Raw genomic sequence first — 91,577 nt, 5'->3', positions numbered from 1 at the left:
GGCTGGAAATTCAATGAATATGAGATGCGCGGAGTTCCAGTTCGTCTCGAGATTGGTCCTCGCGACATGGAAAATGGTGTATGTGTGCTTGTGTCTCGGATCACAGGTGAGAAAAAAGTAGTAGAGCAGGCGAATCTGGTGGAAGAAATTCAGAATATGCTAACCCAGGTTCAATCTGATATGCTAGAACGTGCACGCACATTTATGTCGGACAACTTCTACTCTGTAGATACACTCGATGAGATGAAGGAATTGATGGAAAACAAACGTGGCTTTACGCTGGCCGGCTGGTGCGGCTCTGAAGCTTGCGAAGATAAAGTAAGAGAAGTAACAGGTGCAACAAGCCGGAACATTCCGTTCCAGCCTGCGGAAGAAAAGCATACGTGCCTGGCTTGTGGTGAAAAGGCGAAGAACACAGTAGTGTTTGCAAGAGCCTACTAGGTCTCATTAACATCAGGACTATTCACCGTATGAGTAAGTAATGGAAGGCTTCTGTCGGATAAAATGAGTCGGTGCGGGTTCGGATCGGGGACATTTTTGATTGCAGAAGCTTTTCATGTTTTAAGGGGGTACAAGGAGGAACACGATGAGTGGATTTGAGGAGAAACGAAAACGGTTTGAATTGTTGATGAAACAGGCAGAGCTACCTGCAGGTCTGACCGATCCCTATTTTCTGGACGGATGGATTGAACAGGTAGAGACGAATCGCAGCAACCGGGAATGGCACATCCTGATCAGTAAGGATACGTTGGTTCCTGCACCGATCTATCGTACGTTTAGCCTGCATATTCAGGAGAAAATGAATCATATCGCCAAAATTACATTTGGTTTTAAGTATACAGAGCAAGTGCAGCCAGGTGATATCGTCAGTGAATATTGGAATCTGTTTCTGGAATGGGTCACTCGCGAGATTCCATCCGTAAATGGATGGATGAACCGGACTACTTTTGAATGTGAAGCAGATTTGCTGCAATTGACCATGAGTGATTCTACATCGATGGAACTGGCGCGCAAGAAACAGATTGACCAGGCGATTGCAACATTCTATGAAAAGTATTTTCATCTCCCGCTCCGCATTAAACTACAGGTTGGCGAAGTGGGAAGCAATAAGGAAGCGATGGAGCAGTTCCAGGCTCAGAAGAAGGTTGAGGAGCGACAAGTCATTGAACAGATGATGAGCGAAGTAACCGAAATGGAAGCTCCGGAAGACGAAGATCAGGGCGATGTACGCTTGCAGATGGGCTATGAGATCAAAGAGCCAGCTGTACCGATGCAGGAAGTCCAGGATGAAGAGAAGAAAATTACGCTTCAGGGCTCGATCTTTGGTCTGGACCGCAAGGAGCTGCGGAATGGAAATACACTGTTCACCTTCTATCTGACTGACTTTACAGATTCAATGCAGATGAAGATGTTTGCGAAGACTAAAGAGGATGTTAAAATTCTGAGCCTTCTGGCCAATGGGAAATGGGTCAAGGTTCGCGGACGCGTAGAGTACGACCGGTTTATGCAAATTCCTGAACTGGCCATGATTCCTTCGGATCTGACCGAAATCAAAGCACCTCCATCACGAAAAGATACCGCACAGGAGAAACGGGTGGAATTCCATCTGCATTCGACCATGAGTACCATGGATGCTGTAACCTCCATTGATAAATACGTGAAAACTGCTGCGGAGTGGGGACACCAGGCAATTGCCGTCACCGATCACGGTGGAGTACAAGTCTATCCGGAGGCAGCCAAAGCAGCGAAGAAAAACGGCATCAAAATGATATACGGCCTAGAGGCCAATGTAGTGAATGATTCCGTTGCCGTTGTCTTGGCACCACAGCCAATTGATCTGAAAACAGCGACCTACATCGTATTCGATATCGAGACGACGGGTCTATCCGTTACACAGAACAAGATTATTGAGATTGCTGCGGTCAAAGTGCAAGAGGGCAAAGAGATCGACCGGTTTGCCACATTTGTAAACCCACATGAACGAATTCCGTACAACATTCAGCAATTGACCAACATTACGGATGAGATGGTCAAAGATGCACCGGAGCTTGAACCGGTCATTCGTGACTTTGTTGCGTTTGCAGGTGATGGCGTGCTGGTCGCGCACAATGCACGATTCGATATGGGCTTTATCCAGGCGTCCCTTAAAAATTTGGGCATGCCTGAGCTTCCAAACCCTGTGCTGGATACGTTGGAATTGGCACGGCTTTTGTATCCAAAAATGAAAAACCACCGACTCAACACACTGGCTGACAAATACAAAGTCGCACTGGAAAGCCATCACCGGGCCATTGATGATACGATTGCACTTGCTGGAATCCTGAATGGACTTGTGAATGATGCCGCCCAGTTAAAAGGCTTAACCATGCTGGACCGGTTGAACGATTACGTTGGGGTTGATCTGTCGAATACACGTCCATTCCACTGCGGGATTTACGCATTGAATGATGTTGGCAAGAAGAATTTGTACAAGCTGGTGTCCTTGTCTCATACAGAATACTTCAAGCGTGTCCCATGTATTCCGAAGTCCAAACTGGTCGGCTTGCGCGAAGGACTGGTCATTATATCCGGTTGTGAAAAAGGAGAGTTTTTCGAGGCAGTTCTGAATAAATCACTGGAAGAGGCCGAAGAAATCGCCGAGTTTTACGACATTTTGGAGATTCAACCCCTTACGATGTATATGCATCTAGTGGACAAGGGACTTGTGGCCACACCGGAGGAACTGAAACTTGCGGTTCGTAAAGTAGTTGATATCGGAGCCAAATTGAACAAGCCGGTTATTGCTACAGGCAATGTGCACTATTTGGAGCCGAGGGACAAAATCTATCGGGATATTACCATCCACGGAATTACCGGTTTCAGTCCGCTGAAAGACCAGCGAAAACCGGATGCCCATTTTAGAACCACAGCAGAAATGCTGGAGGAATTCCAGTTCCTGGGTCAGGACAAAGCCTACGAGGTTGTCGTCACGAATACGATAGAACTTGCTGATCGCTTTGAGGAAATCAAGCTGTTCCCGGACAAACTGTTTACGCCAATACTGGAAGGTGCGGACGAAGAAATTCGGAACACCTGCTACAATACGGCAAAGTCAATATATGGTGAAGACCTGCCTGAAGTCATAGTGGCACGTCTAGAGAAAGAGCTCCAGCCGATCATCAAATACGGTTTCTCCGCGAACTATCTGATTTCGGAGCGTCTGGTGAAAAAATCGAATCAGGATGGATATCTGGTAGGCTCCCGGGGATCGGTAGGTTCATCGGTTGTCGCTACATTCCTCGGTATATCGGAAGTTAATCCGCTGCCTGCGCACTATATCTGCGTAAATTCGGAGTGCAAGCACAGCGAATGGTTCCTGGACGGAAGTGTACCAAGTGGATTCGACCTTCCAGAGAAGGAATGTCCTGATTGCGGAGGCAGGCTGAAGGGAGAAGGGCAAGATATACCTTTTGAGACGTTCCTTGGCTTCAAGGGGGACAAGGTTCCCGATATCGACTTGAACTTTTCGGGTGATTACCAGCCACATGCTCACAACTACACGAAAGTACTCTTTAGTGAAAAAAGTGTGTTTCGGGCTGGGACCATCGGTACAGTTGCCGAGAAGACAGCCTTTGGTTTCGCCAAGAAATATGAGGAAGAGCATCATAAGAAATGGCGCGGAGCAGAATTGAATCGACTGGCTTCAGGTTGTACTGGGGTCAAGCGAAGCACGGGGCAGCATCCCGGGGGAATTGTCGTGGTGCCGGATTATATTGAAGTGGAAGATGTCACTCCTGTTCAATATCCTGCGGATGACGTTACTGCAGAGTGGAAAACAACGCACTTTGATTATCACGCCTTTGAAGAGAACTTGTTGAAACTGGATATCCTAGGACATGATGATCCGACTATGATGCGGATGCTGCAGGATCTGACCGGGGTCGATCCAACCACTATTCCGATGAATGATCCGAAAGTCATGAGCATGTTCAACTCTACGGAAGCACTGGGAGTAACTCCTGAACAGATCCGTTCACCTGTTGCAACCTTTGGTGTGCCGGAGATGGGGACGAAGTTTGTGCGTCAAATGCTTGTCGAATCCCAGCCGTCGTCTTTTGCCGATTTATTGCAGATTTCGGGGTTGTCCCACGGAACAGGGGTATGGCTTGGAAATGCACAAGAATTGATCAAGAACGGTACATGTAACATTAAAACGGTAATTGGTTGCCGGGATGATATCATGCTATTCCTCATCTATAAAGCGGGGATGGATGCAAGTCTGGCCTTTAAGATTACAGAGAGTGTTCGTAAAGGGCGGGGGTTGCCTCAGGAGTGGATTGATGAGATGAAAAACTGCAAAGTGCCACAATGGTACATTGACTCTTGTCTCAAAATCCAGTACATGTTCCCGAAGGCACACGCGGCCGCTTATGTCATTTCGGCAGTTCGTACTGCATTCTTCAAGCTGTATCATCCTATTGAATTCTACGCAACCTATTTTACAGTTCGTGCAGATGAGTTTGACATCGAGCTGGTGTGTCAGGGGTACGATGCGATCTATCGGAAAATTGTTGAAATTGAACAATTGGGTTTCCAGGCACCGCCAAAAGAAAAAAACATGCTTCCTGTGCTTGAGATGGCTCTGGAAATGGCAGCTCGTGGATTCTCACTCAAGCCGATTGATTTGTATCGTTCTGAAGCTACGAAGTTTATCGTAGACGGAAATGCACTGGTTCCTCCATTTTCTGCACTGGCGGGAATCGGCGATAATGCTGCACGTAATATTGCGGCGGCAAGAGATCATGGTGAGTTTCTGTCGATTGAAGATTTTCAGCAAAAATCGAAGGCAAGTAAAACGATTGTCGAACTATTGTCTGGCATGGGTTGTTTCCGGGGGCTGCCGGAAAGCAATCAATTATCCCTGTTTTAATGGAAGCTTAACCCGCCAAAAAAACGCCTGTCAGAGGGTTGCGTAATTTTTTCTTCATTAGTACGCAATTGACCTGAAAGATCGCTTACTTGTCACTATTACCAGACTATGTTATAATTTCTGAAGTGAACGAGATAGTACGAATTTCTGAAGAGTGGGGAAACCCACTCTTTAGTCTTTGGTATACAAGAATCTTGGGTATTACGAAATTGTCGGCTTAACATGTCGGCGTAACCTAAGTTGGAGGTTATCGGTTTTGAGCACAACGAAGATTAAATCTACCGTGGAAGAAATGATCCAACCCTACTTGAATGAACAAGGCTTCGAGCTGGTTGACATCGATTACGTCAAAGAAGGCAGCAACTGGTTTTTACGGGTGTATGTCGACAAAGAGGGTGGCATCGACATTGATGATTGTGTCTTGATCAGCGAACAGCTAAGCGCCAAGCTGGATGAGAACGATCCGATTCCAACCGTCTATTTCCTTGAAGTGTCTTCTCCGGGAGCTGAACGTCCACTGAAAAAAGCGGAGGATGTTGCAAAATCCGTAGGGAAAAATGTATTTGTTACTACCTACGAAGCAGTGAACGGAATGAAGGAGTTTGAAGGTAAATTGCTTTCCTTTGATAACGGGGAACTTGTGATCGAAGCAGGCAAGAAGCAGTACACGGTTCCTTATGATAAGGTTGCCAGTGCGCGCTTGGCCATTCTGTTTTAAGTGCCTTGTTCACTTTATTAATGAAAAAGACACATCTCACGATAACGGCAAGGTGCTCATGAGTTTTGAGCCTTTCGCCGTTTTACGTATGAGATGCCATGTTTGAAAGGGGGATCAACATTCATGAGTATGGATTTTATTGAAGCAATGAATGAATTGGAGCGGGAAAAAGGGATCAGCAAGGATGTGCTGTTTGAAGCGATTGAGGCGGCATTAATCTCCAGCTACAAACGTAATTTCAACACCGCTCAAAACGTGCGTGTTGATATGAACCGCAACACTGGAGTTATTCGTGTATATGCACGCAAATTAATCGTGGAGGAAGTCCTCGATTCACGCACTGAAATTTCTTTGCCTGCTGCACGTGAAATTAACCCACACTTCCAGCTGGAAGATATTGCGGAGATTGAGGTTACGCCGCGCGATTTCGGACGTATCGCCGCACAGACTGCCAAGCAGGTAGTGACCCAGCGGATTCGTGAAGCCGAACGCGGCCTGATCTACAACGCTTTCGTAGACAAGGAAGAGGATATCGTTACGGGAGTGGTGCAGCGTCAGGATTTGCGCAATATCTACATCGATCTGGGCAAAATCGAAGCGGCACTGCCGTTAACCGAATTGATGCCGAATGAAAAATTTGTTCATGGTGACCGTATTAAGGCATACATCACCAAGGTCGAGAATACGACCAAAGGGCCGCAAATCATTTTGTCCCGCACTCATCCGGGTCTATTGAAACGTCTCTTTGAACTGGAAGTTCCTGAAATCTTTGACGGAGTCGTTGAGATTCGCTCCGTTGCACGTGAAGCGGGCTTCCGCTCCAAAATTGCCGTCCATTCCCGCAATGAGGAAGTTGACCCGGTTGGATCATGTGTAGGCCCTAAAGGCATGCGCGTGCAGACCATTGTGGGTGAGCTGCGCGGTGAAAAGATTGACATCGTTCGTTACTCCGAACAGGTAGACGAATATGTGGCTAATGCATTGAGTCCTTCCAAAGTGTTGGAAGTTCAAGTGTTTGAAGAAGAGAAGATGGCCCGTGTCATCGTACCGGACTATCAACTGTCCCTCGCTATCGGCATCAAGGGCCAAAATGCCCGCCTGGCAGCGAAGCTGACCGGCTGGAAAATCGATATCAAGAGCGAGAGCCAGGCGGAACAGGAATTCGGCAGAGAAAAAGATTCTTCTTCAGAAATGCACCAAGATTCCGTCTCCGTCGATTAAAGTAAAGCACGGGGGGGCGCTAACGTATGAAACAGAAAAAAGTACCGCTGCGCAAATGTGTGGCGTGCCAAGAAATGATGCCCAAAAAGCAACTGATCCGTATCGTTAAAACGCCAGAGGATGAAGTGCTGATCGATTTGACTGGCAAAAAGTCCGGACGTGGCGCTTATTTATGCGGCAAGGAATCCTGTTTTAAACTTGCACTCAAAAACCGGTCTTTGGATCGGGCGTTGAAGGGCAAGGTTTCACCTGAAATTTACGAGCAATTGGCTGCTGATTTCGCTTCGGTTGAAGATGATTTCATCGCAGCGCAGGAGCGTGATCATGATGAATAACAAAGCATTGTCTTATCTGGGACTCTCCATGCGTGCAGGCAAACTGGTGACAGGTGAAGAAATCGTGCTCAAGGCGATCCGTTCTTCCGAAGCTAAGATGGTTATTGTTGCGGGTGACGCCTCGGCCAATACACAGAAGAAATTTCGCGACAAATGCGGAACCTACAAAGTTCCGCTAGTGATCGGATTTGACCGGGATAGTCTGGGTTCAAGTATCGGTAAAGAAACGCGGGTTGTTCTTGCGGTAACGGACCGTGGGTTTGCAAAAATGATCTCCAAGCAAGTCGGTATAATGTCGGAGGTGGAGTATATTGAGTAAACAGGAAAACAAGGATAAATTGCGAGTTTATGAATATGCGAAGTCCCTTAATATGAGTAGCAAAGAAATTATAACCATTCTTAAAAAACTGGATATTCCCGTAAACAATCATATGAGCGTCATGGAGAATGGTTCAGTGGGTAAGGTGGAACAATTTTTTAAAGATATAAAATCCACTGCCGCATCCAAACAGAGCAGCGAGGCTAAACCAGTCGCTACTTCGTCCGTGCGCAGTGAAAAAACAGTGGACAGCAACAAGCCGGCCGGCGGAGCGAACACGCCGAACAACAGTAATTCATCCGGTAGTCCCGTACAAACAAAAATACAACAGGAAAAGCAGGTAGGTATGAACAATAGACCAAATTCAAACAATAACAACGGCTCCCAAAGACCCAGCGGCCAAGATAGCCGCAACAGAACAAACTCTTCCCAAGGCTCCAGCCAGGGCGGACAATCAGGTAATCGTTCCAGACCTTCGCAAGGCGGACAAAGTAGTACAGCTTCACGTCCACAAGGCGGGCAAAGCAGCACAGCTTCACGTCCACAAGGTTCAGGACAACGGCCTAACAACAGTGGTGGCGGTCAAGTGAGAAGCGCTGGACCAAGCAACACTGGCAATGGTGGCAACCGTAGCGGAGGCCAAGGGCAGAATCAAGGTCAAGGTCAGCGCAGAGGTGGACAAGGAAATTCCGGTAATAACAACAACGGTAACCGTTCAAACAGTGGCGGCGGCGGACGTCGTTACGATGACAACCGTGGCGGTAACTTCCGCGGTAACCGTGGTGGCAAGAACAACCGTAACAGAAACCAGCAGCAGTACCAGCAACGCGAGAAAATTGATAACACACCTAAGAAAATCATCGTACGTGGTGATATGACTGTCGGTGAAACAGCGAAGCTGCTCCACAAAGATGCTTCCGAAGTTATCAAAAAACTCATTGGTATGGGTGTTATGGCTACAATTAATCAAGAGCTCGATATCGATACAATTCTTCTGCTCGCAGGTGAATTCGGTGTTGAGGTTGAAGTGAAAATTGTGCTTGAAGACGATCGTTTCGAAACTGTGGAAGAGAATGATGATCCTGCAGATCTGGAATCCCGTCCTCCAGTTGTAACGATTATGGGTCACGTTGACCATGGTAAAACAACACTGCTTGATGCCATTCGTTCCACGAATGTAACGGGCGGCGAAGCTGGCGGAATCACGCAGCATATCGGTGCCTATCAGGTAGAAATCAACAACAAAAAAATCACATTCCTGGATACTCCGGGTCACGAAGCGTTTACAGCGATGCGTGCTCGTGGTGCACAAGTAACGGATATTACCATCATCGTTGTTGCTGCGGATGACGGCGTTATGCCACAGACTGTCGAGGCCATTAACCACGCAAAAGCAGCGGGTCTTCCAATTATCGTTGCGGTGAACAAAATCGATAAGCCAGGTGCAGATCCGGACAAAGTAAAACAAGAACTGACCAACTATGAACTCGTTCCGGAAGAATGGGGCGGAGATACCATCTTTGTTAACGTTTCGGCGAAACAAAGAATGGGTCTTGAAGGTCTGTTGGAAATGATCCTGCTCGTTGCTGAAGTGAACGAGTACAAAGCGAACCCGGACAAACGTGCCCGTGGTACAGTGATTGAAGCCGAGCTGGACAAAGGACGCGGCCCAGTTGCCCGTATTTTGGTACAGCACGGTACGTTGAAAGTTGGAGATGCCTTTGTAGCAGGTAACTGCTTCGGTCGCGTTCGTGCAATGGTGAACGACAAAGGTCGCCGTCTGAAAGAAGCTGGACCTTCTACTCCTGTAGAAATTACAGGTTTGACTGAAGTTCCAGGTGCGGGAGATCCGTTCATGGTATTTGAGGATGAGCGTAAAGCTCGTTCAATCGCTGACAAACGTGCGATTACGCAACGTGAGTCCGATCTGGGTACCAACACACGTGTAACACTGGACGATCTGTTCCAACACATCAAAGATGGTGAAATCAAAGATCTGAATGTCATTATCAAAGGTGACGTTCAAGGTTCGGTTGAAGCATTGAAGGGTTCACTTGCAAAAATCGAGGTTGAAGGCGTGCGCGTGAAGATCATTCATAGCGGTGCTGGTGCAATTACTGAATCTGACATTATCTTGGCAGCAGCTTCCAATGCCATCGTGATCGGTTTCAACGTTCGTCCTGATAATCAGGCGAAAGTAACTGCAGATCAAGAGCAAGTAGACATTCGTCTTCACCGTGTCATCTATAGCGTAATCGAAGAGATTGAACAGGCGATGAAAGGAATGCTTGATCCGATCTACAAAGAAAATGTAATCGGTCATGCTGAAGTTCGCAGCACGTTCAAAATCAGTAAAGTGGGTACCATTGCAGGATGTATGGTTACCTCCGGCAAAATTACACGTTCAGCGGAAGCGCGCTTGATTCGTGATGGCATTGTTCTTTACGAAGGTAAGCTTGATTCACTGAAACGTTACAAAGATGATGCCAAAGAAGTAGCTCAAGGCTACGAATGTGGTATTACTCTTGATAACTATAACGATCTCAAAGAAGGCGACGTTATCGAAGCCTTTGTTATGGAGACGGTACAACGATAAGCAAGGAAGCATGAGGTGAACAACTATGGCCAAGATTCGTACAGGTAGAGTGGGCGAGCAGATCAAGAAAGAATTGAGTGTGCTCATCCAGTCCGAACTGAAAGATCCACGTATCGGCTTCATTACCGTAACAGGTGTCGACGTGACTAACGACTTGTCGCAAGCCAAAGTTTATCTGAGTGTCTTCGGTGAACAGGAGCAAAAGGATAACTCGCTTAAAGCACTCGAGAAAGCAAATGGATTTTTGCGTTCCGAGCTGGGCAAGCGAATTAGACTTCGCCATGTACCTGAATTGATATTCAAGATCGACGAATCGATCGCTTATGGCAGCCGTATTGAGAAGCTGCTTGGCGACATCGGTACCGACAAGAACGAATCCCAGTAACAGCATAAAGGAGACGGCAATGCACACTTATGAACAGGCGCTTCAGGCAGGAATGCAATTCCTGCTGGAGCATGATGATTACCTGGTCGTGTCGCATGTACAGCCGGACGGTGACGCAGTCAGCTCGACGGTAACAGTGGGCTGGCTGCTGTCATGTCTGGGGAAGACATTCACGATGATCAATGAAGGTGAGATCCCGCAGCGGATGCGTTTTTTGTGGGGCGCAGACGAAATCGTGAACATGACCGAACAACCACCGCAGCGTAAATATAAAGCAGTGATTTGTGTAGACTGTGCAGACTTTGCAAGAGTGGGCCTAACTCGCCATTATTTCGAAGAAGATGCTGTTATTCTAAATATTGATCACCATCCCACCAATGATGCTTATGGAACGGTTAATATCATTAAGCCGGATGCAGCAGCTACTGCAGAGATCCTGTTTGATTTTGTAAACTTGTTCCCGGTGACGTTGAATCAAGATGCTGCAACGGCTCTCTATACAGGGTTGCTTACAGATACAGGCGGATTCCGGTACGCGAATACCAGTCCAAATGTAATGTCAACAGCATCCAAATTGCTTGAGCATGGTGTAAATGGACCGTATCTTGCGCAAATTTTGCTTGAACAGGTTACGCTTCCCCAAGTTCGGATATTGAATCAGGCGCTTTCAAGTCTGCAGATGACAGAGGATGGAAAAATTGCCTGGGTGGTTATTACGCCCGAAGATATGATTGCTTGTGGAGCGGCCAATGAGGATCTCGAAGGCGTTGTAAACTATCCCCGTAATATTCAAGGTGTAGAAGTTGGGATTTTTTTCAAAGTCATCAACAATAACGCGGTAAAAGTGTCTCTTCGGTCGGCAGGTAAAGTCGATGTTGCTGCGCTTGCACAGACATTTGGCGGAGGAGGCCACGTACTGGCTGCCGGGTGTCGTGTGGAAGGTGAGTTGGAAGAGATTGTAGCCAAAGTGCTGAAGCAGGTGAATGCGCAATGGTGAAACCGCTTGAAGGAATTTTGCCTGTATACAAGCCGGCAGGATTCACCTCGCATGATGTTGTAGCCAAAATGCGACGGATTCTGAAAATGAAGCGTATTGGACACACCGGAACGTTGGACCCACAAGTTACAGGTGTACTTCCGCTGTGCCTCGGACGGGCCACACGGGTAGTCGAATACATGCAGGAACTTCCGAAAGAGTACTTGGCAACACTACGATTGGGCCTGTCTACGGACACGGAGGATCTGACAGGTGCGGTTATTGAACGTACGGAAGAACCAGTCCAAGTTACCGAGGAACAGGTGCTTGAGGTCCTGAATCAGTTTAAGGGTACGATTTCTCAGGTTCCACCCATGTATTCTGCGGTAAAAGTCGACGGTAAACGTTTGTATGAGCTTGCACGTGAAGGCAAAACAGTGGAGCGGAAAAGCCGTGAGGTTACGATTTACGAGATTGAACTGACCGGAATCGAAACGAATGGCGACACGACAGATATTTCCTTCCGGGCATTGTGTTCCAAAGGGACATATATTCGAACATTGTGCGTGGATATCGGCCGAGAACTGGGATACCCATCTACCATGGTACAGCTTGAGCGTACCATCTCTGCAGGAATCACAGCGGATCGGTGCTTGCGATTTGAGGATGTGGAACAGCACATGGCTGCAGGTACGCTGGCTGAAGTGCTGATTTCGGTAGATGATGCCGTTGACTACATGCCTGCCCATAAAGTTCTAGAGGACAACACCAAAGGCGCTCTCCAAGGTCAGAAATTGTCTGCACGTTTATTGGAGCCGCCCGTGGAACAGCCTGGACTTTTGCGGTTATATGCTCAGGATGGCACATTTCTCGGTATTTTCGAACGGGATGAACATAAACCAACAGTTCGAGCGGTTAAGGTATTTTTACCGGAATAAAGAGGCCTTGAGTTTAGGTTCATGTGATGTTAAGCTCGGTCTATCAAGTGAAATGCAGGTGAATGATTGTATGAAAACCGTAATGCTAACGTATCCGCAAACATTAACTTCCGATGAATTGCGTAGACAACCCCAGGTGCTGGCCATTGGCCAATTTGACGGATTGCATCTCGGACATGCAAGCGTCATTCTGTCAGCTGTCCGCATTGCTCGTGAAAAGGGCATGCAGTCAGCGGTGATGACCTTCCATCCGCACCCGAAGGAAGTCATGCGCAAAGGTGATTACGAAGGTTACTTGACGCCCCTGAGAGATAAGGAAGATATCTTGGCAGAGATGGGCGTTGATGTGTTATATGTTGTGGAATTTAATGAAGAATTTTCACAGTTGACGCCGGAGCAGTTTGTACATGATCTGCTGATTCCGCTTCAGACACGAACGGCGGTCGTTGGTTTTGACTTCCGTTTTGGTCACAAGGGGGCGGGTGATGAGCAGATGCTTCGTTCGCTGGGCAGCAATGAGATGACTGTGGAAACTGTACCTCCATTCCTGCTTAATGGTGAGAAGGTCAGCAGTTCTTTAATTCGTGGTTTGCTTAAACGTGGAGAAATGGATGAAGCGAGTCAGTGGCTTGGACGTCCATACAGTATTAGAGGCACGGTTATCCACGGAGAGAAACGCGGCCGGACCATTGGTTTCCCAACTGCCAATCTCGAATTGACAGACCATTATGTGGCACCTGCGAAAGGTGTGTATGCTGTACGCGTATATCATGGGGAGCAGTCGTTGCGAGGGGTAATGAACCTCGGTGTGAAGCCTACATTCCACGATAGCGGTATGAAGCCTACATTTGAAGTACATGTGCTTGATTTTGAAGGGCATCTCTATGACGAGGAACTGAAGGTTGAACTGGTTCACTATATTCGGGAAGAACGCAAGTTTGACTCCATCGACGCTCTGATCAGCCAGATTCGGGAAGATGCCTTGACTGCGGCAAGACTCTTAGGTTGAAATTTTGAGTAAAATGTATGTTTACATTTACTTTGGTTAGGCAACTATGATATAATGTACTACGTTGTCGTTTTGGACAACAGACAACCTTGGCTTGGTTGCACGCTCTCACCGGCGGTAACGAGGCTAATGGCGATTATAATGAAGGAGGTGAATAGGATGGCATTGACTCAAGAACGTAAACAACAACTGATCGACGAGCACAAAACTCATGAGTCCGATACTGGATCACCTGAGGTGCAAGTTGCTATCCTTACGGAAAACATCAGAAGTTTGACAGACCACTTGCGTACGCATAAGAAAGACCACCACTCACGTCGTGGACTTTTGAAAATGGTAGGTCAACGTCGTAAGCTTTTGGCTTACGTGAAAAACAAAGATGTTAAACGTTACAGCGCATTGATCGAGAAACTCGGATTGCGTCGTTAATTATCGTACATGTTTTCAAAACCAACCTGGCTGTTTTCCGTCGTTCCTCTGTATTGAGGACAAGCGGAGTTTACAGCCGGGTTGTTTTGTAGATGAACATGTTGCCATATATTTGTAGATGACAGCTCCGCAAGGAGCTTTTGTTTTGCAAGTTAATGAATGCAGGACAAGCAGGAAATACTGAGAAAATGCAGAATCCATTGTGTTAGGAACGATTAGAAGGAGGGATTTCATGGAAAAGCGTGTTGAAATGCAGCTTGGTGGAAGAACGCTTGTGCTTGAAACAGGACGTTTGGCTAAACAGGCAAATGCTGCTGTTAAAGTAACATACGGAGATACGGTTGTTTTGTGTACTGTTACAGCCTCAAGCGAACCGAAAGATCTGGACTTTTTCCCACTCACGGTGAACTATGAGGAAAGATTGTATGCTGTAGGTAAAATTCCAGGCGGATTCATTAAACGGGAGGGAAGACCAAGCGAGAAAGCCATTCTTGCCAGTCGTCTGACAGACCGTCCAATTCGTCCATTGTTCCCTGAAGGTTTCCGTAATGATGTACAAGTTCTTAACATCGTTATGAGTGTTGATCAGGACTGTGAACCACAGATTGCTGCCATGATCGGTACATCGGCTGCACTAAGCATTTCGGACGTACCATTCAACGGGCCAATCGGTGGCGTAAAAGTTGGACGTATTGATGGCGAATTCATCATCAACCCAACCATTGCACAGCTTGAAGTCAGTGAAATTGAACTCGTTGTTGCAGGAACCAAAGATGCCATCATGATGGTAGAGGCAGAAGCAAACGAAGTTCCGGAAGAAGTCATGCTTGAAGCCATCATGTTCGGACATGATGAAATCAAAAACATTGTTGCTGTCATTGAAGAACTGGTTCAAGTGGCCGGCAAAGAAAAAATGGCTGTAAAACTGCACGCTGTAAATGCTGAAGTGAACAGTGCTGTACGTGAATATGCGAGTGCTCGCTTGGTAGAAGCAGTTAAAATCGCTGAGAAGCATGCTCGTCAAGATGCGATTGATGCAGTGAATGACGAAACCGTTGCTCATTTTGAAGAGCAATACATCGAGACTCCTGAACTGCTCAAAGACGTGAAGGAAGTGCTGCACGACATCGTCAAAGAAGAAGTGCGCCGCTTGATCACACATGATAAGGTTCGTCCGGACGGACGCGGACTTGCTGAGATTCGTCCAATTGAGTGTGATACATCTTTGCTGCCGCGCACACATGGTTCCGGTTTGTTCACACGTGGTCAAACACAAGCACTTAGCATTTGTACGTTGGGTGCATTGGGTGATGTTCAGATTCTGGACGGAATCAGCTTGGAAGAAACCAAACGCTTCATGCATCATTACAACTTCCCGCCATTCAGCGTGGGTGAAGCTCGTCCTTTGCGTGCTCCAGGCCGTCGTGAGATTGGACATGGTGCATTGGGTGAACGTGCTCTTGCTAAAGTTATTCCTTCGGAGACGGACTTCCCGTACACCATTCGTCTGGTATCAGAAGTATTGGAATCAAACGGATCAACTTCACAAGCAAGTATCTGCGCAAGTACGCTTGCCATGATGGATGCTGGTGTACCAATTAAAGCTCCGGTTGCAGGGGTAGCTATGGGTCTGATCAAAGATGGAGAGCATGTATCCATTCTTAGTGATATTCAAGGTATGGAAGATCACCTGGGTGACATGGACTTCAAAGTAGCAGGAACACCTGAAGGTGTGACAGCGATCCAGATGGATATTAAAATTGATGGTATTGATCGTCAAATTTTATCCGAAGCTTTGGCTCAAGCTAAAGAAGGCCGTATGCATATCCTGGGCAAAATGACTGAAGTCATGAAAACACCGCGTGAGCAGCTGTCTCAATATGCGCCTAAGATTACGACTATGCATATTAATCCGGATAAAATCCGTGATGTTATCGGTGCTGGTGGTAAAATTATCAATAAAATCATCGAGGAAACTGGTGTTAAAATTGATATTGAACAGGACGGACGGGTATTTATCGCTTCTTCCAATCAGGACATGAACGATAAGGCAAAATCGATTATCGAAGGAATCGTACGTGAAGTGCTGGTCGGCGAGATTTATGTCGGCAAAGTAAAACGTGTTGAGAAATTCGGTGCATTTGTCGAAGTTCTGCCAAACAAAGAGGGTCTGGTTCACATCTCACAACTGTCAACAGAGCGTGTTGCCAAAGTAGAAGATGTTGTAGCCATAGGTGATTCCATTACCGTTAAAGTAACGGAAATTGACCAACAAGGTCGCATCAACTTGTCCCGCAAAGCAGTATTGACGGCTGAAGCTCCGGCGCAGTCCTAAGCTCTGCCTTACTTTTTACAGATCCATTGAATGAAGAGACAGAATGTGATTTCTGGCTCTTTTTTTAACGCCTAAAATCGGAAACGTTAATACGTTTCAAAAGACTGCCTGAATTTGTTCATATTCTTGCCCTTGTCCTCATATGATGGGGACAAAGACGGCGGGAGGATGGAACTGTGAAAAACCAATCTAAAAAGCTGGTTGCAGTTCTGGCGGGTGTGGCGGCTGTCATACTGGTCGGACAAGTAGGCAGTGTACGTACATACATTACGGAGATTCGGGATGGCCCGGGGACACAAAATGCATTTGATATGTTTCAAGAGGCGACTGGAGAGGATGCCCTGTTGTCGGCGATCCGGGATAAAGCGGCCGAAACAAAAGTAGCTCCGGTCGACGCCAAAGTGGACAGGGTATGGAAGGCGATACCGGGATATAACGGCTTGGAGATTGATGTGGAGGCCACGTATCGCAAAGCACTGGGTGGTAACCTCAATACCAAAATTGCATATGTTTATCGTCAGGTTGAACCAGAAATCCAGCTCAAGGATCTTGGGGCTCACCCGGTATACCGGGGGAATCCGGCAAAGCCGATGGTTTCGTTTATGATTAATGTGGCTTGGGGGAATGAGTATATCATCTCGATGCTTGACACGCTCGATGCCGAGAAGGTGAAGGCGACCTTTTTTCTGGATGGAAGCTGGTTAAAGAAAAATGCCGAACTCGCCAAAGAGATTCAGAAACGAGGTCATGAACTGTCCAACCATGCGTATTCTCATCCGAACATGAGTCGATTGAGCGCAGAACGGGCCAGACTTGAGATAAGCAAGACAGAGGATCTGCTCAAGGAGACGCTAGGGGTGGAAAACCGCTGGTTTGCTCCCCCGTCAGGTGACTTTAATCAGAAAACCGTAGACATTGCCTCAAGCATGGGGTTGCAAACGGTCCTCTGGACACTGGACACCGTCGATTGGAGAAAGCCAAGTTCAGCTTCAATTGTAAATAAAATTGGGGCTAAAGTGGAAGCGGGTACGTTAATTTTGATGCATCCCACTGCATCCTCGTCAGGAGCACTGAAAGGCATGATTGATTCAATTCGTGCGAAAGGCCTCGTTCTTGGTACTGTGAGTGAGACGTTATCTTCGGAACGCATAAAAGCTCCAGCGGTTGAGTGAGCGGCGTTTTTTTGTTAATATCAAACAGTTGGAACCAAATGTCGATTTCATTTTTTTGAGATCAGGGCAATTATAGAGATGTAGGAGGGCCAACCGTGAAAAAAATTCAGCTGGGCAATGGCCTCAGGGTAGTCATGGAACAGATTCCGACCTGTCGTTCCGTGTCTTTTGGTATATGGGTCAAGACAGGATCGCGCAACGAGCAGCCTGTTAACAATGGAGTATCACATTTTATTGAGCACATGTTGTTCAAGGGAACGGATCGTTACGATGCCAAGGCAATTGCGGAACAGTTTGATGCTATCGGTGGTAACGTGAACGCGTTCACTTCAAAAGAATACACATGTTATTATGCTAAAGTATTGGATGAGCATCTGCCTATCGCTGTAGATGTATTGTCGGACATGTTTTTCCGTTCCAAAATGGATGATGGCGAGCTCATCAAAGAGAAAAACGTCATCCTGGAAGAGATTTCAATGTATGAGGATACACCGGATGATATGGTACATGATCTGATGGCTACGGCGGCTTATGGAGAGCATCCACTGGCTTACCCGATTTTGGGTACGGAGGAACGGCTCAAGGCGATGGATTCTAACGATCTGCGTGCTTATATGAAAGAGCACTACACCATTGAGAACACAGTGATTAGTATTGCAGGTAATATTGATGACAGTGTAATTGAGTTGATGGAAAAACACTTTGGATCATTTGACGTTCATGGTGCGGCAGAACAGATTACTGTCCCCAAATTCCAGAGCGGGCAGCTCTTTCACAAAAAGAAAACGGAGCAGAACCACATCTGTATTTCGTTCCCGGGCTGCAAAATTGGAGACCCACTGCAGTTTGCCATGGTAGTATTGAACAATGCTATTGGTGGCGGCATGAGTTCCAGACTGTTCCAGGAAATTCGTGAAAAACGCGGACTGGCATACTCCGTATATTCCTATCACAGTTCACATGCGGACAGCGGTCTATTCACGATATATGCAGGTACTGCACCAAAACAAACAAAAGAAGTGTTGGACCTGACCAAAGAGGTTCTGCAGGATCTTGCAGTTAACGGTCTGACGGAAGATGAACTACGCAAAGGAAAAGAACAGCTGAAGGGAAGTCTGATTCTCAGTTTGGAAAGCACGGGAAGCCGGATGAATCGTTTGGGTAAAAACGAACTGATGCTGGGCAGACACCATACGCTGGATGAAATGATCGCCAAAATTGAACAAGTAACGATGGAAGATATCGATGCTGTACTTGACCTGATGTTCGCGGAGCCATTTGCGCTTGCTATGGTCGGTGCCTCTGATCGCACCATTGCTGGATTAAGAAGGGATGATTTTGTTGCATTACGTTCAAATTCAAAAGTTACCGGGCAATGAAGATATTAAACTGCCACAAAAAATGTCGGAGCTTGCATCAGGCTTTGATGTAGTTGCTGCGCTTCAGGAGGACGTTGTATTGCAGCCGGGACAGCGCACGCTGATTCCGACTGGTCTGGCTATGGCTATGCCTGCGGGCCTTGAAGCACAGATTCGTCCACGCAGTGGCCTGGCGTTCAAACACGGCATTACCTGTTTAAACACACCGGGTACCATCGATGCAGATTACCGGGGTGAGGTTAAAGTGCTTTTGATTAATCTGGGTCAGGAGCCTTTCACGATTGTACGGGGTGAACGCATTGCCCAGATCGTGTTTCAGACTGTGCCTGCTGTTGAACTAACCGAAGTGAGCGAACTTTCGGAAACGGTTCGCGGCGAAGGTGGATTCGGTCATACCGGAAAATAATAAATGGCTACGAATGATGAAGGGCCTTCCCATGCGGGAAGGCCTTTTTTGCTTGGAGAAGAGATAGGAAATGTTTTCACCCCCCTGTGGGCCCCTGCATACGATAAGGCATACATGTGGTGAAAGGAGTGACGTCCCGATGCTGACCGGAGTCCGGATAGTAGTCCTGGGCGGAGATGCGCGGCAGCTTGAAGTCATTCAAAAATGCGCAGAGCTGGATGCCACAGTGAGTGTGGTCGGTTTCGACAAGCTGGAGCGTTCTATTCCGGGGATCGAACATCATGAGCTGGAGGATGAGGTGTTGGCATCTGCGGATGTGCTGGTGCTGCCCGTGGTTGGATGTGATGATCAGGGGAAAGTGAGCACCTCATTCAGTGACTTGCCGATTTTCCTCAAAAAAGAACAGATAGCGGCATTGCCAGAGCATTGTATTGTTTTCACAGGAATGGCAAAGCCATTTTTGCGTGAGTTGTGCGTGGATAACGGCTTGCGGCTTATTGAGGTATTGGATCGTGACGATATTGCGCTCTACAACTCGATACCGACAGCTGAGGGAGCGGTCGCTATGGCGATTCGGGAGACGGACTTCACGATCCACGGGTCGGAATGTATTGTGCTTGGGCTCGGCCGAACAGGATTCACAATGGCGAAAACGCTCCAGGGTCTTGGGGCAAATGTACGGGTGGGAATCAGGCGGGAAGAAGATGCAGCTCGGGCTATCATCATGGGCTGGAAGCCTTTCATGACAACGGATTTGGCCGCTCAAACCGGGGCAGTTGACTTGCTTTTTAATACGATACCGACTATGATAATCACAGCACAAATCCTGTCCAGAATGCCGCAAAAAGCAGTCATTATCGACCTTGCATCCGCTCCTGGCGGCTGCGATTTCAGATATGCTGAAAAACGCGGCATTAAAGCGCTTCTAGCGCCAGGCCTCCCCGGCATTGTTGCTCCCAAAACGGCTGGCGGCATTATTGCCGACGTGTTGATCCGTTTGCTTTTGGAAGAACAAAACGCACGGGAGGTTGAACTATGAACTGGAAGGGTAAAACGGTAGGTTATGCGATTACAGGTTCTCATTGTACGTTTGAAGAGGTTATGCCGGTAATTAGCCGGTTTGTGGCTGAGGGCGCAAATGTCATTCCGATTATTTCCAATTCGGTATTAACAACGGATACACGCTTTGGTACGGCTCAGAACTGGCATAAACAGTTGAAAGATATAACCGGTAATGATATTATTTCTACAATTGTTGAGGCGGAACCGCTCGGGCCAGCCAAATTGCTTGATGTGCTCGTGATTGCTCCCTGCACAGGGAACACCACCAGTAAGCTGGCTAATGCGATGACCGATAGCCCTGTGCTGATGGCAGCCAAAGCCCAGATGCGGAATCAGCGTCCGGTAGTGCTTGCCATCTCCACAAATGATGGTCTGGGACTGAATGCCGCGAACATCGCCAAACTGCTTGTGGCAAAATATATGTACTTTGTACCGTTCGGGCAGGATGATCCGGTGAAGAAACCAAACTCGTTAGTAGCAAAAATGGAGCTTATTCCGGAGGCATGCTGGAGTGCACTGGAAGGTAAACAGTTACAGCCAATGATTGTGGAACGTTCTGCACAGGCTTAATTGTTTATTAACCAAGTTTAACCAATGCTTACGGGTTTGATTTCGCAGTGGAGAAGTTCCAGGATAACGGTTATACGCATGAAGAATTGAACTTGGTTAGGTAGACAAAGAAAATCATGGGGGACGATATGTCGGAAGTTTAACAGCTTTCTGTGTACGCGTTCCTGTCGTTGAAGGGCATTCCTGCTTGCAAGTGAAATGATCGCAAGCGGGATGCGTTCATGAAGATATGCATGTCGTGATCGGTGTACAACCGAGCTTCAGTTTGTGAATTGCTATGAGCAATCTACAGAGGAAAAACGGCATATAATGTCGTAATCATTGCTGAATTTATTGCATCGGAACGCTCCCTGGGTTGATCCATTTGTTGATTTGACCGTGTCCAGTCTTCTTGCGTACACAAATGGAGGAATTAAGATGCGTATCATGGTACAGAAATTTGGAGGCACGTCGCTCTCTACAGTTCAGGCGAGAGAGCACGTGCTCCGTCATATTAAACGTGAACTTGAGGCAGGACTTAGTCTTGTCATTGTTGTGTCCGCTATGGGCCGCCGGGGTGAACCCTATGCTACAGATACACTGCTCGACTGGGCAGCACAAAATGGTAATTCGCTGTCTGCACGTGAAAAGGATTTATTATTGTGCTGCGGTGAAATCATATCAGCTACAACGCTCAGCAGTCTTCTGGAACATGAAAACATCCCCACCACTGTACTGACTGGTGCGCAGGCAGGCTTTGTGACGGACGACAATTTCGGGAATGCCCGGATTTTGGATGTCCGTCCTGTTCGTGTGCTGGAGGAGCTTCAAAAGAATCGTGTTGTTATTGTTACTGGTTTCCAAGGGCAGACAGAGAGCGGGGACTTTACCACTTTAGGTCGTGGGGGTAGTGATACATCAGCGACGGCACTGGGGGCAGCGCTTCATGCGGAGATGGTGGATATCTATACTGATGTAAACGGCATTTTGACTGCCGATCCGCGAATTGTAGAGGATGCACGTCCGTTAACTGTGGTGAGCTATGCGGAGATCTGTAATATGGCGCATCATGGGGCCAAGGTTATTCACCCCCGAGCAGTTGAAATTGCAATGCAATCCCAGATTCCTGTACGCGTGCGTTCCACTTTTGCAGACAGCGAAGGAACCCTCGTTACCCATCCGGAAGGCTTCCAGGATGTGCAGACAGGCATAGTAGATCGTTATGTGACGGGTATTGCTTACGTTAGCAATGTTACCCAAATCACAGTAGATGTACCTGGAGGCGCAGATCGACTGCAGCTGAAAGTCTTCAAAACAATGGCTGAAAATTCGATTAGTGTTGATTTTATTAATGTTACCCCTTCAGGAGTCGTCTATACGGTATTTGACAGTGACTCTGAAAAAGCAATTCAAGTATTGCAAGAGATTGGTCTTAAACCTCAAAGTCTGTCCGGCTGTGCCAAAGTTTCGGTGATCGGCGGTGGAATCAACGGTGTGCCTGGCATCATGGCAAGAATCGTTGAATCGTTAACAATGGCTGACATTCAGATTTTGCAATCGGCAGATTCGAACACAACCATCTGGGTACTTGTAAAAAAAGAAGATATGGTTCAGGCCCTGAGGGCGCTTCATACCTCATTCGAACTTCATCTGTAATTAGAAGCGATCGGAGCCAGACCTGTTTTGAAGGAGGAAATCGAATTGGACTTTGGAAGATTGATTACAGCAATGGTCACTCCGTTCAACGAACAGGGGGAGATTCATTGGGAGGAAACTGCAAGGCTTATAGACTATTTAATTGCAGATCAAAAATCTGAAGCACTTGTGGTGTCCGGTACGACCGGTGAATCTCCTACACTTAGCGACAGTGAGAAGGTGCAGCTTTTTGAGTTTGCAGTAAAGCATGCTGCAGGAAGATGCAAAATCATTGCCGGAACAGGGTCTAACAATACTGCCCATTCGATCCAACTGACTCAAGAAGCTGAACGTGTCGGCGTGGATGGGGTCCTTTTGGTCGTTCCTTATTACAACAAACCAAGCCAGGAAGGCATGTTCCAACATTTTGAAGCCATCGCGAGCTCAACCAAACTGCCTGTGATGCTATATAACGTACCAGGGCGTACCTCAGCCTGCTTGTCTGCGGCCACAACGCTTCGTCTGGCTCAGATACCGAATATCGTGGCTACGAAAGAATGTGCTTCTTTGGAGCATGTGACACTCGTCGCTGCTGGTGCACCCGATCACTTTAAAGTATATACGGGAGACGATGCGTCAGGTTTACCAGCGATCACGGTGGGGGCATACGGCATTGTTAGCGTCGCGAGCCATGTGGTTGGTTCAGAGATGAAGCAGATGATTGATTCCTTTGTCGGCGGAGACACTCAAAAGGCAACGAAATTGCATCAGCGGCTTTTCCCTGTGTTCAAAGGTTTGTTTGAGTGTCCTCAGCCTTTGCCGAACCCGGTTGCAGTGAAATATGCACTGACGTTACGTGGGATGAATGTAGGTTCTGTACGTCTACCACTCATTGCTCCAACCGAAAACGAGCAGGACTTTATCCGTGCCTTGTTTAATGAATAGCAGTCACATGTCTTAAAATTATTAATCTTGGCAACCTATTTTAAACAGACAGGAACCGCTCTTCTGCGAAAGAAGAAGCGGTTCTTTTTTCGCTTTTTTGGGTTGTTACAACCTTGCTGATAAAGGGAAACCTAGGGCTCAACGACAGAGTGACTTGTTTTTTTTGTTTTTAATCATGTATAATGATGTCAAGTGACTGGGTGCGGTATTTTTTTGAAATTGAAAGCGACATCGTTTCGAGATGTGGCTTTGCGGTGAAAAGGGAAGGAACGGCTAAGAAGGAATGATTTCAAATCCAACTTGTTGGTGAAGGGGAATTACTTCGAAGAACTTCTTCCAAATATCGTGAATAAAGGTGTTCTTTTGCATACATGCCTATCTATTGGGTTTGTCATGTGGAGATTACTTTTTTAACTTACAATAAATAAAATAATAAGGTACGACGTCCAACTACCATAGGAGGTTCAGATTCATTTGTCTAAGAAAAATAATAACGATAAACTGATGATTTTTGCACTGGGCGGCGTAGGCGAGATTGGTAAAAATATGTATGTCATCCAATACGCTAACGACATTGTAGTCGTAGATGCTGGCCTTAAATTCCCTGAAGAAGATATGCTTGGAATTGACATTGTCATTCCTGACATTTCGTACTTGACTGAGAACCGTGACAAAGTAAGAGGTATCATTTTGACTCACGGTCACGAAGATCATATCGGTGGATTGCCGTATGTTCTGAAACACCTTAATGTTCCTGTATACGGAACCAAGCTTACACTCGGACTGGTGGAAAACAAGCTGAAAGAAGCCAATTTGCTGGGTGAAACAAAACGCATTCTGATTGATGCTGATTCCGAGATTCAACTTGGATCGGTATTGAAAGCAACATTCTTTGCTACTAACCATAGTATTCCGGATTCCGTTGGTGTATGTGTTGAAACACCAGAAGGTGCTGTAGTTCACACAGGTGACTTCAAATTCGACCACACACCAGTAAATGGTCAATATGCGGATCTTCAACGTATGGCACAGATCGGTACAAATGGCGTACTTGCGCTTTTGTCTGACAGTACCAATGCGGAGAAACCAGGCTTTACGCCTTCTGAGAAAAATGTTGGTATCGTTCTGGAAGATATCTTCCGTAAAGCGAGCCAGCGCGTTGTTGTGGCTACCTTTGCTTCCAACGTACACCGGATTCAACAGGTCATTAATGCAGCAGAAGTGACTGGCCGCAAAGTGGCTGTCATTGGACGCAGCATGGTGAATGTTGTAGGTATTGCTTCGGATCTGGGCTATCTGGATATTCCGGACGGCATGATCATTGAACCTGAAGAAGTAGGTAAAATGGCTGCTGACCGTGTTGTTATCCTCTGCACAGGAAGTCAAGGCGAGCCAATGTCTGCATTGACTCGGATGGCTCGTTCTACTCATCGTAAAGTAGACATTCTTCCTGGAGACACCGTTATTATCGCAGCAACACCGGTACCAGGTAATGAGAAGTATGTGGGCCGTACCATTGATGAATTGTTCCGTCTCGGAGCTAATGTGCATTACAGTGGTGCGAACAGCGGTGTACACGTATCCGGACACGGTAGCCAGGAAGAGCTCAAGCTGATGCTTAACCTGATGAAACCTAAATTCTTCCTACCAATTCACGGGGAGTTCCGTATGCAGCGCCGCCACGCCGTTCTTGCTGAATCTGTAGGTATTGACCCTGATAACATCTTCATCACGGATATCGGTGAAGTAGTTGAGATTCAAGGCGGAGCAGCACGCAAGGCTGGTAAAGTTACTGCAGGCAACGTACTGATCGACGGATTGGGTGTAGGCGATGTAGGTAACATCGTATTGCGTGATCGCAAACTGTTATCCCAAGATGGTATTCTTGTCGTTGTAGTTACCCTGAGCAAACAGGATGGTAAAATTGTATCCGGTCCGGATATCATCTCCCGTGGATTTGTATACGTACGGGAATCCGAAGGATTGCTTGATGAAGCCAACCGTATTGTCAGCAGCACTCTGCAAAAGTTGATGAGTGAGAACGTAAACGAATGGGCTTCACTCAAAACGAATGTAAAAGACGCACTGGGACGCTTCCTGTATGAGCAAACTCGTCGCAGACCGATGATATTGCCAATTATCATGGAAGTTTAAAATACATTAAAATTATATATTCAGGCACACAGTCGCCCCTGATCTACGAGTAATATTGGACGGTTCCTCGTAGATCAGGGGCTTTTTTTGTTTTTTACGGAATGGATTCATGGAGGATGCGAGAGATTTTTGGCAGGTCATTGGGTATAAGTAGACTGGAAAATTCCCCATACTAAGGAATACATTAAAATGGTTATGGGGAAGGGGATTAATATAATGAGTGAGTATATAAATGGCAAACAGACATCCAAGTCCAATCAACCCGAGATTGAGACACCAGGCATGCCTGCCCAAGATGACAAAGGATTGGCTCCGGTTACAGAGGCCATCCAGCAGTTCGGACAGACTCAGTCACCTGCAGGAGAGTCCAATATTTTCTGTATGACGATTATTGGACAGGTTGAAGGTCACTTGATTCTGCCTCCGCAAAACAAAACCACGAAGTATGAGCATATTATCCCGCAACTGGTTGCTGCTGAACAGAATCCCCGGATTGAAGGCATCCTGATCATTCTGAACACCGTGGGAGGAGACGTAGAGGCAGGGTTGGCCATTGCCGAGATGATTGCTTCTCTGAGCAAGCCTACCGTTACCGTTGTTATTGGGGGAGGACACAGCATTGGGGTTCCAATCGCAGTAGCTTCCACCTATTCATTGATTGCCGGAAGTGCAACAATGACGATTCATCCCATCCGGATGAACGGACTGGTCATCGGGGTCCCTCAAACATTCGAGTATATGGAGAAAATGCAGGAACGGGTTGTTCGCTTTGTCACCACGCATTCAAATATTTCGGAGGACATGTTCAAAGAACTCATGTTTAAGACAGGGGAATTGAACCGGGATATCGGTACCGCTGTAGGGAGTGCTGATGCAGTCAAATACGGATTAATGGATGCGGTTGGCGGTATTGGACAAGCCATTGCGCAGCTGAACAAACTTATGGGAGACAAGAGACAGACCCTGCAGGCAGGAGGACTTCCACAATGACCATGTATACTGTAATGCCGCCGGAACATCTCTGGTCGGGGATGTGGAATGAAGGGGAGGATACGCGTGAAGTCAAGATTAACGGTTTATTGATGCAGATCAGACCGGTTAGTGAGAGCGAAGCTGTTATCGTACGTTTGCTTGACTGCCCGCTAGAAGCGTACCTTGATCCCGCCAATATGCCTGGCTCCAAAGTTCCTCTTTCCGGTAACCCGGGACCAACATAACACGACGAAAAAAGACAAATAGGGCAAGAAAAGAACATATGTACGGATTATATTTGTATGGTATAATATTCTTCTGGGGGTGACCTGATTTTGGCCAGAAGAAAAAAGAAGAAGAAAAAAGGCGCTGCGTTCAGCGGCGTTTTAAAATATGAAATCTATGGTATTGTGCTCATTACTCTGGCGGTTATCGCTCTATCTGGAGAAGCAACGGTAGGACGTTCACTATCCAAAATGTTCGGATTAATGCTAGGGAAGTTCTATTTTGCCATTCCGCTGGTTGGGATCTACTACGGATTGATGGTTATGATTCATCGAAGGTGGCCAAGCGGTTGGACTACTCGCAAGACCGGACTTGTTCTTCTGGTGTTTGCGTTAACGTTGATGAGTACCGTATCTGCAATGCATCAGAAGCTTATCCCTGTGGGTGCGCTCGAGCCTGGAGCGGTTATTACACAAGTACATAATGATATGCAGACCGAACTGCTTCAACCGGCCCCAGATGAACATGATTCCATGTTAAATAAGGATATAAGTGGCGGCTACATTGGGGCTGCTCAGTTTGCTCTGTTCCTGTGGTTGTTCGGCAGTCTTGGCGCGCGTTTAATCATGATCGTAATGTTTATTATCAGTTTTATGCTGATTACGAATCTGTCCTACGTTGATCTGGTGCGTATATTCAGAACCAAAGTATGGGATGCCGGCAGTTCGATCTACAAAAAGCTGGAGTCCAGACCATCAGCACGATCTGCTGCAACATCCTCGGGAAAAAAAGGTGGAGCAGCACGTAAAGTGGTTCCTATTCCGGCAGATATCGAAGAAGATGAAGAGGATGATTTGGAAGAGATGCATCTTCCCAAACGTAAAGCACCCATTTTCTTTCAATTGTTTGGTAAGTGGGGTGCGGATCGGGAGACAACCAAATCAGACCGAGAGATGGAGCAAGAGCAGCCACCGGCAGCAGAGCAAGTGTTATATCGCGCTGAGCCGGACCATTTCGCAGAATCATGGAATGAAGAGCCATCATTTGTCTCAGATGTTCCAGCCTCTGCTGGAAGGACTGCTGCACCGAAAACCAGTTCAGCTCCGATTATTCGTGATTTCTTCGAACACGTCAGATCCGAGGATCATGTGAAGGATGACGATTTGGACGATGCGTACCCGTTTCCTGAGGACATTTCAGACTCCAGTCAGGATGACGACATTCCGATCAAAATTAGTGATGAACTGGTAGATGGAGCGGATTGGCCTGTAAACGAGGCGGGTGCTGATGACCTGAGTGAGATGGAGAACAGCCCGGAAGGACAATCTGGTGGGTTAAATGATTCATCTTCGGTGATGGACAGTGAAGGTGTTGAGGGGCAGGAGATGGAGCCTGTTAAACCGCCTCCACCACCTCCGAAGCCATATAAACTCCCTTCGTTCCGCCTGCTTGCTAAGCCTAATAACGGCGGTAAGGGTGGGGATCAAAAAGATTATATGCAAACTGCCCGGAAGCTTGAAGCCACACTGGAAAGCTTCGGTGTGCGGGCGAAAGTGCTTGAAGTTGTTAGAGGACCAGCAGTTACACGTTATGAGATTCAGCCGGATATAGGTGTAAAAGTTAGCCGAATTGTAAGTTTGACTGATGATATTGCACTGGCCTTAGCGGCCAAGGATATTCGGATGGAAGCACCGATTCCGGGTAAATCAGCGATCGGTATTGAAGTGCCTAACGGTGAAGTTTCCGTTGTAACGATGCGTGAGGTTATGGAAACATCCACGTTTCAGGATGCAGAATCCAAAGTGACTATTGCATTTGGACGGGATATTTCTGGTCAGACCATCATCGGCAACCTTGCTCGTATGCCCCATTTGCTTGTTGCAGGTGCTACGGGTTCTGGTAAATCGGTATGTATTAACGGGATTATCACAAGTATTTTGTACAAAGCGAAACCGGATGAAGTTAAATTTCTGATGGTCGATCCGAAAATGGTTGAGCTTAATGTATACAATGGCATTCCTCATCTGATGGCTCCGGTAGTTACGGATCCCAAGAGAGCCTCGCTGGCCCTCAAAAAGATAGTGGTCGAGATGGAGAAAAGGTATGAGCTGTTCTCCAAATCGGGTACACGGAACGTCGAAGGTTATAACAATCTGATGAAGGATAACCCGGCAGCCGTGTTGCCATACATCGTTGTTATTGTGGACGAGCTTGCGGATCTGATGATGGTTGCAGCCGGGGATGTGGAAGATGCCATTGCCCGTCTTGCGCAAATGGCGCGTGCAGCCGGAATCCATCTCATCATCGCCACGCAGCGGCCTTCCGTAGATGTCATTACAGGTGTAATCAAAGCCAATATCCCTTCCCGGATCGCATTCGGTGTGTCTTCACAGGTGGACTCCAGGACGATCTTAGATATGGGTGGAGCAGAGAAACTGCTAGGTCGCGGCGATATGCTGTTCATGCCTATGGGGGCCTCCAAGCCTGTACGGGTGCAGGGAGCTTTCATGAGTGATGAAGAAGTTGAGAATATTGTTAATTATGTGCGTGGACAAGGCGAAGCCCAGTACGATGAATCGATTGTTCCTGAAGTCGATGACTCCGTTCAAGCGGCAGATGAAGTACAGGATGAACTGTACGAGCAGGCTGTGCAAATTATATTGGAAGCGAAGCAAGCTTCCGTATCCTTGCTTCAGCGGCGCATGCGTGTGGGTTATACTCGTGCTGCACGTCTGATCGACTCAATGGAGGCTCGTGGCGTTATTGGCCCGTATGAGGGCAGTAAGCCTAGGGAGGTTCTAATTTCGCTGGAACAATATCAACAAAACAAAATAAGTTCTTAAGTACCACTAAGAATTGTATCTATGCAAGCCCCTGACAATAAGTTGGGGGCTTTTTTGTTGTTCATGGTCGTTGAGGTTTTGCCATGTTGTCCAATGATCGGATGATTTGGTGCATAGGAAGCAAGCAGGCTTGTCATAATAACGTTAGCGATTCTGTTAATCCCACAAGAGAAAGGTAGAGCACAGTCGATGCGAAAAATGAACATATGGCTTTTCACTGCGATCTTGCTGATGTCTGCATTGGGAATTCGTTATTTGCTCCCTGACCATTCGGCAACCCAAGAATCCAAACCAAATACTTCCCAGGTGGAAGAGAAATCGCTGCCCACCTTCAGCAGCAACACCGTGCAATATGGAAGTTATGGGCAGGATGTATACGAGCTACAAGGCAGACTGAAGTACTTAGGTTTTTACAATGGTAAAATCGATAGTAACTTTGGCAGCAGCACGCTAAAATCCGTAAAGTGGTTTCAATCTGAATTCGGTATGAAAGCGGATGGCGTGGTTGGCGCTAAAACTAAACTGAGATTGTACAATGCAACTAAACAATGGTCCCCGACCGAGCCTCCACTGCACAAGGAATCGTCAGGCCAGGGTACGGACAAAACCGATAATGCAAACAAAGAGCAGGACAACATGGGTTCCGCCAATTCCATGGGCTTATCGGAGAATGAAATTAAGATTATGGCCAATGCGGTATATGGCGAATCCCGGGGAGAACCCTTTGAAGGTCAGGTTGCTGTAGCAGCAGTCATATTGAACCGCGTTAAATCACCGAGTTTTCCAAATACACCATCCGGCGTCATTTTCCAGCCTGGTGCATTTACCGCTGTAGCTGACGGGCAGATCTATCTGGAACCCAATGCTCAAGCCCGTAAAGCGGTTGAGCAGGCTATGAATGGCTGGGACCCATCTGGCGGCTGTCTGTATTACTTCAATCCCAAGACGGCTACTTCCAAGTGGATCTGGACCCGTCCTCAGGTGAAAACAATCGGTCAGCATATCTTTTGTATGTGATGATGTTGGAAGCAACCAGAAGACGCGTCTTCGGTTGCTTCTTGCCTTTTGCATGGGTTAAAATGGTTGTTGCACTTGAGAGTTACTGAAATATTGCCTAACAAATGACGCCGTAAAGGGGTTTTGACATTTGAATACATCAGGATTTGAACGGGGCAGTCAAAAGGAGTTTCGTATCCATGTATTGCCCACTAAACGTTTCAAGACTTTTGCCATCTCGTTGTATGCAGGAGTCCCGCTGCAAGAAGAAACGGTCACCAAAGTAGCGCTTACGCCATTTGTGCTTCGTCGTGGAACCCAGTCTTATCCTGAAACAACGGAGTTTCGTGAACAGTTGGAGCATTTGTATGGAGCTGGATTTGGTTTTGACGTATACAAGCGTGGAGACTATCAGATTGTACAGTTCCGGATGGACACGATTAATGATTCCTTTGTAGGTGGGGATGAGCAGCTTTTGGACCGCTCCTTTGCATTTTTGGGAGAGGTACTTACTCGTCCGGCTATGGAAGATGGGCATTTCAGGAAGGCCTATGTGCATTCAGAACGTGAGACCGTCCGCAAACAGCTGGAGTCTGTTGTTAATGATAAAATGCGTTATGCGGCAGAGCGCTGTATCGAGGAAATGTGTAAAAATGAGCCGTACCGCTTGCATCCGTTAGGGAAACGTCAGGATCTGCCGGGAATCGAACCCGATGTGTTAACGACCACTTATCAGACGTGGCTGCAGCAGGCCAGCATGGATCTGTATGTCGTAGGCGACACGACGCTTGAAGAAGTGGAGAGTCTAGTTCAAAAACATTTTGATCTGAATCGTACCCATTCCTCAAACTATGTGACAAACCAGGCCGTCCGCGGTGACAAAGAAGTGGAGACGGTTGTTGAACGACTAAATGTTAATCAAGGTAAACTAAATATGGGACTTCGCACGTCCATTACGTATGGTGAGCCGCAGTATGCAGCAGCATTAATGTACAACGGCATTCTTGGAGGATATCCGCATTCCAAATTGTTCGTTAATGTTCGTGAAAAGGAGAGTCTGGCGTACTATGCTTCCTCCCGGTATGACGGACATAAAGGAATCGCAACGATTCAATCCGGAATTGAAATTCCTAATTATGAAAAAGCCGTAACGATCATCAAGCAGCAGTTAGATGAAATGAAAAATGGAAATATTAGTGATCTGGAAATGTCCCAGACCAAAGCGATGATCCGCAATTTGCTCAAAGAAATGCAGGATTCGGCTTTTGAGATGATTGCGTATGACTTTAATCGTCAGTTATCGGGCAAGGAGCGAACCGCTGACGAGCTGCTCGCTCAGGTTGAGCAAATCAGCAAAGAAAACGTTCGTGAGGCGGCAGAGCAATTCCGTCTGGACACGATCTACTTCTTGCGGGATGAGAAGGGGGAATAATTGGTGGAGAGCATACATTACGAACATTTGCAGGAAACACTGTATTACGAAGTCATGGATAATGGGCTTCATGTCTATGTATTGCCTAAACCCGGATTCCAAAAAACGTTTGCCACGTTTGCAACCAAATACGGCTCTGTAGACAATCATTTTCAGGTGAAAGGTCATGAAGAAGTTCAGGTTCCCGACGGTATCGCTCATTTTCTGGAACATAAAATGTTTGAGGAGCCAACAGGTGATATTTTTGCAACTTTTGCCTCCAATGGAGCATCTGCCAATGCATTTACGAGTTTCGACCAGACCGTTTATTTGTTTTCTGCGACAGAACATGTGAATGAAAATATACAAACATTAGTCAATTTTGTGCAAAATCCTTATTTTACTGACCAGAATGTGGACAAGGAAAAAGGCATTATTGCACAAGAAATTAATATGTATGCCGATAATCCGGACTGGCGTGTGTATTTTGGATTGATTGAAGCAATGTACCAAAAACACCCAGTCCATATCGATATTGCGGGAACGGTGGAATCGATCGGCACGATAACCAAAGAGACGCTGTATACGTGTTACAATACGTTTTATCATCCAAGCAATATGCTTTTATTTGTTGTAGGTGGAGTAGAACCTCAAGAAGTCATGGATATGGTTCGTTCGAACCAGGCGGAGAAAAACTACGAACCTCAAGGTGAAATCAAACGCATATTTGAACAGGAGCCCGCTGGGGTCGTGGAGGCTAGGAGAGAAGCACGGCTCGCGGTTTCATTGCCTAAGTGTCTGTTTGGCTTTAAGGAAACGGATGTTGGATTTTCGGGGGAAGACCTGCTCCGGCGTGATATGACGACCAAGTTAATGCTGGATCTTCTGTTTGGCGCTAGCACGGCCCTATTTCAAAAACTGTATGACGAGGATCTCATCTCGGATAGCTTCGGACATGAATACATTAGTTCGCCGCAGTATGCATTCTCTGTTGTTGGTGGTGATACGAAAGACCCGGATCTATTGCTGGCCCGCATACGGGAAGAGGTTGATGTCATTGTTAAAAAGGGATTCGAAGCTTCGGACTTTGAGAGAGCACGCAAAAAGAAAATCGGGGGATATTTGCGCATGCTTAATTCACCGGAGAATATTGCTCATGAATTTACACGTGAGCAGTTCCGTGGCGGTGATTTTTTCAACATGGTTCCGATCTATGAATCCATCACACTGGAAGAAGTAAATCGCAGACTGGAAGAGCATATTCGCTGGGAACAGCTGGCTGTATCGCTTGTCGTGAGTCCGTAATATGGAGAGGGGAACAGGACAAATGAAGCCGATTGGAGACATGACAGTACTGGTTACTGGAGCAAGCGGAGGTATAGGAGCAGCTATTGCAGAACGATTTGCAATGGTCGGTATGAACGTGGTTATTCACTATATGAAATCCCATGAGGCAGCCAATGAAGCAGCGAGAAGGTGCATGGAAAAGGGCAGCGGCAAAGTCATGACGGTGTCTGCGGATCTCCGCAGCCGGGAACAGATTGAGCGTATGCGTGAAAAATTGGAGTCTCATGGATTAATGCCTGACATTCTGGTAAATAACGCAGGCATATCGCATTATGGGTTGTTGTCCGACGTGACGGAAGAAATATGGGATGAAGTAATGGCCATTAATTTGAAAGGCACATTTCTGTGTACTCAGATCATGATGCCTCACATGATTTCACAGCGTTACGGACGAATCATTAACGTATCCTCCATCTGGGGATTATCAGGTGCATCTTGTGAGGTACTGTACTCCACCACGAAAGGGGGAGTGAATGCCTTTACAAAAGCTCTTGCGAAAGAGCTTGCACCTTCCGGTGTTACTGTAAATGCAGTTGCCCCCGGAGCGGTTCAGACCTCCATGCTGAATCATCTGGATCAAGATGAACTGAAAATGCTGGAGGAGGAGATTCCAGCCGGGAGACTTGCTCAGCCTGATGAAATTTCCTCCCTTGTTTATTTTCTCGCACTGCCGGAATCCGGATATATTAACGGCCAGATCATTAGCCCGAATGGCGGCTGGCTTACCTGAAGAATGGCAGTTTGGTGGTTCACGGCTCGCTGGATGATTTATCCTGAATATTAATTGCTCGATAGGCACATATTACAACTGTTGATTTTAAATCTCATGCGACTGCTAAGGAGGATTTATCATGTCAACAGAAAAAACGGTGCTCAGCAGTTTTGACACATGGAAAAAGTTCTTGGGTGATCGCGTACAGCAAGCAGAGAAGATGGGGATGAGTGAAGATACCATCAACAAACTTGCGTATGAGATTGGTGACTTTCTGGATGAGAAAGTGGATCCAGCGAACCATTCCAACCGGGCATTGAAGGAAATATGGGATGTCGGCGATGCTGAAGAGCGTCGTACGATTGCGCGCCTGATGGTCAAATTGGCCAAACAAAACGCATAAGATCCACCGATGGAGAGCTCCCGCAAGGGGGCTTTTCTCTAATGATTACAGACCTGTTCTTGTAATTCATTTTCTTTTTATATATCATTAACGTGACCCATTTTTAGAAGATGTCTCAGTTCGGTGTCCTTCGGGCACGATCTGCTGCTGTCGAACAATGTGGAATATTGCATTACGGGGTGTTTAAATGGAATCTAAACAATGGTATATGGAATATAAAATACATAAGAACAGACCCGGTTTGCTTGGGGACATTGCCTCCATGCTGGGGATGCTTGAAGTAAATATATTGACCATTAATGGTGTTGAAGGCAAAACAAGAGGGATGCTGCTCGAATCCGACGACGATGAGAAGATTCGTTTGCTGGGTGAAATGCTTGCAAAAGTGAACAGCATTACGGTTTCCGCTCTGCGCCAACCCAAATTGGTCGACATCTTGGCTGTGCGTCATGGCCGGTACATTGACCGCGACTCGGACGATCGCAAAACTTTTCGTTTCACACGGGACGAACTTGGGTTACTTGTGGACTTTTTGGGTGAAGTATTTAAAAGGGAAGGCAATCAGGTGATTGGCCTTCGAGGCATGCCTCGTGTCGGAAAAACGGAATCCATTATCGCCGGTAGCGTCTGCGCGATGAAACGATGGACGTTTGTTTCGTCTACTTTGCTTCGTCAAACGATAAGGAGCCAGCTCTCCGAGGACGAGATGAACCCAAACAATGTCTTCATCATTGATGGTATTGTAAGTACGATTCGTTCCAGTGAACGGCATTATAATCTGTTGCAGGACATTATGACGATGCCGAGTACCAAGGTCATTGAGCATCCTGATATTTTTGTGCAGGAATCAGAATATGACTATAACGATTTTGATATCATTATTGAACTTCGCAACAATCCGAATGAGGAAATTATTTATGATACGTTTACGGCCAGTTACACCGACGAACTGTAATGCTCCGTACGGAATCATGGAATAGATAGCAACAACCAAAGAGAAAAAGATAAACATAAGGAGGAGATAGCATGTCTGAACTGGGTCAGCAGTTAAGAGAGGCCCGGCTGCAAAAAGGGATGAGTCTCGACGATGTACAGGAAATGACTAAAATTCGCAAGAGGTACTTGGAAGCAATAGAGGCTGGGGACTATAAGGTGCTTCCTGGCAGCTTCTATGTGCGAGCTTTCATTAAAACCTATGCGGAGACGGTGGGACTAAACCCTGATGAGCTGCTGGAGGGACATAAGAAAGATGTACCGGCAGAGGAAACGGAAGCAACCATGGAGCCCGTGATTCAAAAACGTTCGAGTCGACCTGTAGAGCGCAGCAATCGATGGATGTCAGTAGCGTTAATGTGGACATTTCCGATTCTGATTGTTGCCTTGCTGTACGTGTATGTGGTCATGAACAGAGATGATGCGGATACACAAGGCGTCGATCAAACCAAAATTACAGATAGTCAGCAAACGCCGAATGATCAACCGGATGAGACGACGGACAACGGTCAAGCTTCCACTCCACCGGATAACGAATCTGGAGGACAAGAAACCGGTCAGCCAGAAGGAGAAGCAGGCGGCAATGGTGGGGGTACCGACGTGACTGGTGAGGGTACCGAAGGTCAGACGGACGAACAAACCCCGGATGACACCGAAGATCAAGAGCCTGCAGATAATGCTGGGACTGTAACGGTTGCTGAAGATGGGAAATCTGGTAATATTACAAATTTCAAAGTAAACGGAAGTGCAGGTCAACCGGTTAAGGTCACCATTAATGCTTCAGGTCAGAGCTGGCTGGAAGTGTATAAAGGTGAAAATTCAAGCGGAGAAAAACTGCAATTTGGTATGACAGCTGATGGAGACAGTATGTCGTTTGATCTGGATGGTACCGGCTTGTACATTAAATCTGGATATGCTGCGGCTACGACCATTGAAGTTGGTGGTCAAGTAGTAACGGATGGCAAGGCCACCAACCGGATTCGTCTCCAATTGGGAGATGAGAGCACAGGTGCGTCTACCGGAACAAATGCGAACTCTGTCGAAGGCTCCGATGCAGGAACCGAAGGCTCTGCCACAGGCGGCGAATAAGGGCATTAACTGCGGGGGACAATAAGTTTGTCTTCACTAGCAGTTAACTTTCGGTAAAGCGAGGTGGATGGCTATGACAGTCAGCTGGATCGTCACAGGTTTAGGAATCATTGTCAGCCTCCTGGGTTACTATCTGACTCCAAGCGCTTGGGGTTACGGAATTTTGGGCTTCGGACTTGCGCACGTCATTCTGGGTGTGCTCGACATGTTCAGACAGCCCAACCGCAGCCGATATTAGATTGCTGTACGTTAAAGCATTTTTGGTTACTGCAAAAGCAGTGGCTGAAAATGCTTTTTCGTTTGTTTCCCCCTCAAAATTAGACTTTTCCGGGGCGAATCCTCTATAATGTTACACAGAACAAATGATTAATTGAAAGGGTGACCAGATTGAGTTCAGAAAATTCGTTCGACATCGTGTCCAAAATGGACTTGCAGGAATTAACGAATGCTGTTACACAGACGGAAAAGGAAATCAGCACACGTTACGATTTTAAAGGCAGCAAAAGCAGCTTGAAGCTGGACAAGGATGCATTGACAATTGTATCCGATGATGAGACCAAACTTAAGGCTGTCATTGATGTACTTCAATCCAAAATGGCCAAGCGGAATTTGCCGCTCAAGAACATTGATTATGGCAAAGTGGAGCCAGCTTCATCCGGGACAGTGCGCCAGCGTCTGAGTTTTAAGCAGGGGATTGACCAGGATATCGCGAAAAAGATCAATATTCTAATTCGTGATTCCAAAATGAAAGTGAAGAGCCAGATTCAAGGGGACCAGCTCCGGGTAACTGGTAAGAGTAAAAATGATTTGCAAGCGGTTATGCAGCTTTTGAATGGTGCCAATCTGCCTCTTGATTTGCAATATACCAATTTCAAATAAGTTTGTTACGTCCATTTTTGTTGTGAAAAACGTGTTTTGACACTGCAATTGGCGTATATTATACTAAGTGTGCATTGCTAGCAATCAAGCATAAAGCCCAGTCATCATCGTTTTGCTGACTTTGTGAAAAGCAGTACATCTTTTGGAGGTCGCCGGAACGTTTTAAACGATTTTGCGTTTGAACGGTTGACTTTATTTTTTGCGTTTTTACATATGAGATCAGTGGTGTACTCAGTGCATTTTACATGTTCACCTTCCGGATGATGGATACGGGATTAAGATGATTGTTTGAAGTATTGGAGGATAAGAGGGAGGGCGTCTTGTGAATTTACCCAACCGGATTACGCTTGCACGAATTTGCTTAATCCCTTTTTTAATGGTGTTTCTGCTCGTGGACTTTCCATTTTATCCGGAGCCTATGCAGATCGGAAGCTTATCGCTTCCGTATAATCAGCTGATCGCTGCCATTATCTTCATCATTGCAGCCAGTACGGATGGAATTGATGGATACCTGGCACGGAAAAACAATATGGTCACCAATTTGGGCAAGCTGCTCGACCCGCTGGCTGACAAGCTGTTAGTGACTGCAGTGCTCATTTCACTTGTTGAGATGGGTAAGCTGGACTCATGGATCGCTGTTGTCATTATCAGTCGGGAGTTTGCGGTGACCGGCCTTCGCCAAATTGCTCTGCTGGATGGATCGGTTGTTGCGGCCAGCAGCTGGGGCAAGCTGAAAACCGTAATACAGATCGTAGCCATCGTTTTGCTTCTGCTTAACAACTTCCCGTTCTCTTATACGGGGGTACACGTTGATGTTATAGCCGTTTGGGCTGCAGCGATTATTACGATCTGGTCTGGTATTGATTATTTCATCAAAAACAAAAATCTGCTTAATTTATCAAAAGCGTAAAAGTTTAAGGTAAAACGGGTAATTTATGAAGTACAGCTTGCGCAAAGGGCAATAGGAAAACATCCTATTGCCCTTTGATCACTCACATTGTGTACAGGAGGATGCTGAATGAAGGCAGAAATTATCGCAGTCGGAACAGAGTTGCTGCTCGGACAGATCGTAAATACGAATGCCAGATATTTATCCCGTGAATTGGCTGCTATCGGGATTGACGTTTATTTTCAAACTGTGGTAGGGGACAATCTGAATCGTCTCAGTGAAGCCATTCGAATTGCCCAAGGGCGAGCTGATGTCATTTTGTTCTCAGGCGGTATCGGACCTACGCAGGATGATCTAACCAAGGATGCCATAGCAGCAGTGTTGGGACGGAGCCTACATATTGATCGGATGGCAATGGATAAAATCGATAGCTTCTTCAGGGATCGCAATGTGGAGATGACCGAAAATAACCGGCGACAAGCCATCGTGATTGAAGGAGGGACCCCGCTGGCTAATGAAACAGGCCTTGCCGCGGGTAATGCCATCTCGGATAACGGGAAGCATTATATTATTATGCCCGGGCCGCCGAAAGAACTGATTCCCATGTTTGAGCAGGAGGTCAAACCCTGGTTGTTCCAACATGTTCTTACGAAAGAAATGCCAATTTATTCGAAGATGCTGAAATTTGCCGGGATCGGTGAGTCGGCATTGGAAGACCGTCTGCTTGATCTGATTGATAGCCAAACTGACCCTACGATTGCACCTTACGCAAGTGAGGGAGAAGTAACGATACGGGTGTCCACCAAGGCGCCGAGTGAGAATGAGGCCAAGCAGAAGCTGGATGCCATGGAGGTGCTCATTCGGGAACGGTTGCCTGAACACCTCTACGCGAACGAGGATGTTCCTATAGAGTACACTATTGTAACAATGATGGCTGATATGGGTCTGACCCTGAGCGCCGCTGAGAGCTGTACAGGAGGGCTTGTCATGCAGAGTCTGACTTCGGTCCCTGGCAGTGCTTCCATGCTCAAAGGCGGAATTGTATGTTATTCCAACGAGATAAAGGAAAAGCTGCTGAATGTTCCTCATGACTATCTGGAGGGTGAAGATGCTCCCGGGGCTGTGAGCCCTGAAGTTGCTAAAGTATTGGCTGAGCAGGTACGCATGATAGGCGATTCCGATTTTGGTCTGGCCGTTACAGGAGTAGCGGGTCCGGGTTACTCTGAGCGTAAGCCACCAGGTCTGGTTTTTATCGCTCTTGCTGAGCGGGGAAAAGAGACGGAGATTCATGAATTGCGTATCAACGGTAATCGGGAGACGGTCCGCATCCGTTCGACCAAGGCTATTTTATATCGCTTATGGCGCAAACTTGTTGCGATGGACTAGGTATACCTTGAATTGCTTTTACAGGGATAATCAAGTATAATCAAAGAAGACGGAAGAACCGTAGAATTAGGCATTTAGCCTTGTTTGCGGTTCTTTTTTCTGTTTCATTGCAAGTTTTGCCCAGGAAGAGGCGCCTCGGCCTTACAAAAAAAAACGAATGTATGTTCGAAAAAAAGCTTGGCAAACGTGTTAAAACAAGGTATCATTATCTTATAAACAGTAAAGGGTGTGAGCATATTGTCAGACCGTCGTGCCGCGCTTGATATGGCGCTCCGTCAAATAGAGAAGCAATTTGGTAAAGGATCTATCATGAAACTGGGTGAGTCAACTCACATGCAAGTGGAAATCATACCCAGCGGATCCTTGGCTCTGGATATAGCACTTGGAACAGGCGGCTTGCCTAAAGGCCGGATTGTTGAAATATATGGACCTGAATCTTCAGGTAAAACAACTGTAGCATTGCATGCGATTGCTGAAGTGCAAAAAGTCGGTGGACAAGCTGCATTTATCGATGCCGAGCATGCTCTTGATCCAACGTATGCTAGTAAACTGGGTGTTAACATTGATGAATTGCTTTTGTCCCAGCCGGATACGGGCGAACAAGCATTGGAAATTGCTGAAGCACTTGTGCGCAGTGGTGCTGTTGACATTATCGTTGTTGACTCTGTTGCTGCCTTGGTACCAAAAGCTGAGATCGAAGGCGAAATGGGGGATTCCCACGTTGGTTTGCAAGCACGTCTGATGTCTCAGGCGTTGCGTAAATTGTCTGGTGCAATCAGCAAATCCAAAACTATTGCCATCTTTATCAACCAGCTTCGTGAAAAAGTTGGCGTAATGTTTGGTAACCCTGAGACAACACCTGGTGGACGTGCCCTGAAATTTTACTCTACAGTTCGTTTGGATGTTCGCCGTATTGAGAGTATTAAATCAGGTAATGACATCATCGGGAACCGTACCCGTGTGAAGGTTGTCAAAAATAAAGTTGCACCACCGTTCAAACAAGCAGAAGTAGATATCATGTATGGTGAAGGTATCTCAAGAGAGGGCAGTATCATTGATATTGGTACAGAACTCGATATCGTTAATAAAAGTGGTGCTTGGTATTCTTACGAAGGCGAACGTCTGGGCCAAGGTCGTGAAAATGCGAAGCAGTTCATGAAAGAACATAAAGAGATCGCTCAAGTGATCGAGCAAAAAATTCGTGAAGCGAGTAATCTGACGACGGTAGTTCCAGCTCCAACGAGCGAAGATCAACAAAAAGAAGAAGCAGAAGAACAAGAATTGTTTGAGATTAACGAGTAATTCTTCCTGACCGGGAGGCCCAGAAGGCGTTCACTTACTGGACTTCCCGGATTGGGGTGAATTGTACCGATCCTGCTAGGGGAGACGGCGCGTGTTCTAGCGCTGTCTAACAGCTCCTGTCCATTGGACAGGAGCTGTTAGCACATTTATTGAGTGAGCTGGTGCCGGGTTGCAATCCCGGCTTTTTGCATTTTGGTCTGCAGTTTTCTTTAAGTAGATAGGTACTTCATAATCAGAAAGATAAAGAGTTGAACAAAAACCAAAAGGAGGGAGAGACCTGAATGGATCAACATGATGATGATTTGTACGAAACAGCAGAACTGGAGGGGATCTCCCAATTCCCGGATAACGAAGAACTTACCATTACACGGGTAGAACGAACAAAAAGCAGGCAGGCTCGGTACCGGATCACGTTCGGTATGTACTCGATTACGGTTCTGGAAGATGTAATGATCAAATATCGAATGACTCGGGGCAACACATTTGTGAAGAAAGATCTCGAAGAGATCATAGTAGCGGATGAGCGGCAGCAAACCTATGTTCAGGCATTGCGCTACTTAGAGCATAAACAGCGTACAAGGCATGAATTAAGCCAGCGACTTCGTCAGAAAGAGTTCGCCGCACCATTAATTGAAGAAGTGCTGGATCGGCTCGAGCAGGAGAAGCTTGTGGACGATGAAGGGTTTGCGAAGGAATGGACAAGGCAGCGTATGACAGGCCAGAGGAAGGGAAAACTGTGGATAAGGCAAGAGCTGCGTCAAAAGGGCATTGCCAATGAGCTCATCGTTGAAGCGCTTGAAGGCGTGGATGCGGATGTGGAGTTTGAGACAGCTTTGACCGCAGGGCGAAAGAAGTGGAACCAGGTCAAGGGGGACGTTGCAGAGAAGAAACGCAAAACGCTTCCCTTCTTGATGAGACGCGGTTTTCCTATGGATATGGTACGTAAAGTTGTGAATTGTTTAATTGAAGAAGATGAAGCCGAAGATTCTGAAGATGACGAGTTGTTACCATGGGATTAACAGAGACTACACAGTGTACTGCATTCTCTTGACAATTTCTTTCGTCAAATACTAAAATGGACATGAGTCTGTAAGAAATGGACAACCCTTTTTCCTTCCAAAAAAGCGGTTTCGGTTTCTTAGGATTTACCCTTCATGCTTATGGATTCGCTGAAGGCAGCGAATAGTACGTGGTAACATGTACACTTGAAATGAAAATCGGCGGGGGATCGCCGTAGGTATCGTTATTCCCAAACATATGTAAGTTTGAAAACAGCAAATTGACCCAAGGAGTGCCTTGGAGGAACCAACGAGGAGGTGAACAGTATGGACATTGCAATCACGATCGTTCTCGTTGTGGCCGCGCTCGTTATTGGGTTCGGAGTCGGATATTTTATTCGCAAATCTCTTGCAGAGGCTAAAATCTCCAGTGCGGAACAAGCTGCCGTACAGATTGTTGAGAACGCGAAGAAAGAGGCAGAAGCACAGAAGAAAGAGACGGTGCTGGAAGCGAAGGATGAGATTCATCGCATTCGGGCCGAAGCTGAAAAAGACACTCGTGAACGTCGGAATGAAATTCAACGACAAGAAAGACGATTGTTGCAAAAAGAAGAGTCGCTGGATAAAAAGATGGAATCACTCGAACGTAAAGAAGAGCAAGTGGCCAACAAAGAGAAACGTATTGATGAGACACAGCAGCAGATCGAAATGATCTACAAAAATCAGGTGACGGAGCTGGAGCGTATATCCAACCTCACCATGGAAGATGCACGCAGTATCATACTGTCCAACGTAGAACAGGAAGTTCGTCATGAGACGGCTCAAATGATCAAGGACATTGAACAGCAGGCGAAGGAAGAAGCGGACAAGAAATCCCGCGAAATTATTACCCTTGCCATTCAGCGTTGTGCGGCTGACCATGTGGCAGAGACAACCGTATCTGTTGTCACTTTGCCTAACGAAGAAATGAAAGGCCGGATTATCGGTCGTGAAGGACGTAACATCCGTGCACTTGAAACCCTTACGGGGATTGACCTTATTATCGATGATACGCCAGAAGCAGTTATTCTGTCGGGCTTTGACCCGATCCGTCGTGAGATTGCCCGTACTGCCCTCGAGAAATTGGTGGCTGACGGACGCATTCACCCGGCACGCATTGAAGAGATGGTGGAGAAATCCCGCAAAGAAGTGGACGAGCGCATCCGTGAATATGGTGAGCAAGCTACCTTTGAAGTGGGTGTACATGGTCTGCATCCGGATCTGATCAAAATACTGGGCCGGTTGAAGTTCCGTACAAGTTACGGTCAGAACGTCTTGAAGCATTCGATGGAGGTTGCTTATTTGGCTGGACTGATGGCTGGCGAACTCGGAGAAGACGTTACACTTGCAAGACGTGCAGGTCTACTGCATGACATCGGTAAAGCGCTGGATCACGAAGTGGAAGGATCACACGTTGAAATCGGCGTGGAGCTGGCGAAGAAATACAAAGAACATCCGGTAGTAATCAACAGTATCGCGTCCCATCACGGGGATTGCGAAGCAACTTCGGTCATTGCCATGCTGGTTGGTGCAGCAGATGCACTGTCTGCAGCAAGACCGGGTGCACGCCGCGAAACACTGGAGACGTATATCAAACGACTGGAGAAACTGGAAGAGATTTCGGAATCGTTCGAAGGTGTCGAGAAATCGTATGCCATTCAAGCTGGACGCGAAGTTCGCGTTATGGTGCAGCCTGAGAAAATCGACGATGCGGAAGCATTCCGTCTCGCACGTGACATCACGAAGATGATCGAGAATGAACTCGATTATCCGGGTCATATCAAAGTCACCGTCATCCGGGAAACCCGGGCGGTTGAATACGCTAAATAGAGCTTTACGGAAAAGTGGCCGCTGTAGTGGGCCACTTTTCCTGTTGAAAGCCCGCCAATGGGCTTAATAGGACGAACTAATGGGTTAGGGATGCCGCAAAGACTTGATGCTGGTTACACCAAGCTAAGCTTGCGGGGAATGAAGGAGGCAATGCAATGAAAGTGCTGTTTATCGGGGATATTGTGGGTAATGTAGGACGTAAGGCTTTGAAGGAGAACTTGCCATATCTGAAGACGAAATATAAACCACATGTGGTTATTGTAAATGGGGAAAATGCAGCAGCTGGCCGTGGAATCACGGGGGCTATTGCCAACGAATTTTTCAACTGGGGTGTGCACGGGATTACGCTTGGCAACCATACTTGGGACAATAAGGACATTTTTGATTTTATAGATGACGAACCACGCATGATCCGACCTGCCAACTTTCCACCAGGAACACCAGGCAGAGGATACACGGTGGTCAAAGGTGAAGGCAAGGAGCTGGCGATCGTGAATTTGCAGGGTCGTACGTTTTTGCCCGCACTTGATTGCCCATTCCGCGTTGCGGATGAGATTGTGGATGAACTGCGCCGGGATCATAAATGCATACTGGTCGATATGCATGCCGAGGCGACTTCCGAGAAAATTGCCATGGGCTGGCATCTGGATGGGCGTGCGTCACTGGTCGTAGGTACACATACACATGTACAAAGCAATGATGACCGTATTCTACCTGGTGGCACAGCATACTTGACGGATGCGGGCATGGTCGGGCCGCGTGATGGAATCCTCGGAATGGAGCGCGAAGCGGTACTGCGAAAATTTTACACCCAGCTGCCAGTACGTTTTGTAGTTGATGACGGCAAGTGGCATTTCCATGGTGTATTTGTTGAAATTAACGAGTCTACAGGTGCAGCAACCAAAATTGAAAAAATACGACTGATGGAAGACGAGTGGCGCATGGAATAGGGGTATTGCCCCATTTTGCAAGGAAACCCGTCTAAAAAGAAGGAATTTTTTTACCTCCCGCGAATAACATCTAGTAAGTGGAAACAAACATTCAACATTCCCAGGGAGGTACTTACCATGGAAGTATTAAAAGTTTCAGCAAAGTCCAATCCCAATTCCGTAGCCGGCGCACTTGCAGGAGTTCTTCGTGAACGTGGAAATGCTGAACTGCAGGCCATTGGAGCGGGAGCACTGAACCAAGCCATTAAAGCGGTAGCGATAGCCCGGGGATTTGTAGCACCAAGCGGAGTTGACTTGATTTGTATTCCAGCTTTTACAGACATTGTGATAGACGGTGAGGATCGAACGGCCATTAAGCTGATTGTGGAGCCCAGATAATACATGTGATTATGCATTGAACCTGTTTACAGAGTAGACAGGTTTTTTTGCATTCTGCCTATAGGCTAAATAAGAATAGGGATTACATAGGGAGGGTTAATCATGACCAAGTGGCAAGTAGCTGATTTTCACTGTGATGCGCTTAGCAAAATGTTGATGCAATCTGAGTTGTCCTTCGAAGATGGCGCAGCACTCGATGTCAATCTGGAGCGGATGAAGCAAGGGAATGTGGGGTTGCAGGCATTTGCCATTTACTTGCCTGAAGTACTCGGCAGGGGTAAGTTTGAACATGTGGTTGGTCAGCTGGAAGTATATCGCACACGTGTGGAGAAAAGCCCTGAACGGCTTGGGGGCGTAAACAAATTATTATGGCGGGAACAGGTTGGCGATGTCGGTCAAACGGATAATCCTTGGGGGCTGTTGACGCTGGAAGGGGTAGACGGACTCGAGGGGAACCTGTTTTATCTAGAGCTATGTTACCAAATGGGAGTAAGGATAGTAGGGCTCACCTGGAATTATGCCAACTGGGCAGCTGATGGTGTGTTGGAGAAGCGCGGAGCCGGATTGACCGAGAGGGGCAGGGAACTGGTCCGCCTTTGTAACCGGATTGGCATGCTGCTGGATGTGTCACATCTCACGGAGAAAGGATTCTGGGAGCTGGCTGAGCTGAGTGAGCGTCCGTTTATTGCTTCGCATTCCAACAGCTATACGGTTTGTCCGAATGTGCGTAATCTGAAGGATGACCAGATCCGGGCTATCATTGCACGGGAAGGGCGAATTGGGCTAACGTTTGTTCCCTGGTTTGTGAAGCAGGAGGGAGAAGTTAGAATCGAACATTTGCTGCCTCATATTGAACAGATCTGTTCGCTTGGCGGGGAGCAGCACCTGATGATGGGCTCGGATTTTGATGGAATTCCCACATACATTCAAGATCTTGAACACACAGGCCAATATCCGAGGCTGATCGAAACCCTTCTCCAACATTACGATGAGAAGCTGGTACGCTGCTGGCTTTGGGATAATGCTATGAGTTATCTTGGGAAACATCTGCCTGAAGGGAATTTGTAATAAATACCAATTACAGCAGCGAAAGCACAGCAATGAATACAGATTGTTTTACAGAATAAGGATATTATTGATTCTGAAATAAGTGTATTTCATGAATTTTCACCAGTTCGTTTTCATTTCACGTCAAAAAGGGGTATAATACCATTGGATTGTTAAGAGCCTAATCGTAGGCCACAGATAAACAAGGAGTGAAATTCACGATGAGTAAAACAGTACCTGTGGGCGTATCTGCCCGTCACATTCATGTATCCCAAGAGCACGTTGAAATTTTGTTTGGTAAAGGCTACGAATTGACTGAGTTTAAACCTCTGTCCCAACCTGGTCAATATGCTGCGAACGAAACAGTAGCAGTCATCGGTTCCAAAGGACAGTTTGATAAAGTGCGTATCCTTGGACCTGTGCGTCCTGAGACACAACTGGAAATCTCGATGACAGACTCTTTCGCCATTGGCGTTAAGGCACCTGTTCGTGAGTCCGGAAGCATTGAAGGTACACCTGGCATTACGATCAAAGGGCCGGCTGGTGAAGTTACGATCGATAAAGGTGTTATCGTTGCTGCCCGTCATATCCACTTCCATACTTCTGATGCTGCCAAATGGGGTATCGAAGACAAACAAATGCTGAAAGTTCGCCTCGGCGGAGATCGTGGTCTGGTACTTGAAAATGTACTGGCTCGTGTATCCGACTCTTTCGCATTGGACATGCATATTGACACAGATGAAGCTAATGCTGCTGGAGCTCGTAACGGCGACACTGCTGAAATCATCGACTAATCAAATGAACCGACATTCAACTGAGTTTTCTTCGGTTGGAGCAACTTAAAAAACCTGAGTACATCCTGGTAAGCTGTTTTACACAGCGAAGGGATTTGTGCTCGGGTTTTTGTGTATTTTGCGTCACGTATAACGCAGAGTTTGTATGGTAGGATTGTTAAATCAATAGCGGCTTGGAATGTGGAATTACAGCCCAGTTCATGTTATAATTTGATGTAATGCTCTTTTGGTGCAGATTGCATGAAATCGATAAGGATCCAAGAGAGATAACGAAGTCAGAAATATGAGATGGTGACTTTTTGCAGAGGTTGCTGCTCATATCGAACGTATATACAACTGCCTGATGCAGCGTGTTGTCTTAAGAACTTGAAACTTTTATTAATAGAGGCTGTAAGGAGTGACCGAAGGAAATGGCTAAAGACTCAAAAAAGGATTACTCCCAGTATTTTGATTTCTCCGATGCCAAAGTAATTTCGCAAGATGAATTCAGCAAAAAGATTCGAATTCGGGGCCGTGAGATCAACATCAAGTCGGAGCCTAATCATCGTCAGGAGAAACAACGGGGTAAGGAAGACGTTCAGGTGCTCTATGAGAATGCAGTACCGGACGAACTGAAAACGATTGGTAAAGGCAAACACTATATCGTATACACGTACGGCTGTCAGATGAACGAGCATGATTCCGAGACCATTAAGGGACTCCTGGAATCCATGGGTTATCAGGCAACCGAGGACCGCAAAGAGGCGGACATTATATTGCTGAACACATGTGCCATCCGTGAAAATGCGGAAGATAAGGTGTTTGGTGAGCTGGGTCACCTCAAAACGCTGAAGACGGAGCGTCCAGGACTGCTGCTTGGCGTATGCGGGTGCATGTCTCAGGAAGAAGGTGTCGTGAACCGGATCATGCAAAAGCATGGCTTTGTGGATATGATCTTTGGCACGCATAACGTTCACCGATTGCCGCATCTGATTCAGGAAGCACTCTTCAGCAAGGAAATGGTTGTTGAGGTTTGGTCCAAGGAAGGCGACATTATCGAGAACCTGCCGAAGAAACGTGAAGGCATGCGCGGCTGGGTGAATATCATGTATGGCTGTGACAAATTCTGTACATATTGCATCGTTCCGTTTACACGGGGCAAAGAGCGCAGTCGCAGACCGGAAGATGTAATCGCCGAGGTTCGTGAGCTGGCAAGACAGGGATTCAAGGAAATTACATTGCTTGGACAGAATGTGAATGCTTATGGCAAGGATTTTACGGATCTGAAATACAGCTTCGGTGACCTGATGGACGATATTCGCAAAATCAACATTCCGCGTGTACGGTTTACAACCAGTCATCCACGGGATTTCGATGATCGACTGATTGAAGTGCTTGCCAAGGGCGGAAACCTGGTGGAACATATCCACCTCCCAGTACAGTCTGGCAGCACAGAAGTGCTGAAGCGCATGAGCCGTAAGTACAGCCGTGAACACTATCTCCAGCTGGCGGATAAGATTAAGAGAGCCATCCCTAATGTCGTTCTGACCACGGACATTATCGTTGGTTTCCCAGGTGAGACAGATGAGCAGTTCGAAGACACGTTGTCACTGGTGCGCGAAGTAGGGTATGACTTTGCTTATACCTTTATCTATTCTCCTCGCGAAGGTACGCCTGCTGCGGTGATGGAGGATAACGTGCCGATGGAAGTAAAGAAGGAACGTTTGAAACGCCTGAATGAAACCATCAACGAATACAGCCACAGAAGCAATGAACAGCAGCGTGGCAAGATCGTTGAAGTGCTCGTCGAGGGCGAGAGCAAGCGGAATTCCAACGTTCTTGCAGGACGTACACGCAGTAATAAGCTGGTACATTTCGAAGGACCCAAAGAATTGATTGGTACATTTGTGAACGTGGAAATTACCGATCCGATGACTTTTTATATCCGTGGCAACCTGCTCACCGAGCCGGTAGCCGCTAATCAGTAATACACAACACAACCGAATAAGATGAATTAGTGTGGTTTGATATTGGGTTTTGGACGTTACAGCGAAAGTAGCGCAGGGGACGGAATCGATTCTGTAGAAGCGGTAGCGTTCGCCTTTGTCCCGTAGTTCTAACATTTGATAAATTTAATCAGGGAAACTTGGGGACAACAGCGATCGGAAGAACGATCCGTAACCGTAGCGGTAATTAGCCGACGTTTGGAGCTAATATTGCTAGGAATTCATCTTATAATATCTCATAGAAATGGAGCGATTTCAGTGGCGCAGGAAGAAGAAGTGCAGTACAACCATTATGGAATGCCTACCTACGATACGCGCAATCTGGTCATACGCGACGACATTATGGGAAAAGCCAAAGAATTGGCTGATATGCTCGGCACAAGCGAGGAAGTAAGACATTTCCAACAGGCTGAGTCCAAAATTCGCGATCATGAGCGTATCCAGCAATTGATTGCAACAATCAAGAAGAAACAGAAGGAGATCGTTGCCTTCGAAAGCTTCAAAAATGCAGAGATGGTCAGCAAAATTGAACAGGAAATTGAAGAATTGCAGGATGAGCTGGACAGCATCCCATTGGTAACCGAGTTCCAGCAGAGCCAAAGCGATATCAACTACCTGCTTCAACTTGTCATCTCTGTCATTCGGGATACCGTTTCCGAAAAAGTGAATGTGGAGGCAGGCACGGATTCACCTCCGACCAGCTGCGGTTAATGGACAAGAAGGGTGCGGACGCGGTCCGTGCCTTTTTTGACTTATAGGAACAGGGAGCTAACACAATCGATCTTGAAATACATTTCGAAGGAGCTCCACGCAGTGGGGTTCTTTTGTGCGTGTATGCTGACGAACGCCATACAGGAATAAGACCAGGCTGGCAAGAGCAGGCTTATTAGTAATGATCAACGGTATGAATATGAATGAGATAGCATCCGAGAGTCAGCAGCAAGATTACAAGTACAATGAAAAATATAGACAACTTAGTCGATAACATTAATGTGCAACAAAGGGGAAATGGAAAATGGATATTTTGGATAAAATGGTCGAAGAGGGCAATGAACGATTCTGGGGGTTCCTGGGTTGTCGTTATATCAAAGGGGATGAAAAGGAAGTACAGATCGCATTAACGGCTGGCGAACATCATACGAATTCGATGGGGATTATTCACGGCGGAGTGCTTACTTCCCTGATGGATCAAGCGATGGGGATGGTAGCGACAGCAGCGATGGCCGTGGACAGCTGCGTGACGACCAATCTAAATGTACATTTTCTGGCACCGATGAAACAGGGGGAGTTAATGGTGACAGCAACGGTGCTGCACCAAGCCGGACGGAGCCTCACCGCCCAAGCGGAAATTCGTGATGTATCAGGTACATTAGGATGTATGGCAACAGCCACGTTCCGTGTGGCACGATCAAAAACGCCAAGTACAGAATCCAAAGGTTGACAAACGATATTATTATGTCATAATGAGATTATCAAAATGAAAGTAGTCGGTGGTGCCCATGAGCGAAAACTACGAACACGTCAATGAAGAGAACGATGAACAGGCAGCACTTGCCTATAGTTCCAAGAAATATCGTACCCCCGATGGCGTTCCTGCGGATATCGTGATGTTCACCTTAACCAAGAGAGAACGCAAGACGGTAACCAAGACACTTCCCATTCGTGAACTAAAAGTGATGCTGATCAAGCGCAAAGGCTGGCCTTTTGCAGGTCGCTGGGCTTTGCCCGGTGGATTCTGTCAGGAAAATGAGTCCATCTATGATGCTGCTAAGCGGGAGCTAATGGAGGAGACCGGTGTCGACGGCGGACATCTGGAATATTTAAATGTATATAGTCAACCCGGGCGTGATCCGAGGGGATGGATTATCTCCCATGCGTTTTTCGCGCTTGTAGAAGAATGGATGCTGGAACATCGCCAGGCGGCTGATGATGCTGAAGATGTGGGCCTGTTTACCATACAGGAAGCATTGCAGGAGCTGGAGCTTGCCTTTGATCACCGGACAATCATTGAGGATGCATATCGCCGCATACAGCAGCAGATGCTGGAAACAACGATTGCAAGACAGTTTCTGCCTCGTGATTTTACGTTAAGCGAATTGTACCAGGTGATTCAGAGTGTGGTACCTGATTTTGAAGAACCAAACTTCATTCGGAAAATCACTTCCACTCGCAGTCGAAAAGGGATTGTGGAAGAGGTACGAGACGAAGAAGGGAACCTGCTAAGTTCCAACCAGTACTCACAGCGTCCGGCACAGCTTTATCGTTTCACGGAACTTGTACCCCGTCTGTCGATATATACTTAATTTCGGAAGTTTATCATTAAGGAGTGTATCTGGATCAACCCAACCTATTCTCAAAAGGGAGTGTGGACGATGAAAGCACTGATTGTGATTGATTTTACCCGTGATTTCGTAGACGGATCCTTGCCTGTAGGCCAGCCCGCGGTAGAGATTGAGGAGACAGTTGCCGCGATAACGGAAGCATATTGTAATAATAAGCATGAAGTCATCATGGCAGTTGATCTGCATGAAGAGAGTGATCCGTACCATCCGGAAACGGCTCTTTTCCCGCCGCATAATGTTAGAGGGACTGAAGGAAGGCAGCTATATGGCCGTCTGGCACAGGTGATGCAGGAACGTCATGAAGATATTCGGTGGATGGACAAAACAAGATACAGCGCATTCTGTGGTACAGACCTGGAACTCAGGCTGCGTGAACGCGGGATTACAGACATCTCACTAATCGGGGTATGTACGGATATTTGCGTCCTGCATACGGCAGTGGATGCGTACAACAAAGGTTTTCACATAACGGTGTATGAAGATGCCGTTGCCAGCTTCAACCCGGCGGGACATGAATGGGCACTCGGACATTTTCAGTCAAGCCTTGGGGCTCAGGTCATCAAGGCCAGTGAGACCGTACTTGCAAGGACTTAGCCTGGCGTTCAGTGATGGTGTTAATAAAATAATGAGCAGGGAATAATCTGGAGACTCGTATCCTTACACATGTTCAGAAACAAACGTAAGGAGTCTCCACATGTTGACCCGAGTGCACAGGATACACTTGTGTAACGAGCGGAAGTCAGAGAGGATGAGACAAATGCAGACGACTAGCCTGGCTTTACATACGGATAAATATCAGATTAATATGATGTATGCACACTGGGTGAATGGAACTCACAAACGAAAAGCGGTGTTTGAAGCCTATTTCCGCAAGCTTCCTTTTGGTAACGGTTATGCCGTATTTGCCGGATTGGAACGGATTGTGAACTATATCAGCCAGCTTCGCTTCACCATGGAAGACATCAAGTATTTATCCAAACAAGAGGAAAATTACGATCCGGTCTTTCTGGAAGAGTTGCTCCAGTTTTCATTTCAGGGGACAATTCACTCCATGAAGGAAGGAGCGCTCGTTTTCCCTGATGAACCGCTCATTCGGGTAGAAGGCTCCATTATGGAGACCCAACTGGTGGAGACGGCAATACTTAACTTCATGAACTATCAGACCTTGATTGCAACGAAGGCGTCGCGGATTAAGCAGGTGGCAAGTCAGGACACGCTGCTTGAATTCGGAACCAGACGGGCTCAGGAAGCCGATGCAGCCATATGGGGTGCCCGGGCATCATATGTCGCCGGATTCCATGCAACGTCCAACATGCTGGCAGGGGAACGTTTTGGTATTCCGACAGCAGGAACACATGCTCACTCTTGGGTACAGAGTTTCATGAGTGAGCAGGAGGCGTTTGACGTCTATGCCAAAGTGCTGCCTGATCAGGTGACCCTGCTCGTAGATACCTTTGATACGCTGAACAGTGGAGTACCTCATGCGATCAAAACGGCCAAAATGCTCGAAAGCCAGGGCAAGAAAATGAATGCCATCCGTCTGGATAGCGGTGACCTTGCCTACCTGTCCATTCAGGCACGTCAAATGCTGGATGAGGCAGGACTGGATTACGTTAAAATTGTGGCGTCCAATGACCTGGATGAGAACACGATCTTCAACCTGAAAGCTCAGGGCGCTCGCATCGATACATGGGGCGTAGGTACACAGCTGATTACGGCATCCGACCAGCCATCCCTCGGTGGGGTTTACAAGCTGGTCGAACGTGAAGTGGATGGTGCAATGCTGCCGACGATCAAAATATCGGCCAATCCCGAGAAGGTATCCACCCCAGGCAAAAAAGAAGTATTCCGGATCATTGATCCGAAGCATGGCAAAGCGATTGCAGACTATATCTGCTATCCAGGAGAAGAACAGCCGCTTCAGGGCGGGCCGCTCAAGCTGTTCAACCCGCTACACCCGTATCTCAAAAAGACCGTAACGCGCTATGAAGCGGTAAATATGCTTGAACCAATCTTTGTGAATGGGTTGAAAGTATATGAGCTGCCTACCCTGGATGAAATCCGCAGATACCATCGTGAACAGATGGATCTGTTCTGGCCAGAGTATTTGCGTAAACTCAATCCGGAGATTTACCGTGTGAACATCAGCCCGGCCGCATGGAACATGAAGCAGAAGCTGATTGCTGAACACGTACAATTTACAGAGGAATGAGAACGGAAGAAGGCATAATCGGTATATTTACCGGGTTATGCCTTTTTGGTTTCAGATTTGTGCTGCAGCCGTTCATCGACTGCAGGCTTGGTTTTACGAATTCATGCGGCTGTGTCCAACGTCATGACAGATGGTCTAGGAGCAGCAGTATACTAAGGATTGAAGATAGAATGTAGTTGGACATGGCTTCATTATTTCTCGGGAAATGGTAAAATACGTCAAAATTCTACATCGTTCAGAAATTATGGATCTGCATAGTCTTAAGGAGTGGCACATGGACATCACGGACAGAATCCAATTCGCGAGCAATTCTAAAATCTTACGTTTTCTGTTTCAAGCGTGCAGCCTCGGGGGATGAAACAGGGAGGGAGGTGTACATCATGAAATGGATCTTGGGAATGATCTGGCTGGCCTTCTTGGCATATGCATGGGTTTGGGCTCCTGGAAAGCCTATGGGGAGCGATCCTGTGTTCAAAGAGCTGATTACGCTGCAGAACAAGGAAGCATGGTTGATGACCGTGTTCTCATGGCTGGGTATTTTTCCAGCGATCTTCGCATGTCTCCTGTTAAAAACACCTGCAAACGAGCGCGGAAGCCGTGTGGCTGTTTGGCCGTTCGTGCTCTTGTCTTTTGGCTTGGGAGCCTTTGCGCTGCTTCCTTATTTCGCATGGTCGTCACCAAAGCGGAGTAGACGGGGAACGGAACATCTTCATTTTGGCTATCGCCGCAGCTCTATCATTGGGCGGATTGCAGGACACAAACTGACTCATGGTATACTTTTATTGTTGACGTTGGGTACGGCATGCTACGGATTCATTCAAGGCCATCCGGCTGTATATATGGAAGCATTCAGGCAATCTTCCTTTGTACATATTATGACGATTGATTTTGTTGTGCTGACACTGCTCTCCGTTATTGCAATCTATAGGGATGCCGTGTTCAGCCGCAGATCGCGTATATGGGCATTAACAGGGTTAGTACCCCTGATTGGACCGCTCGTGTATTTGGTAGTGGATAGAAGAAGTGCAGCTTAAGATCAGAAAAATACCAAACATAAGGAGAGGATTTACATGGAGAATACATTCCCGGCTTATGTCATCCGAAGTCAAGAAAATGGCGGAGTTAAGGCAGCTGTAGAACAGTTGAAAAAAGAAGATCTGCCGAATGGAGATGTGACTGTGCAAGTACAGTACTCCAGTGTCAATTATAAGGATGGACTCGCTGCAATCGAAAAGGGCGGAGTTGTTCGTGAATATCCCATGGTACCCGGGATCGACCTGGCAGGTACGGTAGAAGAGTCCGTAAGTGGACGATTTGCCCCAGGGGACCGAGTGATCAGCACAGGCTTTGAGCCAGGGGTGTCTCATTTTGGAGGCTACAGCAGATACGCTCGTTTACGGAGTGAGTGGCTGGTTCCGCTGCCACCAGGTCTCAGTGAGAAGGAAGCGATGGCAATCGGTACAGCTGGTTTTACGGCGGCTTTGTCGGTAGATGCTTTACTTCAGGCAGGGGTTACACCAGAGATGGGCAAGATTTTGGTTACGGGGGCAACCGGGGGCGTTGGGAGTATGGCCGTGGCCATTCTGGCGAAGCTTGGCTTTGAAGTAACGGCCAGTACGGGCAAAAAGAAAGAGCAGGAGAAGTTGCTTATAGATCTGGGCGCCTCTCACGTTATTACACGCGAAGAAGCTGACGCCCCGGCCAAAGGAGCGATGGGCAAACAGCTGTGGGCAGGGGTTGTTGATCCTGCCGCTGGCCCAGCACTGGCCGAACGCCTGAAACAGGTTCAATATGGAGGTGCAGTTGCCGTATCCGGACTGACTGCTGGATCCCGGTTTGAATCTACCGTATTTCCGTTTATCATACGGGGCATTCAGTTAATCGGGATTGATTCAGTGTATTGTCCAATGGAGAGACGGGAACGCTTGTGGAACCTCCTTGGCGGGGATTGGAAGCCGGATCGCGCGCTAGAGCTGGGCATTCAGGAGATCACCTGGGCACAGCTGCCACAGACGCTGGAGAACATTTTGCAGGGTGGCGCGGTCGGTCGTACCGTGGTAAATACGATGGCAGACATACCAACCGAATAAGATTCTTTTCACCTAGACATGCTAATCCTACCTAAGATTGCCACGAAGCAAGAAGTGGTGCGAAAGGAAGGAAACGTATGCGTGTTGGAAGAAAAGGAACGCGGTGGGCAGTAGAAAGAGGATTGAGCTCTTTGTTTGCTGGAGTTATGATCGTACTATGCCTGGGGTCACTTGTTGCCTGTTCAAATGAATCTGCTCAGCAGGAGCGAAAGGTGTACAGTGGGCAAGCAACGGAAGAGGGCAATATGAGGGCCAAGAGTCAGGGACACGGCTTAAACGGCCCACTGATACAGGAGCTGGATAAAGCTTTTGCCGCCAAAGACATCAAGTTAATGAACAACATGTCTGCAGATGATGGCGAAGGTGGAATCTCCTATATGTACCTGCTGAATGGCAGCGGCCGACATATTGTGAAGGTTCACATTTTTGGTGATCCGGACACACGAACCGCTCGAATGAAAGAGATGTACGGGATTTCTGACGAGCAGGCTGTTATTGAAAATGCACTTGGCCAAACATCGATTCAGAGCAAAGGTTATGTGTCACTTGTATACACCGCTTCAGGTGGGGAGAAGGATATTTATGGAGAAAAGGTAGCTCAAGTGTTCCAGCATGTGCTGAATCAGTTGAACTGATCCCAGAGACAGGAAAAGCAGCAGCATCGTTAAAACTATTTGTTCATTCATGGGATGAATTAAAAAAATTAAATAGAAAACGACAAACCCGTCTGATGATTCAGACGGGTTTGTATATTTCGCGCATCACATGCCGCAGCTCTGGAATAATGATTTTTTCCATTGCCAGCTTGACTGCACCTTTGGAGCCCGGCATGGAGAAAACAGCCGTCCGTCCAATCGTTCCGGCTACGGCTCTGCTCAGAATCGCAGCTGAACCGATATCCTCTGTATAACTGAGGAAACGAAAGATTTCACCAAAGCCGGGTAGTTCCTTGTCGAGCAGGGAGGAAACGGCTTCATATGTTGTATCTCTGGGAGCGATCCCGGTACCCCCACTGAGCAGTACGGCTTCAATATCATCCCGTACGGCTGCATCCTGCAGAATGGTGCGAATGCGCTCGGTTTCGTCTGGCGTAATGATATATTCGGCAATTTCATATCCTGCCTCCGTCAGAAGTTGATGCATGAGTTGTCCGCTGGTATCCGTGTCCTTGGTGCGGGTATCGGATACGGTGACAATCATGCAAGAGACCTTGTCCGGTGCTTCTTGACGATGTTGTTCCACTGAGTTGGTCATGAGACATCCTCCTAATCCACATTTTCTCATAGCATAGACCAATCTGCAGTTTCAGGCAATGCGCCGGAGAGAATTGCTCCGTATTGCACATTGAATGCAGGATGGTGTACACTCGCTAGATATAGAACTAGAATGATTCAAACAATGCTCAGCCAGAGAGGTGTATAGCAATGAGCGTAACGAGTGAAAAAGAAAAGTCCATACCCGTATATATATTGTCAGGTTTTTTGGGGAGCGGGAAAACGACGCTTCTTGTACAGTTGATTGAACATTGGCAGCAAGCAGGCTTGCGTCCTGCAGTAGTCATGAACGAGCTCGGTGAGGTAAACCTCGATGGTCAGGTGGTAGATGCTGAAGTACCCATGACCGAAATGCTCGGGGGCTGCATCTGTTGTACGGTTCGAGGCGATCTGGGTCTTCAGCTTGCTGATCTTGTGCAGGAGGAGTCGCCGGATGTCATTGTCATTGAAGCGACGGGAGCAGCCAACCCGATGGAAATTCTGGATGCCGTGACAGAGACGTCCTTGTACATGCGTCTTGAGTTGAAAAGTCTCATTACCGTTGTGGATGCAGCACATCTGTCTGGCTTGTACCAAGAACAGAAGGGGCAGACGTTCAAGCTGATGCAGGAGCAGATTCGCTGTGCCTCGGTACTGATTCTGAACAAAACAGACCGGGTCGGTGAACAGGAAATAAGTGATCTGCAGCAGCTGCTCACGAAGTGGAACGGTTTTGCCCCGGTTATTCAAGCCGTGAGATGTGAAGTCGACATGGATCTGCTGCTTCAAAGTGGGGATGGAGTGCATGCCTATCAGGCTGCAGCTGAATCGGATCATCAAAAGGCTGTGACAGAGCACGTCCATACTGAGGCATGTTCAGAGCATGGTTGTGGCCATAGTCATGAACATCATCATGAACATCACACCCCGCACGCATCACATGAGCATGTTATGGTATATACGCATTATTTCAACCAACCGGTGAACAGCGAAGCTTTTGAGCGGTTTATAGCTGGATTGCCGCGGGATGTTTACCGAGCCAAGGGTATTCTCTCCTTTAGTGATACAGCTAGCCGCTTCTGGTTTCAGTATGCGTATCGGGAATCGGACTATATGAAAATCACGCCTCAGGGCGACGTGCCGAATGTGGCTGTGTTCATAGGTGAGCATTTTGACCAGGCTGTCATTCGCCATCAATTGCTGGAAATGGAATCCATAAATCAGGCTTGATGATTCAAGGTTCCTCCGAACTGGGTATTAAGAAGCATAGCAAACTTTGCCTGGGAGGTAACTTTAAATGACACAACAACAATATCAACAATGTATTGATGCTTGCCTGGAGTGCATGAATGCTTGCAATGTATGTTACATATCCAGCTTGAAAGAATACGATCTGGCGATGCTTCGTGACTGTATCCGACTGGACCGCGAATGTGCCGAAATCTGTGGCTTCGCTGCTCAAGCCATGACGCGTGGAAGTGATTTCATCGCTGAAATTTGCGAACTTTGTGTTAAAGCTTGCGAAGCATGTGCGGCGGAATGCAGCAAACATGAACACGATCACTGTCAGGCATGCGCCGAAGCTTGCCGTAAATGTGCAGAAGCTTGCCGTTTGATGGCAGCAGTAGCTTAATTATAGATGCCTGAACGAGCGGCCAAATGGATTTGAATAGGATTGGCACAATCCCCTCTTGAAATCGACGCAGAGTACATCAAATCAGATGTACGGATACGTTGCAATCAGGAGGGGATTTTTGCGATGACGAGCACGTGAAAGCATGCACCGCATATGGGATGCCTACAGAACAGGATGATAGAAGCGGAGCTGCCTTCATCGGAGAATAGTTCCTACAGGTTGCCAAAGTCAGAAGCAATATGTATAATGATGGAAATGAATTGAAACGATGAATATCCGTGATCGGGAGAGTAACCAGAATCATGCTTAACAGCGAGCCGGAGCAGGTGGAAGCCGGTATGACATGACCTGTGTGAACCGCACCCGTGAGATGGTTATCCGAAGTGATGCTTTTTGGAGTGAAAGACGAAGCATCTTCATGAGGGTAATCCGGCATGCGGCCGTTATTCGCACCAAGCGGAGCAGCTTCGGGCGCCATATAACATGTGGCCGTACGAGGTTGTTCACCTAGAGTGGTACCGCGGGAACTGTCAGATCAGCTCTCGTCTCTTTTATAGAGACGAGAGCTTTTTATTTTTATATTTTGTTAATCCATATCAGGCAAAGGAGTGTTTATTATGTTAATGAAACAAGCGGCAGCACATCTTGCTCCTCTTACGGGGCTGGAGGAAGAAGAGGTTCTCAAGCTTTTGGAAATCCCGCCACAACCGGAGCTTGGGGATGCAGCATTCCCTTGTTTTGTACTTGCCAAATCACGCAAGAAAGCACCTGCAGCGATTGCTGCGGAGATTGCCGGCGAACTGAAGACAGCAGACTTTACAGCTATAGCAGCAGGGCCATATGTGAATATCCAGTTTAACCGGGATAAGTGGTCCTCGGAATTACTGGAATGGGTGGGCCAACCTTCGTTCGGTAAGCTCAATATTGGCAATGATGCACGCGTACTAATTGATATGTCGTCCCCCAACATCGCGAAACCGTTCGGAATTGGACATCTTCGTTCAACGGTAATTGGTGCAGCGTTATATCGGTTATACAGTGAAGCGGGATATGTCCCGGTGAGTGTAAATCATCTTGGAGACTGGGGAACCCAGTTTGGGAAACAAATTGCTGCCTACAAACGTTGGGGTAACGATGAAGCGCTTCAGGCAGAACCTATCCGCACTTCCCTTGAACTCTATGTACGCTTCCACGACGAAGCGGAGAATGATCCAACCCTGGAGACCGAAGCCCGTGAGTGGTTCCGCAAACTGGAACAGGGAGATGAAGAGGCCAGACGATTATGGATGTTCTTTGTTGAAGTGAGCATGAAGGAATTCGACCGGATGTATGAACGTCTGAATGTACAGTTTGACCATACTCTCGGTGAGAGCTTCTACAATGACAAGATGGGAGCCGTTGTGGAAGATCTCAAAACCAAGGGTTTGCTGGAAGAGAGCGACGGAGCGCTAGTCGTGCGTCTGGAGGAAGAGAATATGCCGCCTTGCCTGATAATCAAAAAGGACGGAACAACCATCTATCCGACACGGGATTTGGCCACAGCCGTTTATCGTCATGATGTTATGAAGGCAGATAAGCTATTATATGTGGTTGGGGGAGAGCAAAAGCTGCATTTCAAACAGGTATTTGCCGTATTGTCCCGGATGGGATATGAGTGGGCTGCGAACTGTGAGCATATTCCGTTCGGGTTGATGCGCTTTGAAGGGCGGAAGATGTCCACCCGGCGCGGTAAAGTCGTCTTTTTGCAGGAAGTGCTGGATGAAGCGGTTGCTCGGGCTTTACAGATCATCGAAGAGAAGAATCCGCACCTGGACAACGCTCAGGACGTTGCGGAAGCCGTAGGTGTAGGAGCGATTGTTTTTGGTGATTTGCGCAATAATCGGCTGAATGATGTGGATTTCTCTTTGGAAAGTGCGGTCAGTTTCGAAGGGGAGACTGGACCTTATGTGCAGTACACCTATGCTCGGATCAACAGTGTACTTGCCAAGGTTAAGGACGCGAACAATGATAGTGAAAATGGCCAAGTGACTAGCTCGAATGATACAGAGTTTAATGATGTCGCAGGTCGTGCAGCAAAGGTTGGAGACGCCTCTTGGACGCTGCTTAAGTTATTGGCAGATTATCCGCAATATCTTGAAAAAGCCGTTGGGCGCAATGAACCTTCGGTGATTGCCAAGTATGCGATTGATTTGGCTCAGGCATTCAACCGTTTCTATCACGCCGAACGGATCGCTGACGCCCCCGCTGAAGTACGGCCGTTCCGGGTGAATCTAACCAAGTGCACAGCTGAACGTATTGTCCGCAGTCTCTATTTGCTCGGCGTCCGGGCACCTGAGCGGATGTGATGTACTGTGAGATGGGGGAAGCGTAGAACTGGTTGTGAAGCAGATGGAACTAAAAATGAGGAAGCTGGCAAGCTGCCCGAAGGGATCTCGCTTCAGCATGTGAGTAAACGTCTCGGAGGCGTATCCGTATTGAATGGGGTTAATTTACATGTGGAAGCTGGAGAATGCGCTGTGTTGGTGGGAAGAAATGGTTCAGGTAAAAGCACCCTGCTGCGCACCTTGGCAGGATTCTTGGTTCCTGATCATGGCGTGGTGTGTCAGACGATAAAAGAAAAGAAGATGTACGCGCTCGACGGATTGCCACGTTTGCCATTCACTTCAGGCGAATATTTGTGGGAAATGGGCCGGATTCGTGGCATCCGCCCTGCGCTGCTGCGACAACGAATAAACGAGCTGAGTGAGTTGCTTTTTCTTGGGACTGCGCTCGATCAGAAATTATCCCTGTTATCCAAAGGAACGCTTCAAAAGGTCAACTTGATTCAAGCAATGCTGCCAGGTCCAGATGGGCTCATGCTGCTGGATGAGCCGTTATCCGGCCTGGACCTTCCTGCCCAGGAGGCGGTTGTAACCCTGTTGCAGCAATGGAAAAAGAAAGGCACCTCCATTGTGACAGCTTGTCATGAACCGCTATTTATTGAGCGTATGGCCGATCAGGTCTATGTGCTTCAAAACGGTTGTGTATTACGGCATTGGAAACGCGCAGATCTAAAAGAATTGGGAGAGCCCATTGTCCAAATCCAGAGTTTAATGAAGGGATCGAATATGGAGCTGCTAAATACATATTCGAAACTTGTTGAACAGAAGGGTGTATTGCAGATCCATCGTCATGGGGAGATGCATGATCGCAGCGAAGTAGTATGGGACTGGAAAGTTGAACGCCATACCACGGATTATGTGATCCATGAAATTATTGCGGCTGGTGGTTCGATTATGTCTGTTTTGCAAGAGGAAAGCCGAGTACATATGGAGCATTTGCTGGAAGGTCACCATCCGGCTGATCATCGGAAGAAAAGCGCCACCGAATCTGCTTCCTCCCATTCTCGGTTGGACACGATGGAAGGAGAATCTCCATGATTCATCTAACCCGGTATTTGCTCAGACAGTACATCCGTTCACAGAAGTATTTCGCACCCGTGGTCATGTACATCATCGCCATGCTCCTGATCTACTCATATAGGCCAAACCCGGTAGTGGACAGTTATAGTGTTACGGCCATGCTTCTCTTTTTTGGGTCTGCCTGGATGGGATTGACCGTAATGAACGCAGAGCCGGCAGGGCAAATTCATTTGCTTGTTCTGCATGCAGGAAATAGACGAAAAGTTATTTTTGGTCAATTATGGTGCACCTGGTTGATGCAATGTGCGCTTGTGGTGATCACCGTGTTGTATCCTGTGATGTTTGGTATGTTCGAGAGACAGCCGACTGGCGGAGAGTGGATGATGGCGTGGTCGGGACATTTGGCATTATCTCTACTGGGTTCAGCTGTAAGTCTTTTCTTTCAAAAATCGTATATTCCTCGGCTTAGTCGCAGTCTACCTGGATTGATTGTTATGCTGCTTCTTTCATTTGTGCAAGGTTCACTCGCAAGTCATTTGCCAAACTGGCTGCAATGGTTAAGTAAAGTCTTGCCCCCAGCTTTCTATCTTGTGCGTGAAATGATGTTATTTGAAGAAGCGAAGTGGGTAAATGTCTTATTGCCCATCCTGTGGGCTGTAATGTACGCGTTCATCCTGCTGTCCATTCATATATGGCTGGCTGGAAGAAGAGATTTGCGGAGTTAGAAGCCGTTAATCTCTACGACTTGAATGTTGCTCTTTCTTTGGTTACGATAGAGGAACATAAAACGGGAAATGGGTACGGGAATGAAAGGGGAGCTCGCTTTTGCAAAACTCAGACATGCAGCATGGGGACATGCTGGATAGCGAACACTCCAGAGAATTGTTTGCATACTATGGATTAGCTGTTTACTATGGACAGGCTCTTGAGCAGCAGCTCGTCAATCTGATCCTGTTGATGAAAATGTCTCAAGGCAAAGTTGTTTCCGATGAAGACCTGGAAGACTTATATGAGCGGAAAATGAGCAGTTCACTTGGGCAACTCATTCATGAGGTTAAGCATCACTTTACGTTTTCAGATGAAGAAACCCGTCAGTTGAATGAATTGTGGAAGCAGCGGAACAGCATTGTGCACCATTACTTTAAGGAACGAATTCACGAAACCTTTAGTCCTGAGGGACGATCTCGCATGATCAAGGAACTGGAGGATTTCAAATCCCGTGCGCAGGAGCTTGAGATCAGTCTTCAACAGTACACGGGTGCTTGGATAAGACAGCTTGGATTGAATGCTGAGTCGGCTGCGGCGCTGCGGCGACTTGAACAAATGCATTCAGAGAGCTTACATGCTCAAAGCATGGACGAGGAGAATCAGCTTGATTGAAGGCAAGGTAGGGGGACGAAAACGGAAAAGAAGAGGAAAGCGAAGCTGGCTGGTCATTGCCATTACATCCTTGGTGCTGATAGGAATTCTCTGGGCCCTAGTTACGGCCTGGCTGATCACGGGATACACATCTGAGCAATCGACCAGACAAAGTGATGCGGCTGTCATTCTTGGTGCTGCTGTGGACGGGGATCGTCCTTCACCTGTATTTCGAGAGCGAATCGAACATGCTATTGCATTATATCGTCAGGGTACAATACCCAAACTCATCTTTACCGGCGGTTCTGGACGTGAGGGCGAGCGCTCTGAAGCGGAAGTGGGAAGGGATTATGCAGTCGCACACGGCGTAGATCCTGGAGATATTCTGATCGAAACACAATCGAGAATCACAGAGGAGAACCTGGTTAATACCATTGCGATTGGGGATCAGGCAGGATACCATAAATATACGATTGTAAGTGACCCGCTGCATATGAAGCGGGCCATGAAGCTGGCAAGCGAGCTAGGCATGGATGCTGTTCCGTCTCCGACACAAACGACAGCCTATCAGACCTGGCGCAGCCAAATTCCATTTTTGGCACGAGAGACTGTGTTATACATGGGGTATACGGTAAAAGGATGGATAGACAATCTGCAGTAGCCTTCAGGCGAATTGTGGGTTGTCTTTTCTTTTTGCACTCGCTTTGTTTACAATAGAAAAACGCCCTGTGCGCAGACCGGAAAGTCTGCGCACAGGGCAGTAATAAGAGAACTTTAGAGATTGTATTCAATGAATGTCTTATGAATAAAGAGTTATAGATTACCTCCAGCCAAGGAAGGGGTTGTAGGGATAACCTGACCTGAGCTGCTGCTCTCATTTCCTCCGCTAACCGCTTGTGCGCCTTGTTGAAGCTGATACATCTGATAATATCGTCCTTGAAGTTCCATCAGTTCATCGTGAGCACCCTGTTCCACAATGCGACCGCGGTGCAGGACCAGAATCTGGTCAGCAGAACGAATGGTGGAGAGGCGGTGAGCGATGATGAATGTGGTCCGTCCTTTTTTGAGGACTTCCAGTGCATTTTGAATCAAGGCTTCCGTTTCGGTATCGATATTGGCCGTTGCCTCGTCGAGAATAAGAATAGCCGGATCGAAGGCGAGTGCTCGGGCGAAAGAAATCAATTGACGTTGTCCGGCAGATAGCGTACTTCCTTTTTCGATAACGGGTTCATCGAATCCCTGAGGCAGATGTGCCAGGATCCGTTCTGCTCCCACATCACGAAGCGCCTGCTCGATCTGTGCGCGAGTAATGCGCTCATCTCCAAGACTTACATTAGACGCAATGGTGCCGGTGAACAGATATGGATCCTGAAGCACGATTCCCATATGCTGCCGAATCCACTGTTTCGGCAACTCCTTGACGTTCTGCCCGTCGATGGTAATCTTGCCTTTTTGCGGATCATAGAACCTGAATAACAGGTTAATAATCGAGCTTTTACCCGAACCGGTATGACCAACCAAAGCAACGGTTTGGCCCTGTGAGGCTTTGAACGAGATATTGTTCAGCACGAAGTCCTTTTTATATGCGAAGGATACATCGTCAAATACTACATTTCCCTTGTATCTTGGCATCGAGCCATCGGTTACCGGTTCTCCCTGTTCGTCCATGAGCTCAAATACACGTCCAGCGGATACGAGGGAGGAATCCAGGTTCGCCAGTTGGTTGACCATGCCGGTGATCGGCTGGAACAAACGACCCAGAACATCGACGAATGCATACAGAACACCCAGTGAAATAATACTGGTGCCGTCCAGCACACTGGAACCGAAGTACCATAGAACAACGGCAAAAGCGATATTCCGCAATACATTTACCAGGTTGTGAGAAGTGAAGGCGTTTAAGTTCAGCATTTTGTTCTGATGTTTCATATAATCGTCGTTCAGATCTTCGAATTCCTGTTTGGTCTGCTTCTGGTGACGGAATACGCGAATAATGGACATCCCTTGAATGGATTCATTAATGATCGCATTGATCTCACTCAGCCGTGAACGAATAATGGTATTGTAACGGGTAGCGAATTTACGATAGAGCACAATCCACAGAATCAGCATCGGTACAACGAACAACGAGATCAGTCCGAGGCGGAAATCCAGCAGGAAGAGGGCGACATATACACCTGTAATCGTAATGATTCCTGAGAAAAAGTTCGATAGCACGGCAACGAACAGATCCTTAACGGCTTCTGTATCGTTTGTGACCCTAGAAACGACTTTACCCGCAGGAAGATTATCAAAGAAGTGTACGGGCAGCCTTTGAATATGGGCATAGACATCATTACGAAGCCTTTGAATGACCTTGTTTGCAGAGGATTGCAGCCAGTAGGTTTTACCAAACTCCATAATGACCGAGATCACGAGAAAGATCATGTAATATACAATTAATTGATAGATGCTTGGCATTTCAGGTTTGTAAAAAGCAAAGAGTTCACCAGCGGAAAGCGGCTCTGCCGCATATTGGCCGGTCACTTCACCCGCACGCGTAACCGTTAAGGTTCCATTCTCAAATGAACGATCTCCATCGGGTGCAGTTACGGGTTCATTGACGAAATAAAAGCTTTTGCCGGCTTGCAGTACTCTGACTTCGGCACCTTTCACTTCACCAGCTTCGAATCTGCCTTCTCGTTTGTAATTCTTGCCGTTGTATACAGCGGCTTCGGATGAAGCCTCCGTCTCATAGAACGGCTGCTCAATGGCAAGCAGATGATTGTCAATCATCGACTTGGCGATGAACGGACCGGCGAGCTCAGCCGCTACACCGATCGTTAACATGATTAATGCTGCAATAAAAGTACCTTTGGCTTTCAGGGCATACTGAAGCAGCCTTTTGCCTGTATTCGACTTCAAAACGTTGACCTCCTACGTGGACAGATTGGATTCCACCTGCTGCCGTTCATATTGTTCACGGTACCAGCCGTTCATGGCAAGCAGTTCCTGGTGGGTTCCTTCTTCCGTAATTTTCCCGTGCTCCAGCACGATGATCCGGTCTGCGTGTTCAATGGCGGACAGGCGGTGCGTTGAGATCAGCGTGGTTTTGCCCGAGCGTTTGGTGCGTATATTTTCAATGATTTTGGCTTCCGTTCTTGCATCTACTGCAGATAAGGCATCATCCAGGATCAGAATATCCGGATCGGCAATAAAGGCACGTGCCAGAGATACCCGCTGTTTCTGTCCGCCCGACAGGGCAATTCCCTTTTCACCAACAAGGGTATCCAGTCCATCGGATAATGTCCCCAAATCTCCGTCAAAGGCTGCGGTACGGATGGCTTCCATAATGACTTCATCACTTGCACCCGGCTTGCCGAATTGAATGTTCTGACGAACCGACTTGGAGAACAGCACTTGTTCCTGCGGAACGTAACCGATCCAGCTGTGTAAGTCATCCTTGGCGATCTCCTGAATCGGATGTCCCGATATGCTTAATGTACCGGAACCGGCAGGGTATTCATGAAGCAGCTGTTTGAGCAGGGTGGACTTACCGCTTCCCGTACGTCCCACAACACCGAGTGTCTGACCACGGCGAAGCGAGAAGCTGACATGGCTAAGATTATCGACAGTGGAGCTTGGATAACGGAATGTCACATCCTGCATCGAGATCTCTTCAGGATTCGAAATATGAGCTGGCTGATCAACGTCCTGGACAGCAGGCTCTACAGATAAAGTTTCGTTAACCCGGTCCAATGAGGCGCTGCCGCGCTGCATCAGGTTAATCAGTTCGCCAATGGCAAACATAGGCCAGATCATCATCCCCAGATACATGTTGAACGATACGAGATCTCCAAGGGTAATTTCATTGTGAAACACGAGATAAATCCCGTAGGCCAGCGCAATCACATAACTGAGACCAACACATAGCCGGATCGTAGGTTCAAACAGTGCATCCATCTTGGCCACAGCCAGGTTTTTGCGATAAACGTCTTCGGTGACATCAGCAAACCGCTTCTGGTCCAGACGTTCCTGAACATAAGCACGAACCACACGAATACCTGCGATGGATTCAAGAACCTGATCATTCATGTCCCCGAACGCATCTTGTGCCAAGGTATAACGTTGATGAACGGCTTTTCCGTAGATCATCATGGCAATTGCGATAAATGGCAGCGGCAAAATCGCAGCAAGGGTCAGTTTCCAGCTCACCAGAAAACCCATCGCGAACAATACGGTTGCCAGAAAGGCAGTTGAATCCGTTAATGTCAGCATGCCGAAGCCTGCTGTTGTGGCAATCGAACGAAGGTCGTTGGTCGCACGAGCCATCAGATCTCCCGTTCTGTTCTTCTCAAAGAAAGGCGGGGTCATCCGCAGCAGGTGATCCATGAAACGCGATCGTAACAAGCGTTCAACCAGATTCGCACCACCAAACAGTTTGTGCATCCATATGTACGTGGTCAGATAGATAATAACGACTGTTCCTAGAATAAGTAAAATGTAACGTGTGAGTGAGGCGCCAGTAATGGAACCGCGCACAATCTCGTCAATGGCATTGCCTAGCAGACGAGGGGGGAGCAGTTCGGCTACACCCACGAGGATGAGCAAAATGACACCAATCAGGTATCGTTTGCGTTCCAGCCGGAAGAACCAGGCCAGGTTTTTGAGTACAGAGAACAAGTGGTATCCCTTCCTTTCAAGTGTCAGTGAAATACGTTATCTACTCATGTGTACCGGTTTCTACCCACAAAAAAAGACATACCGCACGCAGGCGGTATGTCTTGGATATCAATCATACGGCGCATGGCTCCGAGAGCAGAGCCACCGCTGAACATAAGTATCGAAAGTGTGCGCAGCAGTTAACCTTATTCAGGATTACTGCAGTGCTGACTTAAGTACGGAATAACGATTTCGAGGGCGCTCCGGTATTTAATTGTGAGCTAAATAGACCATCCTTATGAATGTTAAACACCGTAATCACCCTTTCTGTTTTGGAAATAAATTGAATGTGGATCTCGTATGTTTGCATCTTAACACCGCCTTTTGGGATCTGTCAAACTTTTTTCACAATTGCGTGAGCAGCTCTTTTTGTTTATTTCTGTGGTGTAATGTTTGAACTCAAGCCCATCAAGCGATATGATGTAACATATATATAGAGAAGGAGCTGACACCAAATGAGTACCATACATGTATCTGACCGTGCTGCCCGTTGGTATAAGGAAGAACTAAACTTGAACGAAGGAGACAGCATCCGATTCTTCGCGCGTTATAGCTCCGGCGGAGGTCTCCACCCTGGGTTTTCACTGGGAATCGCTGTTGAGGAACCGCGCCACCCGGCTGAACAAACAGAAGTTTCGGGGATTCGCTTTTTTATGGAAGATCACGATTATTGGTACCTGAAAGGCCACAAGCTGCATGTCGATGTAGTGGGAGAAGGACAAGATATCGAATATCGTTATACTGAGGTCTAATCCGGGCTGTTCTTGGGGATGCCTTCAGTTCAACTTGTGTAACGAGGTGTAGGAACTGGATTGAAATGTGTCTAAGCATGGATTGTACCGCTGGCTTCTGCCGGCTTCGAACAGGAGGGATAGGAATTGAATCCGCCAGCCCGAGATTTGGCCCAATATATTGCACACCGCTCCCATATTGTGGTGAAGGCTGCAGTTTGGGCTGAAAACGAACGAGGTGAATTGTTGCTGATCCAGCACGCCGAGCAAGGTCATTGGCGTATTCCCGTTGGACAGATGCGTCCTGGCGAAGCCATTGAAGATACAGCTCATCGGGAATTGTGGGAAGAGACGGGATGGACAGCAAACAGCATGACACTTGAAACACTGCATTCGGGTCCCGACCTGAGACAGCAGCATTCCAGCGGGGATGAAGATTATTATGTGATCGCCCTGTTCCGAGCCCGAATCATTCAGGATCGTCTGGTGGAGTCGCGAGTAAACAGCGAGGCAGGGTTGAAGTTTTTTGACCCGAGATCACTTCCGGTGCTGAATAGTCTAAGTCGTATGTTGCTTGAAGGTAAAATATTGGATTAGACGGCAAGACAAAAGAAGCCTTTCCAACGGGGGAAGGCTTCTTTTGTCTATATCACATGCGCATACAGAACGCTTCAGGTCAGCTAGACCTGATCGAGCGGTTCTTCGTCCATCGCAAAATCAAAGTCATCAATATCAAATACTTGCACAGGGGCCGATGACTCTATAATTCGTGCGATCAGTTCAACCTGATCCGTGAGGATTGGGATGCTCAGGCGCTGCGAAGTGAGCAGCAGCTCGGTCTCAATCGGATCGAAATACTCACCATACTGCGCTGTATCCACAGCATTGATAATGGCGATGGACACCTGATCACCAAACAGGATGGACGGGCTTTTTGCCCAAGGAACGGATAGGGCACGTTCGATCTTCTTCTTATTCAGCGGTTCTTCAAAATAAGAAATGATCTCGTTAATTTTCGATTTTACATGCTGATCATCAGCAGGGTTATCCATCAAAGGATCCGGGCTGACCTGAAATTCATATAACTCCAAGACGGTGGTATAAGGAACAATATATTCAACAGGCGCGGGCGGCGCGAGCAATTGACCGTAAATAGCCACCATCACGGCTTCTGTAATAAACTGACGTGACATGGTACCTGAATCCTCCTGCGGCCATTAATAATTGCGAGGTGAATCAATTTGGTTATGCAAACGAATACAAATTAAATTGATTTCTCTGCTATGGACATGGATGCATGAATTGCATGAATAGTAGTATATCATACAACGGTGGGAAATACAGCCAGTCAGTAGAATGTCAAGTCCCAACTTCAATCAGGATTTGCCGAGCAGCAGGGACAGTATTCCTGCCGCAATCAGTGGTCCTACAGGGACTCCTTTGAATAGGGCAACCCCAAGTACGGTTCCAATAAGTAACCCAGCAACAACGGTTGGTTGCGTGCTCATGAGCGTAGCGCCCCGTCCACCCAGATAAGCCACCAGTAAGCCCACACCTATGGCGAGCAGTGATTTCCAGTGAAGGAAAGACTCCCCGATCGTCTGCAGACTCATCTTGCCGCTGGCAAGGGGCGCCATGACCCCAATTGTCAAGATGATAATGCCAAGCGTAAGTCCGTATTTTTCAAGCCAGGGAAAGGCTTGGTTCACATTCAATACACGTAACAGGAGCAAAAATACCATGGCTACGGTCACAGGTGTATTGCTGCTGATAATACCAAGTGCTGCAAACACGAGCAACAGCAAAGAGGTCATATCCATGGATTTCAATTCCCTTCAGCCTGCCCGCGTTGCCGACTTACGATATGCTCCGCAATATATTTTCCATGCCAGCGACCGGATTCGATGAATACTTCATTGGCATTGCGTCCTGAGGCGATAACTCCGCCAACGTAAACTCCTGGTACGCTGCTTTCCATCGTTTCCACATTGTACACAGGTTTGTCCAGGTCATCTGACATTTCAACGCCGACGGAAGAAAGCAGTTTGCGGTCCGGACGGAAACCGGTCAAAGCAAGAACGAAGTCGTTATCAAGTTCACTTGTTGATCCATCTGCATGAAGCAGGCGAATGGAATCATCCAAAATCTCATTAACACGTGCACCGAGATGGAGCGTAATGCGGCCTTTCTGAACCATGCTCTCAAATAGAGGGCGTACCCATGGCTTGATATGCTCGGACAGACCCGTACCCCGATATACCATGTCAATATGGGCGCCTACACGGACGAGTTCCATTGCTGCATCCACGGCGGAATTACTGCCTCCGATGATTGCAACACGTGTACGGGTGTAGGGATGTGCCTCCCGGAAATAGTGAGTAACTTTATCTTTGTCTTCTCCCGGAATACCGAGGTAATTCGGGTGGTCGAAGTAACCTGTTGCGACAACGACATTGCGTCCCTGATGAACAATGCTTTCCCCGCGGCGGTTGACCGTATGTACTTCAAAGGTTGCATCGTCTCTACGTTTGATTTCGCGGGCTTCCTCATAATTATGAACACGCAGGCCGAAGTGTTCGGCTACTTTGCGATAATAGGCGAGTGCCTCGTAGCGAAAAGGTTTGTCGTTTGGCGAACTGAACGGGACATTTCCGATCTCGAGCAGTTCCGCTGTGCTAAAAAATTGCATATGGGTTGGATATAGATAGATGGATTGTACAATATTGTACTTCTCTACAATGACAGCTGACAGACCCAGCCGTTCACATTCGATGGCAGCAGATAGACCACAAGGTCCTCCACCAATGATAATTACATCTTCCATGTTCTTACTCCTCCTTCATTCAAGCAATATTATCCTACCGTAAATAGTCATGTAATGCCAGTTCACGCCAGGAATTGACGGAAGAAAATTCCGAATAACAGGTTTGACTTTGCTGATAGAAAAGATTAACATCAAATTAGATATTTATCTAAACGAAAGAGGCGACGCCCATGCAACTGGAGAAAATTGTGGCTTACCACAAAGCCTTGGCTGATCCTACCCGGCTTCGTATGCTGTTATTGCTGTCTGAGGGTGAACTGCACGGACAGGCACTTGCCGAGAAGCTGAATCTGTCACAGCCCACAGTTACTCATCACGCATCCAAGTTGAGAGAAGCGGCATTGATCAAGGAACGGAGAGAGAAAAATACGGTGTACTTCTCCCTCAACCCATCCTTTATACGGGAGCATGCTCAGGCTTCCGTTGACTTTATTTTTAAAAGGGAGGAGGCAGCCGATATGAGTGATGTTAACGAAACGCTAAAAGCATCGGTCATGCGAAATTTCTTTTCCAAAGATGGACGCTTGCGTCAAATTCCTGCCCAGTACAAGAAGAAGCTGATCGTGCTTGGTCATCTGGTTGAACAGCTTGAATTCGGACGCAAGTATACGGAGAAAGAAATCAATGAATTTATACGTAAGTACCATGAGGATTTTGCCACCATTCGCCGTGAATTCATCATGCATCAATTTATGTATCGGGAAGATGGGATCTACGAGCTTAATCCGAAGGAAATGTGGACACGCTGGGATCAGGTCAAATAACGATTATAATAAAAGAAATGAAAGCAATGAAATTAAAACAGGCAGGCAGCATATAATTAGGCTTGACAAAAGCAGAGTATAGTGTGTAACATGTTGGATAAATCTACAAGGGAGGCGATGTTATATGACAAACCTAACGGCAGTATACGTTAATTTGAATATGGACAGCGTCTCCAGAACGGATCAAAGCATGTAAGTGTATGTGGATTGGACAGACATGTCCATATTCGCGTAGCGTATGATTACATGTGCAGATGAAGTCACGGGTGACGCACCCGTGGCTTTTTTTGATTATCGGAAAAGAAGGGTGTCCTGTATGGCATGCTGCAGGTTGTTAAACTATACGTTCTGCGGATTTTGCATATAGGAGAATCTTGATTCTGTTAACTTCGAATTGCCGCGGGTGGTCTATATCACTCGTGGCTTATTTTATTTGCGTTTAATCCGATCTGGAGGGCTCGTTCGCATCAATGGTGGGTAGTTATAAAAACATAATTTAGGAGGAAACTCAATTTGAACAATGACTTGGAGAAGTACGGCTGGTCTGCTGAATGGCAGGAATTTTGGCAGCAATCCGGGATGGAACAGCAAATGAGAAAACCTGCGCGAGTCATAGCTGACCACGGGCAATTGCAGCGTCTTATTACAGCAGGTGGCGAATGCTGGGGAAGGGTATCGGGACGTATGCGTCATGACAACCTGGAGACAGGGACACTTCCTGCAGTAGGGGATTGGGTAGCAATTACGGGAGAGCCCGGAGAAGAGGCAACCATTCACGGTATTCTCTCAAGGAAGAGCCGAGTATCGAGGCAGGCTGCCGGGTCCGTAACGAAAGAGCAGCTGATTGCTGCAAACGTAGATACGTTGCTGATCGTCGCAGCGCTTAATCATGATTTTAACCTTAGACGGTTGGAGCGGTATATTATGATGGCTTGGAATGGAGGGGTTAGACCTGTCATCGTTTTGAGCAAGAGTGATCTATGCACTGATGTAGAGGAAAAAAGGGCGATGGTAGAGGGAATTGCCCCTGGTATTGAAGTGCTTGCGCTGTCGGCTGCTGAGGATTATGGAAAAGCTTCACTTGAAATTTATCTGCAACCAGGGACCACAGTAGCCTTGACAGGCTCTTCTGGGAGTGGCAAGTCTACTCTTGTCAACTGGATGATGGGACGGAATGTGCAGCTTACCCAATCCGTTCGAGAGGACGACAGTCGGGGAAGACATACGACTACCCACCGGGAGATGTTCGTTTTGCCCCAAGGGGCTGTGCTCATTGATACACCTGGCATGCGTGAACTGAACCTATGGGATGAAGGCAATGATGGACTTTCCCAGGCGTTTGGTGAAATTGAACAACTTGCTGAAGCATGCAGATTCGTGGACTGCAGTCATACACGTGAAGCGGGCTGTGCTGTTATCGAAGCCATTCAAAATGGGTCTCTGGAAGAAAAAAGGCTAAACAATTACCTGAAAATGCAGAAGGAATTGCAGTATCAGCAGCGGAAAGAAGCAGTTGCTTCCAAGCGGCGGACTGCTACAAGCAAACCTGCGAATTCGCGTAAACCCAAACATGCCCGGAGAGTAAACGATTGGGAAGAGGCTTAAATTAGGCGGGCATCCTCAAGGCTTAAGCATAGAATAGGTCAGGAGGGATGTCGTGATGCCGGAATACAGAATTATTGTGGATCTGTCCGATCACATGTTATATCTTCTAGATGGCGATCAGGTAGTTAAAGGGTATCCTGTAGCAACAGGGAAGATGCTTACTCAGACTCCGAGCGGGGAATTTACCATTGTCAATAAACAACCCAACCCGGGTGGACCCTTTGGTGTGATGTGGATGGGGTTATCTAAACCTCATTATGGCATCCATGGGACGAATGAACCTTCGTCCATCGGCAAGTCTGTATCCCATGGATGTATCCGTATGTACAATCCAGACGTGCTGGATCTCTCTTCAAAGGTATCTGTAGGCACAAGAGTAACGATCCGGCCCTAGTGGCAGATCGTTACTCTCTCCTAAATTGGACTTGTGGATGGATTTGGTATATGGAATCATCATGCTTATAATATTGTACAATCACTACAATCTGAGAGGTAGGTGAGTGTTCGTTGGTACAGATCAGACAAGCCCGTGAAGGGGATGCAGAAGGAATTGCCCATGTACATACGGAGAGTTGGAAGACGACATATCGCAATATTGTACCGGATGATTTTTTGGATCATTTGACTACGGAGACAAGAATATCCCAATGGGAGCAAACCATACGCTCTGACGAAAAAAATCAGATTCTGATGGTGGCTGAACAGCCGGACGGGAATATTGTCGGATTTGCCTGCGGAGGAAGGGAGCGCGAAGGTAAGCTGCCTTATGATGCGGAGTTATATGCCATTTATTTGCTGGAAGATGTACAACAAAAGGGAATTGGTCAGCAACTGGCCGTGCATGTTGTTCGGTATCTTCATTCTCTGGACATGAAGCGTCTGTTGATCTGGGCATTGGAGCGAAATTCGGCATGTCGTTTTTATGAAAAGATGGGTGGAAGTCCTGTCCATACACAACCCATACGAATAGGAGGGCAAGATCTGATTGAGATAGCCTACGGCTGGGAGAATCTGAATGATTTTGCCAGACAGGAGGCGCCTCCATCGGGATAGTAGAGTCTGAGTGACGCGTTTGCGAAATCTTTAATCAGGTTAATGAAGTACTACACTTCTTATAGAAGAAGAACATCTAATCTTGATTAGGAGGCGCATCCAGATGACTTTAATGGAGAAAACATCTGCAACTTGGACCAAACAGTATATTAATGGCGAATGGGTAGAAGGCTCCGGTGAGAAAACGATGGAGAATATGAACCCTTATACGGGCGAAGTGATTGCAACCTGGCGTTCTTCCAGTAAGACGGACATAGATCGGGCATACGAAGCTGCCCAAAAAAGCTCATTAGAATGGAGAAAGTCCCTGCCAGGTATAAAAGAAGGCATATTGCGTAAAGTGTCATCCTTAATGACCGATCGCAAAGAAGAAATTTTGAATCTGCTGATTACAGAATCGGGGAGTACGCGTATTAAGGCAGAAGCTGAGTTTGCCGCAGCGAAACGTATAGTGGATGAAGCGGCTTCGTTTCCCTACCGAATGAAAGGTGAGCTGCTTCCTTCAAACACGCCAGGCAAAGAAAACCGAGTCATTCGCGAACCCAAGGGTGTGGTCGGAGTTATTGGACCATGGAACTTCCCGCTCCATTTGTGTCTTCGCTCCGTTGCCCCGGCCATTGCGCTTGGAAATGGTGTAGTTATTAAGCCGGCATCGGACACGCCGATTACAGCAGGCTGGTTGATCGCGGATTTATTTCATCAAGCCGGATTACCTGAAGGTGTTCTGAATGTGGCTGCCGGAAGTGGCGGTGAAATAGGAGATTATTTTGTTGCTCATCCCATTCCCAAGGTAATTTCCTTTACAGGATCGACCAAAGTCGGGCAGGGGATCGGTAAACTGGCAGGAGAACATTTGAAAGAAACAGCGCTTGAGCTTGGCGGCAATAATGCAATGGTGGTACTCGAAGACGCAGACATTGAACGAGCCGCCGAGGCTGCGGTTTTTGGCAAATTTCTTCATCAGGGGCAGATTTGCATGGCGCTAAACCGGATCATCATACATGCCGATGTATATGACCAATTTGTCAAGACGTTTGTGGACAAAACGAAGCGCATCCGGACAGGGGACCCTTCAGATTCTGCAACGATGGTAGGTCCCCTCATTCGTGAGAAAGAGGTACAACGCTTGCTGGAATGGATCCAAACTGCTCAGCAAGATGGAGCGCGTTTGCTTCTAGGCGGGACCGGTAAGGGCAGTGTGTTGGAACCGACGGTGCTTGTGGATGTCAAACCTGAACAGGATATTGTCCAACAGGAACTGTTTGGTCCGGTGGCCGTCCTCATGCGTGCAGTGGACGAGCAAGATGCTGTCCGTCTGGCGAATGATACACCATATGGATTAAGTGGTTCTGTATTTACGAGCAATCTGGAGAGAGGTTATCGGGTAGCTCAGAGTATTGAATCCGGCATGGTGCATGTGAATGACCAATCTGTAAATGATGAGGCTCATGTCATGTTTGGCGGTGAAAAATCTTCCGGGATTGGCCGCTTTGGTGGCGATTGGGCCATCGAGAAATTCACACGTACCCGTTGGATCAGTCTGCAGCACCAATACCGGGATTTCCCTGGCATCAATTAAACCGATCATTCGAGATAGATCGACATGGAATGCGGAAGTCCGCTCCTGGCTTGAGGTGGCGGGCTTTTGCACGTTTTTACATCACGAATTTGGACGTGAAGAAATCCGAGGAAAAAGCTGTTTGGGGCTCGTCCAATCTGGTTATTTATGGATACACGGGAGTACCGATCCGTAAATCCAAAGGTAAAGGGGCTTGAATTCCATGTCCATTGACCGTTTTATTTTGAGAAAATTGAACACTTGTCAGGAAGAGCATACACGTGCCAATCTGGTACGGCTGTTTGTCATTCGTATCCGCAGAGCCGAGATCGCAGAGGAGCATGAGACTACGTATGCAGTCAGCAAAGTGCATTAAAATAGATAGAGGAATCTTGCCTTCATCAAAAAAAGGAAGCTTGTCTTCATGGACAGCTTCCTTTTTCCTTGCATATGCAATTTCTTTACCGACTCTGCTTTAATACAGCGACAAGGCTAGAGAGTCATTTTCACTGCGGCTGTGCAGAATGGCCTCACAACCGACAATCTCAATACTAATCAAAGAGTGCAGACATTTTTGCAAAGCGCGTTTACCATTACTGATTTTATGCTCAAGGGCACTGCTAAGCAGTCTTAATGTCTTTTGCATAGGTTGTTTGTTTTCTTGATTGAAATATACAGGGATTGATTTGTTTTGAAAAGTTATTAGTGTTCTCACTAGAAATCACCTCACGAGAGTTATTTCATACTGGTTATATTAAATTCCAATGCTTAAAATTACCTTAAAATCAGCTTATGAAAACATAAAGGTGTGCAATGTTTGAAAAGTGTTCACAATTGGATTGTGGACGAAGGAATAGGAAGTCCCGAATATGAAATGTTCTCTCCCATTTATATGGAAGAAAAAGAAGTGTTTTCGCATCCTCGCAACCATTAACGTGAATAATGCCTCAAAAGTTCTGAGTCCATTGGACGATATTTTAATATTTATGTGGGTCATATGTAACAAAAATAGAGGTTGTACATTGCAAACAGGGTGTTAATGTAAGAAAATAGGGTTGGAATACCGATTCATCTGCATTTTTTTGATTTAATTTGACATTAGGACAATATACATATGAGACCATGGGAGGGATTATGATGATTCTTACCGTGTATTCCGGCCGGGAGGAAGGTGAATGGTTCGATATTGAAGTCCCGGATGAGTGTACGATTGAACATTTAAAAACATTGCTGGGGGTGCGGATCTTTGGACAGGCGCCTGGTGATGGTATCCAGTACATCCTTGAAGCCAAATTTCCCGAAGGTCTGTGGTTCTCTCCGCAGAACTCGCAGCAGCTGATGGAAACGGGCCTGCGGCAAGGAAGCTGTGTACGGGTTCAGCGGGCATTCTCAACCACTACGGAAGAAGCACCTGTATACGGAAGACGTTCGTTATTTCAGCAGGACAGCAACGAATGAGCCCGCTTGACGTATACAATCATTATCGAACCAATTATAAGGAGGTCTTCTCTTCGTGAATGTGTTATATCAACGTTCTCCAAGAATGACACCGGTTCTTAAGGAAGAAAGGCTGGAGATTCTCAGACCTCCAACAGAACCGAGCAAACCTACGTTTTCAATGATTTCTATTATAATACCGATCATGATGACGATGGTCAGTATCGGATTCTACGTATATATCAACATGACGGGCAAAATGGGCAACCCCAATTATATGATGTTTCAGATGATGACTGTCATGATGATGCTTACGTCATATACCATTCCGTTCTTTGTGTATCTGAGTAACAAAAAGACGTATCGCAAAAAAATTGAAGAACGTAAGGCCATGTACCGAGCCCAACTGGATAAGCACCGTGAAGAGCTTAAGGAAGCTCAGGCCGAGCAGGTTAAGAGCCTGTACGAGATTCATGGAGATCCCAATGTTTGTCTCCAAGTTGTGAAGAATCGCAACAGCTCCCTGTGGGAGCGTTCACCGGAAGATGACGATTTCTTGCAGGTACGGATTGGTACGGGAGAAATTCCGTTTCGAATTAAACTGCAGGTTCCGCGAGTGGATGGTTATGAAAAAGATGAATTAATCGAGGCAGCTCATGAACTTGCAGCAGAGTTTGAGACGGTCCCCGATGCTTCCATTACGCTCCCGCTGTTCCAATCGAAAGTGATGGGATTGGTAGGGAATCGGGAGGAAGTGCTTGCTTCCCTACGCGTCATCATTTCACAACTTACGGTGCGACATTCGCCTGATGAATTGAAGATTGCTGCCTTTTATGAAGAGAAAGAAGCGAAAGAATGGGACTGGCTGCGCTGGTTACCCCATATCTGGGATGAAGATCAGGGACAGCGCTTTATGGCCGACAGGCACAGCGGTGCGCATCAATTGGCGGACAGCTTGTTTTCCGTGTTAAACCGCCGCCGAAACAACAAAGAGGACCGATACAAAAAAAGTGTGCAGACTCCATGTTATGTGGTGGTTCTCTCGGATACGCAGCTTATTGAAGAAGAGCCTCTTCTTCCATTATTGCTTGAATCTGCACAGGAGATCGATGTGTGTACCATTATTTTGGCAAACCGCAAGGAATCCCTTCCGATGCATTGTCAATTGATCATGGAAGCATCCAAAGGCAAGGGCGTGTACATCAAAAAAACGGAAGATGCTGACGTTATACAGCAGACGTACACACCAGATGTGATATCAAAAGAGACCGCTGAGGCACTCTCGCGTTACATGTCTCCCATTCGGCTGAAGCGATCTTCCGCTTCGGACATCCCGCAAATCCTTCCGTTATTTGATATGCTTGGCACCTCACGTGTTGAAGACCTGGATGTAATCACCCGTTGGGGCCAGACGCGATATCCGGATACGCTGCCTGTACCCATGGGCGTGCGCGCAGGTGGCAAGAAAATTGCCATTAACTTGCATGATAAAATTGAACGTCAGGGTCACGGCCCACACGGATTGATCGCAGGTACGACGGGTTCAGGTAAAAGTGAGGTCATTCAGTCCATCGTGGCTTCCCTGGCTGCCGAGTTCCATCCCCATGACCTGGCCTTTATGTTGATTGACTACAAAGGAGGCGGGATGTCCAATACGTTCGTAGGCTTGCCTCACGTGGTGGGTACGATTACCAACCTGGATGGCAACCTGATTGAACGGGCCAATATCTCACTTCGGGCCGAATTGGTCAGAAGACAGAAGATATTGAATGATGCCGGTAACCTTCAGCACATTGACGAATATTACAAGATTTTACGTTCCAGACATGAACAGCCACTGCCTCATTTGGTCATTATTATTGATGAGTTTGCCCAATTGAAGCGGGACCAGCCCGAATTCATGGATGAGTTGATTAGTATTGCGGCTATTGGCCGAACACTGGGTGTCCATCTGATTCTGGCAACTCAGAAGCCGGCAGGCGTAGTGGATGACAAAATATGGAGTAACTCCCGTTTCCGCATCTGTCTTCGTGTACAGAGCGAGGGAGACAGCCGGGATATGATTAAGATCCCTAATGCAGCATGGATTACCAAGCCGGGCCGCGGATATTTCCAGGTCGGCAGTGATGAGGTATTTGAAGAGATGCAGTTTGCCTGGAGTGGTGCGCCTTACAACCAGCAGGAGGACACAACGACTGTACTGCCTGTCATGGAAGTGCGGCTTAACGGTAAGAGAGAACCGCTTTTAACTGGCGAACGCAGGGCAGTCCTCAAAGGCGAAGATGTTCCTAAGCAACTACAGGTCTTCATCGATTATGTGGCACAGTCTGCCGCAGATGCAGGAATCAAAAGATTGCCTGGTCCATGGCTGCCTCCCCTTCCAGAGACGCTGGAATGGGACAGTCTAGCGGATTGGCAGGATGAAGAGCACAGAGAGCTGCTGCTTGACGGCGGAGCAAGTGGCTTGAAGCCGGTGGTTGGTCTGCTTGATGATTTGCCTAACCAGCGTCAGATGCCTCTCGCACTCCCCGTAGATCAAGGACATTTGATTGTGTACGGCATGCCTGGTTTGGGTAAAACGACGTTTGTCCAGACTTTGCTGATGTCACTCGCACGTTCTCGTCGTACGGATCCATGGCATGGATACATTATTGATATGGGACGGATGATGAAGGACTTTACAGGACTGCCGCAGATCGGTGGCGTTCTGATGGCCGAAGAGGAGGATCGGATCAAGCGTCTATTCCGGTATATTCTGAAGCTGTCAGCACAGCGCAAAGATATGATCTCGGAGGCAGGGGTTAAAACGATTTCGGCTTATCGTCGTACAGCACATGCAGCTGTTCCACAGATTGTTGTTGTAATTGATGGTTATCTATCATTCCGCAATGCTTATCCAGAAGAGAATGAACTGCTGGAAACGATTCTTCGTGAAGGTGGAAGTCTTGGAATTACGTTCATTCTGACTGCGAATCGGGTGACAGATGTCTTCGAGAAGTTCAGAAGCAACATACCAAACGCGGTCTCCTTTGAACTATCCGATCCAAGTGACTATTATTACGCAGTTGGACGGCCTTCCAAGGCACCAAGCCAGCTTCCACCAGGCAGAGGTCTTGTAAAAGGACAGGTACCACCATTAATGTTCCAAGCGGCTTTGCCATCGTCCGGTGAGGATGAAGGGAAACGTTCGTCTGCTCTCCGAGGGTTGATCGCAGAGATTCGGGATAGCTGGACAGGAGAAGAGGCTCCACAGATTGCTCCGCTTCCTGAAGAAGTGAAGCTCAAGGATTTACTTGTAAGTACGGGGGCATTTGCTCAAGCAGGAGAATTTTCGACGGTCAATGTTCCTGTAGGCTTGTTGACAGATGATCTCGAGCCTTTCTTGCTGAACCTGCGTGAAGGTCCTCATTTTATGGTCACAAGTCCCATGGAGGGCGGTAAAACAACATTTTTGTTGACATGGATGTTATCTCTGGCGTATCATGCTTCTCCTGAAGATGTGCAAATATATACGGTAGATATGAGATATGGTACCGGAGGACTGGGAGAGATCAGCAGTTTGCCCCATGTCCGCGGACATGTGTCTCGTGAAGAACAGCTTGCGCCTGTGATCCAACAGTTGTACGATGAAGTTCTAAAAAGAGGCGAGTTAAAGGCTGGACCGGAGATCGTGCTTGTCATCGATGATGCGGATACTCTGTCCAAACAGTTGAATGATTTTAATGTGAAAGATCAATTGGGAGCGATTGTTCGTCAAGGACGGGATCGCGGGATACATGTTATACTTTCGGGTGTTCCAGCTGATTTCCCAACGTTTGGTTCAGACTGGGTAAGTGATGTGAAGGCTTCCCAGAGTGGATTGTTGTTCGGGACTTTAGACCCTAACGATCTCTCGTTCTTCCGTATTCCTTATACCGAATCTGGAGGTAGTTCAGCTGGGCTGAAGGTACTGCCACCAGGTCAAGGTTATTATGTTAAACGCAAATATTCCAGGGTTAAAGGTGCAGTTCCTTGCGATGACACCTGGAAAATGACAGATTGGATTTCTGAAATTCGTGACCGATGGCATGTTGTAGTTTGAGGGGAGGTGGCTCATAATGTTGACGGTTCATGATTCCAAGCAAAAGGTAGTCACTTTGCAAATAAAAGAACTTTTTTTCCTGGCCGGGATTCTCGGTTCAGACCGATTGCTTGGCGTTGAAGACCCCTTCCGTGGTTACATGGCAGAAGACATCGCTGTGGAATGGGAGCACGTCAAAACTTCTCTGCTCGAAAAGGGATATTTGATTCAGGATCAGGACAGCAATGAGCTGATCATGACACCGACCGTTTTCTCCAGAGTGGCCATTGCTGGATTGTCAGACAGGGCTTGCTGGATTCGCTACACATCCAGTGGCACTTCGTATGAAAGTTATATCCATTGCACGGACGAACGGGTCGTTGAAGTTTCCCGTGTTGCTGATGAACCGGACTCCTTCCGGTTATCCGATCTCGGGAACGTTCGTGAAGCGATTGACTTCCTGATTCAAAGGATGAAGTGGAGTGGCCATTCACCAGCGGAGAAGCCGGCATTGATGTGCTCCAAGAAAAAATTCTATGATGTTATGAACGAGCTTAACAACAAAGAAGAATCTGCAGTTGCTGATGAACTGGCACAGGAGACGAACGATCCGGAAGGTTCGCTGGCTCTTGCACGTTGTCTGGTTAACAAAGAATCAGACGGTGAACTGCGATTGCTCGTATGGAACGGAGAAGGTTGGAAGTCACAGTCAGCAGCATTCGCTGCTAGCTCTGTATCCAACTGGTTGTTCCGCATGAGTACAGCCGCTTCGGATGATTGGCTTGTAGCGGCGCTTACGACGAGAGAACAGTTTCACGAGATGCTGCTGGACTGGCTTAAACAGCCTGCAGGGGAAGAGGAAAGGTGATGGTAAATGCGCATTCGTGTGGAACCGGATGTGCTTCGGGCACTGAGCAGGCAGATTCAGTATGCGGCGGAGCAAATACAGCAAAAGATGACAGTGTTGGAACAGGCAATTCATTCGCTGGAGTGGGATATTGAGGCCCGGGCTGCGGTGATGAGTGAATGGAGTCACAGCAAGCGACTTGGCGAAGATGCGGTGCGTCGTTTTATGGACTTAAGCGTGCAATTGGGACGCAAGGCCTTGTTATTCCAGCAGGCAGACATGGAGTATCGTACAGTGCTGAGTCATGTGAACACAGCCTATGGCAATGCGGTCAATATGCTTAACGTTCTAGAAAACAATCGTGTAGGGGAAATCATGCCTACACACGCCGCAGCTGCTGCTGTAGTATCCGATCCCCTTTCCGCGGTGGCGGCAGTATACCGGGTGCAGGATGCTGCGCCGCCCGACGGTTCTCCGGCTACATTGATCCAGGCGATGCAGCCTGAACCTGTAGCGTGGAGATTCACAGATCCCACCTTTCGGGGGAGAAGAGGAACCGAACCTGTGGTATCCTGATTAGGCAGTTTACAGAAGTACGAAATAAGGACAGCAGAAAGTGAATTATTTTATGTAAATAGTCTGTTAGGGGAAGTTTCAATCACCAAAAATGGGGTAAATAGGATTAGGTCCTTCGGCTTTTGTTCGATCGATCCTGGTATAGTACAATTTGAACAAGCAAAAAATTTAATTGCACAAACCAAGGAGGAAATTACACATGGCAGGACGCATTTTAGTTACCCCAGAACAACTTGATCAGGTTTCCAACCAATTCAAACAAAGCGGTGAGCAAAGTCAGCAAATCGTTTCTACATTGACTCAATCCATCACCAGCATGGAAGGCCAATGGGAAGGTATGACGAAACAACGCTTCTTCCAGGAGTTCCAGGAAGCAAGCAAACAAATGCAATCATTCGTTCAAACGCTGAACAGCATCAGCGCGGAACTGACGGCTATTGCCAACAAATTCCGTACAGCTGACCAAGCTCGCTAAACTGCTTTACATAGATCAGGCCGATGTCATGTCTGACCCGGCACTGGATCGTACGCAGGCAGCAAGCTGAAGATGTATAACTACAGCAAAAACCGGGCGTTTTACGACTCCCGGTTTTTGCTGCACTATGACAGAATGACAGAGAGAGGGATGAGCATGTCTTTTCAACCGAATCCCGGGGATGAAGTGGTGATCAATGACATTGCCTATACCATTGGGCAGCACCCGGTTGCGCCCGGTCTGGCATATGCCCAAGCCGGAAGGCAAGGGATCGTTTACCAGTTAATACCCCGAAATGGTTCAATAAGTGGGGCCAAAGCACTAAAAGTATTTTTCCCTAAATTCCGTATCCCGGCTATGGTCTATCAGTCTGAGCATATGGAGCCTTATAGTGAACTGCCAGGTTTGCAGGTATGCAAGCGTGATGTGCTCACTCCGGAAAGAAACGGAGCGCTCATTGGTGAACATCCCGATTTGTTATACGCGGTTATGATGCCGTGGGTGCAGGGTCTGACCTGGTTTGACGTGATCAGTGATCAGAAACAGCTGACTGCAGAAGAAAGTCTGAAGTTGGCTAGAGCACTAGCAGGGACTGGTTCGGCCATGGAGCAACGAGGACTTGCTCATTGTGATTTGTCCGCACCCAATGTGATGATTCCGTTTTTTTCCGAAGTGGAAAACCTGGGAGCCCCATCCGCGGTTGAACTTGTCGATGTAGAGCAGATGTACGGTTCCAAAATGGATCGTCCAGATGCTCTGCTTGCCGGTTCACCTGGTTATGCAGCTCACCGGGCAGTACACAGTGGTTTGTGGAGCTCATATGCCGATCGTTTTGCTGGTGCAGTTATTATCGCCGAGATGCTGAGCTGGTCTGATTCGACCATTGTGGAGAAAGCATGGGGAGAAAGTTATTTTGACCAGCATGAAATGCAAACGGTGAGTGAACGCTATTTTGCTATGCGGGATTCACTCCAGAAACGATGGGGTTCCAAAATATCCGATCTGTTCATCCGTGCCTGGGAGAGTCACGATTTGAGCAGCTGCCCAACATTTGGTGAATGGTTTGTTGCCTTGGCATCAGCTAATGCCAGTCAGGCGGAAGCGGCCGGAGTGAAGGAACCTGAGGACCAAGCAGAAGATGCGACAAATGTAGAAGCGGCGAGCCAGAAAGTCGCAAGTGCACCGGATACTGGCGTAGCAGATTCGAAGTCAGCTAATGGACATCATTCGTCCACGTCGATACCTGAAGTGGCTCCTGGACAGGAAGCTGTGGTAAACAGACTCTTCCTGCAGGCCCGAGCTCTTGAGGATGAAGATAAGCCTGCAGCAGCCCTGGAAGTATACCGTTCGCTGTATCATTTCATTCCGGCAAACAGTGCGATGCAGATGGAAGTTGAGGCTGCCATCAACGGGCTGGATGCGAAACTGAATCCCAAGGAAGAAGCCGCACAGCCTGTCCGCGTTCCTTTTTACAGATCCAAAAAGTTCATGATCTCTTCCGCTGTCCTTATTGTATTGCTGGCCGGTACCGTGCCGACTGTCAAAATTTTGGCTGATCAGGCCGAAGTCAAGCAGCAGGAGGAACAAGAAGCAGCAAGACTGGCGGAGATCAAGGCTGCCGAAGAAGCAGAAGCTGCAAAAGCTGCTGCGCTGAAGCAAAAGGAAGAAGAGAAAAAGAAGCAGGAGGCCGAAGCGGCGAAGCTTGAAGCCGAGGAAAAGCAAAAACTGGCTGAAGCACAGAAAAAGGAAGAAGAACGGAAAGCTCTTCAGGCAAAATACGATAAACAGGCAAAATATGAGGCTTATCTCGCAAAACAGGAACAGCAGAAGAAAGAAGCAGCCAAGAAGGCGCTGCAGGAGAAGTATGACAAGCAGGCGAAGTATGAAGCTTACCTGGTCTGGAAGAAAGAGCATGATGCTCAAGTAGCGAAGCAGGAAGCGGAGCGCAAGGCAGCGGCTGAAGCTCAGCGCAAACTGGAAGCGCAAAAAGCAGCCGAGGAAGCTGCTCGCAAGGCTGCACTCAAGAAAAAACGTGCACAGAACGTAGTTACGCTGATTGCTCACTATAACAAGGCGTATAATGCGCAAATAGGTAACAAGACCGAAAACGCATTGTCTTATGCCCGTGATTTTAAAAATTTGTATAACACGGATGCCTCATACTTCAAAGGGGTAGGCAAAGTCGCAGCGCGAATGAGTGCAATTAATAAATTTTTGAGCAATAACAACTATAATCTTCCCAACTTGTAAATTATGTGAACGACGGAGGTGGCTCAGGCCCAGATGAACTATACAATACAAGCATCCCAGCGCACACCCGCACTTATTATTTATCTCATTGATATCAGTGCCTCCATGAATATGGTTCTGGAAAACCGCAGACGGATTGATGTCGTCTATGATGCCTTGGCCCTGGCCATACGCCAGATGGTGTTTCGCTCAACCAAAGGAAATCGATTGACACCTCGCTATCGGATTGCCATCCTTGCATACAGTGATGACGTCTACGACTTGTTGAATGGAATCAAGGGAATCGACGAAATTGCAGCGGTTGGTTCGTTGCCGGACCTGACACCTAAACGTTTCTCGGATTCGGCCAAAGCTTTTCTGCAGGCAGAGAAGATTCTGCAGGCTGAAATACCGAACATGCAGGATTGTCCCGCGCCGCTGGTCTGTCATATGACGGATGGCGTGGCTACGGGCGAAGATCCGGAACCCATTGCCAAACGGATTATGGGCATGAGTGTGCCTGATGGCAATGTTCTCGTTGAAAATATCTTCATATCCGATCACCTATTGGAAGGTCCTATTCCTGAACCGAGAAGATGGAAGGGGATATCACCGGAAACCGTTCTTAAGGATGAGCATGGAGAGAAGCTGCGCAATATGTCTTCGGTTCTGCCTGAAAGTTACCGTGAAATGCTTGTCGAGGCGGACTATTTGCTCGCACCCGGTGCATTGATGATGCTGCCAGGCACATGTGCAGAACTGGTGTCCATCGGGTTTCAGATGTCTGCTGCTACGCCTGTGAGATAGGAGGGGATTATTTGAAAACGATGCGATTGGCAGCATTGCCTGCTGGTGAGAAAGGAAGCCAAGGAAAGCAGCGTCGTGGAATCTTTCGTTATGTTAGCGCACAGACCGGAGAACAGCCGCTTACTCGTTATCAGGGTGCTTTTAAGTGTCGCTATGGCTATGGAAGAGCTGCAGAGACGGTTCATCAGGGGGATTCGGGTCAAGACTTTGCTGCCGTTCGCATGGACGGAAATGTATGTACGTTCGTCATGTGTGATGGCGTAGGCATGAGTTACCTTGGTGATTTTGCCGCGCGTTTTCTGGGCAATGCGCTCCTCGAGTGGTTGGAAACAACCTCTAATCCTACGGTAGAAGCGGTGGAGCATCTGCTTCAGGAACTGACCGTTCCCGCATCGGAGCAGCTGAAGAAAATTCAGCCACTGGACAACTCGCCCCTGCTTTTACGCGAAGTGTTAATGGAGAAGCGAAGCAGAGGCAGCCAGGCGATGTATGTGTGTGGTCGAATTGAGCTGTCTCGCGGTATGGGGAAAAGTCGTATCTGGATGGCTTGGCAAGGTGATTCACGCATACGTCTATGGCGCAATGGTCAGGAACAATCCGGAGCTTTTCAGAACCACTGTCGGACGAATGAACGCTGGTCAACCCTGGAAGGGCCAGTTGGAGGCAAGCCTCATATTTATGAGGCGAAGCTATCTAATGAACCGATTCGTCTGCAGCTGTACACAGATGGTTTGAATGATCTGGATGCCATACAGGCATATATCCCGGATGAACACATTCAGGTACTGCTGGATGCTGCACACACCGGGGGGCTTGAAGATGATGCCGCTTTCATTGAGCTGGAATGGTAGAAGTACTACTTTCGAAAAGTCATTCGTCTTGAGTATGTTTAATTAGCGGTAAAAATCAGCTGAGAAAAAACTTGTCGTTATTGATTTAAAAGGCGCTCTTTTTGGGTAATCTTGTGAAGAATCTACTTAGTTAGCATGCTGCATCATGCTGATACACAAGTCTTGGATGTACATTCTTACATAATTGCTGAGAAGGAGTGGAATGGAGCATGACACAACATAACGACAAGTCTCGGTTTGCAAACAAAATAGCTATCATTACTGGAGCCGGTTCCGGCATTGGTAAGGCAACTGCATTAAAATTGGCGAATGAAGGTGCTCACGTTGCATTGTTTGATCTGGTGAATGATCGGATCTCTCAGACGGAAGCCGAAATTAATGCCGTACATCCAGGTGCTGCACGTGCATTCGATGTGGATATCTCCGATCCGGCCCGAGTGGAAAAAGCGGTGCTGGAAACGGTGGAGTTGTTCGGCGGATTGGACATTGTGTTTGCCAATGCAGGCATTAACGGTGTCTCGGCTCCAATTGAGGAAATTCAGGTGGAGGATTGGCAGCGGATCATTACAACCAATCTGGATGGCACCTTCTTTACAATCAAGTACGCTCTCCCACATCTGAAGAAACGCGGCGGGGGAAGCATTGTTATTACGAGTTCCATTAATGGTAACCAACGGTTCACCAGCTTTGGGATGTCGGCATACAGTACATCGAAAGCGGGACAGGTTGCCTTTTCGAAGATGGCTGCGCTGGAATTGGCCAGGTTCAAAATCCGGGTTAATGTTATATGTCCGGGAGCCATCGCAACCAATATTGATCAGAGCACGGTAAAAACGGATGAATTGCACCAAATCGTTATTCCAATGGAGTTCCCGGAAGGGGAGCAGCCGCTCGCAGATGGCCCTGGTCAGCCGGAGCATGTGGCCAATCTTGTCGCCTTCCTGGCATCGTCTGAATCCAAACACATTACGGGTGCAGAGATTGTCATTGATGGCGCCGAATCGTTGCTGCGTTAATACGCTTGATCCAAAGTAGTCGTTCCTCTGGAACGGCTTTTTTTGTTATAATGCTAACATTCACTTTGGATTGATTATATATTGCATGGGCCTTATGAATTAGGAGCGATAATATGAATATAGAATTACCGATACAACAGGTTTTACCTGAGCTGAAACAGCTATTTCGAGAGCAGGATACGGGTGTGCTCATTGCAGAGCCAGGGGCAGGTAAAACAACCGTAGTACCTCTATCCTTATTAGAGGAACCATGGCTAAACGGGCGTAAAATCATGATGCTGGAGCCCCGCAGACTTGCGGCGCGCTCAGCCGCGGCGCGGATGGCCGCAGCGCTGAATGAAAACGTGGGTCAGACGGTAGGGTACCGTGTCCGCATGGACACCCGGGTCAGTCAGGCAACGCGGATCGAAGTTGTCACAGAAGGGGTACTTACACGCATGCTTCAGCAGGATCAGGGGCTTGAAGATACAGCGATGATTATCTTTGATGAGTTTCACGAGCGTCATCTGCACGGTGATCTTGGCCTGGCCTTGGCTCAGGAGTCACGGGCGATGCTGCGTCCGGATCTGAAGGTGCTTATTATGTCGGCAACACTGGACCCTGACCCAATCTGTACATTGCTTGGCGAAGAGACCCGCGCGATTGATTGTCCGGGACGCACGTTTCCAGTGGAAACCCGTTATGTATCAAAACCCGCTTCTGCTGTGCTGGAGGAGTTCACAGCTCATGTGGTTGTACAAGCTCTAGCGGAGCAGGAAGGGGACGTACTGGTCTTTCTTCCAGGAGCCAGAGAGATTCACCGGACAGAACGAGAACTGTCGAAGCTTAATCTTTCTTCTCATGTCGAGGTGCATTCCCTGTATGGCAGCATGCCGATTGAACGTCAGGATGAGGCTGTGCGCCCGGCAGTGGAAGGAAATCGTAAGGTCGTACTCTCCACCTCCATTGCGGAATCAAGCCTTACGCTTCCGGGTGTCAGAGTGGTTGTCGATGCCGGACTGAGTCGTGCATCCGTATTTTCTCCGCGCACAGGCATGAGTCGGCTTGTTACCCAGCCGGTGTCCAAGGCTTCAGCCGATCAGCGGCGGGGTCGTGCAGGGCGAATTGCACCAGGGGTGTGCTATAGATTGTGGAGTGAAGAGGTTCATGATGGTCTGCCGGAGGCAGCCAGACCGGAGATTGCCTCCGCGGACCTCGCACCGCTGGCGCTGGAGCTTGCCGCCTGGGGTGTCCAGTCCCCTGCAGAACTGCAGTGGCTGGACATCCCGCCTGCCGCGGCCTACAGCCAGGCACAGGCGCTGCTGCGCCAGCTGGGCGGCCTGGATGACGCAGGCCGCATCACGCCCTTCGGGCGGCGGATGAACGCGTTTGGCGTGCATCCGCGACTGGCCAGCATGCTGCTCCGCGCGGCGGAGCTTGGGCTGGCCAGCTACGCCAGCATGCTGGCGGCACTGCTGCAGGAGCCTGCCGGCCTCCGCAGCAGTGGCAGTGCACGCGCGGGCACGGACCTGCGCCCGCGCGTGGAAGCGCTGCTGATGGCGGACAGCAGCGGTACGCCGCAAGCGGCAGCGGGGGTCGCAGACATCGCTGCCGTACGGCGCATCCTTCAGGAGAGCCGACAGCTGCGCACGGCTCTCGGCCCGGCGCCGGAGGATACGGAACGGCTGGACGAGGACAGCTGCGGGCTGCTGCTGTCCTTCGCCTATCCGGACCGGATCGGACAGCGCCGGGAGGATGGCCGCTACCTGCTGAGCAGCGGACGCGGGGTACGGCTCAGCCAGGCGGAGTCGCTGAGCCGTTCAGCCTATCTGGTCGCTGCCGAGGCGGACGACCAGGGCGCAGATGCACGCATCCTGCTGGCTGCGCCGCTGGGTGAGCAGCTTTTGTTGGACTATGGTGCTGAGCTCATAGAAGAGGATGTGCAGATTGCATGGGATCGCAGTACACGAAGTGTGCGGGCTCATCGAAAGCTGCGAATTGGAGCAATCCTGATGAAGGAGAGCACTATCGCCCAGCCTCCGGAAGATCAGGTGCTGGAGGCACTCCTAACCGGAATCCGGACAGAAGGTCAGGATTGTCTTCCCTGGACCAAATCGTCCAGGCAGCTGGCGGACAGATTGCGATTTCTGCATCGTCATCTGCCGGGTTGGCCGGATCTCGCTGCGGATCATGTATCCGCGGAACTCGAAGATCAACTCAGTCCTTTTCTGGCAGGAATGCGTTCAGCTTCGGATCTGAAGAAACTGTCCATGCAGGACGTGTTGCTTAGTGGATTGAGCTGGGAACAACGGCAGCAGTTGGACCGGGAAGCGCCAACTCATGTTCAGGTTCCCAGCGGATCTCGCATTCCGGTTGATTATAGCCGACCTGAAGATCCTACACTGGCGGTACGGCTTCAGGAGATGTTCGGACAGCAGGATACACCGCGTATTGCTGGAGGTCGGGTGCCGTTAACCCTGCATCTGCTGTCTCCTGCGCACCGGCCTGTTCAGGTGACCCGGGATTTGGCGAACTTTTGGCGAGAGACGTATTTCGAGGTGAAAAAAGACCTGAAAGGCCGATATCCAAAGCATTACTGGCCAGACAATCCGTTGGAGGCAATAGCGACCAATCGGGCGAAGCCGCGCAGCTAGAGAGCATGATGTTTTTTTCGCTCACCATGCATATATATAAGCTTGGATATCGATCTGGCTTTTCAGTGAGAGCCATTGATGAGAATGACTTAAAAAGCTTATGTTATATCTGCGAATAAAGCTGAATTATTCGTATTTGCGCACGATTTAATGGCTGGAACCGTTTGAAAGAAAAAT

Annotated in this window: 85 protein-coding genes; 77 read left to right on the top strand and 8 right to left on the bottom strand. The window is 47.7% G+C overall.

Features of this window, described 5'->3' with window-relative positions:
* The 51 genes from CHI14_RS07365 to CHI14_RS07120 form a co-directional block, all read left to right on the top strand.
* Positions 1-441 (top strand): His/Gly/Thr/Pro-type tRNA ligase C-terminal domain-containing protein (locus CHI14_RS07365; protein ID WP_249281031.1); only part of this gene is annotated, 441 nt, incomplete at its 5' end.
* Positions 442-586: 145 nt separating this feature from the next.
* A complete protein-coding gene (locus CHI14_RS07360; RefSeq protein WP_095287725.1) occupies positions 587-4,909 on the top strand; it encodes a PolC-type DNA polymerase III in 4,323 nt (1,440 codons plus the stop codon).
* A gap of 256 nt (positions 4,910-5,165) precedes the next feature.
* Entirely contained in the window at positions 5,166-5,627 is a 462-nt protein-coding gene (gene rimP / locus CHI14_RS07355) for a ribosome maturation factor RimP (protein ID WP_095287724.1), read from the top strand.
* 123 nt (positions 5,628-5,750) lie between these two features.
* Complete coding sequence (gene nusA, locus CHI14_RS07350) at positions 5,751-6,848, top strand: transcription termination factor NusA (RefSeq protein WP_095287723.1); 1,098 nt, start codon at positions 5,751-5,753, stop codon at positions 6,846-6,848.
* A 26-nt stretch (positions 6,849-6,874) separates the two neighbouring features.
* On the top strand, positions 6,875-7,183 hold the full coding sequence (gene rnpM / locus CHI14_RS07345; RefSeq protein WP_095287722.1) for an RNase P modulator RnpM: 309 nt from the start codon (positions 6,875-6,877) through the stop codon (positions 7,181-7,183).
* Positions 7,173-7,502: a L7Ae/L30e/S12e/Gadd45 family ribosomal protein gene (locus CHI14_RS07340; RefSeq protein WP_170948040.1), complete on the top strand. Its 330-nt coding sequence runs from the start codon at positions 7,173-7,175 to the stop codon at positions 7,500-7,502. The genes rnpM and CHI14_RS07340 overlap by 11 nt, the downstream gene beginning before the upstream one ends.
* Positions 7,495-10,098 carry a translation initiation factor IF-2 gene (infB, locus tag CHI14_RS07335; protein WP_095287720.1) on the top strand — a complete coding sequence of 868 codons (2,604 nt, stop codon included), beginning with the start codon at positions 7,495-7,497 and terminating at the stop codon, positions 10,096-10,098. Before CHI14_RS07340 ends, infB begins: the two co-directional genes overlap by 8 nt.
* 25 nt (positions 10,099-10,123) lie before the next feature.
* Complete coding sequence (rbfA, locus tag CHI14_RS07330) at positions 10,124-10,483, top strand: 30S ribosome-binding factor RbfA (RefSeq protein WP_095287719.1); 360 nt, start codon at positions 10,124-10,126, stop codon at positions 10,481-10,483.
* A 19-nt stretch (positions 10,484-10,502) separates the two neighbouring features.
* Positions 10,503-11,480 carry a DHH family phosphoesterase gene (locus CHI14_RS07325; protein WP_095287718.1) on the top strand — a complete coding sequence of 326 codons (978 nt, stop codon included), beginning with the start codon at positions 10,503-10,505 and terminating at the stop codon, positions 11,478-11,480.
* Positions 11,474-12,397: a tRNA pseudouridine(55) synthase TruB gene (gene truB, locus CHI14_RS07320; RefSeq protein ID WP_095287717.1), complete on the top strand. Its 924-nt coding sequence runs from the start codon at positions 11,474-11,476 to the stop codon at positions 12,395-12,397. The genes CHI14_RS07325 and truB overlap by 7 nt, the downstream gene beginning before the upstream one ends.
* Positions 12,398-12,467: 70 nt before the next feature.
* A complete protein-coding gene (locus tag CHI14_RS07315) occupies positions 12,468-13,406 on the top strand; it encodes a bifunctional riboflavin kinase/FAD synthetase (protein ID WP_095287716.1) in 939 nt (312 codons plus the stop codon).
* Between the two features lie 159 nt (positions 13,407-13,565).
* Complete coding sequence (gene rpsO / locus CHI14_RS07310; protein WP_056700672.1) at positions 13,566-13,835, top strand: 30S ribosomal protein S15; 270 nt, start codon at positions 13,566-13,568, stop codon at positions 13,833-13,835.
* A 232-nt stretch (positions 13,836-14,067) separates the two neighbouring features.
* Positions 14,068-16,170: a polyribonucleotide nucleotidyltransferase gene (gene pnp / locus CHI14_RS07305; protein ID WP_095287715.1), complete on the top strand. Its 2,103-nt coding sequence runs from the start codon at positions 14,068-14,070 to the stop codon at positions 16,168-16,170.
* Between the two features lie 176 nt (positions 16,171-16,346).
* Positions 16,347-17,342: a polysaccharide deacetylase family protein gene (locus CHI14_RS07300; RefSeq protein ID WP_095287714.1), complete on the top strand. Its 996-nt coding sequence runs from the start codon at positions 16,347-16,349 to the stop codon at positions 17,340-17,342.
* Between the two features lie 95 nt (positions 17,343-17,437).
* A complete protein-coding gene (locus CHI14_RS07295) occupies positions 17,438-18,721 on the top strand; it encodes a M16 family metallopeptidase (RefSeq protein WP_095287713.1) in 1,284 nt (427 codons plus the stop codon).
* Entirely contained in the window at positions 18,681-19,127 is a 447-nt protein-coding gene (gene dut / locus CHI14_RS07290) for a dUTP diphosphatase (protein WP_170948039.1), read from the top strand. The genes CHI14_RS07295 and dut overlap by 41 nt, the downstream gene beginning before the upstream one ends.
* Before the next feature lie 139 nt (positions 19,128-19,266).
* Positions 19,267-20,166, top strand: coding sequence for a dipicolinate synthase subunit DpsA (gene dpsA, locus CHI14_RS07285; protein WP_095287712.1), 900 nt, complete (start codon positions 19,267-19,269; stop codon positions 20,164-20,166).
* The gene (locus tag CHI14_RS07280) at positions 20,163-20,759 is read left to right on the top strand and encodes a dipicolinate synthase subunit B (protein WP_095287711.1); all 597 of its coding nucleotides are present in this window, start codon (positions 20,163-20,165) and stop codon (positions 20,757-20,759) included. Before dpsA ends, CHI14_RS07280 begins: the two co-directional genes overlap by 4 nt.
* A 417-nt stretch (positions 20,760-21,176) precedes the next feature.
* Positions 21,177-22,394, top strand: coding sequence for an aspartate kinase (dapG, locus tag CHI14_RS07275; RefSeq protein WP_095287710.1), 1,218 nt, complete (start codon positions 21,177-21,179; stop codon positions 22,392-22,394).
* A 45-nt stretch (positions 22,395-22,439) separates the two neighbouring features.
* Positions 22,440-23,318, top strand: a complete 879-nt coding sequence (gene dapA / locus CHI14_RS07270) for a 4-hydroxy-tetrahydrodipicolinate synthase (RefSeq protein WP_095287709.1) — start codon at positions 22,440-22,442, stop codon at positions 23,316-23,318.
* Between the two features lie 474 nt (positions 23,319-23,792).
* The gene (locus CHI14_RS07265) at positions 23,793-25,472 is read left to right on the top strand and encodes a ribonuclease J (protein ID WP_095287708.1); all 1,680 of its coding nucleotides are present in this window, start codon (positions 23,793-23,795) and stop codon (positions 25,470-25,472) included.
* A gap of 282 nt (positions 25,473-25,754) precedes the next feature.
* The gene (locus tag CHI14_RS07260; RefSeq protein WP_141236647.1) at positions 25,755-26,462 is read left to right on the top strand and encodes a ClpP family protease; all 708 of its coding nucleotides are present in this window, start codon (positions 25,755-25,757) and stop codon (positions 26,460-26,462) included.
* Positions 26,459-26,689 (top strand): YlzJ-like family protein, encoded by a 231-nt coding sequence (locus tag CHI14_RS07255; protein ID WP_095287706.1) that lies wholly within the window; start codon positions 26,459-26,461, stop codon positions 26,687-26,689. Before CHI14_RS07260 ends, CHI14_RS07255 begins: the two co-directional genes overlap by 4 nt.
* Before the next feature lie 90 nt (positions 26,690-26,779).
* Complete coding sequence (locus tag CHI14_RS07250; RefSeq protein ID WP_095287705.1) at positions 26,780-29,512, top strand: FtsK/SpoIIIE family DNA translocase; 2,733 nt, start codon at positions 26,780-26,782, stop codon at positions 29,510-29,512.
* A gap of 189 nt (positions 29,513-29,701) precedes the next feature.
* A complete protein-coding gene (sleB, locus tag CHI14_RS07245; RefSeq protein WP_095287704.1) occupies positions 29,702-30,529 on the top strand; it encodes a spore cortex-lytic enzyme in 828 nt (275 codons plus the stop codon).
* A 130-nt stretch (positions 30,530-30,659) separates the two neighbouring features.
* The gene (gene yfmF, locus CHI14_RS07240) at positions 30,660-31,940 is read left to right on the top strand and encodes an EF-P 5-aminopentanol modification-associated protein YfmF (protein WP_095287703.1); all 1,281 of its coding nucleotides are present in this window, start codon (positions 30,660-30,662) and stop codon (positions 31,938-31,940) included.
* 3 nt (positions 31,941-31,943) lie between these two features.
* Positions 31,944-33,224: an EF-P 5-aminopentanol modification-associated protein YfmH gene (yfmH, locus tag CHI14_RS07235; protein WP_095287793.1), complete on the top strand. Its 1,281-nt coding sequence runs from the start codon at positions 31,944-31,946 to the stop codon at positions 33,222-33,224.
* A 22-nt stretch (positions 33,225-33,246) separates the two neighbouring features.
* Complete coding sequence (ymfI, locus tag CHI14_RS07230) at positions 33,247-33,996, top strand: elongation factor P 5-aminopentanone reductase (RefSeq protein ID WP_426640577.1); 750 nt, start codon at positions 33,247-33,249, stop codon at positions 33,994-33,996.
* A gap of 121 nt (positions 33,997-34,117) precedes the next feature.
* The gene (locus CHI14_RS07225; RefSeq protein ID WP_095287701.1) at positions 34,118-34,381 is read left to right on the top strand and encodes a DUF3243 domain-containing protein; all 264 of its coding nucleotides are present in this window, start codon (positions 34,118-34,120) and stop codon (positions 34,379-34,381) included.
* A 187-nt stretch (positions 34,382-34,568) separates the two neighbouring features.
* Positions 34,569-35,336, top strand: coding sequence for a DUF3388 domain-containing protein (locus tag CHI14_RS07220; RefSeq protein WP_095287700.1), 768 nt, complete (start codon positions 34,569-34,571; stop codon positions 35,334-35,336).
* Between the two features lie 71 nt (positions 35,337-35,407).
* Positions 35,408-36,463 (top strand): helix-turn-helix domain-containing protein, encoded by a 1,056-nt coding sequence (locus CHI14_RS07215; RefSeq protein ID WP_095287699.1) that lies wholly within the window; start codon positions 35,408-35,410, stop codon positions 36,461-36,463.
* A 73-nt stretch (positions 36,464-36,536) separates the two neighbouring features.
* A complete protein-coding gene (locus tag CHI14_RS29895) occupies positions 36,537-36,701 on the top strand; it encodes a hypothetical protein (RefSeq protein WP_164848671.1) in 165 nt (54 codons plus the stop codon).
* Between the two features lie 149 nt (positions 36,702-36,850).
* On the top strand, positions 36,851-37,342 hold the full coding sequence (locus CHI14_RS07210) for a YajQ family cyclic di-GMP-binding protein (RefSeq protein WP_095287698.1): 492 nt from the start codon (positions 36,851-36,853) through the stop codon (positions 37,340-37,342).
* 322 nt (positions 37,343-37,664) lie between these two features.
* Positions 37,665-38,252: a CDP-diacylglycerol--glycerol-3-phosphate 3-phosphatidyltransferase gene (gene pgsA / locus CHI14_RS07205; RefSeq protein ID WP_095287697.1), complete on the top strand. Its 588-nt coding sequence runs from the start codon at positions 37,665-37,667 to the stop codon at positions 38,250-38,252.
* A gap of 108 nt (positions 38,253-38,360) precedes the next feature.
* Positions 38,361-39,617, top strand: a complete 1,257-nt coding sequence (locus tag CHI14_RS07200) for a competence/damage-inducible protein A (RefSeq protein WP_095287696.1) — start codon at positions 38,361-38,363, stop codon at positions 39,615-39,617.
* A gap of 237 nt (positions 39,618-39,854) precedes the next feature.
* Entirely contained in the window at positions 39,855-40,919 is a 1,065-nt protein-coding gene (gene recA, locus CHI14_RS07195; RefSeq protein ID WP_095287695.1) for a recombinase RecA, read from the top strand.
* A gap of 281 nt (positions 40,920-41,200) precedes the next feature.
* On the top strand, positions 41,201-41,938 hold the full coding sequence (locus tag CHI14_RS07190) for a regulatory protein RecX (protein ID WP_095287694.1): 738 nt from the start codon (positions 41,201-41,203) through the stop codon (positions 41,936-41,938).
* A 306-nt stretch (positions 41,939-42,244) separates the two neighbouring features.
* Complete coding sequence (gene rny / locus CHI14_RS07185) at positions 42,245-43,786, top strand: ribonuclease Y (protein WP_095287693.1); 1,542 nt, start codon at positions 42,245-42,247, stop codon at positions 43,784-43,786.
* Between the two features lie 155 nt (positions 43,787-43,941).
* Positions 43,942-44,736 (top strand): TIGR00282 family metallophosphoesterase, encoded by a 795-nt coding sequence (locus CHI14_RS07180; RefSeq protein WP_095287692.1) that lies wholly within the window; start codon positions 43,942-43,944, stop codon positions 44,734-44,736.
* A gap of 117 nt (positions 44,737-44,853) precedes the next feature.
* Positions 44,854-45,114: a stage V sporulation protein S gene (locus CHI14_RS07175; RefSeq protein WP_019005392.1), complete on the top strand. Its 261-nt coding sequence runs from the start codon at positions 44,854-44,856 to the stop codon at positions 45,112-45,114.
* Positions 45,115-45,216: 102 nt separating this feature from the next.
* Positions 45,217-46,182, top strand: a complete 966-nt coding sequence (locus CHI14_RS07170) for a dipeptidase (protein WP_095287691.1) — start codon at positions 45,217-45,219, stop codon at positions 46,180-46,182.
* Positions 46,183-46,382: 200 nt separating this feature from the next.
* Positions 46,383-46,955, top strand: coding sequence for a phosphate propanoyltransferase (gene pduL / locus CHI14_RS07165; protein WP_017689107.1), 573 nt, complete (start codon positions 46,383-46,385; stop codon positions 46,953-46,955).
* Positions 46,956-47,365: 410 nt separating this feature from the next.
* A complete protein-coding gene (gene miaB / locus CHI14_RS07160; protein ID WP_095287690.1) occupies positions 47,366-48,922 on the top strand; it encodes a tRNA (N6-isopentenyl adenosine(37)-C2)-methylthiotransferase MiaB in 1,557 nt (518 codons plus the stop codon).
* 315 nt (positions 48,923-49,237) lie between these two features.
* The gene (locus CHI14_RS07155) at positions 49,238-49,651 is read left to right on the top strand and encodes a YlbF/YmcA family competence regulator (RefSeq protein WP_095287792.1); all 414 of its coding nucleotides are present in this window, start codon (positions 49,238-49,240) and stop codon (positions 49,649-49,651) included.
* Between the two features lie 304 nt (positions 49,652-49,955).
* Complete coding sequence (locus CHI14_RS07150) at positions 49,956-50,381, top strand: PaaI family thioesterase (protein ID WP_095287689.1); 426 nt, start codon at positions 49,956-49,958, stop codon at positions 50,379-50,381.
* A gap of 58 nt (positions 50,382-50,439) precedes the next feature.
* Positions 50,440-51,243: an NUDIX hydrolase gene (locus CHI14_RS07145; protein ID WP_095287688.1), complete on the top strand. Its 804-nt coding sequence runs from the start codon at positions 50,440-50,442 to the stop codon at positions 51,241-51,243.
* 69 nt (positions 51,244-51,312) lie between these two features.
* Positions 51,313-51,876, top strand: a complete 564-nt coding sequence (locus CHI14_RS07140) for a cysteine hydrolase family protein (protein ID WP_095287687.1) — start codon at positions 51,313-51,315, stop codon at positions 51,874-51,876.
* Between the two features lie 163 nt (positions 51,877-52,039).
* Positions 52,040-53,494, top strand: coding sequence for a nicotinate phosphoribosyltransferase (locus CHI14_RS07135; RefSeq protein WP_095287686.1), 1,455 nt, complete (start codon positions 52,040-52,042; stop codon positions 53,492-53,494).
* A 380-nt stretch (positions 53,495-53,874) separates the two neighbouring features.
* The gene (locus tag CHI14_RS07130; protein WP_095287685.1) at positions 53,875-54,528 is read left to right on the top strand and encodes a hypothetical protein; all 654 of its coding nucleotides are present in this window, start codon (positions 53,875-53,877) and stop codon (positions 54,526-54,528) included.
* A 36-nt stretch (positions 54,529-54,564) separates the two neighbouring features.
* A complete protein-coding gene (locus CHI14_RS07125; RefSeq protein ID WP_095287684.1) occupies positions 54,565-55,584 on the top strand; it encodes an acrylyl-CoA reductase family protein in 1,020 nt (339 codons plus the stop codon).
* Between the two features lie 146 nt (positions 55,585-55,730).
* On the top strand, positions 55,731-56,219 hold the full coding sequence (locus CHI14_RS07120) for a hypothetical protein (protein ID WP_141236645.1): 489 nt from the start codon (positions 55,731-55,733) through the stop codon (positions 56,217-56,219).
* Positions 56,220-56,319: 100 nt separating this feature from the next.
* Here CHI14_RS07120 and CHI14_RS07115 read toward each other — a convergent pair whose 3' ends face one another.
* A complete protein-coding gene (locus tag CHI14_RS07115) occupies positions 56,320-56,838 on the bottom strand; it encodes a MogA/MoaB family molybdenum cofactor biosynthesis protein (protein WP_095287682.1) in 519 nt (172 codons plus the stop codon).
* A gap of 170 nt (positions 56,839-57,008) precedes the next feature.
* On the opposite strand from CHI14_RS07115, the gene CHI14_RS07110 reads away from it, so the two are divergent.
* Positions 57,009-58,067, top strand: coding sequence for a CobW family GTP-binding protein (locus CHI14_RS07110; RefSeq protein ID WP_095287681.1), 1,059 nt, complete (start codon positions 57,009-57,011; stop codon positions 58,065-58,067).
* Between the two features lie 67 nt (positions 58,068-58,134).
* Positions 58,135-58,470, top strand: coding sequence for a four-helix bundle copper-binding protein (locus CHI14_RS07105; RefSeq protein WP_095287680.1), 336 nt, complete (start codon positions 58,135-58,137; stop codon positions 58,468-58,470).
* A 79-nt stretch (positions 58,471-58,549) separates the two neighbouring features.
* Here the strand turns inward: CHI14_RS07105 and CHI14_RS30290 are convergent, their stop codons facing one another.
* Positions 58,550-58,951, bottom strand: coding sequence for a hypothetical protein (locus CHI14_RS30290; protein WP_095287679.1), 402 nt, complete (start codon positions 58,949-58,951; stop codon positions 58,550-58,552).
* 139 nt (positions 58,952-59,090) lie between these two features.
* On the opposite strand from CHI14_RS30290, the gene argS reads away from it, so the two are divergent.
* The 5 genes from argS to CHI14_RS07075 all read left to right on the top strand — a co-directional run bounded on the left by argS (position 59,091) and on the right by CHI14_RS07075 (position 63,894).
* Positions 59,091-60,818, top strand: coding sequence for an arginine--tRNA ligase (argS, locus tag CHI14_RS07095; RefSeq protein ID WP_095287678.1), 1,728 nt, complete (start codon positions 59,091-59,093; stop codon positions 60,816-60,818).
* Between the two features lie 6 nt (positions 60,819-60,824).
* A complete protein-coding gene (locus CHI14_RS07090; RefSeq protein WP_095287677.1) occupies positions 60,825-61,892 on the top strand; it encodes an ATP-binding cassette domain-containing protein in 1,068 nt (355 codons plus the stop codon).
* Positions 61,889-62,599: a hypothetical protein gene (locus CHI14_RS07085; protein WP_095287676.1), complete on the top strand. Its 711-nt coding sequence runs from the start codon at positions 61,889-61,891 to the stop codon at positions 62,597-62,599. The genes CHI14_RS07090 and CHI14_RS07085 overlap by 4 nt, the downstream gene beginning before the upstream one ends.
* Before the next feature lie 100 nt (positions 62,600-62,699).
* Positions 62,700-63,254, top strand: a complete 555-nt coding sequence (locus CHI14_RS07080; RefSeq protein ID WP_249281030.1) for a hypothetical protein — start codon at positions 62,700-62,702, stop codon at positions 63,252-63,254.
* Positions 63,247-63,894 (top strand): YdcF family protein, encoded by a 648-nt coding sequence (locus tag CHI14_RS07075; RefSeq protein WP_170948038.1) that lies wholly within the window; start codon positions 63,247-63,249, stop codon positions 63,892-63,894. The genes CHI14_RS07080 and CHI14_RS07075 overlap by 8 nt, the downstream gene beginning before the upstream one ends.
* A gap of 152 nt (positions 63,895-64,046) precedes the next feature.
* Here the strand turns inward: CHI14_RS07075 and CHI14_RS07070 are convergent, their stop codons facing one another.
* Together CHI14_RS07070 and CHI14_RS07065 are read right to left on the bottom strand one after the other, a co-directional pair.
* Positions 64,047-66,137: an ABC transporter ATP-binding protein gene (locus CHI14_RS07070; RefSeq protein ID WP_095287674.1), complete on the bottom strand. Its 2,091-nt coding sequence runs from the start codon at positions 66,135-66,137 to the stop codon at positions 64,047-64,049.
* A 12-nt stretch (positions 66,138-66,149) separates the two neighbouring features.
* The gene (locus CHI14_RS07065) at positions 66,150-67,895 is read right to left on the bottom strand and encodes an ABC transporter ATP-binding protein (RefSeq protein ID WP_095287673.1); all 1,746 of its coding nucleotides are present in this window, start codon (positions 67,893-67,895) and stop codon (positions 66,150-66,152) included.
* Positions 67,896-68,389: 494 nt separating this feature from the next.
* Between CHI14_RS07065 and CHI14_RS07060 the strand changes: the two genes are divergently transcribed.
* Both CHI14_RS07060 and CHI14_RS07055 read left to right on the top strand, forming a co-directional pair.
* Positions 68,390-68,686: a HesB/YadR/YfhF family protein gene (locus CHI14_RS07060; RefSeq protein WP_095287672.1), complete on the top strand. Its 297-nt coding sequence runs from the start codon at positions 68,390-68,392 to the stop codon at positions 68,684-68,686.
* A gap of 126 nt (positions 68,687-68,812) precedes the next feature.
* A complete protein-coding gene (locus CHI14_RS07055) occupies positions 68,813-69,262 on the top strand; it encodes an NUDIX domain-containing protein (RefSeq protein WP_095287671.1) in 450 nt (149 codons plus the stop codon).
* 83 nt (positions 69,263-69,345) lie between these two features.
* Here CHI14_RS07055 and CHI14_RS07050 read toward each other — a convergent pair whose 3' ends face one another.
* The 3 genes from CHI14_RS07050 to CHI14_RS07040 form a co-directional block, all read right to left on the bottom strand.
* Entirely contained in the window at positions 69,346-69,858 is a 513-nt protein-coding gene (locus CHI14_RS07050) for an ADP-heptose synthase (RefSeq protein ID WP_095287670.1), read from the bottom strand.
* A 183-nt stretch (positions 69,859-70,041) separates the two neighbouring features.
* Entirely contained in the window at positions 70,042-70,485 is a 444-nt protein-coding gene (locus CHI14_RS07045) for a DUF441 domain-containing protein (RefSeq protein WP_095287669.1), read from the bottom strand.
* A gap of 5 nt (positions 70,486-70,490) precedes the next feature.
* Positions 70,491-71,489 carry a YpdA family putative bacillithiol disulfide reductase gene (locus CHI14_RS07040; protein ID WP_095287668.1) on the bottom strand — a complete coding sequence of 333 codons (999 nt, stop codon included), beginning with the start codon at positions 71,487-71,489 and terminating at the stop codon, positions 70,491-70,493.
* A gap of 170 nt (positions 71,490-71,659) precedes the next feature.
* On the opposite strand from CHI14_RS07040, the gene CHI14_RS07035 reads away from it, so the two are divergent.
* From CHI14_RS07035 to CHI14_RS29885, 7 genes are all read left to right on the top strand, one after another.
* Positions 71,660-72,253, top strand: a complete 594-nt coding sequence (locus CHI14_RS07035) for a DUF2087 domain-containing protein (RefSeq protein ID WP_095287667.1) — start codon at positions 71,660-71,662, stop codon at positions 72,251-72,253.
* Between the two features lie 579 nt (positions 72,254-72,832).
* On the top strand, positions 72,833-73,858 hold the full coding sequence (gene rsgA / locus CHI14_RS07030; protein ID WP_095287790.1) for a ribosome small subunit-dependent GTPase A: 1,026 nt from the start codon (positions 72,833-72,835) through the stop codon (positions 73,856-73,858).
* Positions 73,859-73,913: 55 nt separating this feature from the next.
* Positions 73,914-74,252, top strand: coding sequence for a L,D-transpeptidase (locus tag CHI14_RS07025; protein ID WP_095287666.1), 339 nt, complete (start codon positions 73,914-73,916; stop codon positions 74,250-74,252).
* A gap of 113 nt (positions 74,253-74,365) precedes the next feature.
* A complete protein-coding gene (locus CHI14_RS07020) occupies positions 74,366-74,911 on the top strand; it encodes a GNAT family N-acetyltransferase (protein ID WP_095287665.1) in 546 nt (181 codons plus the stop codon).
* A gap of 103 nt (positions 74,912-75,014) precedes the next feature.
* Positions 75,015-76,490 (top strand): aldehyde dehydrogenase family protein, encoded by a 1,476-nt coding sequence (locus CHI14_RS07015; protein WP_095287664.1) that lies wholly within the window; start codon positions 75,015-75,017, stop codon positions 76,488-76,490.
* Between the two features lie 29 nt (positions 76,491-76,519).
* Positions 76,520-76,687 carry a hypothetical protein gene (locus tag CHI14_RS29890; RefSeq protein ID WP_170948037.1) on the top strand — a complete coding sequence of 56 codons (168 nt, stop codon included), beginning with the start codon at positions 76,520-76,522 and terminating at the stop codon, positions 76,685-76,687.
* A 5-nt stretch (positions 76,688-76,692) separates the two neighbouring features.
* Positions 76,693-76,845 carry a hypothetical protein gene (locus CHI14_RS29885; protein ID WP_170948036.1) on the top strand — a complete coding sequence of 51 codons (153 nt, stop codon included), beginning with the start codon at positions 76,693-76,695 and terminating at the stop codon, positions 76,843-76,845.
* Between the two features lie 99 nt (positions 76,846-76,944).
* Here the strand turns inward: CHI14_RS29885 and CHI14_RS07010 are convergent, their stop codons facing one another.
* The gene (locus CHI14_RS07010; RefSeq protein WP_095287663.1) at positions 76,945-77,184 is read right to left on the bottom strand and encodes a hypothetical protein; all 240 of its coding nucleotides are present in this window, start codon (positions 77,182-77,184) and stop codon (positions 76,945-76,947) included.
* Positions 77,185-77,606: 422 nt separating this feature from the next.
* Here CHI14_RS07010 and CHI14_RS07005 point away from each other — a divergent pair, with 422 nt between their 5' ends.
* The 10 genes from CHI14_RS07005 to hrpB all read left to right on the top strand — a co-directional run bounded on the left by CHI14_RS07005 (position 77,607) and on the right by hrpB (position 91,400).
* Positions 77,607-77,927, top strand: coding sequence for a hypothetical protein (locus CHI14_RS07005; RefSeq protein WP_062326145.1), 321 nt, complete (start codon positions 77,607-77,609; stop codon positions 77,925-77,927).
* 55 nt (positions 77,928-77,982) lie between these two features.
* Complete coding sequence (essC, locus tag CHI14_RS07000; protein ID WP_095287662.1) at positions 77,983-81,987, top strand: type VII secretion protein EssC; 4,005 nt, start codon at positions 77,983-77,985, stop codon at positions 81,985-81,987.
* A gap of 16 nt (positions 81,988-82,003) precedes the next feature.
* A complete protein-coding gene (locus tag CHI14_RS06995) occupies positions 82,004-82,834 on the top strand; it encodes a hypothetical protein (protein ID WP_095287661.1) in 831 nt (276 codons plus the stop codon).
* A 6-nt stretch (positions 82,835-82,840) separates the two neighbouring features.
* Complete coding sequence (locus CHI14_RS06990) at positions 82,841-83,389, top strand: WXG100 family type VII secretion target (RefSeq protein ID WP_095287660.1); 549 nt, start codon at positions 82,841-82,843, stop codon at positions 83,387-83,389.
* Positions 83,390-83,588: 199 nt separating this feature from the next.
* Positions 83,589-83,864 (top strand): WXG100 family type VII secretion target, encoded by a 276-nt coding sequence (locus CHI14_RS06985; RefSeq protein WP_017689071.1) that lies wholly within the window; start codon positions 83,589-83,591, stop codon positions 83,862-83,864.
* A 156-nt stretch (positions 83,865-84,020) separates the two neighbouring features.
* Complete coding sequence (locus CHI14_RS06980) at positions 84,021-86,114, top strand: protein kinase family protein (RefSeq protein WP_095287659.1); 2,094 nt, start codon at positions 84,021-84,023, stop codon at positions 86,112-86,114.
* Between the two features lie 33 nt (positions 86,115-86,147).
* Positions 86,148-86,900 (top strand): vWA domain-containing protein, encoded by a 753-nt coding sequence (locus CHI14_RS06975; RefSeq protein WP_095287658.1) that lies wholly within the window; start codon positions 86,148-86,150, stop codon positions 86,898-86,900.
* Between the two features lie 20 nt (positions 86,901-86,920).
* Complete coding sequence (locus CHI14_RS06970; RefSeq protein WP_249281039.1) at positions 86,921-87,751, top strand: protein phosphatase 2C domain-containing protein; 831 nt, start codon at positions 86,921-86,923, stop codon at positions 87,749-87,751.
* Between the two features lie 209 nt (positions 87,752-87,960).
* Positions 87,961-88,767 carry an SDR family oxidoreductase gene (locus CHI14_RS06965; protein ID WP_095287656.1) on the top strand — a complete coding sequence of 269 codons (807 nt, stop codon included), beginning with the start codon at positions 87,961-87,963 and terminating at the stop codon, positions 88,765-88,767.
* Positions 88,768-88,880: 113 nt separating this feature from the next.
* Entirely contained in the window at positions 88,881-91,400 is a 2,520-nt protein-coding gene (gene hrpB, locus CHI14_RS06960; protein ID WP_095287655.1) for an ATP-dependent helicase HrpB, read from the top strand.
* Positions 91,401-91,577 lie beyond the last annotated feature (177 nt).

It is taken from the genome of Paenibacillus sp. 7516, from assembly GCF_002272715.1.
In the GTDB taxonomy this organism is placed as follows: Bacteria; Bacillota; Bacilli; order Paenibacillales; family Paenibacillaceae; genus Paenibacillus; species Paenibacillus illinoisensis_A.
The sequence above is the reverse complement of the archived record's forward strand: the minus strand, read 5'-3'. Positions and strand labels throughout refer to the sequence as shown.

Excerpts from the sequence above, each read along its gene's own strand:
- CHI14_RS07190 (WP_095287694.1), top strand. The coding sequence starts at position 41,201 with ATGGATCAACATGATGATGATTTGTACGAAACAGCAGAACTGGAGGGG.
- CHI14_RS07060 (WP_095287672.1), top strand. The coding sequence starts at position 68,390 with ATGAGTACCATACATGTATCTGACCGTGCTGCCCGTTGGTATAAGGAA.
- rpsO (WP_056700672.1), top strand. The coding sequence starts at position 13,566 with ATGGCATTGACTCAAGAACGTAAACAACAACTGATCGACGAGCACAAA.
- pduL (WP_017689107.1), top strand. The coding sequence starts at position 46,383 with ATGAGTAAAACAGTACCTGTGGGCGTATCTGCCCGTCACATTCATGTA.
- CHI14_RS07015 (WP_095287664.1), top strand. The coding sequence starts at position 75,015 with ATGACTTTAATGGAGAAAACATCTGCAACTTGGACCAAACAGTATATT.
- CHI14_RS06990 (WP_095287660.1), top strand. The coding sequence starts at position 82,841 with ATGCGCATTCGTGTGGAACCGGATGTGCTTCGGGCACTGAGCAGGCAG.
- argS (WP_095287678.1), top strand. The coding sequence starts at position 59,091 with ATGTTAATGAAACAAGCGGCAGCACATCTTGCTCCTCTTACGGGGCTG.
- dapG (WP_095287710.1), top strand. The coding sequence starts at position 21,177 with ATGCGTATCATGGTACAGAAATTTGGAGGCACGTCGCTCTCTACAGTT.
- rny (WP_095287693.1), top strand. The coding sequence starts at position 42,245 with ATGGACATTGCAATCACGATCGTTCTCGTTGTGGCCGCGCTCGTTATT.
- CHI14_RS07135 (WP_095287686.1), top strand. The coding sequence starts at position 52,040 with ATGCAGACGACTAGCCTGGCTTTACATACGGATAAATATCAGATTAAT.
- CHI14_RS07360 (WP_095287725.1), top strand. The coding sequence starts at position 587 with ATGAGTGGATTTGAGGAGAAACGAAAACGGTTTGAATTGTTGATGAAA.
- CHI14_RS07110 (WP_095287681.1), top strand. The coding sequence starts at position 57,009 with ATGAGCGTAACGAGTGAAAAAGAAAAGTCCATACCCGTATATATATTG.
- CHI14_RS07225 (WP_095287701.1), top strand. The coding sequence starts at position 34,118 with ATGTCAACAGAAAAAACGGTGCTCAGCAGTTTTGACACATGGAAAAAG.
- CHI14_RS07280 (WP_095287711.1), top strand. The coding sequence starts at position 20,163 with ATGAACTGGAAGGGTAAAACGGTAGGTTATGCGATTACAGGTTCTCAT.
- CHI14_RS07220 (WP_095287700.1), top strand. The coding sequence starts at position 34,569 with ATGGAATCTAAACAATGGTATATGGAATATAAAATACATAAGAACAGA.
- miaB (WP_095287690.1), top strand. The coding sequence starts at position 47,366 with ATGGCTAAAGACTCAAAAAAGGATTACTCCCAGTATTTTGATTTCTCC.
- CHI14_RS07145 (WP_095287688.1), top strand. The coding sequence starts at position 50,440 with ATGAGCGAAAACTACGAACACGTCAATGAAGAGAACGATGAACAGGCA.
- CHI14_RS06975 (WP_095287658.1), top strand. The coding sequence starts at position 86,148 with ATGAACTATACAATACAAGCATCCCAGCGCACACCCGCACTTATTATT.
- CHI14_RS07140 (WP_095287687.1), top strand. The coding sequence starts at position 51,313 with ATGAAAGCACTGATTGTGATTGATTTTACCCGTGATTTCGTAGACGGA.
- CHI14_RS07120 (WP_141236645.1), top strand. The coding sequence starts at position 55,731 with ATGATCGTACTATGCCTGGGGTCACTTGTTGCCTGTTCAAATGAATCT.
- CHI14_RS07315 (WP_095287716.1), top strand. The coding sequence starts at position 12,468 with ATGAAAACCGTAATGCTAACGTATCCGCAAACATTAACTTCCGATGAA.
- CHI14_RS07255 (WP_095287706.1), top strand. The coding sequence starts at position 26,459 with ATGACCATGTATACTGTAATGCCGCCGGAACATCTCTGGTCGGGGATG.
- CHI14_RS07170 (WP_095287691.1), top strand. The coding sequence starts at position 45,217 with ATGACCAAGTGGCAAGTAGCTGATTTTCACTGTGATGCGCTTAGCAAA.
- CHI14_RS07215 (WP_095287699.1), top strand. The coding sequence starts at position 35,408 with ATGTCTGAACTGGGTCAGCAGTTAAGAGAGGCCCGGCTGCAAAAAGGG.
- CHI14_RS06965 (WP_095287656.1), top strand. The coding sequence starts at position 87,961 with ATGACACAACATAACGACAAGTCTCGGTTTGCAAACAAAATAGCTATC.
- CHI14_RS07125 (WP_095287684.1), top strand. The coding sequence starts at position 54,565 with ATGGAGAATACATTCCCGGCTTATGTCATCCGAAGTCAAGAAAATGGC.
- pnp (WP_095287715.1), top strand. The coding sequence starts at position 14,068 with ATGGAAAAGCGTGTTGAAATGCAGCTTGGTGGAAGAACGCTTGTGCTT.
- CHI14_RS07340 (WP_170948040.1), top strand. The coding sequence starts at position 7,173 with ATGATGAATAACAAAGCATTGTCTTATCTGGGACTCTCCATGCGTGCA.
- CHI14_RS30290 (WP_095287679.1), bottom strand. The coding sequence starts at position 58,951 with ATGGCGCCCGAAGCTGCTCCGCTTGGTGCGAATAACGGCCGCATGCCG.
- CHI14_RS07260 (WP_141236647.1), top strand. The coding sequence starts at position 25,755 with ATGCCTGCCCAAGATGACAAAGGATTGGCTCCGGTTACAGAGGCCATC.
- CHI14_RS06985 (WP_017689071.1), top strand. The coding sequence starts at position 83,589 with ATGGCAGGACGCATTTTAGTTACCCCAGAACAACTTGATCAGGTTTCC.
- CHI14_RS07040 (WP_095287668.1), bottom strand. The coding sequence starts at position 71,489 with ATGGAAGATGTAATTATCATTGGTGGAGGACCTTGTGGTCTATCTGCT.
- CHI14_RS29890 (WP_170948037.1), top strand. The coding sequence starts at position 76,520 with ATGCGGAAGTCCGCTCCTGGCTTGAGGTGGCGGGCTTTTGCACGTTTT.
- nusA (WP_095287723.1), top strand. The coding sequence starts at position 5,751 with ATGAGTATGGATTTTATTGAAGCAATGAATGAATTGGAGCGGGAAAAA.
- CHI14_RS29885 (WP_170948036.1), top strand. The coding sequence starts at position 76,693 with ATGTCCATTGACCGTTTTATTTTGAGAAAATTGAACACTTGTCAGGAA.
- dpsA (WP_095287712.1), top strand. The coding sequence starts at position 19,267 with ATGCTGACCGGAGTCCGGATAGTAGTCCTGGGCGGAGATGCGCGGCAG.
- CHI14_RS07105 (WP_095287680.1), top strand. The coding sequence starts at position 58,135 with ATGACACAACAACAATATCAACAATGTATTGATGCTTGCCTGGAGTGC.
- rnpM (WP_095287722.1), top strand. The coding sequence starts at position 6,875 with ATGAAACAGAAAAAAGTACCGCTGCGCAAATGTGTGGCGTGCCAAGAA.
- CHI14_RS07115 (WP_095287682.1), bottom strand. The coding sequence starts at position 56,838 with ATGACCAACTCAGTGGAACAACATCGTCAAGAAGCACCGGACAAGGTC.
- CHI14_RS07025 (WP_095287666.1), top strand. The coding sequence starts at position 73,914 with ATGCCGGAATACAGAATTATTGTGGATCTGTCCGATCACATGTTATAT.
- CHI14_RS07155 (WP_095287792.1), top strand. The coding sequence starts at position 49,238 with ATGCCTACCTACGATACGCGCAATCTGGTCATACGCGACGACATTATG.
- ymfI (WP_426640577.1), top strand. The coding sequence starts at position 33,247 with ATGAAGCCGATTGGAGACATGACAGTACTGGTTACTGGAGCAAGCGGA.
- CHI14_RS07050 (WP_095287670.1), bottom strand. The coding sequence starts at position 69,858 with ATGTCACGTCAGTTTATTACAGAAGCCGTGATGGTGGCTATTTACGGT.
- truB (WP_095287717.1), top strand. The coding sequence starts at position 11,474 with ATGGTGAAACCGCTTGAAGGAATTTTGCCTGTATACAAGCCGGCAGGA.
- CHI14_RS07130 (WP_095287685.1), top strand. The coding sequence starts at position 53,875 with ATGAAATGGATCTTGGGAATGATCTGGCTGGCCTTCTTGGCATATGCA.
- CHI14_RS07005 (WP_062326145.1), top strand. The coding sequence starts at position 77,607 with ATGATTCTTACCGTGTATTCCGGCCGGGAGGAAGGTGAATGGTTCGAT.
- sleB (WP_095287704.1), top strand. The coding sequence starts at position 29,702 with ATGCGAAAAATGAACATATGGCTTTTCACTGCGATCTTGCTGATGTCT.
- CHI14_RS07200 (WP_095287696.1), top strand. The coding sequence starts at position 38,361 with ATGAAGGCAGAAATTATCGCAGTCGGAACAGAGTTGCTGCTCGGACAG.
- CHI14_RS06980 (WP_095287659.1), top strand. The coding sequence starts at position 84,021 with ATGTCTTTTCAACCGAATCCCGGGGATGAAGTGGTGATCAATGACATT.
- CHI14_RS29895 (WP_164848671.1), top strand. The coding sequence starts at position 36,537 with ATGACAGTCAGCTGGATCGTCACAGGTTTAGGAATCATTGTCAGCCTC.
- CHI14_RS06995 (WP_095287661.1), top strand. The coding sequence starts at position 82,004 with ATGTTGACGGTTCATGATTCCAAGCAAAAGGTAGTCACTTTGCAAATA.
- rbfA (WP_095287719.1), top strand. The coding sequence starts at position 10,124 with ATGGCCAAGATTCGTACAGGTAGAGTGGGCGAGCAGATCAAGAAAGAA.
- CHI14_RS07035 (WP_095287667.1), top strand. The coding sequence starts at position 71,660 with ATGCAACTGGAGAAAATTGTGGCTTACCACAAAGCCTTGGCTGATCCT.
- CHI14_RS06970 (WP_249281039.1), top strand. The coding sequence starts at position 86,921 with ATGCGATTGGCAGCATTGCCTGCTGGTGAGAAAGGAAGCCAAGGAAAG.
- CHI14_RS07045 (WP_095287669.1), bottom strand. The coding sequence starts at position 70,485 with ATGGATATGACCTCTTTGCTGTTGCTCGTGTTTGCAGCACTTGGTATT.
- CHI14_RS07180 (WP_095287692.1), top strand. The coding sequence starts at position 43,942 with ATGAAAGTGCTGTTTATCGGGGATATTGTGGGTAATGTAGGACGTAAG.
- CHI14_RS07325 (WP_095287718.1), top strand. The coding sequence starts at position 10,503 with ATGCACACTTATGAACAGGCGCTTCAGGCAGGAATGCAATTCCTGCTG.
- CHI14_RS07150 (WP_095287689.1), top strand. The coding sequence starts at position 49,956 with ATGGATATTTTGGATAAAATGGTCGAAGAGGGCAATGAACGATTCTGG.
- CHI14_RS07085 (WP_095287676.1), top strand. The coding sequence starts at position 61,889 with ATGATTCATCTAACCCGGTATTTGCTCAGACAGTACATCCGTTCACAG.
- hrpB (WP_095287655.1), top strand. The coding sequence starts at position 88,881 with ATGAATATAGAATTACCGATACAACAGGTTTTACCTGAGCTGAAACAG.
- rsgA (WP_095287790.1), top strand. The coding sequence starts at position 72,833 with ATGGAACAGCAAATGAGAAAACCTGCGCGAGTCATAGCTGACCACGGG.
- CHI14_RS07175 (WP_019005392.1), top strand. The coding sequence starts at position 44,854 with ATGGAAGTATTAAAAGTTTCAGCAAAGTCCAATCCCAATTCCGTAGCC.